Annotated in this window: 66 protein-coding genes and 1 other RNA gene; 35 read left to right on the plus strand and 32 right to left on the minus strand. The window is 62.0% G+C overall.

Annotated elements, in window-relative coordinates:
• Positions 1-2,592: DUF6531 domain-containing protein (locus tag KVQ74_RS24720; protein WP_225930172.1), on the minus strand; the 2,592-nt coding region annotated here is incomplete at its 3' end.
• Between the two features lie 248 nt (positions 2,593-2,840).
• Here KVQ74_RS24720 and KVQ74_RS24725 point away from each other — a divergent pair.
• The gene (locus KVQ74_RS24725; RefSeq protein WP_217833985.1) at positions 2,841-3,536 is read left to right on the plus strand and encodes an HAD-IA family hydrolase; all 696 of its coding nucleotides are present in this window, start codon (positions 2,841-2,843) and stop codon (positions 3,534-3,536) included.
• Positions 3,537-3,620: 84 nt separating this feature from the next.
• On the opposite strand, the gene KVQ74_RS24730 is transcribed toward KVQ74_RS24725, so the two are convergent.
• On the minus strand, positions 3,621-4,367 hold the full coding sequence (locus KVQ74_RS24730) for a 3-oxoacyl-ACP reductase family protein (protein WP_217833986.1): 747 nt from the start codon (positions 4,365-4,367) through the stop codon (positions 3,621-3,623).
• Between the two features lie 126 nt (positions 4,368-4,493).
• On the opposite strand from KVQ74_RS24730, the gene KVQ74_RS24735 reads away from it, so the two are divergent.
• Positions 4,494-5,417 carry a LysR family transcriptional regulator gene (locus KVQ74_RS24735; protein WP_217833987.1) on the plus strand — a complete coding sequence of 308 codons (924 nt, stop codon included), beginning with the start codon at positions 4,494-4,496 and terminating at the stop codon, positions 5,415-5,417.
• 64 nt (positions 5,418-5,481) lie between these two features.
• On the opposite strand, the gene KVQ74_RS24740 is transcribed toward KVQ74_RS24735, so the two are convergent.
• From KVQ74_RS24740 to KVQ74_RS24750, 3 genes are all read right to left on the minus strand, one after another.
• Positions 5,482-6,210, minus strand: coding sequence for an aspartate/glutamate racemase family protein (locus KVQ74_RS24740; RefSeq protein WP_217833988.1), 729 nt, complete (start codon positions 6,208-6,210; stop codon positions 5,482-5,484).
• Positions 6,211-6,263: 53 nt separating this feature from the next.
• Positions 6,264-7,805 (minus strand): NCS1 family nucleobase:cation symporter-1, encoded by a 1,542-nt coding sequence (locus tag KVQ74_RS24745; protein WP_217833989.1) that lies wholly within the window; start codon positions 7,803-7,805, stop codon positions 6,264-6,266.
• 501 nt (positions 7,806-8,306) lie between these two features.
• Positions 8,307-9,041 (minus strand): phosphoadenylyl-sulfate reductase, encoded by a 735-nt coding sequence (locus KVQ74_RS24750; RefSeq protein WP_217833990.1) that lies wholly within the window; start codon positions 9,039-9,041, stop codon positions 8,307-8,309.
• Between the two features lie 163 nt (positions 9,042-9,204).
• Here KVQ74_RS24750 and thrH point away from each other — a divergent pair, with 163 nt between their 5' ends.
• A complete protein-coding gene (gene thrH, locus KVQ74_RS24755) occupies positions 9,205-9,822 on the plus strand; it encodes a bifunctional phosphoserine phosphatase/homoserine phosphotransferase ThrH (protein WP_217833991.1) in 618 nt (205 codons plus the stop codon).
• A gap of 85 nt (positions 9,823-9,907) precedes the next feature.
• Here thrH and pabB read toward each other — a convergent pair whose 3' ends face one another.
• From pabB to rloA, 4 genes are all read right to left on the minus strand, one after another.
• The gene (pabB, locus tag KVQ74_RS24760) at positions 9,908-11,251 is read right to left on the minus strand and encodes an aminodeoxychorismate synthase component I (protein ID WP_217833992.1); all 1,344 of its coding nucleotides are present in this window, start codon (positions 11,249-11,251) and stop codon (positions 9,908-9,910) included.
• A 253-nt stretch (positions 11,252-11,504) separates the two neighbouring features.
• Entirely contained in the window at positions 11,505-12,491 is a 987-nt protein-coding gene (locus KVQ74_RS24765; RefSeq protein ID WP_217833993.1) for an alpha-L-glutamate ligase-like protein, read from the minus strand.
• Entirely contained in the window at positions 12,491-14,026 is a 1,536-nt protein-coding gene (rloB, locus tag KVQ74_RS24770) for an osmotic stress tolerance membrane protein RloB (protein WP_217833994.1), read from the minus strand. The genes KVQ74_RS24765 and rloB overlap by 1 nt, the downstream gene beginning before the upstream one ends.
• Before the next feature lie 5 nt (positions 14,027-14,031).
• Entirely contained in the window at positions 14,032-14,568 is a 537-nt protein-coding gene (gene rloA, locus KVQ74_RS24775) for a retropepsin-like aspartic peptidase RloA (protein WP_011333239.1), read from the minus strand.
• 288 nt (positions 14,569-14,856) lie between these two features.
• On the opposite strand from rloA, the gene KVQ74_RS24780 reads away from it, so the two are divergent.
• From KVQ74_RS24780 to prpD, 6 genes are all read left to right on the plus strand, one after another.
• Positions 14,857-15,579 carry a GntR family transcriptional regulator gene (locus KVQ74_RS24780; protein WP_217834043.1) on the plus strand — a complete coding sequence of 241 codons (723 nt, stop codon included), beginning with the start codon at positions 14,857-14,859 and terminating at the stop codon, positions 15,577-15,579.
• Positions 15,576-16,466 (plus strand): methylisocitrate lyase, encoded by an 891-nt coding sequence (gene prpB / locus KVQ74_RS24785; RefSeq protein WP_217833995.1) that lies wholly within the window; start codon positions 15,576-15,578, stop codon positions 16,464-16,466. Before KVQ74_RS24780 ends, prpB begins: the two co-directional genes overlap by 4 nt.
• Before the next feature lie 70 nt (positions 16,467-16,536).
• Positions 16,537-17,664: a bifunctional 2-methylcitrate synthase/citrate synthase gene (prpC, locus tag KVQ74_RS24790; protein WP_217833996.1), complete on the plus strand. Its 1,128-nt coding sequence runs from the start codon at positions 16,537-16,539 to the stop codon at positions 17,662-17,664.
• 61 nt (positions 17,665-17,725) lie between these two features.
• Complete coding sequence (gene acnD / locus KVQ74_RS24795) at positions 17,726-20,320, plus strand: Fe/S-dependent 2-methylisocitrate dehydratase AcnD (protein WP_217833997.1); 2,595 nt, start codon at positions 17,726-17,728, stop codon at positions 20,318-20,320.
• 54 nt (positions 20,321-20,374) lie between these two features.
• Complete coding sequence (gene prpF, locus KVQ74_RS24800) at positions 20,375-21,565, plus strand: 2-methylaconitate cis-trans isomerase PrpF (protein ID WP_217833998.1); 1,191 nt, start codon at positions 20,375-20,377, stop codon at positions 21,563-21,565.
• A 294-nt stretch (positions 21,566-21,859) separates the two neighbouring features.
• The gene (gene prpD, locus KVQ74_RS24805) at positions 21,860-23,344 is read left to right on the plus strand and encodes a 2-methylcitrate dehydratase (RefSeq protein WP_217833999.1); all 1,485 of its coding nucleotides are present in this window, start codon (positions 21,860-21,862) and stop codon (positions 23,342-23,344) included.
• 110 nt (positions 23,345-23,454) lie between these two features.
• Here prpD and ppsR read toward each other — a convergent pair whose 3' ends face one another.
• The gene (gene ppsR / locus KVQ74_RS24810) at positions 23,455-24,273 is read right to left on the minus strand and encodes a posphoenolpyruvate synthetase regulatory kinase/phosphorylase PpsR (RefSeq protein ID WP_217834000.1); all 819 of its coding nucleotides are present in this window, start codon (positions 24,271-24,273) and stop codon (positions 23,455-23,457) included.
• A gap of 174 nt (positions 24,274-24,447) precedes the next feature.
• Between ppsR and ppsA the strand changes: the two genes are divergently transcribed.
• The 8 genes from ppsA to KVQ74_RS24850 all read left to right on the plus strand — a co-directional run bounded on the left by ppsA (position 24,448) and on the right by KVQ74_RS24850 (position 32,627).
• Positions 24,448-26,823: a phosphoenolpyruvate synthase gene (ppsA, locus tag KVQ74_RS24815; RefSeq protein ID WP_217834001.1), complete on the plus strand. Its 2,376-nt coding sequence runs from the start codon at positions 24,448-24,450 to the stop codon at positions 26,821-26,823.
• Between the two features lie 99 nt (positions 26,824-26,922).
• The gene (locus KVQ74_RS24820) at positions 26,923-27,912 is read left to right on the plus strand and encodes an alpha/beta fold hydrolase (RefSeq protein ID WP_217834002.1); all 990 of its coding nucleotides are present in this window, start codon (positions 26,923-26,925) and stop codon (positions 27,910-27,912) included.
• A 226-nt stretch (positions 27,913-28,138) separates the two neighbouring features.
• Positions 28,139-28,630 (plus strand): ribonuclease E activity regulator RraA, encoded by a 492-nt coding sequence (rraA, locus tag KVQ74_RS24825; protein ID WP_217834003.1) that lies wholly within the window; start codon positions 28,139-28,141, stop codon positions 28,628-28,630.
• A 24-nt stretch (positions 28,631-28,654) separates the two neighbouring features.
• Positions 28,655-29,650 (plus strand): zinc transporter ZntB, encoded by a 996-nt coding sequence (locus tag KVQ74_RS24830; protein ID WP_217834004.1) that lies wholly within the window; start codon positions 28,655-28,657, stop codon positions 29,648-29,650.
• Positions 29,651-29,713: 63 nt separating this feature from the next.
• Positions 29,714-29,962: a CrfX protein gene (locus KVQ74_RS24835; protein WP_085700244.1), complete on the plus strand. Its 249-nt coding sequence runs from the start codon at positions 29,714-29,716 to the stop codon at positions 29,960-29,962.
• A 2-nt stretch (positions 29,963-29,964) separates the two neighbouring features.
• The gene (locus KVQ74_RS24840) at positions 29,965-30,789 is read left to right on the plus strand and encodes a mechanosensitive ion channel family protein (protein WP_065259736.1); all 825 of its coding nucleotides are present in this window, start codon (positions 29,965-29,967) and stop codon (positions 30,787-30,789) included.
• 90 nt (positions 30,790-30,879) lie between these two features.
• The gene (gene sigX, locus KVQ74_RS24845; RefSeq protein ID WP_011333251.1) at positions 30,880-31,470 is read left to right on the plus strand and encodes an RNA polymerase sigma factor SigX; all 591 of its coding nucleotides are present in this window, start codon (positions 30,880-30,882) and stop codon (positions 31,468-31,470) included.
• Positions 31,471-31,577: 107 nt separating this feature from the next.
• Complete coding sequence (locus tag KVQ74_RS24850; protein WP_217834005.1) at positions 31,578-32,627, plus strand: OmpA family protein; 1,050 nt, start codon at positions 31,578-31,580, stop codon at positions 32,625-32,627.
• Between the two features lie 76 nt (positions 32,628-32,703).
• Here the strand turns inward: KVQ74_RS24850 and cobA are convergent, their stop codons facing one another.
• The 8 genes from cobA to KVQ74_RS24890 form a co-directional block, all read right to left on the minus strand.
• Positions 32,704-33,468 (minus strand): uroporphyrinogen-III C-methyltransferase, encoded by a 765-nt coding sequence (gene cobA, locus KVQ74_RS24855; protein WP_217834006.1) that lies wholly within the window; start codon positions 33,466-33,468, stop codon positions 32,704-32,706.
• Positions 33,469-33,480: 12 nt separating this feature from the next.
• The gene (locus KVQ74_RS24860; protein WP_217834007.1) at positions 33,481-36,192 is read right to left on the minus strand and encodes a nitrate reductase; all 2,712 of its coding nucleotides are present in this window, start codon (positions 36,190-36,192) and stop codon (positions 33,481-33,483) included.
• Positions 36,192-36,509, minus strand: a complete 318-nt coding sequence (gene nirD, locus KVQ74_RS24865) for a nitrite reductase small subunit NirD (RefSeq protein ID WP_217834008.1) — start codon at positions 36,507-36,509, stop codon at positions 36,192-36,194. The genes KVQ74_RS24860 and nirD overlap by 1 nt, the downstream gene beginning before the upstream one ends.
• Entirely contained in the window at positions 36,506-38,959 is a 2,454-nt protein-coding gene (gene nirB / locus KVQ74_RS24870) for a nitrite reductase large subunit NirB (protein ID WP_217834009.1), read from the minus strand. Before nirB ends, nirD begins: the two co-directional genes overlap by 4 nt.
• 414 nt (positions 38,960-39,373) lie before the next feature.
• On the minus strand, positions 39,374-41,044 hold the full coding sequence (locus tag KVQ74_RS24875) for a bifunctional protein-serine/threonine kinase/phosphatase (protein ID WP_217834010.1): 1,671 nt from the start codon (positions 41,042-41,044) through the stop codon (positions 39,374-39,376).
• 7 nt (positions 41,045-41,051) lie between these two features.
• The gene (locus tag KVQ74_RS24880) at positions 41,052-42,263 is read right to left on the minus strand and encodes a nitrate/nitrite transporter (RefSeq protein WP_217834011.1); all 1,212 of its coding nucleotides are present in this window, start codon (positions 42,261-42,263) and stop codon (positions 41,052-41,054) included.
• Between the two features lie 446 nt (positions 42,264-42,709).
• Positions 42,710-43,285 carry an ANTAR domain-containing response regulator gene (locus KVQ74_RS24885; RefSeq protein ID WP_217834012.1) on the minus strand — a complete coding sequence of 192 codons (576 nt, stop codon included), beginning with the start codon at positions 43,283-43,285 and terminating at the stop codon, positions 42,710-42,712.
• Positions 43,286-43,300: 15 nt separating this feature from the next.
• Positions 43,301-44,512 (minus strand): CmpA/NrtA family ABC transporter substrate-binding protein, encoded by a 1,212-nt coding sequence (locus KVQ74_RS24890; RefSeq protein WP_217834013.1) that lies wholly within the window; start codon positions 44,510-44,512, stop codon positions 43,301-43,303.
• A gap of 232 nt (positions 44,513-44,744) precedes the next feature.
• On the opposite strand from KVQ74_RS24890, the gene KVQ74_RS24895 reads away from it, so the two are divergent.
• Positions 44,745-45,764: a quinone-dependent dihydroorotate dehydrogenase gene (locus tag KVQ74_RS24895; RefSeq protein WP_217834014.1), complete on the plus strand. Its 1,020-nt coding sequence runs from the start codon at positions 44,745-44,747 to the stop codon at positions 45,762-45,764.
• Positions 45,765-45,915: 151 nt separating this feature from the next.
• Here KVQ74_RS24895 and rmf read toward each other — a convergent pair whose 3' ends face one another.
• Positions 45,916-46,131: a ribosome modulation factor gene (gene rmf, locus KVQ74_RS24900; RefSeq protein WP_003223300.1), complete on the minus strand. Its 216-nt coding sequence runs from the start codon at positions 46,129-46,131 to the stop codon at positions 45,916-45,918.
• Positions 46,132-46,660: 529 nt separating this feature from the next.
• On the opposite strand from rmf, the gene rlmKL reads away from it, so the two are divergent.
• The gene (rlmKL, locus tag KVQ74_RS24905; protein WP_217834015.1) at positions 46,661-48,931 is read left to right on the plus strand and encodes a bifunctional 23S rRNA (guanine(2069)-N(7))-methyltransferase RlmK/23S rRNA (guanine(2445)-N(2))-methyltransferase RlmL; all 2,271 of its coding nucleotides are present in this window, start codon (positions 46,661-46,663) and stop codon (positions 48,929-48,931) included.
• 145 nt (positions 48,932-49,076) lie between these two features.
• Positions 49,077-51,461, plus strand: a complete 2,385-nt coding sequence (locus KVQ74_RS24910; RefSeq protein ID WP_217834016.1) for a sensor domain-containing diguanylate cyclase — start codon at positions 49,077-49,079, stop codon at positions 51,459-51,461.
• An 87-nt stretch (positions 51,462-51,548) separates the two neighbouring features.
• On the opposite strand, the gene dacB is transcribed toward KVQ74_RS24910, so the two are convergent.
• Positions 51,549-53,009, minus strand: coding sequence for a D-alanyl-D-alanine carboxypeptidase/D-alanyl-D-alanine endopeptidase (dacB, locus tag KVQ74_RS24915; protein ID WP_217834017.1), 1,461 nt, complete (start codon positions 53,007-53,009; stop codon positions 51,549-51,551).
• 234 nt (positions 53,010-53,243) lie between these two features.
• Between dacB and KVQ74_RS24920 the strand changes: the two genes are divergently transcribed.
• The gene (locus KVQ74_RS24920; protein ID WP_217834018.1) at positions 53,244-53,585 is read left to right on the plus strand and encodes a YggL family protein; all 342 of its coding nucleotides are present in this window, start codon (positions 53,244-53,246) and stop codon (positions 53,583-53,585) included.
• 69 nt (positions 53,586-53,654) lie between these two features.
• Here KVQ74_RS24920 and KVQ74_RS24925 read toward each other — a convergent pair whose 3' ends face one another.
• On the minus strand, positions 53,655-54,845 hold the full coding sequence (locus KVQ74_RS24925; RefSeq protein ID WP_217834019.1) for a benzoate/H(+) symporter BenE family transporter: 1,191 nt from the start codon (positions 54,843-54,845) through the stop codon (positions 53,655-53,657).
• A gap of 257 nt (positions 54,846-55,102) precedes the next feature.
• Here KVQ74_RS24925 and KVQ74_RS24930 point away from each other — a divergent pair, with 257 nt between their 5' ends.
• Complete coding sequence (locus tag KVQ74_RS24930; RefSeq protein WP_217834020.1) at positions 55,103-55,867, plus strand: GntR family transcriptional regulator; 765 nt, start codon at positions 55,103-55,105, stop codon at positions 55,865-55,867.
• 94 nt (positions 55,868-55,961) lie between these two features.
• Here KVQ74_RS24930 and guaD read toward each other — a convergent pair whose 3' ends face one another.
• The 4 genes from guaD to xdhA form a co-directional block, all read right to left on the minus strand.
• Positions 55,962-57,266 carry a guanine deaminase gene (gene guaD, locus KVQ74_RS24935; RefSeq protein ID WP_217834021.1) on the minus strand — a complete coding sequence of 435 codons (1,305 nt, stop codon included), beginning with the start codon at positions 57,264-57,266 and terminating at the stop codon, positions 55,962-55,964.
• Positions 57,267-57,291: 25 nt separating this feature from the next.
• A complete protein-coding gene (xdhC, locus tag KVQ74_RS24940) occupies positions 57,292-58,149 on the minus strand; it encodes a xanthine dehydrogenase accessory protein XdhC (protein WP_217834022.1) in 858 nt (285 codons plus the stop codon).
• A 98-nt stretch (positions 58,150-58,247) separates the two neighbouring features.
• Positions 58,248-60,647: a xanthine dehydrogenase molybdopterin binding subunit gene (xdhB, locus tag KVQ74_RS24945; RefSeq protein ID WP_217834023.1), complete on the minus strand. Its 2,400-nt coding sequence runs from the start codon at positions 60,645-60,647 to the stop codon at positions 58,248-58,250.
• Positions 60,640-62,094, minus strand: coding sequence for a xanthine dehydrogenase small subunit (xdhA, locus tag KVQ74_RS24950; RefSeq protein WP_217834024.1), 1,455 nt, complete (start codon positions 62,092-62,094; stop codon positions 60,640-60,642). Before xdhA ends, xdhB begins: the two co-directional genes overlap by 8 nt.
• Positions 62,095-62,360: 266 nt before the next feature.
• Here xdhA and KVQ74_RS24955 point away from each other — a divergent pair, with 266 nt between their 5' ends.
• The 7 genes from KVQ74_RS24955 to KVQ74_RS24985 all read left to right on the plus strand — a co-directional run bounded on the left by KVQ74_RS24955 (position 62,361) and on the right by KVQ74_RS24985 (position 73,835).
• Positions 62,361-63,020, plus strand: coding sequence for a GntR family transcriptional regulator (locus KVQ74_RS24955; RefSeq protein ID WP_217834025.1), 660 nt, complete (start codon positions 62,361-62,363; stop codon positions 63,018-63,020).
• 2 nt (positions 63,021-63,022) lie between these two features.
• The gene (gene smc, locus KVQ74_RS24960; RefSeq protein WP_217834026.1) at positions 63,023-66,511 is read left to right on the plus strand and encodes a chromosome segregation protein SMC; all 3,489 of its coding nucleotides are present in this window, start codon (positions 63,023-63,025) and stop codon (positions 66,509-66,511) included.
• 258 nt (positions 66,512-66,769) lie between these two features.
• Positions 66,770-67,642 carry a cell division protein ZipA gene (zipA, locus tag KVQ74_RS24965; RefSeq protein WP_217834027.1) on the plus strand — a complete coding sequence of 291 codons (873 nt, stop codon included), beginning with the start codon at positions 66,770-66,772 and terminating at the stop codon, positions 67,640-67,642.
• Between the two features lie 128 nt (positions 67,643-67,770).
• On the plus strand, positions 67,771-70,128 hold the full coding sequence (gene ligA / locus KVQ74_RS24970; protein ID WP_217834028.1) for an NAD-dependent DNA ligase LigA: 2,358 nt from the start codon (positions 67,771-67,773) through the stop codon (positions 70,126-70,128).
• An 80-nt stretch (positions 70,129-70,208) separates the two neighbouring features.
• Entirely contained in the window at positions 70,209-71,375 is a 1,167-nt protein-coding gene (locus tag KVQ74_RS24975) for a zinc-binding metallopeptidase family protein (protein WP_217834029.1), read from the plus strand.
• A 111-nt stretch (positions 71,376-71,486) separates the two neighbouring features.
• Positions 71,487-71,583, plus strand: an RNA gene (gene ffs, locus KVQ74_RS24980) — signal recognition particle sRNA small type.
• A 281-nt stretch (positions 71,584-71,864) separates the two neighbouring features.
• Entirely contained in the window at positions 71,865-73,835 is a 1,971-nt protein-coding gene (locus tag KVQ74_RS24985) for a hypothetical protein (RefSeq protein ID WP_217834030.1), read from the plus strand.
• Between the two features lie 13 nt (positions 73,836-73,848).
• Here the strand turns inward: KVQ74_RS24985 and KVQ74_RS24990 are convergent, their stop codons facing one another.
• Positions 73,849-74,598, minus strand: coding sequence for a substrate-binding periplasmic protein (locus tag KVQ74_RS24990; RefSeq protein WP_217834031.1), 750 nt, complete (start codon positions 74,596-74,598; stop codon positions 73,849-73,851).
• Between the two features lie 145 nt (positions 74,599-74,743).
• Between KVQ74_RS24990 and dnaX the strand changes: the two genes are divergently transcribed.
• The 5 genes from dnaX to KVQ74_RS25015 all read left to right on the plus strand — a co-directional run bounded on the left by dnaX (position 74,744) and on the right by KVQ74_RS25015 (position 80,414).
• Positions 74,744-76,825, plus strand: a complete 2,082-nt coding sequence (gene dnaX / locus KVQ74_RS24995; RefSeq protein ID WP_217834032.1) for a DNA polymerase III subunit gamma/tau — start codon at positions 74,744-74,746, stop codon at positions 76,823-76,825.
• 68 nt (positions 76,826-76,893) lie between these two features.
• Positions 76,894-77,232, plus strand: a complete 339-nt coding sequence (locus KVQ74_RS25000; protein WP_217834033.1) for a YbaB/EbfC family nucleoid-associated protein — start codon at positions 76,894-76,896, stop codon at positions 77,230-77,232.
• 232 nt (positions 77,233-77,464) lie between these two features.
• Positions 77,465-78,499 carry an NADP-dependent oxidoreductase gene (locus KVQ74_RS25005; protein WP_217834034.1) on the plus strand — a complete coding sequence of 345 codons (1,035 nt, stop codon included), beginning with the start codon at positions 77,465-77,467 and terminating at the stop codon, positions 78,497-78,499.
• A 66-nt stretch (positions 78,500-78,565) separates the two neighbouring features.
• Positions 78,566-79,168 (plus strand): recombination mediator RecR, encoded by a 603-nt coding sequence (gene recR / locus KVQ74_RS25010; RefSeq protein WP_217834035.1) that lies wholly within the window; start codon positions 78,566-78,568, stop codon positions 79,166-79,168.
• A 97-nt stretch (positions 79,169-79,265) separates the two neighbouring features.
• On the plus strand, positions 79,266-80,414 hold the full coding sequence (locus KVQ74_RS25015) for an acyl-CoA dehydrogenase family protein (protein ID WP_217834036.1): 1,149 nt from the start codon (positions 79,266-79,268) through the stop codon (positions 80,412-80,414).
• Positions 80,415-80,511: 97 nt separating this feature from the next.
• On the opposite strand, the gene KVQ74_RS25020 is transcribed toward KVQ74_RS25015, so the two are convergent.
• Together KVQ74_RS25020 and fnr are read right to left on the minus strand one after the other, a co-directional pair.
• The gene (locus KVQ74_RS25020; RefSeq protein ID WP_217834037.1) at positions 80,512-81,060 is read right to left on the minus strand and encodes an adenine phosphoribosyltransferase; all 549 of its coding nucleotides are present in this window, start codon (positions 81,058-81,060) and stop codon (positions 80,512-80,514) included.
• 78 nt (positions 81,061-81,138) lie between these two features.
• Complete coding sequence (gene fnr / locus KVQ74_RS25025) at positions 81,139-81,873, minus strand: fumarate/nitrate reduction transcriptional regulator Fnr (protein WP_217834038.1); 735 nt, start codon at positions 81,871-81,873, stop codon at positions 81,139-81,141.
• A 155-nt stretch (positions 81,874-82,028) separates the two neighbouring features.
• Between fnr and KVQ74_RS25030 the strand changes: the two genes are divergently transcribed.
• Positions 82,029-82,511 (plus strand): hypothetical protein, encoded by a 483-nt coding sequence (locus KVQ74_RS25030; RefSeq protein ID WP_217834044.1) that lies wholly within the window; start codon positions 82,029-82,031, stop codon positions 82,509-82,511.
• Here KVQ74_RS25030 and hemN read toward each other — a convergent pair.
• From hemN to KVQ74_RS25050, 4 genes are all read right to left on the minus strand, one after another.
• Positions 82,508-83,890 (minus strand): oxygen-independent coproporphyrinogen III oxidase, encoded by a 1,383-nt coding sequence (gene hemN / locus KVQ74_RS25035; protein WP_217834039.1) that lies wholly within the window; start codon positions 83,888-83,890, stop codon positions 82,508-82,510. The two genes, KVQ74_RS25030 and hemN, sit on opposite strands and share 4 nt — an antisense overlap.
• 117 nt (positions 83,891-84,007) lie before the next feature.
• Positions 84,008-84,691, minus strand: a complete 684-nt coding sequence (locus KVQ74_RS25040; RefSeq protein ID WP_217834040.1) for a sulfite exporter TauE/SafE family protein — start codon at positions 84,689-84,691, stop codon at positions 84,008-84,010.
• Positions 84,684-84,896 carry a cbb3-type cytochrome oxidase assembly protein CcoS gene (ccoS, locus tag KVQ74_RS25045; protein ID WP_217834041.1) on the minus strand — a complete coding sequence of 71 codons (213 nt, stop codon included), beginning with the start codon at positions 84,894-84,896 and terminating at the stop codon, positions 84,684-84,686. The genes KVQ74_RS25040 and ccoS overlap by 8 nt, the downstream gene beginning before the upstream one ends.
• A 22-nt stretch (positions 84,897-84,918) precedes the next feature.
• Positions 84,919-86,097: heavy metal translocating P-type ATPase (locus KVQ74_RS25050; protein WP_217834042.1), on the minus strand; the 1,179-nt coding region annotated here is incomplete at its 5' end.

Consider the following 86,097-nt stretch of genomic DNA (forward strand, 5'->3'; position numbering starts at 1 on the left):
CACGCCGCCATCAGGCAGGGTTTCCTCGATCAACTGGCCGAGGTCGTTCCAGGCAAACACATGCCGGCCAGCGTCCGGATAACGGATCGACAGCAGCCGCCCCTGGGGGTCGTAGTGGTAGTGGGTGACCTGGCCATGCGGATCGACCGCCTCGGTGACATCGCCCTGAGCATTGCGCCGGTAGGTCCACACCGCCTCGCCTCGGGTGCGGCGGTGCAGGAAACCGTGGCGGTAGTCGTAGGACGTTGGCGCATCTTCGGGCGGAAGCAGCGCCACCAGCCGTCCGGCAGCGTCGTAGCGGTATTCGGTGACGGCGCCGAGCGGATCCTGTTCGGCGATCAGCCGACCCTGGGCGTCATAGCGCTTGAGGTGTTCAGCGCCGTTGGCCTCGACCTTGCGCACCAGCCGCGCGCTGTCGTCGTGGACGTAAACCTCTTCGGTGCCATCGACGTATTGCACCGTGACGCGGCCGGCGTCATCCCAGACGTAGCGGGTGTCCATCTGCGCAAACGACGCCCAGTGGCGTACGCAGCGTGCTGCTTTGCCAGCCCGCTCCCACTCCCAGAAGAAGCTCGCGCCGCCGCTCAACTGGCGTTGCAGGATGACGTGGGCGTCGTCGTAGTCGTAGCGTTCGCTGTCGCCAACGGCGTTGGTGGCTTCGAGCAGGCGATGGCGGGCGTCGTAGCGATAACTGACCAGCGTCTGCTCGGTGTGCCAGGCCTCTTCAAGGCTCGGTGCTGGCCGAAAGCTCTGGTAGTCGATGCCGATCAGATGGGCGCGGTCATAACGCAACAACAGCGCGCGACCGGCGCCGTTGTCCAGCCGCTGGACACGGTCCTGGCGGTCGCGGCTGATGCGCAAGCGGTTGTCGTATGCATCGCTGATCGCCGTCAGACGCCCACTGCGAAAGTGATAAAACCGCGCCGTTTCCCCCGCCAGCGCGAGGATCAACTCCTCCGCTTCATCTCCGAGAAAAATCGCCGCCCGCGACAGACTGTTGTGAATCGCCGGGCGCTCGGCACTCGGCAGCGGAAACCGCGTGCGCCGGTTTTCGTGGTCGATCCAGACCACGCCGTCGCCCTCGATCGCCAGCCGATGGGCCAGCGAATGGCTCCAGCCATGACCGAGGCCGACATCGATTTCAGCGGCGCTGGTGCGGTACAGGCGGGTGAACTCGAACGGCAGCAATCCGTCGAGCACGCCGTCGGTCAACGTCAGCAGCTCTTCGCCGGTGACCATCGACACCGGGCAGCCGTTGGTGCAGGTCAGCGGGGCGCAATCGGCGCTGTCGCCGTTGGGGTTTTTCGCCTGATCCGGAGCATCGTCGCGGTGTTCGTGGCGTTCCAGTCGGGTCATGTGCCCGGACTTGTCGCGCGCGATGGCCGCCGGATTCGCGATCTTCAACGTCGAAGTGTCCGCCTGGCGAATCTCCAGGGGAACCGCAGGTGTCGGCTTCAACGGTGCCTGTCGGGCATTGACCATCAGCGGTTTCAACGCCTGCGCATGCGGCGTCAGACCGGCTGGGGGCGTCAGCGAATTCAGGCGCAGGGCCGACGCCGCCAGCCACTCCCTGGCTCGTGGCGATTTGATTTTGTCCAGCAATTTGACGCTCAGTTGCAGCGGCACGCCGATGCCACCGGCCACCCGCGTCAGCAGCAAACCGATCAGGAGTTCGGCGCGAACCTCGGCCACCACCTCCGCGAGATATTGCGGTGGCAACATCTTGAGCCAACTGGTGAACGCGGCGAGATGGATGAACAGAAGTGGTTCGTCGCCGAGGATCAGCAGGCCATTGGCAATGGCATCGGTGGACGCTTTCAGCAAGGCGTCCAGATCCGCTTCGGACAGGTATTGCAGGAGTTTTTCGCTATTGGCCTGCAAGTCCGCCAACAACGAAAACAGCTGTTTCACGTTGTCCCAGACACCGTTCAGTGCGGTTTCGAAGCCGCGCCAGTCAGCCTGTTGCAACTGGCCGTATCGCTGGCTGAAACCCGCGCTGGAAAACTCCGTCCACAGCGGCTGAAATCCGCTCCATTCCGCACGCAGCCAGTCCTCCAGGTTGTCGATGAGGCCTTGGTAGGAGGCGTACAGCGCTTTCACCTGGGCGGGAGATACGTCGGGGAAAAAGGTGATGCGATAACGCTGGCCGCGCTCGCAATCGCTCACTTCGAGAATGCCGCTGGGGCCGATGGTGTGGTGCAGCGGTTCACCAAAGGTCTGCACGCCATCGGCTTCGGCAATGAGCGGTTCCAGGGTGACCGGCGTATCGCCGATCGGTACGAAGCGCGCGGCTTCGAACATATGCACCAGGGTCAGCGACCCGGCGGCGGGGCACATGACCACTGATGAGCTGATGGGTTTGCGGCTGTTCAGCGGCGCGCTGAGGCGCACGTCGTTGCCGACCTTGAACACCTGTTCGACATCCAGCGCCGAACCGGTCCAGAACTGCTCGGCCCAGGTTTCATAGTTGTTGAGGCACAGGCGGAACTCCCGGAACAGGGTTTCGATATCCGGGTGTTCGGGGTTCAGCGCGGCGACCACCAGAAGACCGATGCTGTTGTTCAGGGCCAGAAGCCGATCGGGTTGGAACATTGGCAATCACCGCGCATTTCGATGGATAGGCGCGGAACTTTGCGGGGGATCAAAAAGGAAAGAAGTCGGGAAAGTAAGCCTTGCTTGTAGGGCATTTCGCTAAATGCACAGCGGCCGTTCGGCGACCCCGGGAGATTGCCCGTTGCCCAATGTCCGTCGCGCTCGTTATGCTGCTGAACCCTTTAATCAAATCCCGGAAACGGCGCTCGCGAGGCCGGACGGGATGTCCTTTGATAACGGATCCGCTGATGAATGCACCGCTGAAGGCGTTCGGCCCGATCAAGGCCGTGATTTTCGATATGGACGGTTTGCTGCTGGATACCGAGGGCATTTATACCGAGGTCACCTCGCTCATTGCCGAGCGCTACGGGCGTACTTTCGACTGGAGCATCAAGCAGAACATCATCGGGCGCGGCGCGGGCGATCTGGCGCGCTATGTGGTCGAAGCGCTGGATCTGCCGATCACCGCCGAGGAGTTTCTGGTGATCCGCGAGCCGCTGATGCGTGAGCGGTTTCCCACCGCGCAGGCGATGCCGGGGGCCGAGGAACTGATCCGTCACCTCAAGGCACACAACATTCCCATTGCGGTTGGCACCAGTTCGTCGCGTCAGTCGTTCGGGCAGAAAACCACGTTGCACCGCGACTGGTTTGCCTTGTTCGACTTCATCGTGACCGCCGACGACCCGGAAGTAGGCGCCGCGAAACCAGCGCCGGATATCTTCCTGACGGCTGCCCGACGCCTGGGTGTGGCGCCGGAGGATTGCCTGGTGTTCGAGGATTCGCCCTTCGGTGTCACGGCGGCGAAAGCGGCGGGCATGACCGCCATCGCGATTCCCGATGCGGCCATGGCGGATGAAAAATACGCACACGCCGACGGGATTCTTCGTACGTTGAAGGCGTTCACCCCGAGTGCCTGTGGCTTGCCGAGCCTTGAATGGGCATGATCGACTGATAAAGTCCGCACACAACAAAACGCCGCCCCACCTATCAAGGAGGGGCGGCGTTTTTGTTGGCGGTCACCCGTTGGATCAGGCGCCGAAACCACCGTCGATGGTCAGGCTGGCACCGGTGATGTAACCGGCTTCAGGGCCTGCGAGATAGGCGACGAAGGCGGCGATTTCTTCGGCTTTGCCGTAGCGACCGACGGCCATCAGCGGGATCAGACTGTCGGCGAAGTCGCCGTGAGCCGGGTTCATGTCGGTGTCGACCGGGCCGGGCTGCACGTTATTGATGGTGATGCCGCGCGGGCCAAGGTCACGGGCCAGGCCTTTGGTCAGGCCGACCAGTGCCGATTTGCTCATCGCGTACACACCGCCACCGCCGAAGGGCATGCGGTCGGCGTTGGTGCTGCCGATGTTGATGATCCGTGCGCCTTCGCCCATATGCTTGGCAGCCTCCTGGGACGCGACGAATACGCTGCGTACGTTGATCGCCAGGGTCTGGTCGAAGTCTTCCAGTTTGAAGTCTTCCAGCGGCGCGATTGCCAGGATGCCGGCGTTGTTGACGAGGATGTCGAGGCGGCCAAAGGTTTCGACGGTGGCGTTCACGGCCTGGCGAATGGCGCTGGCGTCGGCGCTGTCGGCCTTGATCGCCAGGGCTTTGCCGCCGGTGGCGGTGATGCTGTTCTGCAGCTCTTCAGCCTTGGCGGCGGAGCTTACGTAGGTGAAGGCGACAGCGGCGCCTTCGGCGGCCAGGCGCTTGACGATGGCAGCGCCGATACCGCGAGAACCGCCTTGAATCAGAGCAACTTTACCGCTGAGGTTTTGCGTGGTCATGGTCGAACTCCAGAGAATTCAAGGCGGGTTGCCTTGTTGTTGGAGGCGAGTATCTGCCCCGAACCCACAGCAGGGTAGACCATGATTGCTATAGTCTGTGTAAACCAAAAGTTTATAGTGGCGACCATGGAAACCTTCAGCAGTATCGAATGCTTTGTGCGTAGTGCCGAAGTCGGCAGCTTTGCTGAGGCCGCCCGGCGCTTGAGCCTGACCCCCGCCGCAGTCGGCAAGAGCGTGGCGAAACTGGAAGCGAGCCTCGGTGTGCGGCTGTTTCAGCGCAGTACCCGCAGCCTGACGCTGACCGAGGCCGGGCAACTGTTTTTGAGCGAGGTCAGCGCCAGCCTGACCACGATCCAGAATGCCGTAGCCAACCTCGCCAGCGCCGGAGGACAACCGGCGGGAACCCTGAAAGTCAGCGTCGGCACGGCGTTCGGGCGTTTGTATATCGTGCCATTGCTCGGTGAGTTTCTACGGCGGTTTCCGGCGATCAGCCCGGACTGGCATTTCGATAACCGTCAGGTCGATCTGATCGGGCAGGGCTTCGATGCGGCCATTGGCGGCGGATTCGAGTTGCCCCAGGGCGTGGTCGCACGCCGGTTGACCCCGGCCCATCGGATATTGGTGGCGTCGCAGGACTATCTGGATTCACGAGCGGCAATCAACGAGCCGGACGATCTCAAGCACCACGACGGCATTCTGATCCGTTCACCACAGACCGGCCGTGTGCGTTCATGGCAATTGACCCATCGCATCCGACAACACAGCCCGTTGGTACTTCGCGCGCGGATGACCCTGAGCGATTCCGAGGCCGCGTGCATTACGGCGGCGCAGGGGCTGGGGATTGCGCTGGTGAGCATGCCGTTTGCCGTGGGGTTTCTGGAGGCAGGCACCTTGCAGCGGGTGTTGCCGGACTGGTATGTCGATGACGGCAATATTTCGATCTATTACGCCGAGCACAAATTGTTGCCGGGCAAGACCCGGGCGTTTGTCGACTACATCATCGAGCAGTTTGCTGAGCGGGACTTGGCGCGGCGGTTCAGTGCGGTTTGAGTCTGATCGGGAATCGGGTTGCTCCCTTCGCGAGCAGCCCGTTCCCATGGGGAATGCAATGGATTCAGCGCGAAAACCGCTCAGCCCAGCCAATGATTTTCTTCGGCCGAGGCGTCGCATAAGTCCGCACCTTGGACGTCGACAATCCCAACCGCACCAGTGATTCGGCGATGGTCACCGCCGCCGTCACGCCATCCACCACCGGCACGCCGGTGCGTTGGCGGATCTGTTCATCGAGCCCGGCCATGCCGCCGCAGCCCAGGCAGATCACTTCGGCCTTGTCCTGCGTCACTGCCAGTTCCGCCTGCTGCACGATGGCTTCCAGCGCGCGTTGCGGCTCGTGTTCCAGTTCCAGCACTGCCAGGCCGCTGGCGCGTACCGAAGCGCAGCGATCCCACAGGCCCGAGAGCTTCAGGCGATCCTCGATCAGCGGCACGGTGCGATCCAGGGTGGTGACCACCGAATAGGCGTGGCCGAGAAACATTGCGGTGCTGGCGGCCGCGTCGGTGATGTCCACCACCGGCACGTTGAGCAGTTCCTGTAAGCCTTCGCGGCCGTGTTCGCCGTAGCCGGCCTGGATGACCGCGTCGAACGGCTGGTCGTAGGACATCACCCGATCCATCACGGCGATGGCCGCCAGGTAACTTTCGAAATTGCCCTCGACCGAGTCGGCACCGAAATGCGGCGTCAGGCCGATGATTTCCGTGCCGGGCGAGGCGACGGCCTGCGCCGAACGGGCGATGGCCTGGGTGATGGATTCGGTGGTGTTGACGTTGACCACGAGAATTCGCATGAGAAGTCCTTATTGCAGTTGGTTCTGCGGCCCGCGAACGGGCCGCCAAAAAATCAGTGACTGACGTTATCCACAGCGATGGCTTCACCATCCACGTCGGCGTAGTGCGGCTGGCGCCTGGCGATGATCAGGTAGAGCATTCCGGCGATCCCCGCACCGATCAGCCACGAGAAGGGCGATACGCTGTGGAATCCCGGCACGAGCGCCAGCACGATGGCGATCAGCGCGGCGGGAATGAACGCCGCCACCGCGCGCAAGTTGACGCCACGGCTGTAGTAATACGCGCCGTTGGGGTTTTCGCTGTACAGCTGCGGCACGTTGATCCGGCCTTTGCGGATCAGCCAGTAGTCGACCATGATCACGCCGTACAACGGGCCGAGCAGGGCGCCGAGGCCGGACAGGAAGTACACGATCACCAGCGGGCTGTTGTAGAGGTTCCACGGCAGGATCAGCACGGCGAGGGTCGCGCTGATCAGGCCGGCGCGGCGGAAGGTCAGGTACTTCGGCGCCAGGTTGCTCAGCACGAAGGCTGGCGCGACGAAGTTGGCCATGATGTTCACCGCCACGGTGACGATCAGGAACGCCAGGCAACCGAGGACCAGGAAAAACGTGTTGGGAATCGAGGCGATGATCTCGGTCGGGCTTTCGATGATCCGGCCGTTGATCTGAAATTGCGCGCCGCAGAGCAGGACGGTGATCCCGGCGAACACCAGAATATTCACTGGCAGGCCCCAGAAATTTCCGACCTTGATCGTCTTGCGGCAGGGCGACGAGCGGGCGAAGTCGCAGAAGTTGAGGATCAGCGTGCCGTAGATCGCCAGCCACAGCGCACCACCGGCAAAGATGTTGCGCCACATCTCGCCGCCGGTCAGCGGCTCGCGGATCGACCAGGCAATGGTCGCGTTGGCCTGGGTGTACATCCACACGGCGAGGCAGGCAACGGTCAGCAGAATCACCGGCCCGGCGAAGGCTTCGTAGCGCCGCACCATTTCCATGCCATAGGCCAGAATCGCCAGTTGCACGAACCAGATGGCCACGAAGCACACCCAACCCAGGCTCGAAAGGCCGAGGATCGAGTCGTGGTCGTACTCGGCGAAACCCGGGTGGACCGCTGTAAGCAACACCCGAAACACCACCGACGCCAGATAGGTCTGGATGCCGAACCAGGCGATGGCGATCACCGCCCGGATCAACGCCGGAATCTGCGCTCCGTGAATGCCGAAACTGATTCGGCTGATGACCGGGAACGGCACGCCGGTCTTTTGTCCCATGTAGCCGGACAGGTTCATGAAGAAGTACACCAGCGCCGCGCCGATCCCCAGCGACAGCAGAATCTGCCAGCCACCGAGACCGAGGGCGTAGAGGCCGATGGCAAACGAGTAGTTGGCGATGTTGTGCACATCGTTGGTCCACAGGGCGAAGATGCTGTATTTGCCCCAGCGCCGGCCTTCGGCCTTGGTCGGTGCCAGATCGCTGTTGTGCAGGCGCGGGCTCAGTTGCAGGGGGTCGGCCAGCCCGGCGTCGGGTACTGACGGGTCGAGTGAAGAGGCGGACAGATTCAGCGCGATGTTGTTATTGGAGAGACTTGTACGCATTCCGGCAGGCTCCTGATGTTCGGGGCCGCGATGACTGTGCATGAGCGTTGGCTCGACAAATCTTCGTCGCGGCAGTGAAGCATCACTGGTTAGGGGCATCTGCAGCCTGTACGGGATAGGGCGCTTCAGGCATGCGGATCGAAAGTGTGTGTATGTCTTGAATTTATTGTATACAAAACATGCATGCACTTAAGCCAGAACTGTGCCAGTCGCCGATCTATGAAAATCGGCGCTCATTTCGAAAAGTTATTGATGATCGATAAGGTGCTGAAATCAGGACGATTTAAATTGACCGATCGAACAGGTATTTATTTTTCAGGAGGGATTTGGCGCAACGGAGGAGAGCGGTGAGGGACGCAGAATGTAACTTTTCAGGGCGCCAAAATGAAAAGTGCACACATAAATGGCACCGATGGTGACATTTGTGTGTACACATTTTTATGCCTGGTGAACACGACTGTGGGAGCGGGCTTGCCCGCTCCCACAGAGAAGGGGCAGGTGTTACACCTTGGTGATGATATTGCCCGCGTGCAGCCCGCATTCTTTCTGGGTCGCTTCTTCCCACCACCAGCGGCCTTCGCGCTCGTGCTGGTTCGGCAGGACCGGGCGGGTGCAGGGTTCGCAGCCGATGCTGATGAAGCCGCGCTCGTGCAGGCTGTTGTATGGCAACTCGAGCATGCGGATGTAGCCCCAGATCTCTTCGCTGGTCATCTGTGCCAGCGGGTTGAACTTGTACAGGGTGCGCTCCGGCGTGGAGAACGCGCTGTCGACTTCCATCACCGCCACCGCACTGCGAGTGCCCGGGCTCTGATCGCGGCGCTGACCGGTGGCCCAGGCCTTGACGTCGGACAGCTTGCGGCGCAGCGGTTCGATCTTGCGAATCCCGCAGCACTCGCCGTGACCGTCCTTATAGAAGCTGAACAGGCCTTTTTCCTTCACGAACGGTTCAAGTTTCGTGTAGTCCGGCGAGACAATTTCGATGTCGATCTTGTAATGCTCGCGTACCTGTTCGATGAAACGGTAGGTCTCCGGGTGCAGGCGACCGGTGTCGAGACTGAAGACCTTGACGTTCTTGTTCAGCTTCCAGGCCATGTCCACCAGCACCACATCCTCGGCGCCGCTGAAGGATATCCACAGATCGTCGCCGAACTCGGCAAACGCGAGCTTCAGGATGTCCTGTGCGGATTTGTTGGCATAGGTCGTGGCGAGTTCCACGACGTCGAACGTTGGGCTCATCAGGGCGGCTTCCTACAGGTCAGTGGCGCTGGGCGCTCTATATGGAGGCGATGGTAACAAAAAGCTGCGGCGGCCGGGGTTCCGCCTGCGTTGCGTGGCCGGGGAGGAGCCGCTAGAGTTCGGGCTCGCTCGACTCGATAAACATTACAAACGGGAGTGTCTTGTGGAAATTGCCTGTCTTGATCTTGAAGGGGTGCTGGTTCCGGAAATCTGGATCGCCTTCGCCGAAAAAACCGGAATCGAATCGCTCAAGGCCACCACCCGGGACATTCCCGATTACGACGTTCTGATGAAGCAGCGCCTGCGCATTCTCGACGAGCACGGCCTCAAGCTCTCGGACATTCAGGAAGTGATCGCCACCCTCAAGCCGCTGGACGGTGCGGTGGAGTTCGTCAACTGGCTGCGCGAGCGCTTCCAGGTGGTGATTCTGTCGGACACCTTCTATGAGTTCTCGCAACCGCTGATGCGTCAGTTGGGCTTCCCGACCTTGCTCTGCCATCGCCTGATCACCGACGAAAGCGGGCGGGTGACTGGCTATCAACTGCGTCAGAAAGATCCCAAGCGCCAGTCGGTCCTGGCCTTCAAGAGCCTGTATTACCGGGTGATTGCCGCCGGTGATTCGTACAACGACACCAGCATGCTCGGTGAGGCGGACGCCGGGATTCTGTTCCATGCACCGGACAATGTGATCCGCGAGTTCCCGCAGTTCCCGGCGGTACACAGCTTTGCCGAGTTGAAGCAGGAGTTTCTCAAGGCTTCGAACCGGGAATTGAGTTTGTAAGCGACCGACCGGACGCTTTTGCGGGCAAACCCGCTCCCACAGGGACGTGCATTCCAGTGTGGGAGCGGGCTTGCCCGCGAAGCTTTCAGAGGTTCTGCAAGGTGTCGAGCAGGACCTTCACCTTGGTGATCGATTCCTGAAATTCAGCCTGCCAGTCCGAGTCGGCGACGATCCCGCCGCCGCCCCAGCAACACACCTGCCCATCCTTGACCAGCAGACTGCGAATGGCGATGGAGCTGTCCATCTCGCCGCGCACGTCCAGATACAGCAACGAGCCGCAATACAAACCGCGTCGGGTCGGTTCCAGCTCGTCGATGATCTGCATTGCGCGGATCTTCGGTGCGCCAGTGATCGAGCCGCCGGGGAAACTGCCGGCGATCAAATCCAGGGCGTCGCGATCCTGCGCCAGTTCGCCGGTGACGCTGCTGACCAGGTGATGCACGTTCGGATAGCTTTCCAGGCTGAACAACTCCGGCACCCGCACCGAGCCGATGCGGCAGGTGCGACCGAGGTCGTTGCGCAGCAGGTCGACGATCATCAGGTTTTCCGCACGATCCTTGGGGCTGGCCAGCAGTTCGGCGGCGTTCGCCGCGTCTTCGGCCGGGGTCAGGCCACGGGGGCGGGTGCCTTTGATCGGCCGGGTTTCCACCTGACGTTCGTTGACTTTGACGAAGCGCTCCGGCGACAGACTCAGCACCGCGCCGCCATCGGGCAGACTCTGGAAACCGGAAAAAGGTGTCGGGCAGGCCTCGCGCAGGGCGCAATAGGCCAGCCATGCGTCGCCCTGGCAGGTCGCGCGGAAACGCTGGGCGAAGTTGACCTGGTAGCAGTCGCCGGCCTGGATGTAATGCTGAATGCGCTCGAAGGCTTGGCGGTAGTCGTCGGCCGAGAGGTCGGCGCGCATGGGTGTGTTCAGTTTGAACGGGACCAGTGACGGCGCGGTTGGCTGGGTGAACAGCGTAATCAGCCGCTGCTTTTCGCCGTCATTGACCGACGGGTGGAACACCAGTTGGCTGGTTGCCGCTTGGTGATCGCTGATCAAGGCCCAGTCATACAGACCGAAACGCGCGTCGGGCAATTGCAGATCGTCTTGGGCCTGGCTGGGCAGGTTTTCCAGATGCCGGCCGAAGTCGTAGCTCAGGTAACCGATCAGCCCGCCGGCAAACGGCAGTTCGTAGCCTTGCGGCAGTTCGGCGTTACCCAGGTGGCTCAGCGTGGTCCGCAGCCGTTGCAGGAAAAGGCTGCCGCTTTCGTCCGGCAGAACCGCCAGTTGCTCCAGCGGCCAGGCGCTGAGGATGTCATGACGGCCACGGTCGGCGCTGGGGCGGCCGCTGTCGAGCAGCACGGCGCCGGGCGCATGGCGGACTGCCGCGAAATACTCGGCGGGGTTGGCGCGGTAGGGGAGCGGGTGTACGGAACAGGTCAGCATGGGCGGGGCAGATCGGCCATCGAGGCGGGGTGGGGATTGTAGTCTGCTCCTTGGATTGCTCCTAGATCAAAATCAAGAGCAACCCCCTCACCCCAACCCTCTCCCCCAGAGGGGCGAGGGGGAAAGGGGGCAGATCGCAGGCTTTTCAAGTCCTGAGTACGACTCGGTCTCTCAGGTCGGTGCAATTCAAAAGAGCGACCCGATCAGTCCGCTCTCCCTCAGGGAGAGGGGCAGGGTGAGGGGCTTTTGCCCTTCAGCCTTCGACCGCCGGGATATGCCCGAACATCTCCTGGGTAAACGCCACCCGCTCTTCAACCGACTCAGTCACGCCACGGGCCTTCAGTTCTTCCAGGTGCGCTTCAACCGCGTGGGTGCGCAAGGTCAGCCCGCAGTCGTTGGCAATCTGGATATTCAGCCCCGGCCGCGCATTCAGCTCGAGAATCAGCGGGCCTTTCTCCTGGTCGAGCACCATGTCCACGCCGATGTAACCCAGGCCGCACAACTCATAGCAGCCGGCGGCGAGTTTCATGAAACCGTCCCAGTAGGGCAGTTGCACGCCGTCCACCGCGTTGGTGGTGTCCGGGTGTTTGGCGATGATGTTGTTCAGCCAGGTGCCGCGCAGGGTCAGGCCGGTGGCCAGGTCGACACCGACGCCGATGGCGCCCTGGTGCAGGTTGGCCTTGCCGCCGGACTGACGGGTCGGCAGACGCAGCATCGCCATCACCGGATAACCCATCAGCACGATGATGCGGATGTCCGGCACGCCTTCGTAGCTGATGCTTTTGAAGATCTGGTCCGGGGTGACCCGGTATTCGATCAGCGCCCGATCCCGATGCCCGCCCAGCGAGTAGAGGCCGGTGAGGATGCTGGAGATGTGATGCTCGAGCTCTTCGTGGGCGATGATCTTGCCCGACACCGTGCGATAGCGGCCTTCGAAGCGGTCGGCCACCACGATGATGCCGTCGCCGCCGGCGCCCTGGGCCGGTTTGATCACGAAGTCGTTGCGCCCGCCGATGATCTCGCCGAGCTTGTCGATTTCCTTCTCGGTGGAAATCACGCCATACAGCTCCGGCACATGAATGCCGGCCTTGATCGCGCGTTCCTTGGTGATGATCTTGTCATCGACGATCGGGTACAGACTGCGCTTGTTGTACTTGAGCACGTAGTCTGCGTTACGCCGGTTGATGCCCATGATCCCGCGGGCCTCAAGGGCTTTCCAGGTCTTCCAGAAACCGAACATCAGGCGTCAGCCTTCTTCAGGAAGGCCTTGAAGCGCACCAGTTCGGTCAGGCGGTAACCGCGATAACGCCCCATTGCCAGCATGAAGCCCACCAGGATCAGCAGGATCGCCGGGAAGGTGAACACGAAGTACACCAGCTCCGGCACGGTCATGATCAGGTGCGCCAGGGAGGCGGCGAACAGCGTGCCGATCGCCACTTTCATCGCATGGCTGGCGCCGCGTTCTTCCCAGGTGATCGACAGGCGTTCGATGGTCATGGTCAGAATCACCATCGGGAACAGCGCCACCGACAAGCCGCGCTCCAGACCCAGCTTGTGGCTGAACAGACTGATGGCGGCAATCAGCACCACCACGAACGTCAACACCACCGACAGTCGCGGCAGCATTTGCAGCTTCAAATGCTCCAGGTACGAACGCAGCGACAGCCCCAGCGCCGTGATCACGGTAAACAGCAGAATGCCGAAGCCCAGCTGCGTCTCGCGGAAGGCCAGGGCAATCAGCACCGGGGTGAACGTGCCGAGGGTCTGCAGGCCGATCAGGTTGCGCAGGATCAGGATCACCAGCACGCCGATCGGGATCATCACCATGATCATGAAGGTCTGCTGGGTTTGCAGCGGCAGGCCGTACAGCGAGTATTCGAGGAAGTTGGCGTCGGTGTTTTCGTCGGTCAGCTTGGCCAGACGAATCGCGTTCATCTCGCTGTTGTTCAGGCTGAAGGTCACGTTGGCTTTCTTGCCGCCGTCGACGGTGATCAGGTTTTCGTCGCCGGTCCACCACAGCAGGCGGTCGGTCGGCAGACCCTGTTCGCCGGTTTCCGGGTTGAAGTACAGCCAGTCGGTGCCGTTGAAGCTGCGCAGCCACAGTTCAGGCATCTGCGGCTGATCGGCGACGAGGCGAATGGTGTGGACTTTCTCGACCGGGACGTGGGCGATCGACAGCAGCAACTCGACGATTTTTGCCTTGTGCGCGGTGGACGGATCGCCGGCCAGCAGCAGTTTCACGTTGTCGTCGTTGACGTTGTTGACCCGTTTGATTGCCTCGCCGATGAAGGTTTCGACGTCGGCCGAGTGCTGGCGGATCGGCGCGAGCAGGGCTTCGGCGGCGATTTTTTCCGGGCCTTCGATGGCCATGCTGTCGCGGAAGGTCGGGCCTTTGATCTTGGATTTTTCGGCGGTGTAACGCTTGGTCAGCACCAGGCGGTAATAAAGGGTCTGGTTGCCCTTGGCCCGGCGCGCCGACCAGGTGACCTTGCGGTTGCCATCGACGCGGTTGACCGCCACCCCGTAGTTATTGGAGATGAAGCTTTCATTGAGGCTGACGTAGTCGCGGCTCAGCGGCGGCACGAACATCTGGATCTTCACCGGATCCTTGGTGCTGGCGACGAACTCGACCTTGGCGTCGATGTTCCACAAGTCGTCGGTGGCGTCTTCTGTCACGGGAATGCCGAGCACGAAAATCTGATAGGCCGTAACCGAAACGCCCAGCAGCACCAGGATGGTGATCAGGATTTTCAGGTGGAAGGTTAGAGAACGCATGGAAATTACTCGGCGGTATGAGCGGCGATGGCGCAGGCAGGTTTGCCGGCAGCGTATTTAAGACTGGGGTCGACCAGCGCATCAAAGCGTTTCAGCGCTTCGGAGCCAATCAAGAGCGGGTATTGGAACGCACTGCGGTCGGTCAGGTTCACTTCGATGCTGCGCATCGCCGAACCCATGCAGATATCCAGTTCGATCACCGGGCGGGCGGTGTACTTCTTGCCTTCTTCCGGGTCGTAGTCGCCGGCGCGGCGCTTGATCTTGCTGACCCGCGCCAGCGGTCGTTCGATCGGGTGCGAATGTGCGGCGTCGATGGCGAGGTAAAAGCGTACCCACGACTCGCCGTTGCGCTTGAAGCGTTTGATGTCGCGGGCACTGAGCGAGGCGGTTTTCGCCCCGGTGTCGAGTTTGGCCGCGACTTCCAGATTGATGCCGTCGAGCGCAGCGTATTCGTTGAGGCCGTACACGGTCTTTTCCCCTGCGGCGGCGAGGCCGGGCAGGCAGAACAGAGCGAAGAATGTGGGGAAGGGCTTGAGTCTCATAAATCCTGGCGAGTAGCAGTCCGTTCTCGGTTCGGGGGCCTGGGTCAGGTGATCCTGTCCGCACAGCGCCTATCAGTTTTTTATGACAAGCCATGCAAATGACTCGCAAATGCGCGCGGCATTCTAGCACGGTGGTTTTATGGCGCCAGCGCCCGAGCCGGTCTATAACCCTTGGGGCTGATAATGAGCGTTATTAGACGATTGTCGACAATCTTGATTTTTCCTTTGACTGGTACAGTGCGATTCGCTAGTTTTTGCCGCATTGGATTTAAAGGTGTCGACAATATGCTGGATCAACTCGATCCCCCGGTCATCGGCGGCGACGATTCGGAAACGCTCTCGGAAAACGTCTTCCGGCGTATCCAGGCCGCTATCGTCAAAGGCGAGATCGCCCCGGGCAGCAAGATCTCCGAGCCGGAACTGGCGCGCACTTACGGCATCAGTCGCGGGCCGCTGCGCGAAGCCATTCATCGTCTGGAAGGCCAGCGGCTGCTGGTGCGCGTGCCGCACGTCGGCGCGCGGGTGGTTTCGCTGAGCCACGCCGAGTTGCTGGAACTCTACGAAATCCGCGAATCCCTCGAAGGCATGGCCTGCCGTCTGGCGGCCGAACGCATGAGCAGCGAAGAAATCGACGAGCTGCGTCAGGTCCTGGAAACCCACGAGCGCGATGCGGCGTTCCAGGCCGGGGTCGGTTACTACCAGCAGGAAGGCGACTTCGATTTTCATTACCGGATCATTCAGGGCAGCGGCAACCGCACCCTGACCCAGATGCTCTGCGGCGAGCTTTATCAACTGGTGCGCATGTACCGCATCCAGTTCTCTACCACGCCGAACCGGCCGCGCCAGGCCTTTGCCGAGCACCACCGGATTCTCGATGCCATCGCCGACCGTGACGGCGAACTGGCCGAATTGTTGATGCGCCGGCACATCGGCGCCTCGAAACGCAATATCGCCCGTCATTACCAGGACGGCGCCCACAACAAGACAGCCACTGAACGAGGTGAGTCATGAGTTTCAAGCAGAACACTCCAGGCCAGCGTTTCCGCGATGCGGTCGCCAGCGAGCATCCGCTGCAAGTGGTCGGCGCGATCAACGCCAACCACGCGCTGCTGGCCAAGCGTGCCGGTTTCAAGGCGATCTACCTGTCCGGTGGCGGGGTGGCCGCAGGCTCCCTCGGCGTGCCGGACCTGGGCATCACCGGCCTCGATGATGTGCTGACCGACGTGCGTCGCATCACCGACGTCTGCGACCTGCCGTTGCTGGTGGACGTGGACACCGGTTTCGGCGCGTCGGCGTTCAACGTCGCGCGCACCGTCAAGTCGATGATCAAGTTCGGCGCGGCGGCGATCCACATTGAAGACCAGGTCGGCGCCAAGCGCTGCGGTCATCGCCCGAACAAAGAAATCGTCACCCAGCAGGAAATGGTCGACCGCATCAAGGCAGCGGTCGATGCGCGCACCGACGACAGCTTCGTGATCATGGCCCGTACCGACGCCCTGGCGGTGGAAGGCCTGGAATCGGCACTGGATCGCGCCGCCGCGTGCATCGAGGCCGGTGCCGACATGATCTTCCCGGAAGCCATCACCGAGCTGGACATGTACAAGTTGTTCGCCAACCGCGTGAAGGCGCCGATCCTGGCCAACATCACCGAATTCGGTTCGACGCCGCTGTACACCACCGAGCAGCTTGCGGGAGCAGATGTGTCGCTGGTGCTGTACCCGCTGTCGGCGTTCCGCGCGATGAACAAGGCGGCGGAAAACGTCTACACCGCGATCCGCCGCGACGGCACCCAGCAGAATGTCATCGACACCATGCAGACACGCATGGAGCTTTACGATCGCATCGACTACCACACCTTCGAGCAGAAGCTCGACGCGTTGTTCGCGGCGAAGAAGTAAAGAACATCCCCGATACCGTGATCAGACACAACTTGCCGATTCCCTAAAAAATTCAAGATTGGAGACAGCAATGGCCGAAGCAAAAGTACTCAGTGGCGCCGGGCTCCGGGGCCAGGTTGCCGGGCAGACCGCCCTGTCCACCGTGGGCCAGGCCGGTGCCGGCCTGACCTATCGCGGCTACGACGTCCGTGAACTGGCCGCCGACGCGCAATTCGAAGAAGTGGCGTACCTGCTGCTTTACGGAGAACTGCCGAGCAAGGCGCAACTCGACGCTTACCAAAGCAAACTGGGCAAGCTGCGCGACCTGCCGCAAGCGCTGAAAGAAGTGCTGGAACGCATCCCCGCCGACGCCCACCCGATGGACGTGATGCGCACCGGTTGCTCGTTCCTGGGCAATATCGAACCGGAGAAAGACTTCTCCGAGCAACAGGACAAGACCGATCGCCTGCTGGCCGCGTTCCCGGCGATCATGTGCTACTGGTATCGCTTCAGCCACGACGGCAAACGCATCAACTGCGTCAGCGACGAACCTTCGATCGGCGGCCACTTCCTGCACCTGCTGCACGACAAGAAGCCGAGCGAGTTGCACGTCAAAGTGATGAACGTCTCGCTGATTCTCTATGCCGAGCATGAATTCAACGCCTCGACCTTCACCGCGCGGGTGTGCGCTTCGACCCTGTCCGACCTGTATTCCTGCGTCACCGCCGCCATCGGTTCGCTGCGCGGCCCGCTGCACGGCGGTGCCAACGAGGCGGCGATGGAAATGATCGAGCGCTTCGCGTCGCCGGAAGACGCGATCAAAGGCACCCTCGGCATGCTTGAGCGCAAGGACAAGATCATGGGCTTCGGCCATGCGATCTATAAGGACAGCGATCCGCGCAACGAGGTGATCAAGGGCTGGTCGAAAAAACTCGCCGACGAAGTGGGCGACAAGGTGTTGTTCCCGGTCTCCGAAGCCATCGACAAGACGATGTGGGAGCAAAAGAAACTGTTCCCGAACGCCGACTTCTACCATGCCTCGGCGTACCACTTCATGGGCATCCCGACCAAGTTGTTCACGCCGATTTTCGTCTGCTCGCGTCTGACCGGCTGGGCGGCGCATGTGTTCGAGCAGCGTGCCAACAACCGCATCATCCGTCCAAGCGCCGAGTATGTCGGCGTCGAACAGCGCAAGTTCGTGCCAATCGAACGTCGCTGAATGGTGGGGGCCGAATCCCGGCCCCACCTCTTGAAAATACCGTGACCCGAGTCCTGACCCGATGAACACAGAATTCCGCAAAAACCTGCCCGGCAGTTCCCTGGACTACTTCGACGTGCGCGCAGCGGTCGAGGCGATTCAGCCAGGCAGTTACGCCACCCTGCCGTACACCTCGCGCGTGCTGGCGGAAAACCTCGTGCGTCGCTGCGACCCGGCCACGCTCACCGATTCCCTGAAGCAGTTGATCGAGCGCAAGCGCGACCTCGACTTCCCGTGGTTCCCGGCGCGGGTGGTATGCCACGACATTCTTGGTCAGACCGCGCTGGTCGACCTCGCCGGTCTGCGCGATGCGATCGCCCAGCAGGGTGGCGACCCGGCGCAAGTCAATCCGGTGGTGCCGACCCAGTTGATCGTCGACCACTCGCTGGCGGTGGAGGCGGGCGGCTTCGATGCCCAGGCGTTCGAGAAGAACCGCGCCATCGAGGACCGTCGCAACGAAGACCGTTTCCACTTCATCAACTGGACCAAAAAGGCCTTCAAGAACGTCGACGTGATCCCGCCGGGCAACGGCATCATGCACCAGATCAACCTGGAGAAAATGTCCCCGGTGATCCAGGTGCGCGACGGCGTGGCGTTCCCTGACACCTGCGTCGGCACCGACAGCCACACCCCGCATGTCGATGCACTGGGCGTGATCGCCATCGGTGTCGGCGGCCTCGAAGCCGAGAGCGTGATGCTCGGCCGCGCGTCGTGGATGCGCCTGCCGGAAAGCGTCGGCGTCGAACTGACCGGCAAACTGCAACCGGGCATCACCGCCACCGACATGGTGCTGGCGCTGACCGAATACCTGCGCAAACAGAAAGTCGTCGGCGCCTGGCTGGAGTTCTTCGGCGAAGGCGCGTCGGCACTGACCCTCGGCGACCGCGCGACCATCTCCAACATGGCCCCGGAATACGGTGCCACCGCTGCGATGTTCTACATCGACCAGCAGACCATCGACTATCTGAAACTCACCGGTCGTGAAGACCAGCAGGTGCAGCTTGTCGAGCAATACGCCAAGCAGATCGGTCTGTGGGCCGACAGCCTGAAAGGCGCGCAGTACGAGCGCGGCCTGACTTTCGACCTGTCCTCGGTGGTGCGCAACATGGCCGGCCCGAGCAACCCGCACGCTCGCGTAGCGGTGTCGGATCTGGCGGCCAAAGGCATCGCCGGCCAGTGGGAAGACGTACCGGGGCAAATGCCTGACGGCGCGGTAATCATCGCCGCGATCACCAGTTGCACCAACACCAGCAACCCGCGCAACGTGATCGCCGCCGGCCTGCTGGCGCGCAACGCCAACAAGCTCGGGCTGAGCCGCAAACCGTGGGTCAAGTCATCGCTGGCGCCGGGCTCGAAAACCGTGGCGCTGTACCTTGAGGAAGCGGGGCTGGGCAAGGAGCTGGAGCAGCTCGGTTTCGGCGTCGTCGCGTTTGCCTGTACCACTTGCAACGGCATGTCTGGCGCACTCGATCCGGTGATCCAGCAGGAAATCATCGACCGCGACCTGTACGCCACCGCCGTGCTCTCGGGCAACCGTAACTTCGACGGGCGGATTCACCCGTACGCGAAACAGGCGTTCCTCGCCTCTCCGCCGCTGGTGGTCGCTTATGCCATTGCCGGCACCATCCGTTTCGATATCGAGAAGGATGTTTTGGGCGTGGTCGATGGCAAGGAAATCCGCCTGAAAGACATCTGGCCAAGCGACGAAGAAATCGAAGCGGTGGTCAAGGCGTCGGTCAAGCCTGAGCAGTTCCGTCAGGTGTACATCCCGATGTTCGCCATCCATGAAGACACCGGCCCGAAAGTCACGCCGCTGTACGACTGGCGCGAAATGAGCACCTACATCCGCCGTCCGCCGTACTGGGAAGGCGCGCTGGCCGGGGCACGGCCGCTCAAGGGCATGCGCCCGCTGGCGGTGCTGCCGGACAACATCACCACCGATCACCTGTCGCCGTCCAACGCGATCATGCTCGACAGCGCCGCTGGCGAGTACCTGGCGAAAATGGGCCTGCCGGAAGAGGACTTCAACTCCTACGCCACCCACCGTGGCGACCACCTGACCGCGCAGCGCGCGACCTTCGCCAATCCGAAACTGTTCAATGAAATGGTTCAGGAAAACGGCAAGGTCAAGCAGGGCTCGCTGGCCCGCGTGGAGCCGGAAGGCCAGGTCATGCGCATGTGGGAAGCCATCGAAACCTACATGGATCGCAAGCAGCCGCTGATCATCATCGCCGGTGCCGACTACGGTCAGGGTTCGTCCCGCGACTGGGCGGCCAAGGGTGTGCGTCTGGCGGGTGTGGAAGCGATCGTCGCCGAAGGCTTCGAGCGCATTCACCGCACCAACCTGGTGGGCATGGGCGTGTTGCCGCTGGAGTTCAAACCAGGCACCGACCGCAAGACCCTGGGCATCGATGGCAGCGAAACCTACGACGTGATCGGCGACCGCACGCCGCGCGCGGACCTGACGCTGGTCATTCATCGGCGCAACGGCGAACGGCTCGAAGTGCCAGTGACCTGCCGCCTCGACACCGCCGAAGAGGTGTCGATCTACGAGGCGGGCGGCGTGTTGCAGCGCTTTGCCCAGGACTTCCTTGAAGAGTCGGCGGTTGCCGTTTAAATCATCAAATGCGGGCATGGGATTTCAAGTCCCATGCCTTTGTTAAGGAGCACCATGGCTCACGCACCGCAAGTCAAAATCCCCGCCACCTACATGCGCGGCGGCACCAGCAAAGGCGTGTTCTTCAGCCTGCAGGATCTGCCTGAAGCCGCCCAGGTTCCCGGCCCGGCCCGCGATGCCCTGCTGCTGCGGGTGATCGGCAGCCCCGATCCGTACGACAAGCAGATCGACGGCATGGGCGGCGCCACGTCGAGCACAAGCAAAACCGTGATCCTGTCGAAAAGCATCAAGGCCGATCACGACGTCGATTACCTGTTCGGTCAGGTGTCCATCGACAAGCCGTTCGTGGACTGGAGCGGCAACTGCGGCAATCTGTCGGCGGCGGTCGGTTCGTTTGCCGTCAGCAATGGCCTGGTGGACGCCAGCCGCATTCCGCACAACGGCGTGGCGGTGGTGCGCGTGTGGCAGGCCAACATCGGCAAGACCATCATCGCCCATGTGCCGATCACCCACGGTGAAGTGCAGGAAACCGGCGATTTCGAACTCGACGGCGTGACCTTTCCGGCTGCTGAAGTGCAGCTGGAGTTCATGGACCCGGCGGCGGAAGAAGAGGGCGCCGGTGGTTCGATGTTCCCTACGGGCAATCTGATCGATGAGCTGCAAGTGCCGGGTGTTGGCACGTTTCAGGCAACCCTGATCAATGCCGGGATTCCGACCATTTTTATCAACGCCGAAGACATTGGCTACAAAGGCACCGAACTGCAAGGTGCGATCAACGGCGATCCGAAAGCGCTGCTGATGTTTGAAACCATCCGCGCTCATGGCGCGCTGCGCATGGGGCTGATTTCCAGCCTCGATGAAGCGGCCAAGCGGCAGCACACACCGAAGGTGGCGTTCGTCGCCAAACCTGCGGATTACGTGGCCTCCAGCGGCAAGGCGATTGCGGCGGGGGATGTCGACCTGCTGGTGCGCGCGCTGTCCATGGGCAAGCTGCACCACGCGATGATGGGCACGGCGGCGGTGGCGATCGGCACGGCGGCAGCCATCTCCGGCACCCTGGTAAACCTGGCGGCGGGCGGCGTGGAACGTAGCGCGGTGCGCTTCGGGCATCCGTCCGGGACGTTGCGCGTGGGCGCCGAGGCCAGTTTGGAAAACGGTGAGTGGGTTGTGAAGAAAGCGATCATGAGCCGTAGTGCGCGCGTCTTGATGGAAGGCTACGTCCGTGTGCCTGGAGATTCCTTCTGATCCAGAGTCGATGCCCTCATCCGGAGTGAGAGGGGCCGACCGAATGGTAATCAGATGTCCTGCGACCTGAAGCATCTTGGCGATTATGGATTCACAGTAGGGCTTTCAGGTCGACGTCACCTTTGAATATCCCCCATTCGGTGCCCTCTTCTTCCGGGAGAGGGCTAGGGTGAGGGAAGCAATCCAACTGACGAAACACACCAAAGCAGACACCCACGATCTGCTCTAAACAGAAAACCAACCAGCCCCTGAGGAAGACCACCCCACTCATCATTCCCCATCAGGAGAACCGCAATGAGCGCCAACGTCGACCTGAACAACCGCCCCGACTACGACGCTGTCCTGCAGGACATCGCCGACTACGTCCTCCATTTCAACATCGAATCCGCCGAAGCCCTGGACACCGCCCGCAACTGCCTGATGGATACCCTGGGCTGCGGCCTGCTGGCCCTGCGTTTCCCGGAATGCACCAAGCACCTCGGTCCGATCGTCGAGGGCACCGTCGTGCCGTTCGGGGCGCGGGTGCCGGGCACCGCTTATCGGCTCGATCCGGTGAAAGCCGCGTGGGACATCGGTTGCATCGTCCGTTGGCTCGATTACAACGACACCTGGCTCGCCGCCGAATGGGGGCATCCGTCGGATAACCTCGGCGGGATTCTCGCAGTGGCCGACCATCTGTCGCAAAAACGTCTGGCCAATGGCGAAGCGCCGCTGACTATTCGCCATGTGCTCGAAGCGATGATCCTGGCCCATGAGATTCAAGGCGTGATCGCGCTGGAAAACTCCTTCAATCGCGTAGGCCTCGACCATGTGATCCTGGTGAAAGTCGCCTCGACCGCCGTCACCGCCAAACTCATGGGCGCCAATCGTGAGCAACTGCTGTCGGCTTTGTCCCACGCGTTCGCCGATGGTCAGGCATTGCGCACCTATCGCCATGCGCCCAACGCCGGGTCGCGCAAATCCTGGGCAGCAGGTGATGCATCGAGCCGGGGCGTGCGCCTGGCGGACATCGCGATGCGCGGCGAGATGGGCATTCCCGGAGTATTGACGGCAAAGCAGTGGGGTTTCTACGACGTGTTGTTCAGCCACACCAACAACGATCTGGCGCTCAAGCCCGAAGACAAGCGCCGGTTCAGCTTCTCGCGACCGTTCGGCAGTTACGTGATGGAAAACGTGTTGTTCAAGATCAGCTTCCCCGCCGAGTTTCACGCGCAGACCGCGTGCGAGGCGGCGGTGACCCTGCACCCGCAGGTGCGCAATCGCCTGCATGAAATCGACCGGATCGTCATCACCACCCACGAATCGGCGATTCGCATCATTTCCAAGGTCGGGCCGTTGGCCAATGCTGCCGACCGTGACCACTGCATCCAGTACATGACCGCCGTGCCGCTGGCCTTCGGCAATCTGGTGGCCGAGCAGTACGAGGATGATTTCCACAGGGCGCATCCGATCATCGATGTGCTGCGCGAAAAAATGGTCATCGTCGAAGAGCCGCGTTTCACCCGCGAATACCTGGAAGCCGACAAACGCTCGATTGCCAACGCGGTGCAGGTGTTTTTCAAGGACGGTTCCAGCACCGATAACGTGGTGGTGGAGTACCCGATCGGCCATCGCCGGCGCCGTGCGGAGGGCATTCCGTTGCTGGAGGACAAGTTCAAGGCGAACCTGGCGACCCGGTTTGTCGGGCAACGGTGCGGGGAGATTTTTGCCCTGTGCAAGGATCAGGTGCGGCTTGAGGCCACGCCGGTGAATCGGTTCGTCGATTTGTTCGTTATCTGACGGACCGCGTTAGCGCTCTTCGCGAGCAAGCCTGCTCCCACGCAACACATCCCAATGTGGGAGCGGCAGTGCGACTTGCCCGCGAAAGCGTCCGTCCAGGCGCGACAACCTTACTTGAACCGCCGCTCCACGCCTTTCTCCACGAGGATCTTCGCCGAAATCTCTTCCACCGAAAAATGCGTGGAGTTGATGTGCGGGATGTTCTCGCGGCGGAACAGGTTTTCCACCTCGCGCACTTCGAATTCGCACTGGGCGTAGCTCGAATAGCGGCTGTTGGGCTTGCGCTCATTGCGGATCGCGGTGAGGCGATCCGGGTCGATGGTCAGGCCGAACAGCTTGTGCTGGTGCGCGCGCAGGGCGGCCGGCAGTTGCAGGCGCTCCATATCGTCTTCGGTCAACGGATAGTTGGCCGCGCGGATGCCGAATTGCATCGCCATGTACAGGCACGTCGGCGTCTTACCACATCGCGACACGCCCACTAGTATCAGGTCGGCCTTGTCGTAATAGTGCGTGCGGGCGCCGTCGTCGTTGTCGAGGGCGAAGTTCACCGCCTCGATGCGCTCCATGTAATTGGAGTTGTGCCCGATCGAATGGGACTTGCCGACGGTGTAGGAAGAATGCTCGGTCAGTTCCTGCTCGAGAGGGGCGAGGAAGGTCGAGAAAATGTCGATCATGAAACCATTGGACGTTGCGAGAATCTCACGGATGTCCTGATTGACGATGGTGTCGAAGATGATCGGCCGGAAACCATCGGTTTCAGCGGCTTTGTTGATTTGTTGTACCATGGCCCGCGCTTTATCCACGCTGTCGATGTAGGGCCGCGTGAGTTTGCTGAAGGTAATGTTTTCGAACTGCGCCAGAAGGCTTTGACCCAGGGTTTCGGCAGTGATGCCGGTGCCATCGGAGATAAAGAAAGCAGATCGTTTCATTTGCACCTTGGGCCTTAAGCTAATGAGTATTTCTGGATATGATAGGCGCGGTTTGTCGGCCGCCATTGGTCGGCATTCTCACTTATTTTCCAGGTCCAGGCCATACAACCGGCCAACGCTCCCCCGAGCCGCCGGTTTCTGAGCTTTTCCAACACAGTTAGTGGAGAGATCACCTTGGTAGAGTACGTAGTTTCCCTCGATAAGCTCGGCAAACACGATGTTGAGCATGTGGGGGGCAAGAACGCATCCCTGGGCGAGATGATCAGCAACCTGGCTGGCGCCGGTGTTTCGGTGCCCGGTGGCTTCGCCACGACAGCTCAGGCATATCGTGATTTCCTGGAACTGAGCGGTCTGAATGACCAGATCCACAAGGCCCTCGACGCCCTGGACGTCGACGATGTCAACGCCCTCGCCAAGACCGGCGCGCAAATCCGCCAGTGGATCATGGAAGCCGAATTCCCTGAAAAACTGAACGCCGAAATCCGCACCGCATTCGCTGCGCTGTCGGCCGGCAATCCTGATGTGGCCGTGGCCGTGCGTTCCTCCGCCACCGCCGAAGACTTGCCGGACGCGTCCTTCGCCGGCCAGCAGGAAACCTTCCTGAACATCCGTGGCGTGGAAAACGTCATCCGCGCCGCCAAAGAAGTGTTCGCGTCGCTGTTCAACGACCGTGCGATTTCCTACCGCGTACACCAGGGCTTCGACCACAAACTGGTCGCCCTGTCGGCCGGCGTGCAGCGCATGGTGCGTTCGGAAACCGGCACCGCCGGCGTGATGTTCACCCTCGATACCGAATCCGGCTTCCGTGACGTGGTGTTCATCACCGGCGCCTACGGCCTGGGCGAAACCGTCGTGCAGGGCGCGGTGAACCCGGACGAATTCTATGTCCACAAAGGGACGCTGGCCGCCGGTCGTCCGGCGATTCTGCGCCGCAACCTGGGCAGCAAGGCCATCAAGATGATCTACGGCGACGAGGCCAAGGCCGGTCGTTCGGTCAAGACCGTCGATGTCGACAAGGCCGAGCGTGCGCGTTTCTGCCTGACCGACGCCGAAGTCAGCGAACTGGCCAAGCAGGCGATGATCATCGAGAAGCACTACCAGTGCCCGATGGACATCGAATGGGCCAAAGACGGTGACGACGGCAAGCTGTACATCGTGCAGGCCCGTCCGGAAACCGTGAAGAGCCGTACTCAGGCCAACGTCATGGAACGTTACCTGTTGAAAGAAACCGGCACCGTGCTGGTGGAAGGCCGGGCGATCGGCCAGCGCATCGGCGCGGGCAAGGTGCGCATCATCAAGGACGTCTCCGAGATGGACAAGGTCCAGCCGGGCGACGTGCTGGTTTCCGACATGACCGACCCGGACTGGGAACCGGTGATGAAGCGCGCCAGCGCCATCGTCACCAACCGTGGCGGGCGTACCTGCCACGCGGCGATCATTGCCCGTGAGCTGGGGATTCCTGCAGTCGTCGGTTGCGGCAACGCCACTCAACTGTTGAAGGACGGTCAGGGCGTGACCGTGTCCTGCGCCGAAGGCGACACCGGTTACATCTTCGAAGGCGAACTGGGCTTCGACATCAAGAAGAACTCCGTGGATGCCATGCCGGAGCTGCCGTTCAAGATCATGATGAACGTCGGCAACCCGGACCGCGCATTCGACTTCGCGCAACTGCCGAACGCCGGTGTGGGCCTGGCCCGTCTGGAATTCATCATCAACCGCATGATCGGCGTACACCCTAAAGCGCTGCTGAACTACGACGGCCTGCCGCAGGACATCAAGGAAAGCGTCGACAAGCGCATCGCCGGTTACGACGATCCGGTCGGTTTCTACGTCGAGAAACTGGTCGAAGGCATCAGCACCCTGGCCGCGGCATTTGCACCGAAGAAGGTCATCGTGCGTCTGTCGGACTTCAAGTCCAACGAATACGCCAACCTGATCGGCGGCAAGCTGTACGAGCCGGAAGAAGAGAACCCGATGCTGGGCTTCCGTGGCGCTTCGCGTTACATCAGCGAATCGTTCCGTGACTGCTTCGAACTCGAATGCCGCGCGCTGAAACGCGTACGCAACGAGATGGGCCTGACCAACGTCGAAATCATGGTGCCGTTCGTGCGTACCCTCGGCGAAGCCAGCCAGGTGGTCGATCTGCTCGCTGAAAACGGCCTGGCCCGTGGCGACAACGGCCTGCGCGTGATCATGATGTGCGAACTGCCGTCCAACGCGATTCTCGCCGAGGAGTTCCTCGAATTCTTCGACGGCTTCTCCATCGGTTCCAACGACCTGACCCAGTTGACCCTGGGCCTGGATCGCGACTCGGGGATCATCGCGCACCTGTTCGACGAGCGGAATCCGGCGGTCAAGAAGCTGTTGGCCAACGCGATTGCCGCGTGCAACAAGGCCGGCAAATACATCGGTATCTGCGGTCAGGGGCCTTCGGACCACCCGGATCTGGCCAAGTGGCTGATGGAGCAGGGCATCGAAAGCGTGTCGCTGAACCCGGACACCGTGCTGGAAACCTGGTTCTTCCTGGCGGAAGGCCAGGGCGCGGAATAAGGCGTGAATGAAGCCCTGATCTGCCTGTGCAGGTCGGGGCTTTGAGATTGAAGTAGGGCGGGCTCCAGTGGATGCCGCCCTTTTTTGTGCAAGAGCATTATGCAAAGCAGCAGCAACCTATTTCCTGTCGCCCTGATCAGCGCCGAACGGCGCGGCGATCTGAGCGAAGACGTTTATCGTTTGAAACCGGGCAACAGCCCCGACTGGTCCGTGGAAATCGCGGTGACCCGTCTCGGCATGGCCGACGAGCCGGCGACACGCGGCGTGCCGGTGATCCTGCTGCACGGCAGTTTTTCCAACCGACGCTTCTGGTTTTCGCCCAAAGGCCTGGGGCTGGGCGCCTACCTGACGCGCCTGGGGTTCGATGTGTGGATTCCGGAGATGCGTGGCCACGGCTTGTCCCAGCGCAACGAGGACTACCGGCGCAATCGCGTCGCCGACTACGCCCGCTACGATCTGCCGGCGATTGCCGCGTTCGTGCGTGAGCAGAGCGGCCAGATTCCACACTGGATCGGCCATTCGCTGGGCGGCATCACGCTGGCGGCTGCGCTGGGCGGTGAATACCTCGGCGAGCCAGCGGTGGCGTCGGCGGCGTTCTTTGGCACCCAGGTGAGTCGTACCTATTGGCCGCTGAAGATTCCGCCGGTGGAGTGGAGCAGCCGCTTCATTCTCAAGCGCTTTGCCCAACTGTCCGGCTCGCGCCTCAAGCGTGGCCCCGAGGACGAGCCGATCGGTCTGGCGCTGGAAAGCATGCGCTGGTACGGCTTGTTCGGCCGTTTCGGCGACAAGGACAAGGATTGGTGGGCGGGCCTGGCCGATGTGCGGGTGCCGGTGCTGGCGGTGACCGCTGCCGGAGATCATCAGGATCCGGCCTGGGCCTGCCGTAAGCTGTTCGAGCAGATCGGCTCCGAGCACAAGCAGTTCATCAATCTGGGACGTGAGCAGGGCTTCAACGACAATTTCGGCCATGTCGAGATGCTGGTGAGCAAGGCTGCGCAAGCCGAAGTCTGGCCGCTGGTGGCGCGCTGGCTGGCGGATCAACAGACGCCGTTGCTGGGCGAGAAGGCGGATCTGGCGGCAGCGGTGTGAGCAAAGCGCTCTGAAAAGGGCATTTCGTTCAGGTCGGCATGCGGCTAAGATATGACGCATTGAGCGATTCTGGTCATATTTGGTGGCTGTTTAGCGATTACGTTTCAGCGTTTGTTCAGGTTCGCTCAGCGACCATGGCATGAACTAAGGTAAACAGCGACCGCCGGAACTCGTCTCCCCAGAGAGCGACATTCTTGATCGTCTTCCTTGTTACAGGAGTTTTTCGATGAACCATTACCTCACGCCTGACCTGTGCGACGCCTATCCGGAGCTGGTGCAGGTGCTGGAACCGATGTTCAGCAATTTCGGCGGCCGCGACTCCTTCGGCGGCGAAATCGTGACCATCAAGTGCTTCGAAGACAACTCGCTGGTCAAGGAACAAGCCGAACTCAAGGGCAATGGCAAGGTGCTGGTGGTCGATGGTGGCGGTTCTTTGCGCCGTGCGCTGCTGGGCGACATGATCGCCGAGAAGGCCGCGAAAAACGGTTGGGAAGGGATGGTGATCTACGGCTGCATCCGCGACGTTGACGTCATTGCCCAGACTGACCTGGGGGTTCAGGCCCTTGCCAGCCATCCGATGAAAACCGACAAGCGCGGTATCGGCGACCTCAACGTCCCGGTGACCTTCGCCGGTGTGACCTTCCAGCCGGGCCAATACATTTACGCGGACAACAACGGCGTGATCGTTTCGCCAAGCCCGCTGAAAATGCCTGAATAAATCGCGGTACGCACAGGGGTGAGGATGTTCGAGGAAGAAAACGCGCAGTGGGGGCTGGTGCATGCCCTGGTGCTGGACGGTAAAGGCGGTGCGCGTTCGATAGCCCGGACTGAACTCGATGACTTGCAGCTCCAGGCCCATGAAAGCCTGTGGCTGCACTGGGATCGCAGTCACCCGCAGACCCAGACCTGGTTGCGCAAATCCAGTGGGCTCAACGAGTTCGCCTGCGACCTGCTGCTGGAAGAAAACACCCGTCCACGCCTGTTGCCGTTGCCGGACTCCGAGCTGTTGCTGTTTTTGCGCGGGGTGAACCTCAATCCCGGGGCCGAGCCGGAAGACATGGTCTCGGTGCGGATCTTCGCCGCCGCGCAACGGGTGATTTCCCTGCGTTTGCGGCCATTGCGCGCCACGGATGAACTGCTGGCATTGCTCGGTGAAGGCAAGGGGCCGAAAACCTCCTCCGAACTGATCCTCTATCTGGCGCAGTTTCTCACCAACAAGGTGCAGGATCTGGTTACTTGCCTCTCCGAAGTGGTCGATGAAGAGGAAGAAAAGCTGGATGCCGACGAACGGTATACCCCCGAGCATGGTGCCATTTTGCACATCCGGCGACGGGCGGCCGGACTGAAACGTTTCCTCGCACCGCAGCGGGATATTTTCGGCCAGTTGAGCCGGATCCGGTTGCCGTGGTTCGTGGATGACGATGCCGATTACTGGAACGAATTGAACAACAGCCTGACCCGTTACCTCGAAGAGCTCGAATTGACCCGAGAGCGCGTGGGGCTTGTGCTGGAGGCCGAAGACCGGCGCTTGAGCGTGCGCATGAACCGCACGATGTATCGCTTCGGAATCATCACCGGGATCTTCCTGCCGATGAGTTTTCTCACCGGCCTGCTGGGTATCAATGTCGGTGGAATTCCACTCTCCGGGAGCCCGTATGGCTTCCTGGTGGCGTGCCTGCTGATGGTGGCGGTAGCGCTCGGGCAATGGTGGTTGTTCCGCCGTTTGCGCTGGGTATGAAGATGCGTCATGTGACCCGACCAAATTTGCCCGCGTCTTTCACAGACATCACGAGAGGTGCGTATGCACGATCCGTTTGAACAGTCTTTGCGCGACATGCTCAACGCCTCGCCGTCCGGCCGCGACGACGATGCGTGCCTGGGCCGCGTACTCAAAACCGCCAACCGCCAGGTCGGCGCCGGCGATCTGTTCAGCCTGCTGGGCCGCTGGCTGCCCGCGCTGATGATCGCCCTGAACAACGGATCGGCCCATGTCGCTCCGGTTTCCCGTCTTCGTAAACCTACCGCTCGCACTGCTGATAAGGCTGATTGAATATGGAACTTGATCTCTGGACTCAGAGCCTCGTCACTGCAATGACTGCGTTGTGGACCAAAGTCGCTAATTTCATTCCCAACCTGTTCGGTGCGCTGGTCGTGCTGTTGTTGGGTTTTGTCGTGGCCAAGCTGCTGGACACCTTGCTGTCCAAACTGCTCGCCAAACTCGGCCTCGATCGCCTGATGGGCGGCACCGGCCTGACCAAACTGATGTCCCGCGCCGGGTTGCAAGTGCCGATTTCGACCTTGATCGGCAAAATCGTCTATTGGTTCGTTCTGCTGATTTTCCTGGTTTCTGCAGCAGAATCCCTTGGCCTTGAGCGAGTTTCAGCTACGCTGGACATGCTGGCGCTGTATGTGCCGAAAGTTTTCGGCGCTGCGCTGGTGCTGCTGGTAGGTGTATTGCTGGCGCAACTGGCGAATGGTCTGGTGCGCGGCGCGGCAGAAGGCGTCGGTCTGGACTACGCTTCGGGATTGGGGCGCATTGCCCAGGGGCTGGTGATCATCATCAGCATCTCGGTCGCGATCAGTCAGCTCGAAGTCAAGACCGACCTGCTGAACCATGTGATCGTCATCGTATTGATTACCGTTGGTCTGGCCGTCGCGCTGGCCATGGGTTTGGGAAGCCGGGAAATTGCCGGTCAGATTCTTGCGGGAATCTATGTGCGTGAGTTGTATCAGGTTGGGCAACAAGTGCGTGTTGGCGAGGTCGAAGGGCAGATCGAGGAGATCGGCACGGTGAAGACCACATTGCTGACCGATGAGGGTGAGCTAGTCTCACTCTCCAATCGGATCCTGCTGGAACAGCATGTGAGTAGCCGCTAACCCGGCAAACCCTGCTAATGTATGCCGCCGCAAAATGCCAGCAGGTGCTGGCTGCGGTGGACATTGACCTGACTGTCGGCACGACTTGTTTTGAATAAAGCCCAAACGCTATCCACGCGCTACGACCCCCGCGAGCTCTCCGATGAGGAGTTGGTCGCGCGCTCGCATACCGAGCTTTTTCACGTGACGCGCGCCTACGAAGAACTGATGCGGCGTTACCAGCGAACATTATTTAACGTTTGTGCACGATATCTTGGGAACGATCGCGACGCAGACGATGTCTGTCAGGAAGTGATGCTGAAGGTGCTGTACGGACTGAAGAACTTCGAGGGGAAATCGAAGTTCAAAACGTGGCTGTACAGCATCACTTACAACGAATGCATCACGCAGTATCGGAAAGAACGGCGAAAGCGTCGCTTGATGGACGCATTGAGTCTTGACCCCCTCGAGGAAGCGTCCGAAGAAAAGGCGCCGAAACCCGAAGAGAAGGGCGGACTTGATCGCTGGCTGGTGTATGTGAACCCGATTGACCGTGAAATTCTGGTGCTACGTTTTGTCGCAGAGCTGGAGTTTCAGGAGATCGCAGACATCATGCACATGGGTTTGAGTGCGACAAAAATGCGGTACAAACGTGCTCTAGATAAATTGCGTGAGAAATTTGCAGGCATTGCTGAAACTTAGTTCGGCGCAAATATCTCTTACGTGTAGGCAAGTTCTGATAGACTTGCCGCCGAGTTGTCCCCCGGTTTGCGGGACTGCTTCACAATCACCAGATGGGGATTTAACGGATGAAACTGAAAAACACCTTGGGCTTGGCCATTGGTTCTTTGATTGCCGCCACTTCGTTCGGCGCTCTGGCACAGGGCCAAGGCGCAGTTGAAGGCGAACTGTTCTACAAGAAGCAGTACAACGACAGCGTTAACCATGTCGAAGACGGCTTCAACCCAGGCGCCTCGATCGGTTACTTCTTGACCGATGACGTGTCCTTGAACTTCACCTACGACAAGAACAACCACACCCGTTCGAACGACGGTACTGGTAGCCAGAAGCTGGACGGCGACAACTTCGGTCTGATCGCTCAGTACCACTTCAACAACGCTGGCGACGCTCTGCGTCCTTACATCGCTGGTGGTGTGAAGCACGGCAGCCTGACCAACGTAGCCGCTGACGGCCACACCGGTCGCGACCAGTCGACCTACCTGAACGCTGGCGCTGGCGTTAAGTACTACTTCGCTGAAAACTTCTACGCCCGTGCTGGTGTAGACGCTGACTACAAACTGGACAACGGTCGCTGGAACTACGCTCCAGTTATCGGTCTGGGCGTGAACTTCGGTGGCGGCAACAAGCCTGCTGCTGCTCCAGTTCCAGCACCAGCTGAAGTCTGCTCCGACAGCGACAACGATGGCGTTTGCGACAACGTTGACAAGTGCCCGGACACCCCAGCCAACGTAACCGTTGACGCTGATGGCTGCCCAGCAGTTGCTGAAGTTGTACGTGTTGAGCTGGACGTGAAATTCGACTTCGACAAGTCGGTCGTCAAGCCAAACAGCTACGGTGATATCAAAAACCTGGCTGACTTCATGAAGCAGTACCCATCGACTCGCACCACTGTTGAAGGTCACACTGACAACGTCGGTCCTGACGCTTACAACCAGAAACTGTCCGAGCGTCGTGCAAACGCCGTTAAACAAGTTCTGGTTAACCAGTACGGTGTTGAATCGTCCCGCGTTGGTTCGGTTGGCTACGGCGAATCCCGCCCAGTGGCTGACAACAAAACCGAAGCTGGCCGCGCTGTTAACCGTCGCGTAGAAGCGCAGGTTGAAGCTCAAGCTAAGTAATTAGCTCGCCGCTTTGAGAAAAGCCCGGCTCTGGCCGGGCTTTTCTTTGTCTGCGATTTGGGGAAGCTGGGCGTCTTTACGCGGACTGTCCGGCGGCCATCGCAGGCAGTTCACGCTCGAGAACGGCTTGAGCCTCAGCGGCGGCCACCGCGCCGATCACCAGGATGGCCGGGCTTTTGAGCTGGAATCTGTGCGCCTCGTCTTCCATGCCCAGCAGATCGCTCCGACATTCGCGCTGTTGCGGCAATGAAGCGTTTTCGATCATCGCCACCGGCGTATTCACCGCCATCCCTCCGGCCAACAGTTGATCGCGAATCTCGCCGAGCTTGGCCACGCCCATGTACACCACCAGCGTCGTCCCGCCTTGCGCCAGCGCCTGCCAGTTCAATTGGCTGTCGTCCTGGGTATGCGCGGTGACCAGCGTCACCCCGCGCGCCACACCTCGCAGCGTCAACGGGATATCGCACCGCGTCGCGCCCGCCAGGCCGGCGGTGATGCCATTGACCAGTTCCACCTCGACCCCATATTGGCGCAGCCATTGCGCTTCTTCGCCACCCCGGCCGAAGATGCACGGATCGCCGCCCTTGAGCCGCACCACGCATTTGCCCTGGCGGACATAACGCAGCATCAATCGATGGATGAAGGCCTGAGGCGTGGAGCGGCAGCCGCCGCGTTTCCCGACCGGAATGATCCTCGCGGTCGGGCAGTGCTCCAGCACCGCGACGTTGACCAGATCATCGATCAACACCACATCCGCCTCACGCAGGGCGCGCACGGCCTTGAGCGTCAGCAGTTCCGGATCGCCAGGGCCCGCGCCCACCAGCCAGACTTTTGCGTTCATGGTGTTTCCTCTTCAGATGATGGCGGCCGGCTGCGCATTGGCGGCCAGCAGGCGCTTGATTTCCGGAACGCAGGAGCCGCATTGCGTACCGCAGCCCAGTTTCTGTTTCAGCCCTTGCAGGTCCAGGCCCTGGCTGATGCCGGCGCAGACCGCGCTCTGGCTGACGTTCTTGCAGTTGCACAGGGTTTTATCCACAGCCTGCACCCCGACATTCCCCGGTGGCGCACTCATCGGCGCCAGCAGCCAGCGCCGCAGTTGTTCGTCTGCGCGGCCCTCCAGCCAAAGGCCTTGCAGCCAATGCTGGGCGAGGGTTTCGCCAGCCAGGCGAATCGCAGTGATCCCGCCGTTTTCGATACGTACGCGCTTGCCGATGGCCCGACGCGGGTCGTCATAGGCGAGTACCGGGCCGTCGATCAGCGCCAGGCATTGGTCGATTTCCTTCAGCAATTGCGGGTCTGGCGCCACGGCGCTGGCCGCGCGTATCAGCAACGCCGGACGTTCACGTCCGACAAGGCTGAAACTTACGTAGGAAAATGCCTCGCAGAGCGGTCGTAGGGTCTCGAAATGCCGTTGCACATCACCCTCGATCAGTGCGAACAGTTGCCACGGCAAATCCACCCGTTCCAGGCGCACACCGCTGTGCTTGAGTTCCGGTTGTTTCGACAGCGGATCGAAAGCGGGCTGGGTGAGGTTATTCACACCGCCCTTGAGAAAACGGTCCCCCCAGTGCATCGGCAGAAAGGCCTGGCCCGGACGCACGCTGTCATCGCTGCCGACCGCGACGATCACCGCACCCCGGCGGCTTTTCAGATTGACCAGGTCCCCCGGCTGCAAGCGATGCCGGCGCAACTCGTCCGGGTGCAGGCTCAACACAGCTTCGCCAACATGGCCGAACAGTTGCGCGGCAGTGCCGGTACGGCTCATGCCGTGCCATTGATCGCGCAGGCGCCCGGTGATCAGGGTCAGCGGGAAGCGTGCATCCCGTTGCTCCTTGGCGGCGCGGTACGGATCAGCGACAAATTGCGCGCGACCGCTGGCCGTGGGGAACACCCCGTCGCTGTACAGACGTGCCGTGCCTTCGCTGGCCTCGGCGGGGAAGGGCCATTGCTGCGGGCCGATCCGGTCGATCAAGGCGTGGCTGATCCCGGACAGATCCAGATCACGTCCCCGGGTCAAAACCTTGTATTCGTCGAACAGTTGCGCCGGTTGCTCGAAGGCAAACAGGCTGGGGGCGCGGGGCCGCAGACGTTTCTCCAGGCGTTGTGCGAAATCCACCGTGATCGCCCAGTCCGGTCGCGCCTCGCCCGGTGCGGGAATGGCCCGGCGAACGTGGGAAATCCGCCGCTCGGAGTTGGTGACCGAACCTTCTTTCTCGCCCCAGCTCGCCGCCGGTAGCAGCAGGTCGGCGAACGCGGCGGTTTCGGTGGTGCGAAAGGCTTCCTGCAACACCACGAACGGGCAAGCTTCGAGTGCTGTGCGTACCTCGTTCTGGTCCGGCATCGATTGCGCCGGGTTGGTGCAGGCAATCCACAGCGCCTTGATCTTGCCGCTGCGCACCTGTTCAAACAATTCGATGGCGCTCAGGCCGGGGTTTTCCGGCAGTTGCTCCACGCCCCAGTACGCGGCCACTTCGGCGCGGTGCTCGGGGTTCGCGGCTTCACGGTGGCCGGGCAGGAGGTTGGAGAGGCTGCCGGTTTCCCGCCCGCCCATGGCATTCGGCTGACCGGTCAGGGAGAAAGGTCCTGCGCCGGGCCGGCCGATTTGCCCGGTGGCCAAGTGCAGATTGATCAATGCGCTGTTCTTGGCGCTGCCGGCGGTGGACTGGTTGAGGCCCATGCACCACAGCGACAGGAAACTGGGGGAGGTGCCGATCCACTCTGCGCACTCCTGCAATTGCTCGACGCTGATGCCGCACAACTGCGAAACCATTTGCGGGGTGTAATCACGCACCAGGTTTTTCAGTTCGGCGAGGCCTTCGGTGTGGGCCTTGATGAAGTCGCGGTCGATCCAGTCTTCCCACAGCAGCAGATGCAAAATCCCATGGAACAGGGCGACGTCGGTGCCCGGCAGGATTGCCAGATGCAGATCCGCCAGGTCGCAGGTGTCGGTGCGTCGTGGGTCGATGACGATGACTTTCATCTGTGGGCGGCGGGATTTGGCCTCTTCCAGCCGACGAAACAGCACCGGGTGGGCGTAGGCCATGTTACTGCCGACGATCATCACACAATCGCTCAGTTCCAGATCTTCATAGCTGCACGGTGGCGAGTCGGCGCCGAGGCTGCGCTTGTAGCCGACCACCGCCGAGGACATGCACAGGCGGGAATTGCTGTCGATGTTGTTGGTGCCGACCAGCGCCCGCGCCAGTTTGTTGAAGGCGTAGTAGTCCTCGGTGAGCAACTGCCCCGAGATGTAGAACGCCACGCTGTCCGGGCCATGTTCGGCGATGGTTTCGGCGAACACATGGGCGGCATGTTCCAGAGCGCTGTCCCAGTCGGTGCGGCTGCGCGCGAGCGCCTTGCCCAGACGCAATTCCGGGTACAAGGCGCGCGCCGTCAGGTCGCCGGTCAAGTGCAGCGTCGAGCCTTTGCTGCACAGTTTGCCGAAGTTGGCCGGATGCGCCGGATCGCCGCTGACGCCAAGGATGCGCTCGCCGTCATGCTCGATCAGTACGCCGCAGCCGACCCCGCAGTAGCAGCAGGTCGAGGCGGTCGTCTGGCGGTTCATCAGACGGCGTCCCGCAGGGCCAGCAGCACACGGCCATTTTCGACCTTGGCCGCGTGGTGGTGGGCGCAACCGACATCCGGTGCCTGGGCCTCACCGGTTTGCAGGTCGATCTGCCAGTTGTGCAACGGGCAGGCCACGCGTTTGCCGTAGATCAGGCCTTGGGACAGTGGGCCGCCCTTGTGCGGGCAGCGATCATCGAGAGCGAAAACCTCATCGTCGCTTGTACGAAAAATCGCGATGTCGCCTTTCGGCCCGGCAATGATCCGCGAACCGAGGGCATTGATCTCTTCTAGGGCACAGATATCCAGCCAGTTCATGCCGGCACCTCCAGGTTTTTCACGGGGATCACGTCGAATTCTTTCTTCAGTTGCGGCTGTGCCAGGCGCTCTTTCCACGGGTCCTGCTCGAACGACAGGGAGAACTGCAGGCGTTCGTTCAACGCCTTGCGACGCACCGGATCTTCCAGCACGGCTTTCTTGATGTGTTCCATGCCGACCCGCTGCATGTAGTGCACGGTGCGTTCGAGATAGAAGGCTTCTTCGCGGTACAGCTGCAGGAAAGCGCCGTTGTATTCGCGTACTTCTTCGGCGGTCTTGAGCTTGACGAAGAACTCGGCGACTTCGGTCTTGATCCCGCCGTTGCCGCCGATGTACATCTCCCAGCCGGAGTCGACGCCGATGATGCCGACGTCCTTGATCCCCGCTTCCGAGCAGTTGCGTGGGCATCCGGAGACCGCCAGTTTCACTTTGTGCGGCGACCACATGTTGAACAGGTCGTGTTCGAGGTCGATACCCAGCTGTGTCGAGTTTTGCGTGCCGAAGCGGCAGAACTCGCTGCCGACGCAGGTTTTCACGGTGCGGATGGATTTGCCGTAGGCGTGGCCAGACGGCATGTCGAGATCCTTCCAGACCCCCGGCAGATCCTGTTTCTTGATCCCCAGCAGGTCGATACGCTGGCCGCCGGTGACCTTGACCATCGGCACCTGGTATTTGTCGGCGACGTCGGCGATCCGGCGCAGCTCGGACGGATTGGTCACGCCGCCCCACATCCGGGGCACGACGGAGTAGGTGCCGTCTTTCTGAATGTTGGCGTGGGCGCGTTCGTTGATCAGGCGCGATTGCGGATCGTCCTTGGCTTCGCCGGGCCAGGTGGAAATCAGGTAGTAGTTGAGGGCCGGGCGGCAAGTCGCGCAGCCGTTCGGAGTGCGCCAGTTGAGGTAGCTGATGGTGCCGGCAATGGTCAGCAGATGCTGTTCGCGAATGGCCTGGCGAATCTGCCCGTGGTTGAGGTCGCTGCAACCGCAGATGGCTTTTTCGCTTTTCGGTTTGACGTCCGCCGCACCGCCGACGGTGTTGATCAGGATCTGTTCCACCAGGCCCGAGCACGAGCCGCAGGAGCTGGCGGCCTTGGTGTGTTTTTTCACTTCGTCGACGCTGAACAGGCCGTGCTCCTGAATCGCCTTGACGATGGTGCCCTTGCACACGCCGTTGCAGCCGCAGACTTCGGCGTTGTCGGCCATGCTCATGGCTTTGTCCTGGCCCTGATGTCCTACGTCGCCGAGGGCGTTTTCGCCGAACATCAGGTGATCGCGGATCTCGCTGATGGCGTGATTCTCACGGATCTGCCGGAAATACCAACCGCCATCCGCTGTATCGCCGTACAGACAGGCGCCGACCAGCACGTCATCCTTGATCACCAGTTTTTTATACACCCCGCCGATCGGGTCGGAGAGGGTGATGGTCTCGGTGCCTTCGCCACCCATGAAGTCGCCGGCGGAAAACAGGTCGATACCGGTGACTTTCAGTTTGGTCGAGGTCACCGAGCCCTGGTAGCGGGCGAAACCCAGTTGCGCGAGGTGGTTGGCGCAGACCTTGGCCTGCTCGAACAGCGGCGCGACCAGGCCATAGGCGATGCCGCGATGGCTGGCGCATTCGCCGATGGCATAGATGCGCGGGTCGTAGGTTTGCAGGGTGTCGTTGACCAGAATCCCGCGATTGCACGGGATACCGGCCTTTTCCGCGAGTTCGGTGTTGGGGCGGATGCCGGCGGCCATGACCACCAGATCGGCGGGGATGATGTCACCGTTCTTGAATTGCACCGAGCCGACCCGGCCATTGCCGGCGTCGTGCAGGGCCTGGGTCTGTTCGCACAGGCGGAAGTGCAGGCCACGGGATTCGAGGGCGCTTTGCAGCAGTTGGCCGCTGGTCTTGTCCAGTTGCCGCTCCAGCAGCCATTCACCGAGGTGCACCACGGTGACGTGCATGCCGCGCAGCATCAGGCCGTTGGCGGCTTCGAGGCCGAGCAGGCCGCCGCCGATCACCACGGCGTGCTTGTGGGTCTTGGCGGTGTCGATCATCGCCTGGGTGTCGGCGATGTCGCGATAGCCGATCACGCCCTGCAAGGTGTTGCCGGGGATGGGCAGGATGAACGGGGTCGAGCCGGTGGCGATCAGCAGGCGATCGTATTCGGCCTCGGTGCCGTCCTCGGCGATCACCCGACGCTTGACCCGGTCGATCTGCACCACCTTGCGGTTGAGCAGCAGCTTGATGTTGTTTTCCAGATACCAGTCCAGGTCGTTGAGGACGATCTCTTCGAACGTCTGTTCACCGGCCAGCACCGGCGACAGCAGGATGCGGTTGTAGTTGGTATGCGGTTCGGCGCCGAAGACCGTGATGTCATACAGCTCGTTACTCAGCTTGAGCAGTTCTTCCAGGGTCCGGACCCCGGCCATGCCATTGCCGATCATCACCAGTTTGAGTTTTTTCATCAGGTTCTCCGGGGAGCTTGCGGCTTGCCTCTTGTGGGCAGTCAGGCCTTGCTCGAGAAATTTTGCGCAAACAAAAAAAGGCGTCCCGCTAGTTGCCTAGCGAGGACGCCTTTGTCCTGGTCCCGTTCTCTCGGGAAGCCTGGCCTTCGTCGTTGAAGGTCGGGCTTTATGTATGTTGAGAGGGGTAATGCAGCGGTTGTGCCAACTGGGTGAAGTGCCCGGATTTATTGGGGTTTTGTGGGTTTTGTGTTCAGGAGGGAGGGTTTCTTGCACCGAATCGAAGCGTGTTGCTCGTTCGTGGAGCGTCGGGCTGGTGGTTCTGTGGAGACTGGAAGGACGCCTTCGTGGGCAAGCCCGCTCCCACGAATTCGGCGTAATCCCTGTGGACTTGCCCGCGAAGGGCGCACCACGGGCTCAGCCATGGAACAACAGAAACAGCAGCACCAGATTCCCCAGCAATGCCGCCAGCGCCAAGCCCCGCCAGACTTTCAGCGGTTCACGTTCGAGCAACGGACGCGGGCGTACGGTCAGGTTGCGCCGCTCACCTTGCTCCAGGGCCAGCAACCATTCTTCGGCGGTTTCATAACGCTGCCGGGGATCCGTCTCGACACCGCGTTCCAGACTTTGCGCCAGCCATTCCGGCAGATCCGGTCGGTAGCGACCGGCATTGACCGGCGTGCCGAAACGCGGGCGTTGAAAGGCTTCGATCTCGCCATGGGGAAAGTGCCCGGTCAGCAGGAAATACAGGCTCACGCCCACCGCATACAGGTCCTGTTGCGTGCTGGGCAAGTCACCCCTGAACGCTTCCGGGGCAATGTAGCTCGGGGTTCCGGGCAGTTCGGAAGGCGCGTCCTCCGATAAACCGGGGCAGAACGCCAGACCGAAATCCAGCAGGCGCAATTCGCCGTCATCACCCAGGTGCAGGTTTTCCGGTTTGATGTCGCGATGCAGGATCTGCCGCCGATGCAGCAGGCCCACCGCACGCAGCAGACGCTCGGCCAGGTTGCGCCACTGCGCCAGTGGTAGCGGGCCGTTCTGCTCGAACAGTTGCGCGAGGGTCATCCCGGAATATTCACGCATCACGTAGTACAAATGCTGACGCTGAGTGACGGCATGGACTTCAGGAAAGTGCCGACCGGCCACGCGCTTGAGAAACCATTCCTCCGCCAACAGGGCCTGGCCGGCCTCGGGCGCATCGGCGAGGCGCGTGGGCAGAGTCTTCAGCAGCCAGACTTGACCCTGTGCGTCGAGCACCCGGTACAGCAGCGATTGCTGGCTCTGGCCGACGATGCCTTGCACCTGCCAGCCTTCGAAGGCTTGGCCCGCCTTCAAGGCAGGCGGCAGGGGCCATTGCTGCAAGTGGATCAAGGCATCGCCGATGTTCGCCTCGCCAACGCCGTCCACTCGCACCAGCAGGGCGCTGGCATTGTCCTGACTGCCGGCCAGATGCGCGGCGGCCACCAGGGTTTGCGCCGCGCTGTGCAGGTCAGGTTGATCACGCAGAATCGCCGCGATCGCGGTATCGCCCAGCGTCGCCCAGATACCGTCGCTGAGCAGCACGAAACACTCGCCTTCGCGCAGTTCACCGTCGAGAAAATCCAGCACCAGATGCTGATCCAGACCCAGTGCCCGTTTGAGCACATGCTGCATGCCCGGCTGCTCCCAGACGTGGTCTTCGGTGAGCCGCTGCAAGCGGTCGGCGTGCCAGCGATAGACCCGGCAATCGCCGACATGGGCGAGGGTGAAGCGCCGCCCGCGCAGAACCAGCGCGCTGACCGTGGTCAGCAGCGGCTGGCCGCCACCGTTGGCCTGCAGCCAACGGTTCTGCGCGAGCAGCAAGCGATCCAGCGCCTGGGCCACGCTCCAGGTTTGCGGCGTGGCGTAGTAGTCCAGCGCCAGTGCCTGCAAGGTCGAGCGCGCGGCCAGACCGCCGTCGGCGCACTGGCTGACCCCGTCGGCAATGGCGAACAGAAACCCCTTGCTCGCCGCCAGATCCGGCGCGGGGGTCACCAGGCGCAGGGCGTCCTGGTTCTCCGCGCGCGGGCCGGTGGCGCTGGCTTCGGCAAAACTCAGTTGCAGAGCCATGGGGGCCTCAGACCCGGGCGGCAGTCACGGCCGCCGAGCCCCAGGTGGTTCTCCAGCGACGCTTGACCCCGTGCAAGCCGAACCACGCCAGCACGCCCAGGCTGGCGAACAACCACAGCGCCAGTTGATAGCTGCCGGTGCTCTGTTTGATTGCGCCCATGCCCGCTGCGAGGGCAAAACCGCCGATGCCGCCGGCCATGCCGATCAACCCGGTCATCACCCCGATCTCGCGGCGAAAACGCTGCGGCACCAGTTGGAACACCGCGCCATTGCCGGCACCCAGACCGAGCATGGTGCAGACGAACAGTGCCAGTGCCGCGTAGGAATTCGGCAAGTTGAAACCGACCACCGCAATGCAGGTCGCGGCCACGGTGTACATCGCCAGCAACGTGCGGATGCCGCCGAAACGGTCGGCCAGCGCGCCGCCCAGCGGGCGCATCAGACTGCCGCCGAACACGCAGGCAGCGGTGTAGTAACCGGCGGTCACCGGACTCAGGCCATACTGGTCGTTGAAGTAACCGGGCAGGGCGCTCGCCAGGCCGATGAAGCCGCCGAAGGTGACGCTGTAGAAAAACATGAACCACCAGCTGTCGCGGTCGCCGAGGGCCTTGAAGTAGTCGGCCATGGATTTGGCTTTCGGTCGTTCCGGTGCGTTCTTCGCCAGCCAGGCAAACAGCACCAGGGTCAGGATCAGCGGGATCAGGGCGAAGCCGAACACGTTGCTCCAGCCGAACGAGGCGGCCAGCACCGGAGCGATCAATGCGGCGAATACCGTGCCCGAGTTGCCCGCGCCGGCAATGCCCATGGCCTTGCCTTGATGCTCGGGTGGATACCATTGCGAGGCCAGCGGCAGGGCCACGGCGAACGAAGCGCCGGCCATGCCCAGGAACAGTCCCAGCAGCAAGGCTTGTTCATAGCTGTGGATACCGAGTTTCCAGGCACCGAACAACGCACAGATGACGATCACCTGGCCGATCAGCCCGGCGGTTTTCGGTGACAGCCGATCCGCCAGCATGCCCATGGCGAAGCGCAGCACGGCGCCGGCCAGAATCGGCGTGGCGACCACGAGGCCGCGCTGCTGGGTGGTCAGGTGCAGGTCGGCGGCGATCTGCACCGCCAGTGGGCCGAGCAGATACCAGACCATGAAGCTCAGGTCGAAATACAGGAAGGCCGCGAACAGGGTCGGGGTATGGCCGGATTTCCAGAAGCTTGAATTCATCGCGCACCTCAGCTGTGAGTAGCTCGAGACGAAGGTCTCTCGAGAAGGAGTCATGCCAGCAGGTGGAGCGCCATACGGCTGCACCACCGGCCCCGGGCTGTGGGGCCAAAACGCAAAAACGCCGCTACCTGGATCGCCGGTTGGGGGGCGAGGCAAGTGAGCGACGTCTTTGTCGTAGGTGGGGCAACCGCCGTTGGTTACCTGTGCGGATTGCTTAGCGAGATCTGTGCCAAGTCAAAATCAGAAGCCCCTCACCCTGACCCTCTCCCGGAGGAAGAGGGGACTGACCGAGGTGTCTAGCGTCAAACATCGACCTGCAAGACCGAATCGGTTATGGATTCACAACACAAATTCACCGTTCGGCGTACTTCGCGAGCATCCCCCGGTCGGTTCCCTCTCCCTTTGGGAGAGGGCCAGGGTGAGGGGCTTTCACGCGGCCAGAGCTTTCAGCCCAGCAACTCGCTCATGGCAATGATCTGCTCTGCCACTTGAATCAGCTTCTGCTGGCGGCTCATGGCCTGACGGCGCATCAGGGTGTAGGCCTCTTCCTCGTTGCAGTCCTTCATCTTCATCAGCAACCCCTTGGCCAGTTCGATGCGCTTGCGCTCGGCCAGTTGCTGGTCGCGGGCCTGTAACTGGGCGCGCAACGCCTGGTCGCTCTCGAAGCGCGCCATGGCAACGTCGAGAATCGGCTGCAAGCGTTGTGCGTGAATGCCTTCGACGATGTAGGCACTGACCCCGGACTTGATCGCCTGCCGCATCACGTCGGGGTCGTGCTCGTCGGTGAACATCACGATTGGCCGTGGCTGGTCGCGGCTGACCAGCACCACTTGCTCCATCACATCGCGGCCCGGTGACTCGGTATCGATCAGAATCACGTCCGGACGCACCGTTTCGACGCGCGCGGGCAGGTCGATGGTCAGGCCGGACTCGTCGATCACCTCGAAACCGGCTTCGATCAGCGCGGCTTTCAGGCGTCCGACTTTTTTCGCGGTGTCATTGATCAGCAGAATGCGCAACATGTTCGCGGTCTCCTGTCAGCGGCGAGCGAGAAGGGCAGAGCTGTCGCTCAGGGCGTGCAGCTTGAAACTGCGGGCGTAGCCGGCCGGGTCGCTGCCGTCCCAGACCTTGCCGTCGAGCAACTGGCTGCTGCGCATTTCCTTGCCCCAGGCCGCCACGCCGACGGCGGTGGCGGCTTCGCGATACAGCTCCAGTTGTTGCACCTGCCGGGCGACGCCGAGGTAATCCGGGTCGTCGCGCAGCAAGCCCCAGCGACGGAACTGGGTCATGAACCACATGCCGTCGGACAGGTACGGCAGGTTGACCTCACCGTCACCGTGGAAACGCAGGGCGTGGGGATCCTGCCAGCGGTTGCCGAGGCCGTCGTCGTAGGCACCGAGAAAGCGCGGTTCGACGCAAGCCACCGGAGCATCGAGGTATTCCGCCGCGCTGAGCAGTTGCGCGGTGCTGCGACGGTTCTCCGGACTTTGCTCGATGAAACGGCTGGCTTCGAGGATCGCCATCACCAGTGCCCGGGCGGTGTTGGGGTATTGCTCGACGAACGCCTGGGTGCAGCCGAGGACTTTTTCCGGGTGATCGGGCCATATGGTCTGGCTGGTCGCCAGGGTGAAACCGAGGTTTTGCTGCACCGCGCTGGCGGCCCAGGGCTCGCCGACACACAGGCCGTCGATCCGTCCGGCCTGCAAGTGCGCGACCATTTGTGGTGGCGGCACCACCACGCTGTCGACATCCTGCAACGGATGGATGCCCTGGCTCGCCAGCCAGTAATACAGCCACATCGCGTGGGTGCCGGTGGGGAACGTCTGGGCGAAGGTCAGTTTTGCGCGGGTTTGGTGCACATGCCGATCCAGCGCTTCAGGACTGGTCACGCCCAGGCCTTGCAGGCCGTGGGACAGGTTGAGGCTCTGGCCGTTCTGGTTCAGTCCCATCAACACCGCCATGTCGGTGGGCGCCACGCCGCCGATGCCCAGATGCACCGCGTAGATCAAGCCGTAGAGGCTGTGGGCGGCATCGAGTTCGCCGCTGACCAGTTTGTCCCGCAGGTTGGCCCAGGACGTCTGGCGCTTGAGGTTCAGGGTCAGCCCGTAAGGCTGGGCAAAGCCCTGGGTGGCGGCGACCACCACCGAGGCGCAATCGCTCAGGGCAATGAAGCCGAGATCGATCACGGTTTTTTCCGGGGCATCGCTGCCGTTGACCCAGGCCAGTGGCCCGACGGAGGGTTCATTCATGGGATGCACCTTGAAGCCGTCTTCAAAAAAAACGTCGTCCCCGGCCTGGTCGAGGCCAAACCGGGTGACGACGCCATTGTCCTGCCCGCATGCCGCCATTGGCGTGCGGGCTGATGACAAGCCAAGTGCAAGGCATATGCCAGCGCTGCCGATTTGCCAATGCGCCTCGCGCGCCAGGGTGATGCCCGGCTATAATCGCCGCCTCTTTTCGCCGCCCGAGTCCTAGCCGCCCATGTACACCCTGGCCCGTCAGCTGTTGTTCAAACTTTCCCCGGAAACCTCCCACGATCTGTCGCTGGATCTGATCGGCGCGGGCGGACGTTTGGGCCTCAACGGCTTGTTGTGCAAGGCTGCGGCGAAAGTGCCGGTCAACGTCATGGGCCTGGATTTCCCGAACCCGGTGGGTCTGGCGGCCGGTCTGGACAAGAACGGCGCGGCCATCGACGGCTTCGCCCAGCTGGGTTTCGGTTTTGTCGAAATCGGCACCGTGACCCCGCGTCCGCAGCCGGGCAACCCGAAACCACGGATCTTCCGCCTGCCGGAAGCCGAGGCGATCATCAACCGCATGGGCTTCAACAACCTGGGTGTGGATAACCTGCTGGCGCGGGTCGCGGCGGCCAAATACAAGGGCGTGCTGGGGATCAACATCGGCAAGAACTTCGACACCCCGGTCGAGCGCGCGGTGGACGACTACCTGATCTGCCTGGACAAGGTCTACGCCCAGGCCAGCTACGTCACGGTCAACGTCAGCTCGCCGAACACCCCGGGCCTGCGCAGCCTGCAGTTCGGCGATTCGCTCAAGCAATTGCTGGCGGACCTGGCCACGCGCCGCGCCGAACTGGCCCTGCGTCATGGCAAGCATGTGCCGCTGGCGATCAAGATCGCACCGGACATGAGCGACGAAGAAACCGCGCAGGTCGCGCAGGCGCTGATCGAAACCGGGATGGACGCGGTGATCGCCACCAACACCACCCTGAGCCGGGTCGGCGTCGAAGGCATGGAGCATGGCGACGAGGCGGGCGGTCTGTCCGGGGCACCGGTGCGGGACAAGAGTACTCACACGGTCAAGGTGCTGGCCGCCGAGCTGGGTGGACGTCTGCCGATCATTGCGGCGGGCGGCATCACCGAGGGCAAGCACGCCGCCGAGAAGATCACGGCGGGTGCGAGCCTGGTGCAGATCTACTCCGGCTTCATCTACAAAGGTCCGGCGCTGATTCGCGAATCGGTGGATGCGATCGCCGCGTTGCGCTGATCCGCCTGCGGGCTGTGGTGATGCAGGGCGGCAGGCATAAAAAAGGGCTCCTCGAAGGAGCCCCTGGGCCGTAGCCCGCCGTCCGGGAAGGACGTGCGTGGTTAATTCATTGCAGATTCAGATTGTCGTGTTGCAATAAGTGCCCTGTGTGTCAGCCGACGGCGTGAAGTTCGTTGAGTCTGTGGATTCCCGCAGTGCCGGTCATACCGTCCCAGTTGTCGCCGCGTCCTTCTCGCCAGCCGTTGATCCAGGCTTGACGTACCGACGGTAGAGTAAATGGGCAAAGCTCACGGGATTTGCCACCAACGCCATATTGATATCCGCGCAAAAATGCTCTTTCCAACGGATCACGCTTAAGTCTTCTCATAGGGTGTTTCCCTCACTTGTTGACTGTTTTTGTCGCGATGACCTCAACCGAGGTCTGGCAGAAAAACTCTGCCGTTGGCGGCCCGCTGCCGGCGTGGCGAGCCAAGGTGTTGACGCCGTTGCGACGTCAACCTGTGTTCAGTTCTAACCAATGAGTCACATCGAGGGAATGACCGTTTTGTCATAAGGACGTAACGAAAAGGATGCTATGGCGATAAGTAACCGCGTATTTATCCAATGTTTATTGGGCAAACCCCGGTATGATCGGCCCCGCGCGGAATGATGGGGTTAATCCTTTAGTGAGAATGACCCACGATTGCGGTCAGGTACTATCTGACGAAGGGTTGCCCTGAATCATTTTGTTGCATCAACTTTTTTATCTGTCCCGGCATCTAAGCTCTTTTAACCCGAGCAGCGGGGATGGAATGGCACACCTTCGTGCCACGCGGGCGCTCTTGTAGAAAAGCGCCTGATTGAAAACCGGATCGGCAATGCGTTGCCGGTTCACTAGCCAAAGGCTCTGGAAAACCATGTCCGATCGTTTCGAACTCTTCCTCACTTGTCCCAAAGGCCTTGAAGGCCTGCTCATCGAGGAAGCCGTCGGGCTTGGCCTTGAAGAGGCCCGCGAGCACACTTCCGCCGTGCGTGGCATGGCGACCATGGAAACTGCTTATCGCCTGTGCCTCTGGTCGCGTCTGGCCAACCGCGTGCTGCTGGTGCTCAAGCGCTTCTCGATGAAAAACGCCGAGGATCTGTACCACGGCGTACTCGACGTCGACTGGCAGGATCACATGCTCGCCGACGGCACCCTGGCCGTCGAATTCAGCGGCCACGGCTCGGGCATCGACAACACCCACTTCGGTGCCTTGAAGGTAAAAGACGCCATCGTCGATAAACTGCGCACCCCTCAGGGCGACCGTCCGTCCATCGACAAGCTCAACCCGGACCTGCGCATTCATCTGCGTCTGGATCGCGGCGAAGCGATCCTCTCCCTCGACCTCTCCGGGCACAGCCTGCACCAGCGCGGTTATCGCTTGCAGCAGGGCGCCGCGCCGCTGAAGGAAAACCTTGCGGCGGCGATTCTGATCCGCTCCGGCTGGCCGCGCATTGCTGCCGAAGGCGGCGCGCTGGCCGACCCGATGTGCGGTGTCGGTACGTTCCTGGTCGAGGCGGGCATGATTGCCACCGACATGGCGCCGAACCTGCGCCGCGAGCAATGGGGCTTCACTGCCTGGCTGGGTCACGTGCCGGCGCTGTGGAAAAAACTCCATGAGGAAGCCGTAGAGCGCGCCGCCGCCGGTCTGGCCAGGCCGCCGCTGTGGATTCGCGGTTACGAAGCCGACCCGCGGCTGATTCAGCCGGGCCGCAACAACGTCGAACGCGCGGGTTTGAGCGAGTGGATCAAGATCTATCAGGGCGAAGTCGCGACCTTCGAGCCGCGTCCGGACCAGAACCAGAAAGGCCTGGTGATCTGCAACCCGCCGTACGGCGAGCGTCTGGGCGACGAAGCCAGCCTGCTGTATCTCTACCAGAACCTCGGTGAACGCCTGCGTCAGGCTTGCCTGAACTGGGAAGCGGCGGTCTTCACCGGCGCGCCGGACCTGGGCAAGCGCATGGGCATTCGCAGCCACAAACAGTATTCGTTCTGGAACGGCGCGCTGCCGTGCAAGCTGCTGTTGATCAAAGTGCTGCCGGATCAGTTCGTCACCGGCGAGCGTCGTACCCCGGAGCAGCGTCAGGCCGAGCGCGAGCAAGCTGCTTACGATCAGATGCCGAATGAGCCGCAGGAGCGCAAGTTCAACAAGAACGGCAACCCGATCAAACCAACGCCAGCCCCGGCGCCCGTGATCGAGCAGCCGCGCTTGAGCGAAGGCGGGCAGATGTTCGCCAACCGCCTGCAGAAAAATCTCAAGGCCATGAGCAAGTGGGTCAAGCGCGAAGGCATTGATTGCTACCGGGTCTACGATGCCGACATGCCGGAATACGCCATGGCCATCGACCTGTACAACGACTGGGTCCACGTTCAGGAATACGCCGCGCCGAAGTCCGTCGATCCGGAAAAGGCCTCGATCCGCATGTTCGATGCCCTGGCGGCCATTCCCCAGGCGCTGAACATCGACAAGAGCCGCGTGGTGGTCAAGCGCCGCGAGCGGCAGAGCGGCACCAAGCAGTACGAGCGCCAGAGCGCCCAGGGCAAGTTCAACGAGGTCAGCGAAGGCGGTATCAAGCTGCTGGTGAACCTCACCGACTACCTCGACACCGGGCTGTTCCTCGACCACCGGCCGATGCGCATGCGGATTCAGAAGGAGGCTGCCGGCAAGCGTTTCCTCAACCTGTTCTGCTACACCGCGACCGCCAGTGTCCATGCGGCCAAGGGCGGCGCGCGCAGCACCACCAGCGTCGACCTGTCGAAAACCTACCTCGACTGGGCGCGGCGCAACCTGTCGCTCAACGGTTTCTCCGACAAGAACCGTCTGGAGCAGGGTGATGTGATGGCATGGCTGGAGAACAGTCGTGAAGAGTACGACCTGATCTTCATCGACCCACCGACCTTCTCCAACTCCAAGCGCATGGAAGGCGTGTTCGATGTGCAGCGCGATCAGGTACAGTTGATCGACCTGGCCATGGCGCGTCTGGCCAGCGGCGGCGTGTTGTACTTCTCCAACAACTTCCGCAAGTTCCAGCTCGAAGAAAACCTGGCCGAGCGTTACGCGGTGGAGGAAATCACCGCGTCGACCATCGACCCGGACTTTGCCCGTAACGGCAAGATCCACCGCGCCTGGAAAATCACGGCTCGTTGACACTCTGCAAAATTGGATCCACAGGGCTTTGATTTTTAACGGCTCCGTGGATCCAGTGGCGCTAGCCAAATTAGTGGCTAATAGCTATAACTCACACACGGCCAATGGGGTTTTCCCGCAAATGCTGGCGTAGTGAGTTGCCCTTATGTCGTTGCACCCCGTGCGCCCAAAGATCCTGGGTTTTATCAGCGAAGAAGTTTCGGCCTGGCTGGTCGCGCTGCTGGTTTTGCTCGCCGGCGGGATTCTCACGGGGCTGCTGGCCTGGACCACCCTCAACCAATTCCATAGCCAGTTGCGCCAGCGCTTTCAGCTGTTGGCCAACGAGCGCTACAGCCGCATCGAAGAACGGTTTCAGGATCAGGAGCAGCGCCTCGATGGCCTGCGCCGGTTCTTCGCCAACTCCGAATCGGTGTCCCGCGCCGAATTCGACGGCTACACCCGACCCCTTTTGCTGCGCACCCAGGCGTATTCGTTCGCGCTGCGGGTGAGTGGCGCCGAGCGTGCCGGGTTCGAACAGCGGATGCGCGAAGAAGGCTTGCTCACCTTCAGCGTGCGTGAACTCAACCCGCGCGGCGAACTGCAACTGGCGGCGGCCCGCGACGAATACGTCGTGGTGATCTACAGCCAGACCCAGAGCCGTCTCGGTTCACCGTTGGGGTACGACTTGCTGGCGCAGCCGCTGCGTCGCTCGACCCTGGAACGCGCCGACCACCTCGCGGGCCTGGCGGTGTCGCAACCGATGCATCTGGTCAGTATCGAGCCGGCCTACGCGCGCGGTGTGCTGCTGGTGGCTCCGGTGATTCGCGAGGGCGCGGCGAAGTCGTTCGGCTACGTGATGGCGGTGATCAGCATGCGCCAGTTGCTGGCCGACGGTCTGCCGGATGCGCTGCACGACTATCTGTCGGTGCGCATTCTCGATCTGTCGACCAACGATCAGCATGAAGTGCTGTACGAGTCTTCCAACGCGCCGGCGCCGAGCGATCTGTCGGCGACGCAACTGGTGCGCATGGCCGATCACGATTATCAGGTCGATATCCAGCCAAGCGATGCCTTCATGCAGGCCAACCATTCGTCGGTTGGCAGCGTGGTGATTCTTGGCGCGCTGCTCAGCCTGCTGCTGGCCGCGCTGCTGTACGTGCTGGTCAGTCAGCGTCAGCGTGCGTTGCGCATGGTCGAACTGCGCACTCAGGAATTGCACGAGCGCGAACAGGAATTGCGCGGCACCCACGGCCAGTTGCGCGGTGTGCTCAACGCCGCGACCCAGGTGGCGATCATCGCCACCGATCTGCGCGGCGTGATCAACACGTTCAACCCCGGCGCCGAACAGATGCTCGGTTATCGCAGCAGCGAAGTGGTCGGCCACATGACCCTGGAGAACCTGCATTTCCCCCGAGAGCTGATCAGCCGTGCGTCGGAGTTGAGCGCCCGTTACGGCAAAACCATCCCGACCTGTCAGGCGATGCTGGTCGAGGGCGGTGAGGTCGGCGGCCATCAGGCGCGGGAATGGACCCTGGTGCGCAAGGACGGCAGTCATCTGCCGGTGAACATGCTGGCGACCCCGGTACTCGACGAACAAGGGCTCTGGGTCGGGCATCTGGCGATCTGCATCGACATCACCGAACGCAAGCGCGTCCACGAAGCGCTGGCGGCGCGGGACGTGCTGCTGAAGAAACTCAGCGCACACGTTCCCGGCGGCATCTATCAGTTCAAGATGGAGTTCGACGGGCGTTTCAGCGTGATCTACGCCAGCGACGGTATCCGTGAGATCTACGAACTGGACCCGGATGTGCTGCTGCTCAACGCCGAAGCGATCTTCACCCGCATCCATCCCCAGGACACGACACGCGTGCGCTCCTCGATCCGCGCCTCGGCGGAAAGCCTCAGCCCCTGGCGCGAAGAGTACCGCGTGCAGTTGCCCGAACGCGGCCTGCGCTGGGTGCGCGGCGAGGCGACGCCGGAGGAGTTGCCGGGCGGTGGCGTGCTGTGGCACGGCTATATCTCGGACATCTCCGATCTGAAGCGGGTGGAAGAAGAGTTGCGCGCGCTGTCGGTGACCGACGCCCTGACTGGTATCCACAACCGCCGCTACTTCCAGGAGCGCCTGACCACCGAAATGGCCCGGGTCGAGCGCGGTGGCGGCGAACTGTCGGTGATCATGCTCGACATTGACCACTTCAAACGCATCAACGATCAGTTCGGCCATGCCGTGGGCGACCGGGTGTTGCAGGCCGTGTGCGAGCGCATCGGGCATCGCCTGCGGCGTACCGACGTGTTCTGCCGTCTGGGCGGCGAAGAGTTCATGGTGCTGTGCCCGGACATCGACGGAGATCACGCCTACATGCTGGCGATCGAGTTGTGGCAGAGTCTGCGCAGTGCGCCTATCGATGTGGTGGGTGTGGTGACGGCGAGCTTCGGCATCGCCAGTTGGCGGCCGGGGGAGGGCGCGGATGCGTTGCTGCTGCGGGCCGACTCAGGGGTCTACGCGGCGAAGCAAGGCGGGCGGGATCGGGTCGAGGGGCAGGTGGTCTAGGCCCTGATGCCCCGAGGGAGCAACTGGGCTGCCTTCGTGGGCAGGCCCACTCCCACATCAGCAGTGGGAGCAGGGCTGCGGTGTGATTTACAGAGCCGAGGCGGTCTGCGGCAGCTTCGGCTGGCGATACAGGTCAAGCAGCACCTGATCCAGCACCGACGACGCGCCGAACGGTGCCTTGTCGTTGAGAATCGCCACGACCGCCCAGGTGTTGCCGTTGACGTCGCGGCTGAAGCCGGCGATTGCCCGCACGGTGTTCAGGGTGCCGGTCTTGACGTGGGCTTCACCGCGCATCGCGGTGGTCTTCAGGCGTTTGCGCATGGTGCCGTCGGTGCCGGCGATCGGCAGCGAGCTGATGTACTCGGCCGCGTACGGGCTGTGCCACGCGGCTTGCAGCATGCTCGCCATCTCACGCGCGCTGACCCGTTCTGCACGGGACAGGCCGGAACCGTTCTCCATCACCAGATGCGGCGCGGTGATGCCTTTCTTCGCCAGCCACTGACGTACTACGCGTTGCGCAGCCTTGGCGTCGTCACCGTCGGCGTCGTTGCGGAACTTCTGTCCCAGGCTCAGGAACAGTTGCTGCGCCATGGTGTTGTTACTGTATTTGTTGATGTCGCGGATGATTTCCGCCAGATCCGGCGAGAACGCGCGAGCCAGCACCTTGGCGTTGCTCGGCGTCGGCGCCAGACGATCCTTGCCCTGGATGCTGCCGCCCAGTTCTTTCCAGATCGCCCGCACGGCACCAGCGGTGTAAGTGGCGTGGTCGAGCAGCGACAGATAGGTCTGCGAGCTGCAGCCATCGCCCAACTGGCCGGCGACGGTCACGTTCACGCTGCCATCGGCCATCGGCACCGGGTTGTAGCGCACGCCACCGGTGCATTGCTTGGAGTTGAGCGCTTTTACGGTGTTTTCGATGTGGATGCTGGCAATCGGCGGTTCCACCGAAATCAGCACACGGCCACCGTCATTGCGGGCGACGAAGCGCAGTGCCTTGAGGTTGACCAGCAGCGAGTCCGGCTTGACCAGGAACGGCTTGTTCTCGTCATTGCCGTCATCGTTGAATTCCGGCAGTTGCGGCTGGACGAAGAAATTGCGATCGAGCACCAGATCACCGGTGACCTGGGTCACGCCGTTGGCGCGCAGGTCGCGCATCAGCAGCCAGAGTTTTTCCATGTTCAGCTTCGGATCGCCGCCACCCTTGAGGTAGAGGTTGCCGTTGAGAATGCCGCCGCTCAGGTCGCCGTCGGTGTAGAACTCGGTTTTCCACTGGTGGTTGGGGCCGAGCATTTCCAGGGCGGCGTAGGTGGTGACCAGTTTCATGGTCGAGGCCGGGTTGACCGAGACGTCCGCGTTGAACACGGTCGGCGTGCCCGGGCCTTCCAGCGGCACCATCACCAGAGACAGGGCGCTTGGTTGCAGCTTGCTGGCCTTGAGGGCTTTTTCGACGTTGGGGGTCAGGGCGGTGTTGATGGTGGCAGCGGAGACGGGCAGGGCCAGGGGCAGAAGAAGGCCGGCGAGAAACAGAGGACGCAACGATTTGATCATATGAAATAAAACCCTGCAGAAGAGGGGGAAAAAGACGAGGGCATGGATGAAAAGGCCCCCAGTGGTCATGAAAGTGTCGGCATTATGCCCCAAGGTGTTACCGCTTGTGCCGTGCCGGACATGAGCAATTTGTTATTTTTTTACCGGTGGTTGGCCACAAGCCCCACAGAGTCGGGCAATCGGCGGCTTAAACTGCTAAAGTGCCGGCCGTTATTACTTAAGAGGATTGTTCCAATGGCGACTAACCGTTCCCAGCGTCTGCGCAAAAAACTGTGCGTTGATGAATTTCAAGAGCTGGGTTTCGAACTGAACCTGGGCTTCAAAGAAGATCTGTCCGAAGAAGCCATTGACGCTTTCCTCGAAGCATTCATCAAAGAAGCCATGGAAGCCAACGGTCTGGGTTACGTCGGCGGCGACGACTTCGGTCTGGTATGCCTGCAGAAGCGTGGCTCGGTCAACGAAGAGCAACGCGCTGCCGTTGAAGCCTGGCTCAAAGGCCGCACCGAGCTGACCAACGTCGAAATCAGCCCGCTGCTGGACGTGTGGTATCCGGAAAAGCCGATCAACAAGGCTTGATTGCAGAAAAAACGGCGACCCTCGGGTCGCCGTTTTTTTATGCCTGCCTGTAGGGCTGCTCGGGATTTCTCAAGCCTTGCGCCAATTCAGAATCAACAGCGTCAGCACCCCCGCAACAATCCCCCAGAACGCCGAGCCGATGGAAAACAGCGTCAGCCCCGACGCGGTGACCATGAAGGTGATCAGCGCCGCTTCCCGTTCCTTCACCTCGGTCATGGCAATGCTCAAGCCATTGATGATCGAGCCGAACAGCGCCAGTGCGGCAATCGACAGCACCAGTTCCTTGGGCAGAGCGGCAAACAACGCCGCCAATGTGGCGCCAAAGACCCCGGCGATGCCGTAGAAAATCCCGCACCACACCGCAGCGGTGTAGCGCTTGTTGCGATCTTCATGGGCGTGCGGCCCGGTGCAGATCGCCGCGCTGATCGCCGCGAGGTTGATCCCGTGGGAGCCGAACGGCGCCAAGAGCAGCGAGGCGATGCCGGTGGTGGTGATCAGCGGCGAAGCCGGGACGTGGTAGCCGTCGGCGCGCAACACAGCGATGCCCGGCATGTTCTGCGACGTCATCGCCACCACGAACAGCGGAATGCCGATGCTGATGGTCGCGGCGAGGGAGAAGTGCGGAGTGGTCCACACCGGCGTCGCCACTTCCAGGTGAAAGGCGCTGAAATCCAGCAGGCCCATGAAGCCGGACAGCGCGGTGCCGATCAGCAGCGCGGCGAGCACCGCGTAACGCGGCGACAGGCGCTTGACCAGCAGGTACGTGAAGAACATCCCCAGCACCAGCCCGGTACGGTGTTGCGCGGCGACGAAGATTTCGCTGCCGATCTTGAACAGGATGCCCGCCAGCAACGCCGCTGCGAGGGACGCCGGGATCTTCTTCACCAGCCGCTCGAAGCTGCCGGTCAGGCCGCAGATAGTCACCAGCACCGCGCAGGTGATGTAGGCGCCAATCGCCTCGCCATAACTGACGCCACCCAGGCTGGTGATCAACAGCGCCGCACCGGGGGTCGACCAGGCAATGGTGATCGGCGTGCGATAACGCAGCGACAGGCCGATGGAGCACACCGCCATGCCGATGGAAATCGCCCAGATCCACGAGGAAATCTGCCCGCTGGTCAGGCCCGCCGCTTGCCCGGCCTGGAACATCAGCACCAGCGAACTGGTGTAGCCGGTCATCATCGCAATGAAACCGGCGACGATGGCCGAGGGCGAGGTGTCGGCCAGGGGGCGCAGTTGGGTGTGGGTGGCGTCGGTCATGACCGCGGTGTTCCTTATAGCAATGAAAAGATGTGCAACAACACAAACCCCTTGTGGGAGCGGATTTTGCGAACAAGCCTAAACTCAAACGTAACGGATCGTTGCGATACAGCCGAAGTCACAAACAGCCATACAGTCGTGTTGCCACCATCCATTGTGTACAATCGCGCTGTTTTTTACGCGATACTTGCCAGCGACCCACTGTGCCGTATTACAGTCACGGTCAATTCGCCGCAGTTCTCCCGACTCGAGTGCCCATGAACGAACAGTTGCAACCCCTCAAGAAACAACCGCGAGCAGGCAAAGCCGGCCGCAGCGGAACCCAGGACGATATCGTCTATGCGCACATCTTCGAGGCCATCCTCGAACAGCGCCTGGCGCCCGGCACCAAGTTGAGCGAAGAAGCGCTGGGGGAAATCTTCGGGGTCAGCCGCACCATCATTCGCCGCGCGCTGTCGCGTCTGGCCCATGAAGGCGTGGTGCTGTTGCGGCCGAACCGTGGCGCGGTGGTTGCCAGCCCGAGCGTCGAGGAGGCGCGTCAGGTGTTCCTCGCTCGCCGTCTGGTGGAGCGTGCGATCACTGAACTCGCGGTGCAGCACGCCACCGCCGAGCAGATCGCCGAATTGCGGCAGATGGTCAACGACGAGCGCGACAGCTTCTCCCGTGGCGATCGCGGTGCCGGCATCCGTCTGTCGGGCGAATTCCACCTGAAACTGGCCGAGGCGGCGAAAAACGCGCCGTTGATCAGCTTCCAGCGCAGCCTGGTCTCGCAGACCTCGCTGATCATTGCCCAATATGAAAGCGGCAACCGTTCTCACTGTTCCTACGACGAGCACACCCAGTTGATTGACGCCATCGAGGCGCGCAACGGCGAGCTGGCGGTGGATCTGATGATGCATCACATGGACCACATCGACAGCAAGCTCAACCTCGACGAGGAAAGCGCTTCGGACGATCTGCACGCAGTGTTCTCGCACTTGTTGCAGACCAAGAAACCGGGACGCCCGGTAGCCAAGCTCTGAGCCCTGGTGGGCTTGCCCACCAATGCGATCCGACAGGCAACAAAAATCCCCCGGACTGAACAGTACCGGGGGATTTTTTATGCCTCGGGAAAACTCAGCGCTGATGCACCAGCGCACCCGCCGCATAGGTCTGCGCCACGGTCCGGTCATCGCCCAGGGTCATCAGCACGAACAGCGTCTCGGCAATGTTGTTGGCCTGTTTCAGACGGTAGCCCAGCAGCGGCGTGGCGTTGTAGTCCAGCACCAGGAAGTCGGCATCGCTGCCCGGTTGCAGGTTGCCGATCCTGTCTTCCAGACGCAGTGCCCGCGCGCCGCCGAGGGTGGCGAGGTACAGCGACTTGAACGGACTCAACCGCGCGCCCTGCAACTGCATCACCTTGTAGGCTTCGTTCAGGGTTTGCAGCAGCGAAAAACTGGTGCCGCCACCGACGTCGGTGCCCAGGCCGACGTTCAGTTTGTGCTTCTCGGCCATCGGCAGGTTGAACAGGCCGCTGCCGAGGAAGAAGTTCGAAGTCGGGCAGAACGAAATCGCTGAACCGGTCTCGGCCAGACGCGCACATTCGTCGTCGCACAGGTGTACGCCGTGGGCGAACACCGAGCGCTCGCCGAGCAGTTGGTAGTGGTCGTAGACGTCCAGATAGCCCTTGCGCTCCGGGAACAGCTCCTTGACCCACTCGATTTCCTTGAGGTTCTCGCTGATGTGGGTCTGCATGTACAGATCCGGGTACTCGGTGAGCAACTGGCCGGCGAGCGTCAACTGTTCCGGGGTGCTGGTCGGGGCGAAGCGCGGGGTGACCGCATAGTGCAGGCGGCCCTTGCCGTGCCAGCGTTCGATCAGCGCCTTGCTGTCGAGGTAGCCGGATTCGGCGGTGTCGGTCAGATAATCCGGCGCGTTGCGGTCCATCATCACCTTGCCGGCGATCATCCGCAGGTCGAGTTTTTCGGCGGCCTCGAAGAACGAGTTCACCGATTGCGGATGCACGCTGCCGAACACCAGCGCGGTGGTGGTGCCGTTGCGCAGCAGTTCCTTGATGAAGATATCGGCCACTTCGTCGGCGTGGGCCTTGTCACCGAACTGGCTTTCGCACGGGAAAGTGTAGGTGTTGAGCCAGTCCAGCAATTGCTCGCCGTAGGCGCCGACCATGCCGGTCTGCGGCAGGTGGATGTGGGTGTCGATGAAGCCCGGGGTGATCAGCGCATCCTGGTAATGGTTGATCTCGATGTCCGCCGGCAGGGTCGGCAGCAGTTCACTGGCGTGGCCGAGGGCGCTGATCTTGCCGTCATCGACCACCAGCAGGCCGTCCTCGAAATATTCGTAGGAGGCGTCGATGCCGACCTCGGCGGGGTCGGCAATGCTGTGCAGGATGGCGGCGCGGTAGGCTTTGCGAGTCAGAGGCATGGTTGTTCTCTATCTGTGAGGCTAATCAGTTTGACGCTTTCAGGCTGACGGCCTGATTGCGCCGGGAAACGGGCAGCAGCTTGGCAATCGGTTCGGCGCTGGCGGTGTGCTGGCCGAAATTGGCGTTATAGGTGGCAATGATTTCGCCGGCGATGGAGATGGCGATTTCCACCGGCAACTTGCCTTTGACTTCGCCGATCCCCATCGGGCAGCGCATGCGCTGCACGACGGCGGGGTCGAAGCCCCGGTCACGCAAGCGGTGTTCGAACTTGGCGCGTTTGGTCTTCGAACCGATCAGGCCAAACCAGGTGAAGTCGTTGCGTTTGAGGATCGCGGCAGTCAGTTCCAGATCCAGCTGATGGTTGTGGGTCATGACGATGCAATAGCTGCCGGCGGGCAGGTCGTCGATTTCATCCACAGGCTCTTCGGCGACGATCTTGCGTACGCCGGGGGGAATCTGCTCGGGGAATTCTTCTTCCCGCGAGTCGATCCAGCGCACGCGGCAGGGCAGGCTGGCGAGCAGGGGGACGAGGGCGCGACCGACATGGCCGGCGCCGAACACGGCAATCTGTGCCTGCACCTGCCCCATCGGTTCGAACAGCAACACCGTGGCACCGCCGCAGCACTGGCCCAGACTGGCGCCGAGGCTGAAACGCTCCAGATGAGTGTCCTGCTTGCCGCTGGCGAGCATCTCGCGGGCGATCTGCATGGCCTTGTATTCCAGGTGCCCGCCACCGATGGTGTCGAACGTCTGGCGGGCGCTGACGACCATCTTCGAGCCGGCATTGCGCGGCGTCGAGCCGAGCTCTTCGATGATCGTCACCAGAACGCAGGGTTCGCCCTGATTCTGCAGGTCGGCGAGGGCGTCGATCCAGTTGTACATGTTCACCTCGACATCGTTGTTGTCTGTTCGGGCTTCTTCGCGGGCAAGCCCGCATTCCCCTGTGGGAACGGGCTTGCCCGCGAAGGCCGCGCCTCGGTCTAGAGCGGAGCCAGCTCGGTTTCAGCCTCGACCGCTTTCACAACCTTGAGCTGGCGCATCTGCTCACAACCCCACAACACCCGCTCCGGGGTCGCCGGGGCGTCGATCTTCGGTTGATGCTTGTAGTCGCCGATGCTGGCCACCGCATCCTTGATCGCGCACCACGCGGCGATGCCGAGCATGAACGGCGGCTCGCCGACAGCCTTGGAGTGGAACACCGTGTCTTCCGGGTTCTTGCGGTTCTCCACCAGCTTCACCCGCAGGTCCAGCGGCATGTCCGCCACGGCCGGGATCTTGTAGCTGGCCGGGCCGTTGGTCATCAGCTTGCCCTTGTTGTTCCACACCAGTTCTTCCATGGTCAGCCAGCCCATGCCCTGGATGAAGCCGCCCTCGACCTGGCCGATGTCGATGGCCGGGTTCAGCGAGGCGCCGACGTCGTGGAGGATGTCGGTGCGCAGCATCTTGTACTCGCCGGTGAGGGTGTCGACGATCACTTCGCAGCACGCCGCGCCGAAGGCGAAGTAGTAGAACGGCCGGCCACGGGCCTGGCTGCGGTCGTAATAGATTTTCGGGGTCTTGTAGAACCCGGTGCTCGACAGCGATACCTGATTGAAATACGCCAGTTGAATCAACGCTTCGAAGGTCATGATCTGGTCGCGTACCCGCACGTGACCGTTGTGGAATTCGACGTCTTCTTCACTGACCTTGTAGTGCCGTGCGGCGAATTCCACCAGACGCTGCTTGATGATTTCGGCGGCGTTCTGCGCGGCTTTGCCGTTGAGGTCGGCACCGCTGGAGGCGGCGGTCGGCGAGGTGTTCGGCACCTTGTCGGTGTTGGTCGCGGTGATCTGCACCCGATCCATTTCCACCTGGAACACTTCGGCCACCACCTGCGCGACCTTGGTGTTCAGGCCCTGGCCCATTTCCGTGCCGCCGTGGTTCAGGTGGATGCTGCCGTCGGTGTAGACGTGAATCAGCGCGCCGGCCTGGTTGAGGAAGCTGGCAGTGAAGGAAATGCCGAATTTCACCGGGGTCAGCGCCAGGCCTTTTTTCAGGATCGGGCTGTTGGCGTTGTAGCGGCGGATCGCTTCGCGACGCTCGGCGTACTGGCTGCTTTCTTCCAGTTCAGCCGTCATCTCTTCGAGCATGTTGTGCTCGACGGTCTGGTAGTAGTGGGTGACGTTGCGTTCGGTCTTGCCGTAGTAGTTGGCCTTGCGCACCGCCAGCGGATCGAGGTTCAGGTGACGGGCGATGGCGTCCATCACTTCTTCGATGGCGACCATGCCTTGCGGGCCGCCGAAGCCACGGTAAGCGGTGTTCGACGCGGTGTTGGTCTTGCAGCGGTGACCGTTGATGGTCGCGTCGCCCAGGTAGTACGAGTTGTCCGAGTGGAACATCGCCCGGTCGACGATCGAGGCCGACAGGTCCGGCGAGCAGCCACAGTTGCCGGCCAGGTCCATGGCGATCCCGTGCAGGCGTCCGGTGCTGTCGAAGCCGACGTCGTACTCGACGTAGAACGGGTGACGCTTGCCGGTCATCAGCATGTCTTCGACCCGTGGCAGGCGCATCTTGGTCGGCTGGCCGGTGAGGTGCGCGACCACTGCGCACAGGCACGCCGGGCTGGCGGCCTGGGTTTCCTTGCCGCCGAAACCGCCGCCCATGCGGCGCATGTCGACGACGATTTTGTTCATCGACACGTCGAGCACTTCCGCCACCAGTTTTTGCACTTCGGTGGGGTTCTGGGTCGAGCAGTAGACGATCATGCCGCCGTCTTCGGTCGGCATGACCGAGGAGATCTGAGTCTCCAGATAGAAGTGTTCCTGGCCGCCGATGTGCAGCGTGCCCTGGAGGCGATGTTCGGCAGTGGCCAGCGCTGACGTCGAATCGCCGCGCTGATGGGTATGGCTGTCGAGCACGAAATGGCGTTTGCGCAGGGCTTCGACCACGTCGAGCACCGGCTCCAGATCTTCGTATTCGATGATCGCGGCCATCGCGGCCTTGCGTGCGGTCTCCAGATCCTTCGCAGCCACGGCCAGTACCGGTTGGCCGACGAACTGCACGTCATCGATGGCCAGCAGCGGATCACCCGGCAGCAGCGGGCCGATGTCTTTCAGGCCCGGTACGTCTTCGTGGGTGATGGCGATGCGCACGCCTTCGAAGGCGTAGCACGGCCGGGTGTCGATGCTGATGATCTTCGCGTGGGCGCGATCCGACAGCCGCGCGTAGACGTGCAACTGGTTGGGGAATTCCAGGCGGTCATCGATGTACTGCGCTTCACCGGACACATGCTTGGCGGCGCTGTCGTGCTTGACGCTGCGGCCGACACCGGTGGTCAGATCCTTGGCGAACAGCTCGGCCAATTCAGCCTGGGTCTTCTCTACGGCGTGATGGTTAGACATAAGCGGTCACCCGAGTCTCGATGTGCGGTGTTTGCAGTTCGATGAAGTATTTGCGCAGCAGGTTTTGCGCGCTGAGCAGGCGGTATTCCTTGCTGGCGCGGAAGTCCGAGAGCGGCGTGAAGTCTTCGCCCAGCGCGGCGCAGGCGCGTTCGACCACGGCGTTGTTGAACGGCTGGCCGAGCAGCACGGCTTCGCAGTGGGCCGCGCGTTTCGGGATCGCGGCCATGCCGCCGAAGGCCACGCGGGCGTCGCGGATCACGCCGTTTTCCACGCGCAGGTTGAACGCGGCGCAGACGGCGGAGATGTCGTCGTCCAGGCGTTTTGACACCTTATAGGCGCGGAAACGCTGCTCGGCGCTGGCGCGCGGGACGATGATCTTTTCGATGAATTCGCTTTCCTGACGCGCGGTGACCCGGTAATCGATGAAGTAATCCTCCAGAGCCAGGGTGCGCCGGGTTTCGCCCTTGCACAGCACGATCTGCGCGCCGAGGGCAATCAGCAGCGGTGGCGAGTCACCGATCGGCGAGGCGTTGCCGATGTTGCCGCCGAGGGTGCCCTGGTTACGGATTTGCAGGGAGGCGAAGCGGTGCAGCAGTTCGCCGAAGTCCGGGTACTCGGCGTTGAGCGCTTCGTAGCAGTCGGAGAGGGCGGTGGCGGCGCCGATTTCCAGGCGATCGTCGAAGCGTTCGATGCGCTTCATTTCGGCGACGTTGCCGACGTAGATCATCACCGGCAGGGTGCGGTGGAACTGGGTGACTTCCAGCGCCAGGTCGGTGCCGCCGGCCAGCAGGCGGGCCTGTGGATAAGCGTCGTAGAGGTCGGCCAGGTCGGCTACGGTCAGCGGCACGAGGCAACGTTTGTCGCCGCTGTTGAGTTCGCCGATATCGGTGGGTGCAATGGCCTTGAGGCGGGCAATGGTCTCGGCTTCGCGGGCGTCGAACTGATCCGGCTGTTTGCCGCAGCAGGATTGTTCGGCGGCGGCGAGGATCGGTCGGTAGCCGGTGCAGCGGCAGAGGTTGCCGGCCAGCGCTTCGTGGGCTTTGTGGTGATCCGGCGCGTCGCTGTTCTTTTGCAGGGCGAACAGCGACATGACGAAACCGGGGGTGCAGAAGCCGCACTGTGAGCCGTGGCACTCGACCATGGCTTTCTGCACGCTGTGCAGCTCGCCTTTGTGCTTGAGGTCTTCGACGCTGATCAACTGCTTGCCGTGCAGCGACGAGACGAACGTCAGGCACGAGTTGAGGCTGCGATAGCGAATGTGTTCGCGGCCATCGTCATCCGTTTGCAACTCGCCGACCACCACGGTGCAGGCGCCGCAGTCGCCGCTGGCGCAACCTTCTTTGGTGCCGGACTTGCCCACGTGTTCGCGCAGGTAATTGAGCACGGTCAGGTTCGGGTCCAGGGCGTGCTCGCTACGGAGTTCCTGGTTTAGTAAAAACTGGATCACGGAAGGCCTCGCAGATTCATTATTGTTGTTAACCGACGTGAGCCGAATTTAGCAGCTCTGACTTTTCGGTCAATGATTTTCTGACTTAAAGGTCAAGAAAACTCATTTCGTCGATCAACAGCTCGTCTCTTGAGTATTGACCCGCTATCGAACTCCTGCTTTTTTGCGGGATTCGTGCCAAAAACCGCTGTGCGGGCACTCCGCCATGAACGCGCATTGCGCTACACTGCGCCGCTTGTGCAGATCGAAGAATTTGAAGGACAACCATGACGTTCAAGGCGCCGGACAGCCTCGCCGAGCAAATCGCCCACCACCTCGCCGAGCGGATCATTCGCGGCGAAATGAAGCCGGGAGAGCGCATCCAGGAACAGAAGGTCACGCTGGCGCTGAATGTCAGTCGTGGTTCGGTTCGCGAGGCCCTGCTGATCCTCGAACGCCGTCACCTGATCGCGATCCTGCCGCGTCGTGGCGCCCACGTCACCGAACTGACGGCGCACAAGGTTCAGAGCCTGTGTACGTTGATGAGCGAGCTGTACATCCTGCTCGGCAACGCGGTCGCCAACGGCTGGCAGACTCAGGCCGACATGGCGCCGTTCGTGCAGATCCAGCAGCGTCTGACCGCCAGCTACGAGCGCCAGGACATCCGTACCTTCGTCGACGACAGCTTCAATGTGATGCGCGCCGCGTATCCGTTCGCCAACAACCCTTATCTGCAGGAAACCGTCGAGAACCTGCAACCGGCCATGAGCCGCGCGTATTTCCTCGCTCTGGAGCAGCGCAAGGCCGAGATGAGCGAGTTCCTCGAACTGTTCGAGCGCCTGCTCGCCGCTGTGCTCGCCCGTGATTTGCCGCAGATCCGCATCGTGCTGACGGCTTACGCCCAGCGCAGTTGCGATCTGGTGGTGTCCGCCCTGACGGCGGCCTGAACGTGCGGCTAAAGTGCATCAAACTGGCGGGGTTCAAATCCTTCGTCGACCCGACCACGGTGAACTTCCCCAGTAACATGGCGGCGGTCGTCGGGCCGAACGGTTGCGGCAAGTCGAACATCATCGACGCCGTGCGCTGGGTGATGGGCGAAAGTTCGGCGAAGAACCTCCGTGGCGAGTCGATGACCGACGTCATCTTCAATGGCTCGACCAGCCGCAAGCCGGTGAGCCAGGCGAGCATCGAACTGGTGTTCGACAACTCCGACGGCACACTGATCGGCGAGTACGCCGCCTACGCGGAAATCTCGATTCGCCGCAAAGTCACCCGCGACAGCCAGAACAGCTATTACCTCAACGGCGCCAAGTGCCGCCGCAAGGACATCACCGATATCTTCCTCGGCACTGGCCTGGGGCCGCGCAGTTACTCGATCATCGAGCAGGGGATGATCTCCAAGCTGATCGAGGCCAAGCCCGAGGATCTGCGCAACTTCATCGAAGAAGCGGCGGGAATCTCCAAGTACAAGGAGCGTCGGCGCGAAACGGAAAACCGTATCCGCCGCACCCACGAAAACCTCGCCCGCCTGACCGACCTGCGCGAAGAACTCGAACGCCAGCTCGAACGCCTGCACCGCCAGGCCCAGGCCGCCGAGAAGTATCAGGAATACAAAGCCGAGGAGCGGCAGCTCAAGGCGCAACTGTCGGCCCTGCGCTGGCAGGATCTGAACGAGCAGGTCGCCCAGCGCGAATCGATCATCGGCACCCAGGAAATCAGTTTCGAAGCGCTGGTCGCCGAACAACGCAACGCCGATGCGGCCATTGAGCGCCTGCGTGACGGGCACCACGACCTGTCCGAACGCTTCAACCTGGTGCAGGGCCGCTTCTATTCGGTCGGCGGCGACATCGCCCGGGTCGAACAGAGCATCCAGCACGGCCAGCAACGTTTGCGTCAGTTGCAGGACGATCTTAAAGAAGCCGAGCGTGCGCGCCTGGAAACCGAGTCCCATCTCGGTCACGACCGCACGCTGCTGCTGACCCTCGGCGAAGAGCTGGACATGCTCACCCCCGAGCAGGAAGTCACCAGCGCCGCCGCTGAAGAAGCCGCCGCCGCCCTCGAAGAGTCCGAACTGACCATGCACGGCTGGCAGGAGCAGTGGGACACCTTCAACCTGACCGCCGCCGAGCCGCGTCGTCAGGCCGAAGTGCAGCAGTCGCGCATCCAGCAACTGGAAGCCAGCATGGAACGTCTGGCCGAGCGCCAGCGGCGGATGGGTGAAGAGCGCGCGTTGCTGTCGGCGGATCCGGAAGACGCGGCGATCATGGAACTCAGCGAACAGCTCGCCGAGTCCGAAGCGACGCTCGAGGATTTGCAGACCAGCGAAGAGGCCCAGGTCGAAAAACTGGAACAACTGCGCCAGGAGTTGCAGCAGGCGCTGACCGCGCAGCAGCAGGCGCAGGGTGATCTGCAGCGGCTCAACGGTCGCCTGGCGTCGCTGGAAGCCTTGCAGCAAGCGGCGCTCGATCCGGGCACCGGCACCGCCGAGTGGCTGCGTGAACACAACCTCGCCGAGCGTCCGCGTCTGGCCGAAGGCCTGAAGGTCGAGGCGGGCTGGGAGCTGGCGGTGGAAACCGTACTCGGCGCCGACCTGCAAGCGGTGCTGGTGGATGATTTTGCCGGCTTCGATCTGTCCGGATTCTCCCAGGGCGATCTGCGCCTGCTCAGCCCGGGCAGCGATGGCGTGCGGGTGCCGGGCAGTCTGCTGGACAAGGTCGAGGCGCAGGTTGACCTGTCGCCGTGGCTCGCTCAGGTCAAACCGGTCGACAGCCTTGAGCAGGCACTGGCCCTGCGCGGTCAGTTGAGCGCCGGGCAGAGCCTGATCAGCCGCGACGGTTATTGGGTCGGCCAACACTTCCTGCGGGTACGTCGCGCCAGCGAGGCCGAAAGCGGCATGCTCGCCCGTGGCCAGGAAATCCAGGATCTGCAACTGGAGCGCGAAGAGCGCGAAGCCACCGTCGAGGCCATGGAAACCCGTTTGCAGACCCTGCGTGCGCAACAGCGCCAGCAGGAAAACGGCCGCGAACATTTGCGTCGGCTGCTGCAGGATGAAGCGCGTCAGCAGGGCGAGTTGAAAGCCCAGTTGTCCGCCGGCAAGGCCAAGGCCGAGCAATTGAACCTGCGTCGTACCCGTCTCGATGAAGAGATGGTCGAGCTCGGCGAACAGCGTGCGCTGGAGCACGAGCACATCGGCGAGGCGCGGATGCAGTTGCAGGACGCCCTCGATGCCATGGCCGTCGACACCGAGCAGCGCGAGTTGCTGCTGGCCCAGCGCGACAGCCTGCGCGAACGCCTCGACCGCGTGCGTCAGGAAGCGCGACAGCACAAGGATCACGCCCATCAGTTGGCGGTGCGCCTGGGTTCGCTGCGCGCTCAGCACGACTCCACCCGTCAGGCGCTGGAGCGCCTGGAAATGCAGGCCGAACGCCTGACTGAAAAACGCGAGCAGTTGAACCTCAATCTGGAGGAGGGCGAGGCGCCGCTGGAAGAGCTGCGTCTCAAACTTGAAGAGTTGCTCGACAAGCGCATGAGCGTCGACGAAGAACTCAAGACTGCGCAAATCGCCCTGGAAGATGCCGACCGCGAACTGCGTGATGCGGAAAAGCGCCGGACCCAGGCCGAGCAGCAATCGCAGCTGATCCGTGGTCAGCTCGAACAGCAACGCATGGAATGGCAAGCCCTGACCGTGCGCCGCAAGGCCTTGCAGGATCAGTTGCTCGAAGACGGCTACGACTTGCACGGCGTACTCGCCACGCTGACCCCGGAGGCCAGTGAACGCGAAGCCGAAGACGAACTCGAACGCATCAACGCGCGGATTCAGCGCCTGGGTGCGATCAACCTCGCGGCCATCGACGAATACCAGCAACAATCCGAGCGTAAACGTTATCTGGATGCCCAGGACGCCGATCTGGTGGAAGCGCTGGAGACGTTGGAAAACGTCATCCGCAAGATCGACAAGGAAACCCGGAACCGCTTCAAGGATACCTTTGATCAGATCAACGGCGGTTTACAGGCACTTTTCCCGAAAGTTTTCGGTGGTGGCAGCGCGTATTTGGAACTGACGGGCGAAGATCTACTCGATACAGGGGTGACGATCATGGCGCGGCCGCCAGGAAAGAAGAACAGCACCATCCATTTGCTCTCCGGCGGCGAAAAAGCGCTGACCGCACTGGCACTGGTTTTCGCGATCTTCAAATTGAATCCGGCGCCGTTCTGCATGCTCGATGAAGTTGACGCGCCACTGGATGACGCTAACGTTGGACGCTACGCACGCTTGGTCAAAGAGATGTCGCAGACCGTGCAGTTCATCTACATCACCCACAACAAGATCGCCATGGAAATGGCCGATCAGCTGATGGGGGTAACGATGCATGAACCGGGTTGTTCGCGACTGGTGGCCGTGGATGTCGAGGAGGCGATGGCGATGGTGGATGCCTGAGCCGGCGCGGTGTCGGAAAGGTATTTGTAGTCTGTAGGACTGTTTTACCAGCTTCGACTTACTGGCCAATCGACATATTCGCGCAAGCCGATGAGACAGACGGTGTAAAGTTGTCTTTGGTCGTGCTAGTTTAATGTCAATTTTTCGTATACGTGGGCAAAACGCCTGTCAGAACATAGAGTTGGCGCCACGTTTTAAAGCGGTTTGCACAATGTAAACCCCTTATTTTTCAGCATTTTTTATAGAGGCACGGGATTAATGGAAATCGGTCTGCGCGAGTGGCTGATCGTCATCGGCATCATTGTGATAGCCGGTATTCTTTTCGATGGCTGGCGCCGTATGCGCGGCGGCAAGGGAAAACTGAAATTCCGTCTTGACCGAAGTCTGTCCAACCTGCCCGACGAGGACAGCAACGCCGAGTTGCTGGGCCCGTCCCGCGTGCTGGATACACACAAGGAACCGCAACTGGACGAGCATGATCTGCCGTCGGTGAGCATGCCGGCCCGTGAGCCACGGGAGGCGCGCGAGCCTCGCGAATCCGGCTCCAAGCGTGGCAAGCGTGGCGGCAACGGTCCGGCCCAGGGCGACCTGAACCTCGATCTGGATCTGGACGGCGGCCCGAGCTTCAGCAGTCGTGACGATGATTTCGTCGAGGACGCCAAGCCGTCGCCAATGGTCAGCGACAAGGATCAGCCGCAAGCCGAAGAAGTGCTGGTAATCAGCGTGATCTGCCGCGATCCGGCTGGCTTCAAAGGCCCGGCGCTGTTGCAGAACATCCTGGAAAGCGGTCTGCGTTTCGGCGAGATGGACATTTTCCACCGTCACGAAAGCATGGCCGGCAACGGCGAAGTACTGTTCTCGATGGCCAATGCGGTCAAGCCGGGCATCTTCGACCTGGACGACATCGACCACTTCAGCACGCCGGCGGTGAGCTTCTTCCTCGGCCTGCCAGGCCCGCGTCATCCGAAGCAGGCCTTCGACGTGATGGTGGCGGCGGCCCGCAAGCTCTCCCAGGAGCTGAACGGCGAACTGAAAGATGACCAGCGCAGCGTCCTGACCGCGCAGACCATCGAACACTACCGCCAGCGCATCGTCGAATTCGAACGTCGCGCCCTGACCCAGAAGCGCTGAGGTCAGAGATCGCAGCCGTGGCCCTCACAGGAGTCGACGAGTGGAACCCGGCTGCGATTTTTTGATTCAAAACATGTAATGAGATAGGAGCAGCCTCGGCTGCTCTTTTGCTTTATGAGAGAACACCCATGACCGCCGCCAATACCCGCATTCTAGAGCTGCGCGCTGAACTCGATCAGCACAACTACCGGTATCACGTCCTCGATGAGCCGAGTATTCCGGACGTCGAGTACGACCGGTTGTTCCACGAGCTCAAGGCACTTGAGGCGGCCAACCCGGAGTTGGTTACCAGCGATTCGCCGACCCAGCGTGTCGGCAGCGTGGCGCTCACGGCGTTCACTCAGGTGCGTCATGAAGTGCCGATGCTCAGTCTCGGCAATGCCTTCGAAGAAACCGACATGCGCGAGTTCGACCGTCGGGTAACCGAAGGTCTGGATCTGCCGGCTGGCGATCTGTTCGGCGGTGGCGCGGCGGTGGAATACAGCTGCGAACCGAAGCTCGATGGCCTGGCGGTCAGTCTGCTGTATCAGGACGGCGTGCTGGTGCGCGGCGCCACGCGCGGTGACGGCACCACCGGTGAGGACATCAGCGTCAACGTGCGCACCGTGCGCAACATCCCGCTCAAGCTCCACGGTGAAGGCTGGCCGGCGACGCTCGAAGTGCGCGGCGAAGTGTTCATGTCCAAGGCCGGTTTCGAGCGCCTCAATGCTTCGCAACTGGAAGTCGGCGGCAAGACCTTCGCCAACCCGCGCAACGCCGCCGCCGGCAGCCTGCGCCAGCTGGACTCGAAGATCACGGCCAATCGTCCGCTGGAGTTCTGCTGCTACGGCATCGGCCAGGTTTCCCACGATATTTCCGACACGCACATCGGCAACCTCAAGCAGCTCCAGGCCTGGGGCATGCCGATCAGTCACGAACTGAAACTGGCCAAAGGCATCGGCGAATGCCTGGATTACTACCGCGATATTGGCGAACGGCGTAACGCCCTGGCCTATGAAATCGACGGTGTGGTGTTCAAAGTCAACAGCATCGCCGACCAGCGTGAACTGGGCTTCCGCGCCCGCGAGCCACGCTGGGCCATCGCCCACAAATTCCCGGCCATGGAAGAACTCACCGAATTGCTCGACGTGGAATTCCAGGTCGGTCGCACCGGTGCGGTCACACCAGTGGCGCGGTTGAAACCGGTCAAGGTTGCCGGTGTCACTGTTGCCAACGCAACGTTGCACAACATGGACGAAGTGGCGCGCCTGGGCCTGATGATCGGCGACACGGTGATCATCCGCCGCGCGGGTGACGTGATCCCGCAGGTTGTGCAGGTTGTCACCGAGCGTCGCCCGGAAGATGCGCGGCCGGTGCAGATTCCCGAGCGTTGTCCGGTGTGCGGTTCCCATGTCGAGCGCACGCAACTTGTCAAACGCAGCAAGGGCAAGGAAACCATCAGCGAAGGCGCGGTGTATCGCTGCGTCGGTCGACTGGCCTGTGGTGCGCAACTGAAGCAGGCGATCATCCACTTCGTTTCCCGCCGCGCGATGGACATCGAAGGCCTCGGCGACAAGAGCGTCGAGCAACTGGTGGACGAGGGTCTGGTCAGTTCCCCGGCGGATCTGTATGCATTGAAGTTCGACGATATCGTCGACCTCGAAGGCTTTGCCGAAGTCTCCAGCAACAAACTGCTGGCAGCGATCGCCGACAGCAAGACGCCGGGTCTGGCGCGCTTCATTTATGCGCTGGGGATTCCCGACGTCGGCGAGGAAACCGCCAAAGTGCTGGCGCGCTCGCTGGGTTCGCTGGAGCGTGTGCAGCGCGCGTTGCCGCAAGTGCTGACCTACCTGCCGGACGTCGGCCTGGAAGTGGCGCACGAGATTCACAGCTTCTTCGAGGACGCCCACAACCAACAGGTGATTACCGAGTTGCTGGGGCACGGTTTGCAGATTCAGGATCAGGGTGAATTGGGTGCCGAGTTCGCCGCCAGCACCACCCTCGGTGGCTTCCTCGACAAGCTTCACATCCCGTCGGTCGGCCCTGGCGGGGCGCAGAAACTGGCAGATAAATTCGTTACGCTGAAGGGCGTTTTCGACGCCGACTGGCTCGATATGCGCCAGGCGTTGCCGGAGAAGCAGGCCAATTCGGTCCGCGAGTTCTTTGCCTTGGCGGAGCATCGGCAACTTGCCGAGGACGCCGAGAAGCAACTGATCGATTTCGGCATGCATTGGCAGAGCGAGAAAAAAGTCGTCGAAGGCTTGCCGCTGGCAGGGGAGACCTGGGTGCTGACCGGCAAGGTCGAACTGATGAGCCGCGATGTCGCCAAGGAACACCTGGAGAGCCTTGGGGCCAAGGTGGCGGGCTCGGTGTCGGCCAAGACCCATTGCGTGGTCGCAGGCCCCGGTGCCGGCTCGAAGCTGACCAAAGCCAATGAGCTGGGTGTGAAGGTCATGGATGAAGAGGCGTTCATTGCCTTCCTGAAAGGGCATGGTCTCGCGGTCTGATCGATCGTTGCGACGCGGTGCGTGGAACGATCGGCGCACGAGGATGATCTAGTCTTGGCAAGCCCCAGGGAGAGATCGCCATGCACCGCTTTTTCGAGCAGCTGAGTTCCCGCATCGTCGCGCCGTTCATGGGCGAGTCTTCGCGCAACAGCAAAGTCTGGCCGTGCCGCTGCAGTCAGTCGCTGTTTTTTCGCAACAGCCAGTGCCTGGCCTGCGAGGCATTCCTGGGTTATCAACCGGAACACAGTCGCCTCAGTTCGTTGCAACCAGGGCCTCAGGAAGGCACATGGACGCTCGACGTCGATCCCGATGCCGGACTGTTCCGCCGCTGTGCCAACCTCGACACGCCCGCCGCCTGCAACTGGCTGCTACCGGCCGACGCCGCCGACAGCCTGTGTATCGCCTGCCGCCTCAATCGCACCATTCCCGACCTGTCCGCTGCGCAAAATCCTGAACGCTGGCGCAAGGTCGAGATCGCCAAGCGTCGCTTGATCGCGCAACTGATTACGCTCGGTTTGCCGGTCGTGGCGAAAACCGTCGACGAAGCAACGGGTCTGGCGTTCGATTTCATCGGAATCGACCTTGAGGGCAACGCACCGATGACCGGCCACGCCAACGGCCTGATTACCCTCGACATCGCCGAGGCCGACGACGCCCACCGCGAGCAGGTGCGGGCGCAGATGCATGAACCCTATCGCACGTTGCTCGGGCATTTTCGCCACGAGGTCGGGCATTACTATTGGGATCGCTTGATCGCCAACGGCCCGTGGCTCACAGGGTTTCGCCATCTGTTTGGCGACGAGCGCGCCAGTTACGCCGAGGCACTGGATCGCCACTACCAGCACGGCGCGCCGCAGGACTGGCCGCAACACTACGTCAGCGCCTACGCGACCATGCACCCGTGGGAAGACTGGGCGGAAACCTGGGCGCACTACCTGCACATGATGGACGCGGTGGACACCGCGCTGGGTTTCGGCATGAGCGCGCGGGAGCTGGATTTCGACTACCAGCCATTCCCGACCAGCACCCTGTACGACCCGGAACACCCTGGTGGCGCGGCGTTCCTGTCGTTCGTCAATGCGTGGATCGAGCTGGCGGGGATGCTCAACGAGCTGTCACGCAGCATGGGCCAGCCGGATTTCTACCCGTTCGTGCTGCCGGCCCCGGCGATTGCCAAACTGCACTTCATTCATCTGGTGATCCAGCAGGCGGGCGGCCGGGCGGACGAAGTGCTCCAGGCGCAATAGCAAGTGCTTGAGCCTCTTCATATTTTTAATCTACAACCAGCGGTTGTAACTTCGTCTCAGATAGGTACAATGGCGCGGCTCGCCGACAGGCAAGCGTCGTTATGGTGACCCCATCGGTCCCCCCGCAACGATTACCCGTGAACCTGGTCAGAGCCGGAAGGCAGCAGCCACAGCGGGAACATTGTGTGCCGGGGTGTGGCTGGTGGGGTCGCCACCTTAACGAACCTCGAACGAATCAAATCAGAACTGCATGGGTTTCGCCCACTGCGGTTTTTTTATGCCTGTGATTTTTCCACCACGCCGGGTTTTCGTGCGAAGTTGCGCGCGATGGCGTCGGGCATTTCCTTTTTCGCCCCGTCCCGCATCGCCGCTCAATCACGGCAGGTGAACGGTGGCATACTCCTTGGCCGGCGGATTCGCCACGAAATGAACGATAAGCACGGGTCAGGATTGATCGTGTGAGAACGCCTGCCCAGGCGGCGAGGTTGTATGCATCCGGAACATTTTGATTTCTCCAGCCCTGTGTTTTTGCCCATCACCCACGAGGCCTGCGCGGCTTTGCTGGAGGCTGACGGCGCAACAACGCTCGGCCCGCTGACGGATGCGGAGCTGGCGGCGGTACTGGTCATCCAGAATCTGGCGGAGGCGGCAGAAAAGGACCTGACGGCGGGTGCGGCGGAGCGGGTGCTGGCCAGGCTGATTGCGTGGGCCGTGGAGAAGCGTCAGGCCGATGGCGCAGGGCTGCTTGCGGAGGCTCAGCGGCTGTTCGATCCGCGCAAATTGTACTTCGGCCTCAATGCCATCAAGCGTCTGAACCTGCGTTGCCTGCTGGACGATGAAGTGGCGGCGCGGGACTACCTGTTGCCCGACGGGAAATGGGATGTCGAGTACAAAATCCGCCACCATGCCCTTAACAATCCGTTCCACCAGCAGACGGTCACGCCCCGGCATCGCGAGCGCTGGTTGAGTGCCGCTCAGGACAAACTGGTCAGAACCTTCCGCGCCAATCTGGATGAAGACCTGCATGTTCAGGGCTATGCGGGGATCGGCAAAAGCCACCTGCTGGGCACCTTGATGGAGTGCCTGCGCCCCGGAGGAACCCTGGTGCTGGCGCGCACGGCTGAAAAACTGAGGGTTCTTCGCGAGCGCATGGGAAATGCCCGCGACGGAAGCACCAGCGCCACTTTCGACGCCTTTGCGCAAAAACTTCTGCTGGGGCCTCGATCCAGACCTGCCAGTGCGTCTCTCCGGGGGGCGAGCAGGCAGGCGGTTGCACAGGAACTGAACATCCACGGTTTTCAGGCCCGCAGCGGGCAAGCGACTCTGGATGTCTGTCTCAAGGTGCTTGAACGCTATTGCCGCTCAAGGGAGCACAGTCTGTCGGCCAGACACTTCCCGCATTTCAAGCAAGCGCTGTCCGAGGTGGATGCCAGGGCGCTGCTCGAGTACTCGAGCCGGCTGTGGGTCTATCTTGAGGCTAACCCTGCATGGGCCGGCCAGACCGGGTTCGGGGCGTTGCTGATGATCAAGCGTGCGAGTTTGGCGGGGTGTTCGGTGCCTGCCCGCTACACGCACATTCTGATTGATGAAAGCCAGGATATTCCCGAGTCGTTGTTGCAAATCATCGAGCGTGGGCGGCAGGTGTTGATCACGCTGGGAGACGAGTATCAGCAGCCCGGTGACGAACCGGTCAGGCGCAAGCGCGAGGTCCGGCAAAGCGATGTCTGCTATTCGGTGCGTTCGGGGCGCAATGTCGAGCGTCTGGTCAATCCGTTGATCGCCCGCCACTCGAAGAAGAGCAAGATCCCCTTTGAAGGCGCGCGCGATGCTGATGTCGGCGTCGAGCACTATCCGCAGGGTTTCGTGCCGCCCGAAGGCTGTGCGGTGCTGACCGCATCGCGCTGGGACACGGTGAAATGGGCCATCGAACTGCGCGATGCCAATTGCCCGTTCATTTTCCAGGACGCGGCGGCGCAGCGGGATCTCGAGCATTTCATGATCACGGCGATCGAGATGTTCAAGTCCGCCTATTACAGCGCCGCGAATAGCGAGAAGGGGCCGCATCCGTATTTCAGCGACATGGCGGACTGGCGACAGGTGCGAGAGGCCAGTCAGTTTGATGAGGCGTTTCTCTGGGTTGAAAACCGCCTGGAAAACGGTTTCAAGGTCGCTGATGTGACCGCTTTGAACCGGGTGATTGGCCGCTCCGATACCTGCTGCATGCTGATGCTTGCAGAGAACGCCGGGGGAATGGAGTTTGACCGGGTGTTGCTGACAACCGAGCTGCTCACCACGGTGAAATTCAAGGACGCCTACGAGTTCGATCAGCGGATCTGCGCCGTGTACATCGCAATCTCCCGAGCCAGGCGGCAGCTTTACCTGCCTTACGATGTGGTCGAGTGGGTCGATTATCACGTCGGCCACGACGATCAGAAATTCCGCGAGTTGCACGGCTATTGAGGGGTGAATCCACCTACGGGCTGCTTTCCGAACTTCCGGTATACAGCCGGATGATCTCATCGATCTCCCCCGACATTTTCATTCGCAACAGCGTCCGCAGAATCCGCTGTACCGGCACGTTCGGATCGTTCCTCACATAACAACCGACGTTCTGCTCCTGCAACACCGCCACCCGTTGCAATTGTTGTCCCGGCAGCAGGCGCTGGTTGAACCAGTCCAGGGTCCATTGATTGCTCACGGCGTAGCGATAGCGACCTGCCAGGAGCTTTTCCAGCACCTGTTCCTGGTTGCGTGCGTCTTCGCGTTGCAGTTGATCGGCGTCAAACAGCGGTTGCAGGGTGGGGTAGGTGTAGCCCAGCACGGTGCCGATCGGCTGACGCGCAAGGCTGGCCGGGTCGAGGTCGACGGGCGGGCCGGGGCGGCTGATCAGCAGGTCGCGCTGGAACAGCACCGGGATGCTCCAGATGTAGTCGCCGGACTGGTTCGGCAGCCACGATTGCGCGGCGTAACAGCGCACGTCGACTTCGCCGTGCTCCATGGCGCTTTGCACCCGGGCGCGGGGCAGGACGTGAAATTGTGCCGGGACGCCGACCTGGGTCGCCAGGCTGAGCATCATGTCGTAGAGGATGCCCTGGGTCGGGCGCCCGCGTTCGATCTGCACCATCGGCATGGCCCAGCTGTCGGCCACGGCGAAGCGCAGCGGCGGCTCCGAGGCCGTCACGTTCAGGCTGATTCCCAGTATTGCCCCCAAGGCCCAGCGCATAAATGCTCCGCTCAATCCCCATCCTGGGCCGACAAAAGCCCTCGCTCACGCAGCTTAGCCAGAATAGAAGAGCACACCGGATGCAATTTTGCCCTTGCTCCGCTAGCATTAGCCGCTTCTGCTTCCTTTGCCGCGACGGTTTTCGATGAGTTATCAGGTTCTTGCACGTAAATGGCGTCCGCGCTCGTTCCGCGAAATGGTCGGCCAGACCCATGTGCTCAAGGCTCTGATCAATGCCTTGGACAGCCAGCGGCTGCACCATGCGTACCTGTTCACCGGTACGCGGGGGGTGGGCAAGACCACGATTGCGCGGATCATCGCCAAATGCCTGAACTGTGAGATAGGTATCACTTCCAGCCCTTGCGGCGAGTGTTCGGTCTGCCGCGAAATCGATGAAGGGCGCTTTGTCGACCTGATCGAGATCGACGCCGCGAGCCGCACCAAGGTCGAGGACACCCGCGAGCTGCTCGACAACGTGCAGTACGCGCCGAGCCGGGGCCGCTTCAAGGTCTACCTGATCGACGAAGTCCACATGCTCTCCAGCCATTCCTTCAATGCGCTGTTGAAAACCCTCGAAGAGCCGCCGCCTTACGTCAAGTTCATCCTGGCGACCACCGACCCGCAGAAACTTCCTGCAACGATTCTCTCGCGCTGCCTGCAGTTCTCCCTGAAAAACATGACGCCGGAGCGGGTGGTCGAGCATCTGACCCACGTCCTCGGCGCTGAAAACGTACCGTTCGAAGACGACGCGCTGTGGCTGCTGGGCCGCGCGGCGGACGGCTCGATGCGTGATGCCATGAGCCTGACCGACCAGGCCATCGCCTTTGGCGAAGGCAAGGTGTTGGCCGCCGATGTGCGGGCGATGCTCGGCACGCTGGATCACGGCCAGGTTTACGACGTCTTGCATGCGCTGATCGAAGGCGATGCCAAGGCGCTGCTCGAAGCCGTGCGCCATCTGGCCGAACAAGGCCCGGACTGGAACGGCGTACTCTCGGAAATTCTCAATGTGCTGCACCGCGTTGCTATCGCCCAGGCGCTGCCGGACGGTGTCGACAATGGCCACGGCGATCGTGACCGGGTGTTGGCGCTGGCCCAGGCGCTGCCGGCCGAAGACGTGCAGTTCTATTACCAGATGGGCCTGATCGGGCGCCGCGATTTGCCGCTGGCGCCGGATCCTCGCGGCGGTTTCGAAATGGTCTTGCTGCGGATGCTGGCCTTCCGGCCCGCCGACAGCGCGGACGCCCCAAGGCAACCGCTAAAGCCAGTGGGGATCAGCCAGGCCACAGTTGATTCCGCAAACTCAGTGGCTGCCGCGCCGAAGGCTGCGCCGGTGGTCGCTGCAGTGACTGCGCCGGCCCCGGCACCCGTGGTGGCGCCTGAGCCAGCACCCGCGCCGGTTGCGCCTGTCGCGGTGGCTGAACCTGAGCCTGAGCCGGAACCCGTGCCCGAGCCCGCCGCTGTGGAAGACGTCGTCGACCTGCCGTGGAACGATCCGGTAGAACCGGCGCCCGTGCAGCAACCGGCTGTCGAGCCGGTGCTGGAAACCGCCGCCGAGCAACCCGAGCTGCCGCCGATGCCGCTTCCGACCCCGGACAGCGTCGTTCCGCAAGCCCCGGAGTGGGCCGCCGCGCCGATTCCCGAGCCATCGGTCGCCGACGTCGATGCCGCGACGCCGGGCATGGACATGGACGACGAACCGCCGCTCGACGAGGATTACATCGAGCCGGACATGGCGGCCTACAGTTACCTCGACGATCTGGCCAGCGAGCACGCCGTCGATCCTGCACCGGAGCCCGAGCCGGAACCTGCGGCGGCGCCGGCTACCGGCCTGGCCCTGCAATGGCTGGAGCTGTTCCCGAAACTGCCGATTTCCGGCATGACCGGCAGCATCGCCGCCAACTGCACGCTGATCGCGGTCGACGGCGACGATTGGCTGATGCACCTGGACCCGGCCCACAGCGCCTTGTTCAACGCGACCCAGCAGCGTCGTCTCAACGATGCGTTGAACCAATATCACGGGCGCACCCTGAACCTGCGCATGGAGCTGATCAAGCCCGAGCAGGAAACCCCGGCCCAGGCGGCGTCCCGGCGCCGCGCCAACCGTCAGCGCGAGGCGGAGGAGTCGATCCATGGCGATCCGTTCATCCAGCAGATGGTGCAGCAGTTCGGCGCGGTCGTGCGACACGATACTATTGAACCTGTCGACGCTCTGGTCACTCAGGGCTAATAACTGAAGGCGCTCGGCTACACTGGGCCGGGCGCTGTTTTGATCCCAGTACTTTTGAGGTGATTCCCATGATGAAAGGTGGCATGGCCGGCCTGATGAAGCAGGCACAGCTGATGCAGGAAAAAATGGCCAAGGCGCAGGAAGAACTGGCCAACGCCGAAGTCACCGGCAAGGCCGGCGGCGATATGGTCACCGTGGTGATGACCGGTCGTCACGACCTCAAGCGCGTGAGCATCGACCCGACGCTGCTGCCGGGCCTGGACGAAGACGATCGTGAAGTGATCGAAGATCTGGTCGCCGCCGCCGTCAACGACGCCGTGCGCAAGATCGAAGCCAACAGCCAGGAAAAAATGGGCAGCATGACCGCTGGCATGAACCTGCCTGCCGGTATGAAACTGCCATTCTGATTCGCCTTTGGGCAGCAGATGAGCTACACAAAATGCCAGGCATTGCGCCTGGCATTTTTGTTTCCGCTGTTTGTGCTGGTGGTGCGGTCAGGGTCGCTTGCGCGAGCAAGCCCGCTTCCACAGGAGCTGAGCCCTGCGCAGCCCGACCCAACTGACAAAACATCGAACGCAAAACGGCTACCAGGGTCTGCTCCCTATACCGCTGAACTCATCATTCACAGGAGACGCTGACATGTCCGACCCTCTGACGCTCAATCAACGTATCGTTCTGGCCTCGCGTCCGACAGGCGCGCCGACCCCTGAGAATTTCCGCCTGGAGCGCGAAGCGCTGGCGGATCTGGAAGACGGCCAGTTGCTGCTCAAGACCCTTTACCTGTCACTCGATCCCTACATGCGCGGGCGCATGAGCGACGCGCCATCCTACGCGGCGCCGGTACAAATCGGCGAGGTGATGACCGGCGGTGCTGTCAGCCGGGTCGAGCAATCCCGTCATCCGAAATTCCACGTCGGCGATCTGGTGGTCGGTGCCACCGGTTGGCAAAGCCACAGCATCAGCGACGGGCGCAACATCATCCCGATCCCGTCCGGGCTGCCGAAACCATCGATGGCTCTGGGTGTGCTGGGCATGCCGGGGATGACCGCCTACATGGGCCTGATGGACATCGGCCAGCCGAAGGAAGGCGAAACCCTGGTGGTGGCCGCCGCTTCCGGCGCGGTCGGCTCGGTGGTCGGGCAAGTGGCGAAAATCAAGGGGCTGCGGGCCGTTGGCGTGGCCGGCGGGGCGGAGAAGTGCAAGTACGTAGTCGAGGAGCTGGGCTTCGATGCCTGCATCGATCACAAGGCCGCCGACTTCGCCCAACAACTGGCCAGGGCCTGCCCCAGCGGTATCGACATCTATTACGAAAACGTCGGTGGTCAGGTGTTCGATGCGGTGGTGCCGTTGCTTAACCCCAAGGCGCGGATCCCGTTGTGCGGTCTGATTTCCGGCTACAACGCTTCGGAGGCACCAAAAGGCCCGGATCGGCTGCCGCTGTTGCAACGGGCGTTGCTGACCAAGCGCGTGCGCATCCAGGGTTTCATCGTGTTCGATGACTATGGTGATCGTCAGCCGGAATTCATCAGCGCCATGGTGCCGTGGGTGCGCGATGGCAAGGTGAAGTTCCGCGAAGATGTGGTCGAGGGCCTGGAGCAGGCACCGCAGGCCTTTATCGGTCTGCTGGAGGGGCGCAACTTCGGCAAACTGGTAGTGCGGGTCGCCCGGGACTGAGGATTTGACGCTGGCCGGAGGCGCGGGTATAAACCGCGTCTCGTTGTTTTGTCGGACTTTTTACCCATGAGCTTCAGCCCTTTGATTCGCCAACTGATCGACGCCCTGCGAACTTTGCCGGGCGTGGGTCAGAAAACTGCCCAGCGCATGGCGTTGCAGTTGCTCGAACGTGATCGCAGCGGCGGTACACGCCTGGCTCAGGCCTTGAGCCAGGCCATGGAGGGGGTCGGTCATTGCCGTCAGTGCCGGACGCTGACCGAAGACGATTTGTGCCCGCAATGCGCCGATCCGCGCCGCGACGACACGTTGCTGTGCGTGGTGGAAGGGCCGATGGACGTCTATGCGGTCGAGCAGACCGGCTTCCGTGGCCGTTACTTCGTGCTCAAGGGGCACCTGTCGCCGCTGGACGGGCTCGGCCCGGAGGCGATCGGCATTCCGCAACTGATCGCGCGGATCGAAGAGGCGGGGACCTTCACTGAAGTGATCCTCGCGACCAACCCGACCGTCGAGGGTGAAGCCACCGCGCACTACATTGCTCAGTTGCTGCACAACAAAGGCCTGATTGCTTCGCGGATCGCCCATGGCGTGCCATTGGGCGGCGAGCTGGAGCTGGTGGATGGTGGCACGCTGGCGCATTCGTTTGCCGGGCGCAAACCGATTTCTCTCTGATCAACAATAAAGGATCACAGTCTTGCTGCGATCCTTTGATCTTGAAACCAAGCAAGCGCTCGGTTAAGTTCGGCGAACCCTTCAGTGGAGTTCGCCGATGCCTGCCTTTCAGGAATACTTCGACCCCAGCCACCAAATGGTTCGCGACAGCGTCAGGCGTTTCGTCGAGCGCGAGATCCTGCCGGACATCGATCAGTGGGAGGAGGCCGAAAGCTTCCCTCGCGATCTGTACCTGAAGGCCGGTGCCGCGGGCATTCTCGGCATCGGTTATCCCGAGGCGCTGGGCGGCAGCCACGAAGGTGATCTGTTCGCCAAGATCGCCGCCAGTGAAGAACTGATGCGTTGCGGCTCGGGCGGTCTGGTGGCCGGGCTCGGTTCGCTCGACATCGGTCTACCTCCAATTCTCAAATGGGCACGCCCCGACGTGCGCGACCGCGTGGTGCCGTCCGTACTCAGTGGCGAAAAGATCAGTGCCCTGGCGGTCACCGAGCCTGGCGGCGGTTCTGACGTTGCCAATCTGCAGACCCGCGCCGTGCGTGACGGCGATCACTACCGGGTCAGCGGCAGCAAAACCTTCATCACCAGCGGCGTGCGTGCGGATTTCTACACCGTTGCGGTGCGCACCGGTGCGCCGGGTTTCGGCGGCATCAGTCTGTTGCTGATCGAGAAGGGCACGCCGGGGTTCACCGTCGGGCGGCAACTGAAGAAAATGGGCTGGTGGGCGTCGGATACCGCTGAATTGTTCTTCGATGACTGCCGGGTGCCCGTAGGAAATCTGATCGGTGCGGAAAACATGGGCTTCGCCTGCATCATGGGCAACTTCCAGAGCGAACGCCTGGCCCTGGCGCTGATGGCCAACATGACCGCGCAACTGGCGCTGGAAGAGAGCCTGAAGTGGGCGCGGGAGCGTGAAGCGTTCGGCAAACCCATCGGCAAGTTTCAGGTGATCAAGCATCGCCTGGCGGAAATGGCCACGGCGCTGGAAGTCTCGCGGGAGTTTACCTATCGCCAGGCGGCGAAAATGGCGGCGGGGCAGAGTGTGATCAAGGAGATTTCCATGGCGAAGAATTTCGCCACCGACACCTCGGACCGGATCACCACCGAGGCGGTGCAGATTCTGGGCGGGTTGGGTTACATGCGTGAGAGTCGGGTGGAGCGGCTGTATCGGGATAACCGCATTCTGTCGATTGGCGGCGGGACGCGAGAGGTGATGAACGAGATCATCAGCAAGCAGATGGGGCTTTGACTGATGCGGTGAAGCGGCTGGTCCTTCGCGAGCAGGCCCGCTCCCACAAAAGCAGGGGGAGCGGGCTTGCTTGCGAAGGCGTCGTTTCAGGTGCCGCTTACTTGTCGGTCAGGGCAAACTGGGTCAGGCAGAAGGTCGGGATTCCCATGTCCTGCAAACGCTGCGAACCACCCAGCTCCGGCAGGTCGATGATCGCCGCCGCTTCATGCACCCGCGCGCCCATGCGGCGGATCAGGTTGGCCGCCGCGATCAGCGTGCCGCCGGTGGCGATCAGGTCATCGAACATCACCACCGAATCGCCTTCGCAGAGGCTGTCGGCGTGCACTTCGAGAAACGCTTCGCCGTACTCGGTCGCGTAACCCTCGGCCAGCACGTCGGCCGGCAGTTTGCCTTGCTTGCGGAACAGCACCAGCGGCTTGTTCAACTGGTAGGACAGCACCGAGCCGATCAGGAAACCGCGCGCATCCATGGCGCCGATGTGGGTGAAGTCGGCTTCCACGTAACGGTGGGCGAAGCTGTCCATCACCAGGCGCATGGCCTTGGGCGATTGAAACAGCGGGGTGATGTCGCGAAAGATCACGCCCGGTTTCGGGAAGTCGATCACGGGGCGGATCAGGGATTTGATGTCGAAGGAGTCGAAGACCATCGTCGAGGTGTCCTGGCAGGGCTGCAAACGGCGCAGTATACCCGCGGCTGAAACGGTTCGCTCGGCCGCGGGTCGAGATCAGCCGTCGAGCGAGCCGCCGGCCAAGGCGCAGAGCTGGATCGGGTCGAGGATATGGATTTCCTTGCCCTCGGCGGCAATCAGTTCGTTCTGCTGGAAACGGGTGAACACCCGGGACACGGTTTCCACCGCCAGCCCCAGATAGTTGCCGATTTCGTTGCGCGACATGCTCAGGCGGAACTGATTGGCCGAGAACCCACGGGCGCGGAAGCGCGCGGAGAGGTTGACCAGGAACGTCGCGATCCGTTCATCGGCGGTCTTCTTCGACAACAGCAGCATCATTTGCTGGTCGTCGCGGATTTCGCGGCTCATCACGCGCATCAACTGACGGCGCAACTGCGGCAATTGCAGGGCCAGTTCATCGAGGCGTTCGAAGGGGATTTCACACACCGAGGTGGTTTCCAGGGCCTGGGCGGAGACCGGGTGTTTCTCGGTGTCCATGCCGGACAGGCCGACCAGTTCGCTCGGCAGGTGGAAGCCGGTGAGTTGTTCTTCGCCGGTATCGCTGAGGCTGAAGGTCTTCAGCGCGCCGGAGCGTACTGCATAAACGGAATCGAAAGTGTCGCCCTGGCGGAACAGGAACTCACCCTTTTTCAACGGGCGGCCACGTTTGACGATTTCGTCCAGCGCATCCATGTCTTCCAGATTCAGCGAAAGTGGCAGGCAGAGAGGGGCCAGGCTGCAATCCTTGCAATTAGCCTGGTTATGAGCGCGCAGTTTAACTGGCTCGGACATTTCTTAAATCCTTGTGGGAAAACACACATAAGGCGTAAGGGTAACCCACGGGAGGACATTCAGGCCAGCCTGTGGCGAGATTGCCATTCGGGGATAAAGCCACGGTCGATAAGGCCGATACAGCGGTATCAGAATGCATACAAGGAACCGTTTCGATGACCATTATCGGCACGCCGGGCCCCGGTAACAGCGGTATTGCCTCGTTGGTTGAGGTGACTGACACCTCCGCGGCAGTTGAGCCCGTCACCGATGCGTCGGCGATGGCAAGCCCGACCTTGGTCGATAGCGTCAAAGTGTCGCTGTCCGGTGCTGCCATCGCCAGGTCCGCCGGGGCGGGTGGCAACAACCGGGACATCGAAGCCAGCGACTTGCCAGAGAACGTCCAGCAGTTGCTGAAGATGATCCGCAAATTGCAGCAACAGATTGCCGAGAAAAATGCGCTGATCAACCAAGTGATGCTCGACAGCAAACTCTCCAATGAAGAGCGACTCGCCAAGGTGGCAGCCTTCAGGAGTGCGATTGCCGCGCTCAACACCGGACTGATCACCGCCAACCTGTCGCTGGCCAAAGTCGTCACGCAATCGAACATGACCCCCGATCAAAACATGAAAACCGGCGAACTGCTGACAAAAATCTAGATCACCCGGGAAAAACGCTGGCGATTCTGCTGTTCCAGATAGGCATCGAACACCATGCACACCGAGCGTACCAACAGGCGTCCGGCGGGCAGCACGGTGATCCGTTCGCGATCGAGTTCGATCAGGCCATCCTTGGCCATGCCGCTGAGCTGTGGCCACAGACCACCGAAATAACCCTGGAAGTCGATGTTGAACGCCCGTTCGATGGCGGCGAATTCCAGGCTGAAATTGCAGATCAGTTGCTGAATCACCGCGCGGCGCAGGCGATCGTCGGTGTTGCACAGCAAGCCGCGACTGGTCGCCAGTTGCGCGGCGGCCAGGGTGTTCTGGTATTGATTGAGGTCGCTGCTGTTCTGGCAGTACAAATCGCCGATCTGACTGATCGCCGACACGCCCAGGCCAATCAGATCGCAATGCCCATGGGTGGTGTAGCCCTGGAAGTTGCGTTGCAGCGTCGACTCTTCCTGGGCGATCGCCAGTTCATCGTCGGGCAGGGCGAAGTGATCCATGCCGATGTAGCGATAGCCGGCGGCGGTCAGTTGCTCGATGGTGCGTTGCAGCATTTCCAGTTTCTGCGTCGGACTCGGCAGTTCATTGCCGTTGATTCGCCGCTGCGGCATGAAGCGTTCCGGCAGGTGCGCGTAGTTGAACACCGAGAGCCGGTCCGGTTGCAGGCTGATGACTTCCTCGACGGTGCGGGCGAAGTTGTCCGGGGTCTGTTTGGGCAAACCGTAGATCAGGTCGATGTTGATCGAGCGAAATTGCAGCGTGCGCGCCGCATCGATCACGGCGCGGGTTTCTTCCAGGCTTTGCAGGCGATTGACCGCCCGTTGCACCGCCGGATCAAGGTCTTGCAGGCCGATGCTGACCCGGTTGAAGCCCAGTTCGCGCAGCAGGCCCATGGTCGACCAGTCGGCTTCCCGGGGATCGATTTCGATGCCGTAGTCGCCGGAGTCATCCTCCAGCAGATTGAAATGCTTGCGCAGGTGCGCCATCAGTTGCCGTAGCTCATCGTGGCTGAGGAACGTCGGGGTGCCGCCGCCGAAGTGCAGTTGCTCGACTTTTTGCGCCGGGTCGAGGTGACAGGCGATCAGCTGGATTTCCTGCTCGAGCCGTTGCAGGTACGGCAGCGCACGGCCGCGATCCTTGGTGATGACCTTGTTGCAGGCGCAGTAGTAGCAAATGTTCGCGCAGAACGGCACATGCACGTACAGCGACAGCGGTCGCAGGGCCTTGCGGCTGTCGCGCAGGGCGTGGAACAGGTCGAAGGTGCCGACCTGACTGTTGAATTGCACGGCCGTCGGGTACGAGGTATAGCGCGGCCCCGCCAGGTCGTAGCGGCGGATCAAATCGGTGTCCCAACGAATGGCGTCGAGCATGCGGGCATTCCCCCGGATAGGCTGGCAGTGTGCCGAGTCTAGGGGTGGGGCTGGCGGGGCATCTTGATTTGCATCAACGGGGAGGATTGGCGCAGGCGGGGCGGGCCTCTCCGCAGGCTAGTGGCCCATGAGCCAATGCTGATGTGGCCCCGGCAGGGTCCAGATGCCGAACAGGATCACCAGCAATCCACCGGCCATGCGCACGCTGCGTTTGCGCAGCAGTGCCGTGACCCGCTCGGCGGCGAGCCCCGTGGCGAGCAGCACCGGCCAGGTGCCAAGCCCGAAGGCGAGCATCAGCAAGGCACTGTCCAGCGCATTGCCCTGGCTCGCCGACCACAGCAGCGTGCTGTAAACCAGCCCGCACGGCAGCCAGCCCCACAGCGCGCCGAGCAGCAGCGCACGGGGCAGGCTCGACACCGGCAGCAAGCGATTGGCGACCGGCTGAATGTAGCGCCACAAACCACGACCGAGGCTTTCGATGCGGGTCAGGCCGCTCCACCAGCCGGCCAGGTACAGGCCCATGGCAATCAGCAGCAAACCGGCGAGCACGCGCATGAACAATGCCGCCGGGCTGTTGGCGACGGCCCATCCGGCCAGTCCGATCAACAGGCCGGCGGCGGCATAGCTGAGGATGCGTCCGAGGTTGTAGGCCAGCAGCAGGCGAAAGCGTCGGTTGCGTTGCTCCTTGGGAATCGCCAGGGTCAGCGCGCCCATCAGGCCGCCGCACATTCCCAGGCAGTGACCGCCGCCGAGCAGGCCGAGAATCAGTGCCGACACCAGCAGGGGCGCCAACTCAAGCATGGGGCGGCGCCTTGTCGTCCGGCTTGCCGGGCTTGGCTTCGTCCACGGCGGCGGTGTGATTCGGGTCCTGATCGTCGAACAGGATGCTGTGGGCCGGGCCGTCGAGGTCGTCGTACTGACCGCTGTCCACCGCCCAGAAGAAAATGTACACGGCGATGGCCACGATCAGCAGGGCGGCCGGGATCATCACGTAGAGAGCTGGCATCTGTACTCCAGGCCCGCGCGGCTCAGGCCGGCAGCGGGCGGGTTTCTGACGAGGCACTGGCGACCGGCGCACCCGGCAGGCGGGTCAGGCGCAGGGCGTTGAGCACCACGGTCAACGAACTGATCGACATGCCGACTGCCGCCCACACCGGAGTGATCCAGCCGAGGGCGGCGAACGGCAACATGAGGCCATTGTACAGCGCGGCCCACAGCAGGTTCTCGATGATGACCCGGCGCGTGCGCCGTGCCAGCGTGAAGGCCTGCACCAAGGCGTCGAGGCGGTTGGACAGCAGCACCGAGTCGGCACTGGTTTTCGCCAGATCGGTGGCCGATCCCATCGCCACACTGATGTCGGCGGCGGCGAGTACCGGCACGTCGTTGACCCCGTCACCGAGCATCAGCACCTTGCGCCCATCCTTGTGCAATTGTTGCAGTACTTGCAGCTTGTCGTCGGGGCGCAAGCCGCCACGGGCCTCGTCGATGCCCAGTTCGGCGGCGACACTGGCGACCATCGGCGAGCTGTCGCCCGACAGCAGCAGCGTGCGCCAGCCACGGGCCTTGCACGCGGCGAGCAGAGCCGGGGCGTCGTCACGCAGACGGTCATCGAGCACGAACCACGCCAGCGGCCCTTGAGCGTCACCGAGCAGCAGCCATTGGCCGGGCTCATCCGGCATCGACGGCGCGACGGTGTCGCTGAGGGCGCAGACAAATTCAGCCTGGCCGATGCGCAAACGCTGCTCGCCGACCAGGCCTTCGAGGCCCAGGCCCGGGCTGCTGTGGACTTCTTCAGCGGCCAGTGGCGTACGGCCGAAGGCGCGGGCGATCGGGTGTTCCGAACGGTTCTCCAGAGCGGCGGCCAGGCTCAGGCACTGATCGCTGCCCAAGGTGCCGAGCGGGCGAATCGAGCGCAGCACCAACCGGCCTTCGGTGAGGGTGCCGGTCTTGTCGAAAATCACCGTGTCGATCTGGTTCAGGCCTTCGAGTACATGGCCGCGTGTCAGCAACAGGCCGAGCTTGTGCAAGGTGCCGGTGGCGGCGGTGAGCGCGGTCGGCGTCGCCAGGGAAAGCGCGCAAGGGCAGGTCGCCACCAGCATCGCCAGGACGATCCAGAATGCCCGCGACGAATCCAGCTCCCACCACAACAGGCCGATGGCCGCTGCGGCGATCAGCGACAGCAGCAGGAACCATTGCGCCGCGCGGTC

The sequence above is a fragment of the Pseudomonas botevensis genome (assembly GCF_019145475.1).
GTDB lineage: Bacteria > Pseudomonadota > Gammaproteobacteria > Pseudomonadales > Pseudomonadaceae > Aquipseudomonas > Aquipseudomonas botevensis.

Coding starts and splice junctions, on each gene's coding strand:
- KVQ74_RS24925 (WP_217834019.1), bottom strand. CDS start 54,845: ATGACCGACGCCACCCACACCCAACTGCGCCCCCTGGCCGACACCTCG.
- KVQ74_RS24765 (WP_217833993.1), bottom strand. CDS start 12,491: ATGTTCGGTTTCTGGAAGACCTGGAAAGCCCTTGAGGCCCGCGGGATC.
- xdhC (WP_217834022.1), bottom strand. CDS start 58,149: ATGTACAACTGGATCGACGCCCTCGCCGACCTGCAGAATCAGGGCGAA.
- KVQ74_RS24885 (WP_217834012.1), bottom strand. CDS start 43,285: ATGTTGCGCATTCTGCTGATCAATGACACCGCGAAAAAAGTCGGACGC.
- KVQ74_RS24725 (WP_217833985.1), top strand. CDS start 2,841: ATGAATGCACCGCTGAAGGCGTTCGGCCCGATCAAGGCCGTGATTTTC.
- KVQ74_RS25030 (WP_217834044.1), top strand. CDS start 82,029: ATGACCATTATCGGCACGCCGGGCCCCGGTAACAGCGGTATTGCCTCG.
- KVQ74_RS24880 (WP_217834011.1), bottom strand. CDS start 42,263: ATGAATTCAAGCTTCTGGAAATCCGGCCATACCCCGACCCTGTTCGCG.
- nirD (WP_217834008.1), bottom strand. CDS start 36,509: ATGAACTGGCTGGATATCTGTGCCCTAGAAGAGATCAATGCCCTCGGT.
- zipA (WP_217834027.1), top strand. CDS start 66,770: ATGGAAATCGGTCTGCGCGAGTGGCTGATCGTCATCGGCATCATTGTG.
- KVQ74_RS24895 (WP_217834014.1), top strand. CDS start 44,745: ATGTACACCCTGGCCCGTCAGCTGTTGTTCAAACTTTCCCCGGAAACC.
- KVQ74_RS25015 (WP_217834036.1), top strand. CDS start 79,266: ATGCCTGCCTTTCAGGAATACTTCGACCCCAGCCACCAAATGGTTCGC.
- KVQ74_RS24735 (WP_217833987.1), top strand. CDS start 4,494: ATGGAAACCTTCAGCAGTATCGAATGCTTTGTGCGTAGTGCCGAAGTC.
- KVQ74_RS24840 (WP_065259736.1), top strand. CDS start 29,965: ATGGAACTTGATCTCTGGACTCAGAGCCTCGTCACTGCAATGACTGCG.
- KVQ74_RS25000 (WP_217834033.1), top strand. CDS start 76,894: ATGATGAAAGGTGGCATGGCCGGCCTGATGAAGCAGGCACAGCTGATG.
- KVQ74_RS24955 (WP_217834025.1), top strand. CDS start 62,361: ATGACGTTCAAGGCGCCGGACAGCCTCGCCGAGCAAATCGCCCACCAC.
- prpD (WP_217833999.1), top strand. CDS start 21,860: ATGAGCGCCAACGTCGACCTGAACAACCGCCCCGACTACGACGCTGTC.
- KVQ74_RS24740 (WP_217833988.1), bottom strand. CDS start 6,210: ATGCGAATTCTCGTGGTCAACGTCAACACCACCGAATCCATCACCCAG.
- KVQ74_RS24860 (WP_217834007.1), bottom strand. CDS start 36,192: ATGAACCGCCAGACGACCGCCTCGACCTGCTGCTACTGCGGGGTCGGC.
- acnD (WP_217833997.1), top strand. CDS start 17,726: ATGAACACAGAATTCCGCAAAAACCTGCCCGGCAGTTCCCTGGACTAC.
- KVQ74_RS24930 (WP_217834020.1), top strand. CDS start 55,103: ATGAACGAACAGTTGCAACCCCTCAAGAAACAACCGCGAGCAGGCAAA.
- KVQ74_RS24975 (WP_217834029.1), top strand. CDS start 70,209: ATGCACCGCTTTTTCGAGCAGCTGAGTTCCCGCATCGTCGCGCCGTTC.
- KVQ74_RS24990 (WP_217834031.1), bottom strand. CDS start 74,598: ATGCGCTGGGCCTTGGGGGCAATACTGGGAATCAGCCTGAACGTGACG.
- recR (WP_217834035.1), top strand. CDS start 78,566: ATGAGCTTCAGCCCTTTGATTCGCCAACTGATCGACGCCCTGCGAACT.
- prpB (WP_217833995.1), top strand. CDS start 15,576: ATGAGTTTCAAGCAGAACACTCCAGGCCAGCGTTTCCGCGATGCGGTC.
- KVQ74_RS24910 (WP_217834016.1), top strand. CDS start 49,077: ATGTCGTTGCACCCCGTGCGCCCAAAGATCCTGGGTTTTATCAGCGAA.
- ligA (WP_217834028.1), top strand. CDS start 67,771: ATGACCGCCGCCAATACCCGCATTCTAGAGCTGCGCGCTGAACTCGAT.
- rmf (WP_003223300.1), bottom strand. CDS start 46,131: ATGAGAAGACTTAAGCGTGATCCGTTGGAAAGAGCATTTTTGCGCGGA.
- ppsR (WP_217834000.1), bottom strand. CDS start 24,273: ATGAAACGATCTGCTTTCTTTATCTCCGATGGCACCGGCATCACTGCC.
- dnaX (WP_217834032.1), top strand. CDS start 74,744: ATGAGTTATCAGGTTCTTGCACGTAAATGGCGTCCGCGCTCGTTCCGC.
- cobA (WP_217834006.1), bottom strand. CDS start 33,468: ATGAACGCAAAAGTCTGGCTGGTGGGCGCGGGCCCTGGCGATCCGGAA.
- KVQ74_RS25005 (WP_217834034.1), top strand. CDS start 77,465: ATGTCCGACCCTCTGACGCTCAATCAACGTATCGTTCTGGCCTCGCGT.
- KVQ74_RS24820 (WP_217834002.1), top strand. CDS start 26,923: ATGCAAAGCAGCAGCAACCTATTTCCTGTCGCCCTGATCAGCGCCGAA.
- KVQ74_RS24850 (WP_217834005.1), top strand. CDS start 31,578: ATGAAACTGAAAAACACCTTGGGCTTGGCCATTGGTTCTTTGATTGCC.
- pabB (WP_217833992.1), bottom strand. CDS start 11,251: ATGCTGACCTGTTCCGTACACCCGCTCCCCTACCGCGCCAACCCCGCC.
- rloB (WP_217833994.1), bottom strand. CDS start 14,026: ATGCGTTCTCTAACCTTCCACCTGAAAATCCTGATCACCATCCTGGTG.
- KVQ74_RS25020 (WP_217834037.1), bottom strand. CDS start 81,060: ATGGTCTTCGACTCCTTCGACATCAAATCCCTGATCCGCCCCGTGATC.
- KVQ74_RS24750 (WP_217833990.1), bottom strand. CDS start 9,041: ATGAGCCCAACGTTCGACGTCGTGGAACTCGCCACGACCTATGCCAAC.
- KVQ74_RS24985 (WP_217834030.1), top strand. CDS start 71,865: ATGCATCCGGAACATTTTGATTTCTCCAGCCCTGTGTTTTTGCCCATC.
- KVQ74_RS24875 (WP_217834010.1), bottom strand. CDS start 41,044: ATGGCTCTGCAACTGAGTTTTGCCGAAGCCAGCGCCACCGGCCCGCGC.
- ccoS (WP_217834041.1), bottom strand. CDS start 84,896: ATGCCAGCTCTCTACGTGATGATCCCGGCCGCCCTGCTGATCGTGGCC.
- KVQ74_RS24835 (WP_085700244.1), top strand. CDS start 29,714: ATGCACGATCCGTTTGAACAGTCTTTGCGCGACATGCTCAACGCCTCG.
- prpF (WP_217833998.1), top strand. CDS start 20,375: ATGGCTCACGCACCGCAAGTCAAAATCCCCGCCACCTACATGCGCGGC.
- KVQ74_RS24745 (WP_217833989.1), bottom strand. CDS start 7,805: ATGCGTACAAGTCTCTCCAATAACAACATCGCGCTGAATCTGTCCGCC.
- nirB (WP_217834009.1), bottom strand. CDS start 38,959: ATGAAAAAACTCAAACTGGTGATGATCGGCAATGGCATGGCCGGGGTC.
- KVQ74_RS24920 (WP_217834018.1), top strand. CDS start 53,244: ATGGCGACTAACCGTTCCCAGCGTCTGCGCAAAAAACTGTGCGTTGAT.
- KVQ74_RS25040 (WP_217834040.1), bottom strand. CDS start 84,691: ATGCTTGAGTTGGCGCCCCTGCTGGTGTCGGCACTGATTCTCGGCCTG.
- KVQ74_RS24830 (WP_217834004.1), top strand. CDS start 28,655: ATGTTCGAGGAAGAAAACGCGCAGTGGGGGCTGGTGCATGCCCTGGTG.
- KVQ74_RS24890 (WP_217834013.1), bottom strand. CDS start 44,512: ATGAATGAACCCTCCGTCGGGCCACTGGCCTGGGTCAACGGCAGCGAT.
- rlmKL (WP_217834015.1), top strand. CDS start 46,661: ATGTCCGATCGTTTCGAACTCTTCCTCACTTGTCCCAAAGGCCTTGAA.
- guaD (WP_217834021.1), bottom strand. CDS start 57,266: ATGCCTCTGACTCGCAAAGCCTACCGCGCCGCCATCCTGCACAGCATT.
- rraA (WP_217834003.1), top strand. CDS start 28,139: ATGAACCATTACCTCACGCCTGACCTGTGCGACGCCTATCCGGAGCTG.
- dacB (WP_217834017.1), bottom strand. CDS start 53,009: ATGATCAAATCGTTGCGTCCTCTGTTTCTCGCCGGCCTTCTTCTGCCC.
- xdhB (WP_217834023.1), bottom strand. CDS start 60,647: ATGTCTAACCATCACGCCGTAGAGAAGACCCAGGCTGAATTGGCCGAG.
- fnr (WP_217834038.1), bottom strand. CDS start 81,873: ATGTCCGAGCCAGTTAAACTGCGCGCTCATAACCAGGCTAATTGCAAG.
- prpC (WP_217833996.1), top strand. CDS start 16,537: ATGGCCGAAGCAAAAGTACTCAGTGGCGCCGGGCTCCGGGGCCAGGTT.
- KVQ74_RS24730 (WP_217833986.1), bottom strand. CDS start 4,367: ATGACCACGCAAAACCTCAGCGGTAAAGTTGCTCTGATTCAAGGCGGT.
- hemN (WP_217834039.1), bottom strand. CDS start 83,890: ATGCTCGACGCCATTCGTTGGGACACCGATTTGATCCGCCGCTACGAC.
- rloA (WP_011333239.1), bottom strand. CDS start 14,568: ATGAGACTCAAGCCCTTCCCCACATTCTTCGCTCTGTTCTGCCTGCCC.